The organism is Pseudomonas sp. Irchel s3h14 (assembly GCF_900187425.1).
GTDB lineage: Bacteria > Pseudomonadota > Gammaproteobacteria > Pseudomonadales > Pseudomonadaceae > Aquipseudomonas.
This window is the reverse complement of the sequence record NZ_FYDJ01000005.1, coordinates 56,402-169,504: the sequence shown is the minus strand read 5'-3', so window position 1 is coordinate 169,504 and position 113,103 is coordinate 56,402. Positions and strand designations below refer to the sequence as shown.

Here is a 113,103-nt window from a genome sequence, read left to right as displayed (position 1 = left end):
CCTGGACGCCGGCGACCTCGATACCGATGGCAAGGGCAAAAAAGGCGGCAAGGGTGGTGGTCGCGGAGGCGGCGGAGGCGTCGGCTCCGTGGTCAAAGGCACGGCAGTGGTCGCGGTGGTGGATGCGGGGTTTAAGGCCTACGACACCTACCAGAACGCCGAGACGCGGGACGAGAAAGCCGAAGGCTATGGCGGGGCGGCGGGTGGTTTGGCTGGAGCGTTATCCGGGGCTGCGGCTGGGGCCGCTCTCGGCACGATGCTTTTGCCGGTCATTGGCACCGCTATTGGCGGGCTGGTTGGCGGTGTTCTCGGCAACATGGGCGGCGACGCCTTGGGCGGTTACCTCGGCAAGTCGATGTTCGGCACGGACGAAGCGCTGAAGAGCATGCCGGCGGCCGGGCCGCTGATGATGGCCAATGCCGGCAAGAACGTGCCGCCGGTGATGGGCGACATCGCCAAATCGTTCGACACGGCGCCGAAAGCGTTTGAGCCGCCACCGGCGCCGCCGGTGTCGTATGACCCGCGCGACCTCGACTCCAAAGACGCCATGTTGCTGCCGCACTTTGCCAACAAGGTGCGCTTTCCGGGTTCGGAGCTGCGTCGGCCCAAGGTCATTCGCTCCGGGCTGGAAGCCCCGGCGCCGCAACCGGGTGACGCCGCCCGGGCCATGATGTTGCCCCCGGCCAGTGCGGACGCGGGCCTGCCGGCGGGGCCGTTGGCGATGGCGGCGAAGCCGGTACCGACCACCATCGAATCGAAAGTGGACATTCAGGCGCCGTTTTCGCTGGTGGTGAACGGCGACGTGAAGGATGGCAATCAGCTTTTTGCGCAGATCAAGCCGCAGCTCGATCAGTACTATCGCGACATGGCCAAGCAGGTGGGCAGTAGCAAGCTGTACGACGAACCGCATGTTTAATCAGGAGGGCATATGTCTGATCAGGAAAAGACAGCATTGCAGCAGTTACAGTCGGGCTTGAATTACCTGGCCACGGCCGGGGAAACCGGCCGGCGTAGCCTGGACGGCATGCTGGGGCCGGTGAATGGCGCGATCGGCGAAATCACCGGGGCGGCGTCCGAGCTGGAGGATTTGCCCTTTGTCGGGCCGGCGGTCGGGGCCAAGCTTCAGCGCGTGATGCGTGGGGTGCAGGCGGCCCAGGCCAAGGTCGGGCAGGTGGTGGCCACCTACAACAAGGCCGCGCGGGCGGTGTCGCAAATTGACGAGCGCGTGGAGATGCTGAAGGCGCAGGCGGCCCGGGCGGCGTCGGCCATCAGCAAGATCGCCGGCAAGGTCAGTCCGGCGTTGACCACGGTGTTGCCGTCGTGGGCATTTGTCACCGATGGCACGCCAGCGCCGGAGGCGGTGAAGCCGTTCCCGCACCTGTTGATCCTTCAGCCGCTCGATCCCAAGGCGCAGCCGTATTACTTCAACCTCGACACGGCGGCCTTTGACTCGTTGCGCCGCTCGACCGAATTCCGCTGGGCCTCGCAGGAGCGTTTGTCGCGCCGGCCGGCGCAGCAGGGCGTCGGCATGGGCGACGAGAAAATCACCCTCAAGGGCCAGATTTTCCCGGGCTTCAAGGGCGGGCTGAAGCAGCTCGACACGTTGCGCTCGATCGGCGCCCGGCTTCAGCCGCTGACGCTGACCACGGGCTATGGCGACGTGCTGGGCACCTGGTGCCTGAAGAGCGTCGACGAAGATCAAAGCGCGCTGATGCAAGGCGGGATTCCGCGTAAACAAGAGTTCACCCTGGAGTTCGGACGCTATGGCGACGACATGCAGAACGTCTGACGGGGATCTGTTGGACACCCTTTGCCACAACTACTACGGCCATCTGAGCGGCAGTGTCGAGGCGGTGCTTGATGCCAATCAGGGGCTGGCCGAGGAGGAGCAGCCGTTTCGCACCGGCTTGATCATCGTCCTGCCGGATCTGCCGAGCCCGGTCACCGAGGCCGTCACGCTCTGGGACTGACCCTGTCCGGAGTCGCCGCCGGCGCTCGATGGCGTTACGCGTAACGCCCCTTCCCTAAACCCGCCTGGTGCGGGTTCTCTTTTGGATATCCCCATGACCCCCATGTTTCGCGTCGTCGCCGATGGTGTCGACATCACCGGCCTGATCAATGATCGGCTGATCCAGCTCAGCACCACCGACAAACCCGGGATGGATTCCGACGAGTTCGAGTTACGCATTGACGACCGTGACGGGCTGGTGACGCTGCCCCGGCGCGGTGCTGGGATCGAGATCTACATGGGCTATGTCGAGACGGGGCTGGCCCGTTTGGGTCGCTACGTGGTCGACGAGATCACGGTATTGGGACCGCCGGATACGCTGGTGATCAAGGGCAAGGCCAGCGATATGCGCGGCAGTGGCAAGACCATTCGCAGCGGGAGCTGGGAGGACGTGCCACTGTCGAAAATCGTGGGCGATATCGCCGCGCGTAACGGCTGGGAGCCGAGTTGTCCGGTGGCCACCAAGGTCCCGCGGGCGGACCAGCTCAGCGAATCCGACTTTAATTTCATCACGCGCCTGGCTAAGCAGTACGACTGCACGGCCAAGGTCGCCGATGGCAAATTGTTGGTGATGCCGCGCCAGGGCGGACAGAGCGCGAGCGGCAAGGCGTTCGGCGCGATCACCCTCACGCGCAGCGACGTCAGCCGCTGGCAGTTCCGCCTGGGCGATCGCAATACGCACGGCAAGGTGGCCACCAAGCACCAAGACAAGAAGGGCGGCAAGCTCGCGGTGGTGTCCCTGGACAATGAGGACGCGCCGGCCGGCCTGCCCTCGGTGCATACCGATCGGCACATTCACCCAAACAAGACCGCCGCCGAGTCGGCGGCCAAGGCGCGCTTGGCCGCGTTCAACCGCTCCGGCGCGGGGGTGCGCTTCGAAATGACCGGTCGCACCGACCTGTTTGCCGAGCGGCCGATCAATGCTCAGGGCTTCAAGGTCGGGCTCGATGGCGAGTATCTGGCGGATTCGGTGGAGCAGACTTACACCCCGGCCGGCTGGTCGACCACGGTCGAATGCAACGGCGGCAACAAGGGCAAAGCCAACGCCAAAGGCAAGAAAAAGAAGGAGGTGAAGCCGGTCAAGGTCGTCAGTCTCGCCTAACGCTATCGCATCCCCATTAACCCGCTGCGAGCGGTTTTTTTATACCAGGAGTTTGTATGTCCATCACGGAACAGCAATTGCTACGAATCCTCCCGAACGCCCGCCGCCAAGCGGGCGTTTTTGTATCCGCCCTGAACACGGCCATGGCGCATCGGCAGATCAACACACCGACGCGGCAGGCTGCGTTCCTGGCCCAAGTCGGGCACGAGTCTGGCCAGCTGCAGTACGTCCGCGAGCTGGGCGGCAATCAGTACCTGAGCAAATACGACACCGGCAACCTGGCCGCGAAACTGGGCAACACCCCAGAGGCGGATGGAGATGGCCAGCGCTATCGCGGGCGCGGTCTGATCCAGGTGACCGGCCATAGCAACTACCTGCGCTGCAGCCTGGCGCTGTTCGGCGACGAGCGCTTGCTGCGCACCCCTGAGCTGCTCGAGCAGCCGCAATGGGCGGCCGAGTCGGCGGCGTGGTTCTGGTGGGTGCGAGAGCTGAATGCCCTGGCGGATCGGGACGAGTTCGAGGCGATCACCCGCAAGATCAACGGTGGACTCAACGGCCTGCAAGATCGGCTGCAGCTGTGGAAACGGGCGAGGGCAGTGCTATGTGTGTCGTCGACCTGATCCCCGCGCCGTACCGTCTGTTAGCCGTTGGCGTGCTGCTGACCACATTGGTCGGCGGATCTGCCGCGTCGGTCTGGAAGGTGCAGGGCTGGCGCTACGGCAGTCGCCTCAGCGAGCAGGCCCGGCTCCACACCGAAACCCTCAACCAACTGACCCAGGTCTCGGCCGCGCAACAGCGTGCCGAACAGGACAAACGCCTCGCGCTCGAGCAGCGCTTGGCAACCAGCGAACAAACCTATTATCGAGTCCTGAGCGATGTTCAACGTGATCAAGGTCGCCTGCGCGACCGCCTTACTACTGCTGATCTGCGCCTGTCAGTCCTACTCGACGCCACCACCAGCGCCGGTAACGGATCGATGCCAACCACCGCCACCACCGGCAGCGTGGTTTATGGCCCCACAAGAGCCGAACTTGACCCGGCGCATGCTCAACGAATTATCGGCGTCACCGACGACGGCGACCGAGGGCTGATTGCCCTCGCTGCGTGTCAGAAATATATAAAAGTACTGATGGCTAAATAAAAAGTCAGTAGGTTTTAGGATCGTATTGCTACTTAGAATTTAGATGTCAAGCTAAGAGTTGTGGTTGAAGGGTTGTGTAAGTAAGCGTAACTTGGATTTGTCTCATACGTTAAATGGGCATGGAGGTTTCTATTAAAGTGTAATTGCTGTCTATAGTTTCAGATTTTTTCCTTTCGATTTTTGTAGTGTTTCAGTCGTGTGCTAAGCTTGATGTGAGATTTGATTCTAGGTGAATGGCCATGGCTGATAGTACATTAACCACATTTGCAAGTGTGGCAGGGGTCGCGGGCATTGGGCTGGGAATAGTCTTGACGATATTCAAACAAGCAATTCAAGGTTCAGTTTTAAAGCAATTGCCGGAGGAAAAGGCTTACCAACTGTTGCGATTGGTAATAGTGTTGACTTTTTTGACTGGAATGTTCGGCATGGTTGCATGGCTTATAAATGCAAATATGGGCAAAGAACCAAAAAACAAAGAAAGCAGTTCGCTCTCAATAGTCGAGCATGATAGAGCTGTAAACTTGGCCAATAAAGGTTGTTTTTTCTATACTCTTAATAGCACTGATCATGCTTATATAGATAGCAGTGTGGAGCTGGCTCAGCAGTCATACATATCTAGACTCCGTTCCTCTGGGAAAGGATTTAAATTTCTATTTTATGGTGAGCCGGATGCTCTGCTTAGAGGGGGGGATGTTGTTACAAGGCAATTTGGTACAGTCTTTAAGCTGGCTCAAGCACTAGATATTCCTGATAATGGGCCTATAGACGAGTCGGAGTTTGTTTCTATGAATGGGTGGGTAGGGGGTTACAGATGCAAAGTAAGGGTTGTTAGCACGGATTATAAGGAGGAGTGAATTTTTTCAACTCGCATTTTGCCTTTTGTTTGGCTCAACTGGAGGACTTGCTTCCGAGATTTTAGAATATCGCTGATATATTTTTCCGTAACTTTGTATTTTTAGTTGAAAATAAAAAAAGAGCTGCTGAGTTGAATGGTCCAACATTCAACTCAGCAGCCTTCCTCGCAGAACGTCCCTGCAAGACCAGCCAAGGCTCTTACACCGTGCACAAAGCGCGGCGAGCCTGGAGCCTGTTTATCCATACAGTAAAGGTCTTGCTCGCAATGTCTACACCCATCATCCCTTGGATGGACAGCAAACGCCGCCTGGCCGACCGCCTTATCCCGCTTTTCCTATCACACGAATGCTTCCTCGAAGTCTTTGCCGGCGGTGCCGCGCTCTACTTCATGAAGCCTCGGCAGCACCGGTCGAAGTCCTCAACGACATCAACGGCGACCTGGTGACGCTGTACCGCGTCGTACAGAACCGCCTCGAAGAGTTCGTGTGCCAATTCAGATAGGAGCTGAGCTCTCGCCAGGTATTCGAGTGGTAGAAAATGACCCGCCCCGAAACCCTCACCGACATACAGCGCGCCGCCCTACTTTGCTACCTGCAGCACCATGCTTTCGCCGGCAAGATTACCGGGCAGACTTTCGTACCGCCACCACTGGCCCGGCGATCAACCTGCTGCGGATCGAGAAAAACCTCTCGGCCGTTTGGCAGCGCCTGCACGGTATCTATGTCGAAAACCTCCCCTGGCTTGGATGCGCGGAACGCTACGACCGTGCCCATACCTTCCACTACATGGACCCGCCTTATTGGCAGACCGCCGGCTATGGGGTGGATTTTCCGTTTGAGAATTACGAGCGGATGGCTGACTTCATGCGTCGCTGCAGGGGCAAGGTGATGGTCAGCATCAACGATCATCCGGACATCCGGCGTGTTTTCGAAGCCTTCCATTTTGAGAGGGTGAATATTCGGTATTGCAATACCAATCAGCGGCAAGGGAAGGCTGACTTGAGTGGAGAGTTCATTATTCTGAATTGGACGCCGAGTAGTTTTGGGGGGGTGTTTATTCTAGCGGTATAAGTTGTCGCTGTCGTTTTGAAGATTGTTCATGGTGGATGTGGTGCGTACTAATTATTGAGGGAATAAATTTAGTATCCAATTAAAACTGTAAGGAATGTGCTTGCGACATTGATTCGGTTTTTGGTGACTTGGTTTTTATTTCATGGTAATCTCGCGAGAGAAATCTATGTTTTGAGGTGTGCTTTGATTAGGATTAACAAACTCGAGTTCTTTAATTCTCCCAAGAGGAATTATAGGCTCGTACTTGACTTGAGTGAAGATAAGCAGTTTTATATATTGACTGGTTATAATGGTGCCGGAAAAAGTAGGATTATAAAGATAATTCACGAGGCGTTTGCGATTACTCGAGGGGGTAAGTTTTCCTCTAGTATTTCGCGCTGGGCTTTTCAGGCTTCCTTGTCTGATGAGGTTAAAATTAGAGCGTTAAAGTGGGAGATGGGAAGCGCTTCAAAAAAAGATGTGAATGATCTGATGCAGCGTTTCTTTGAGTCCGAGTTAGAGTTGGAGGAGGTTTTTGCGGAGGCAGAGAAGTTAGGCTCTTCATCAGCTAAAACTAGATTTTCTGGAGACTCTAATAAAGACGTTGAGGATTTTTTCTGTGGCAGTGGGGCCACGCTTCCCGATCTTCTTGCCAAAGAGATTAGTCCCGAGGATTATTCTAAAAAAATTAATCTTGTGTCTTATATAGATGAAACGCTTTTTTTTAGTTTTCCACGGAAAGTTGTAGATTCGGTTTTTGCTGGTCAGGGTGATGCTTCTAGTTTAGATAAGACTTTGTGGGCCTTAATTCATGCTTATGTTTCGAAAGTAGCAGGCGCTGATGAGATAAAAAAGCTGATTTCGGATCTCGTGGATGTACAGCAAGCAAAGAATAAGAAAGGTCTAACCGAGAAGGAGGTCAGCGTAATACTCGATTCGGCAATATCTGAACTGAAAGGTAATGCGAAATTTGATGATAACGTGGTTTTTCATGAGTTGAATGAATTTTATGGAAAGACAAAGCGGAAATTAGTATGGGTCAATGAAGCTATTCATATGGATGTTCCCGATGAAGGGATTATTCATTGGACCGAATTTTCCAAGGGTGAGAAGACCCTTCTTGCTCTAATGTTGACAGTCTATCTCTACAAGGATACGGCATTCTTCATGTTCGATGAGCCGGATTTGTCTTTGCATGTAGAGTGGCAGCGGATGCTCTTGCCTGCGTTTCAGCGGTTAGCGCCAAATTCTCAATTCATTATCGGAACGCATTCCCCTTTCTTGGTTATGAATACTTCATCGGAAGAAATTGTAAACTTGGCAAAAAAGTATAAGGAAGTGGGGGTATGAATGAAGATCAAGATATTTCTTTTGGTGTAAGTGGGGATGTTGGTGATAGCCTACGGTTTTTTAATATTGATGGTTCTGATGCGCTCCCAGTTGATGTGTGGGTGGAGGCCTTAGATGATAAGCGTTTTTGGCTTGACTATTTTAAATCTAACGACAGGTATAAATTTTACGTGCGGGGGCCTGATGAGGCTGTAGCTCCTGATGGTAAGGTGGCAAACGGCTGTGACAGGTTGTTCTCCTTGGAAAGGCAAAGCGTTTTGACGCTCGGAGTTGGTTGCATCTTTTGTATTGATAGCGATGACTCATATCTCAAAAGTTTTGTGCCTGGTTACGTTTCCCAAAAGCTTCCACGGGATCATGTATTCGTCACAAATATTTATGCCTTGGATAATGCTTTTGTATACTCAGAATATGTTGATCATGCATTCGGTTTGCTAGTATGTAAAGGTGGACATGAGCTAAAAGTTTTGCCGTCTAAATTCATTGCCAGTGTTTCTAGCTCTATATGGTCTGCCTTTGTCGGTATTTATTATTTGGAAGTGATTGGGCGGGATAAGGAGTTTTCTTTGTCTAAGCGACTTATCAATAATGCGCTGGATAAGCTAGGCAAAGTCATCATCTCCGAATTTGATCAGTGTGAAGTGTATAATAATTACTTGGCTGAAGTGGCTGATATTGAATCTGCGGTGCGTTCGGCGCTATTGACGGTCGGGCAAGAGGGTTACGACCTTTTTTGCAGTGAGTTAGAAACTGCTGGAGTGAGTGCTGATAATGTTTATTTGTTTTTGAGGGGGCATAATTTATTTGATGTAGTGGCTTCCGTATATGAAGTTGTAAGTCAGGAGTTTAAATGCATCGAAATCGAACGTGTCAAAACAGTGCACGCAAATAGCGCATCTGTAGTTGCGGGTATTGAAAAAAATTGGCAGGCAGTCTCAAGTTTTCTGAAAGCGAGATTCTCATTGGTGGGTGCCGACATACCATTTCTAAAGTGTACTTTGGAAAGAATTTCGGCGGATTACTCTTTGTAATTTACAAATGTATTTCCGTTTTGGGTTCCATTCTTAGACAGAGGCCATTTTATGGTGTGGAGAATGATCTTGCAGGCCTCGTTCAACGATTGATTGCGTCGCGTGCAGAATGCTTGGGCTATCTCTTGTAGGGGGGGCAAGGCTATCGACTAGATGCCGATTAAATGGATAGTGCTGCGGCTATGACGCCGTCGTCAACGGTCCTTTTGATACCGATACTTGTTTATCCAGTTATTTTTTGCCCCATGGCACGCTTGTGCAGAAAGATTCGAGTGGAATGGCAAAAATTTACTTGATATGGTTTCTAATTGCGTTTCAGAACGGTTTTTATTGGCAGGTTATATTTAGCAAGGCTGCGCCAAAATGAAGATGAAATAAGGGATAGGGTCCATTTACCCTATTCTAGGCGTCTGCTGATGGCTCAGAGTGTGTAAAAACGCTAGATCCCGTTTCGATCTTCAAGGCTGAACGGCTGTCCGGCTTTACATTTTTTCTCCAGTCTCCTCCGGCCATGCTTAACTCTTATGGCAGCAGTCTACGCACGAACAAGGAAAACTCGTGTGACCAGGAGGTTAAAATGCGCCTTGCTATATTGTTACTCTCCGTCCTATTCGGCTCATCAGCGATTGCAGTTCCCGAAATTCCCGACCCCTCTCTTAATGACATCGCCATGGTCAAACCCGACCCATTCTATGGGGCTGTCATCATATACAATCCCAGCATTTGCCAGCAGATTGGGCCAGCGTGTGGTTTTTTCAGAGCTCATGAAATTGGTCATGTTTTTTCAGGTCACCATCTCTTGCCCCCCTACGCCTACAACTCTCAAGTCGAATTCCAGGCAGATTGTTGGGCCGCGTCGAACGGCATTCCGTATGAGATTTTTGCGGCATACCAACTTTTCTTGAGCGGTGGTAGTAGCGCCAACTGGAATATTTATGGGAATCCGCAGCAAAGGGCTGCGCGACTGAAATATTGCGCTCAGATGGCTGGGCGGTGGATCGGACCACCCTAGCCGAGTTGGTTAGTTTTGCAGCGCCTGTTGACAACAGAATCGGCCTACGCAGTCCATCGGGACCATCTACATTGACCATAATTAGGGTTCCCGGTTGCCACCGGAAACCCCCAATTCGCATGTAGATAGCTCTTAGGGGAAATTTAGAGCAGATGGAGGGCCGCCATAGGCCGCTGTGCGCCACAGGTGGAGATCTAAAGCGCCGATTTTATGGGCTGGAGCGGTCCTCAGGGACGCGCGAAGGAGTTTGAACCCCTGTCTATATCTGTACTCCCGGTTTGTCGGCGAACTGGGTGAGGGCTGGACAGTTCTAATTTCTTAGCTGTTAGAGGGTAGGGTATCCAAATCGAGGCTCTTCGGTGACACTCTGACGAGTGTTTGGTTACCGTCAGCCAGTTAATCTAATAGGAGTAATCCCTTGAGTACGGACGCCACGATTCCAGCCGAGCGAAAATCGATACAGTTGCGCATCAAAGAGCTTCAGTTTGATTCTGGCACATGGCCTTGCCCTCAAGATTTGCTGGGCCGGCATGCCGAGATAGAAAATCTATCGCCGGTTCTCCTCAGCGCGCAGTCCCCCCTAGTTTTTGCCGTAGACGCCCCATGGGGTGGAGGAAAAACTACCTTTTTTCGTCTGTGGCAGCATTATCTGACCAACCAAAGCAAAGTCAGCCTGTACCTTAATGCTTGGGAGAGCGATTTTGCTGAAGATCCACTACTTCCGATGCTCTCAATGTTGGACCGTTGGCTCGGTAATCAGAGCAATAAACCTGGGGTTAGGGCCGCGTGGGAGAAAGCAAAGACTTACGCGCCAGGCATTTTAAAATCCACAGCAGTTGCTGCTGCCAAGGCAGCAACTTTTGGGGCTTTGGATCTCGATAAAGAATACGAAAAGCTTGCGTCGGAATTGACTGGTGGAGCGGTTGGTAGTTTGGTTGACAGTTTCAACGTAAAGCAGAAGTCCCTAGAACGGTTTAAAGTTCAGTTAGGCAAAGCACTTGATGCGCTGCCAGAAGGGCAAGAAAACTTGATACTTTTTGTTGATGAGCTGGATCGATGCAAGCCCACCTATGCAATTGAGGTCTTAGAGCGCATCAAACATTTGTTCGATATAGACCGTTTGGTTTTTGTTCTCGCTATCAATCGTGATCAGCTCAGCAAAAGTTTGCAAGGTGTCTACGGTTCGTCGTTCGACGGGCTGCATTATTTAAGGAGATTTATCGATCTGGATTATCAACTTCAGTTGGTGAATATAAACGCGTATGTAAGTGTTCGTATCAAGCAGCCAGATATACTTGAGTATTTCAAGTTGCGAAAGTCGGGGCGAGATGACTATGAATATGGTTCAGAGGTTTTAGGCTTTTTAGCTGGTCGATTTAAGTATACTCCGCGAGATATTGATCAGCTCGTTGTGCGGTTAAGTCTAGTGCTTCGTAGTATTCCAAAAGATCATTTTCTGGATATGCCTCTATTAATTCCCCTAATGGTGTTGCGACAGGAAAAATCGGATCTTTATCGCCGCTATACTAAAAATGCTTCATGTGCCAATGAAGTGGCGGAATTTCTATTGAGTGGTTCCATTGGTGATGTTGTTTTTGACCATGCAATGGCTGTAGTCGTAGGTTATCTTATAGCTGCTGGCCGCGATCCATTTGAGCAGATATCAATAGAGTACCTGATCACTCCTTGGAGAGAGTGGCATGGACGAATGATGGAAAATGATCCACAAGCTGGATCAGTAAAAACTGTTATAGAAATCGCGTCAGATCCCGTCGATTTTCGACGTCGTAGGGAAATGCAGAAGCTTGCTTTCGAACGTATCGAGCTGGTGAATAAAATCGACGTTTCTTGAGCATCGTTTCGAAGAGAGCTAAATCTTTCCAGTGTCCCATAACTGGATTAAGCGTCCGATCCTGGCAAGGGGAACGCACTGGTTCCCCAAATTTACGTACCTTTGGTAGCAATTGTTGGGATGGGGCAAAAATGGGGCAATCCGTGCGCCAAACGATGCCATTCAATGCTAATCATGCATTTATGCATGCGCTCGAAATACAAGGTGAGCCACGTAAACACACGGGGGGGGCTCAGCGTCCGAAATACTCCAGCACAATTGGCGTGTTACGTATCGATCTCTTCGAGCTTGAAGTATCGAGTGCCAGCTTTGAGGGCGGTAAAAGTCGTGCACTCAGAATAGGGTTGGGTGTAGCTGGTGCTGGGTCCTTGGATGTTGAACACAACATGATTTTGGGTCGGCCCCCGGCCTCGCTCTAAAATTAGACCGCTCAAGGCCTCTCGGCTTTCTCCGTTTTTCTCGGCAATAGAAACGATTAGCTCCCTTAAGGTTTCGGGGGCATCGTCGACCACCTCTTTCGTGATCGCTATCGATTTATGGCGGCCAAATCCGCCGCCCTGAGCGGAACCTAAGCGATGAAGAACGACGTGCGCGATGGTCACAATTTCCATGTCTAGCTTCCTGATGGCATGAGGCTACGACTATATCTGATCGGGGCAAGATATCCAGTTGGGGCGGCGAGCGATTCCAGCGTAATTGGCGTGCACACGGATGATGAATCAAAACCAACTGGCTTGATCAGTTATTAGCAGGGATTGCGTGGCCCGGTGCGGGGATGGTTCGGAAAGGCTGTGCATCTTAAAGATGCTGGTGTCTGTTTCTATCTGTTCTGAACCTTAGAGAATCAGAAACAGACACCTTAACAGACACCTACTTGACGCGGAGTAGGCTGGAGGCCTTGAAAACAGTGGAGCGGGTGAAGGGAATCGAACCCTCGTTATCAGCTTGGGAAGTTAATAACGAGAGGGTTTATGGGTGAAGGAATACTGAATCGAAACTATACGCTAACTGTTAGATTTTTCATGCAGGCCATTTAAGGCCTGTATGGATTTGCCTAACTTATTATTGGAGGGTGGTTCGAGGGCTATCTGTAACTTGCGGAAGATCGAGTAAATTTAAGTCGTTCCAATCCACTTGTGGTTAAGAACAGCTCAAGGTCATATTTTTCTATAGCACATTTAGGTCCAAGAATTAGATCGGTAATGATGTTTTGAGAAATCAAATCGGATAAATCATATTCAAAATAGGAAATAAGCTTTTCATTAGACGCTCGGTGACATAGCTCAGAGATAGCGGTAGTTGTAGTTTTGTTGGTTGCCGTGTTCCCCCAAATTTGGGGTGTGTGAATGATTCGCCATTCGCACTCTTCTTTGAATGCTTGGTTTTTAAATATGGTGGATAAACCACTAAGTTTATAGGCTGCTTCAATTACTATGCCGCCTGATTCCTCGATTTCCTTTCCCTTCATAGAGTCAAGGGTCGATCTGATAATTTGGTCTATTGCGCCATCCTGCACATCGTTATCATATAGTACTTGCATAGTGGTGATGCTGTTGTTTAAAGCAGCTGAGAGATGAGGGAACGCTCCCGTGACCGGTAACAGTTCACTATTTAACCCGATTGCCACGCCGGATCCGTCTTTCGCATAGGCTCTCCATTGACTTAACAAGTCGCCGTCACTGGAAAGAGAGCAAGTAAATGGAACTAATTTCTGGAGATTGGCCTGGTCCCATATAAATTGTATGTGCTCACGGTCGTACTCGTTCACCAGCTTGTTGAGTGTTGATTGGATTTTGTGATAAGCCCAGTGGACTTCTTGATAATCATTAAGGTTGTGAGGGCCGGAAAGCCATAATTTTTTGTGTTTGATAATATTAAAAAAACCGTTAACGTCGGTGTAGTGATAAAGCGTCGTCATATGTGGGCCTGCCATTTTTTAGTTTTAAAATTATTTTGTACTTGATTCGGTATTATTTATCATTTTTAACAAATTGCCCGTGCTGCGCAATAGTATTAATGACAAATGCCTTTATTCCTCCCGCACAAAAAAAAGGAAGAATTAATCGATGGTGCGTGAACGGGTTGCCCGGACGTAACCTTGGCCGCATCGTCTACATTCTGCCAGCACCTTACTAGCCCTATCAAAACTCCGCTGAAGTCTACTTGTCGTCCGCTTTTGGCTGTGAAATCAATCCGGTGTCATCAGCACAGCGAGCGTTAGCTTGATGAATTCTTCATTGCGGTCGATAGCCGCCAAGGCGCCGCGAACATTATCAGCAACCTCAACCGCGTCACGCTGCTCAATCCAGTTTGAAAGCTCCAAAATTGCGGCTTCCAGGGCGAGCTGGTTTTCATTGATTTTGTACAGCAGGGAAGGGAGCAGGTCTGAGTTCGGCATCGCGATTCCTCCGTGAAAAGCAAAGCGTAGCAGCTTAATAATTTCATGGGGCGGGTGGATTGATGGAGGTTGAGGCCAACCCACAACGCCATTTGACAGTAGCGACAGTGTCGGGATTGGAGCCGAAAATGATTGCTTAAAATTTGCTACAGGGGGTTAGAGATGAGCCAGAATTTAATGATGGGTAAATATTGCTGGTACGAAATTGGTACAGGGGGCTGGAGGCTGGCTTGAAGGCCATTATTTGGAAGGGCTGAATGATTAATAGGTCCAATCCATCATCGGGGCGACGGAGAAGCGGCGGGAGAGCGGGGCGGGTGTGGCGGTGATTGGGGGCATTGGCGGTTCTGAGATGGGTGGGGCTGGGAGGAGGGGAGTTTATCAGGATTGGGGTTGTGGGGTTTAGGCGGGCTTTTCTGCGATTGTTCAGTACATCTGAGCAACGGCATGAGAGGAAATCGACTGGATCGCTACGAGTAAATAAGTCTGCCCCCATTTTTCCCCGCCATTTTTCCGAAAAGTATCAAGTCCAGACCATTGCGTTATAGGGCTGTTCACATTGGTTATATCGGCGCTACAACATTCGGCTACCGTCATCATTAATACCGTGTGTTGAAGCTATGTTTGCCTCTGCAGTGATACACCCACAGTCCCCAAACACGAGGAAACCATGATGCGCTCCCACAAAGCTGTCGCTGTTTCGTTGGCCTTGCTTAGCGCAGCCTTCCTGGCATCTGCCGCCCAGGCCGAGGGAGCGGGTTTGATTACCGCCACCCCATCCGAACTCAAGTGGACAGCTGCGCCGTCGGTGGGGCCCGGCGCGATGATTGCAGTGATTGAAGGTGACCTGAAAGCCGCCGAGCCCTTCACCCTGCGCTTGAAGCTGCCGGCAAATACGAAAATCGGCGTGCATACCCATCCCGTGACCGAGCGCGTAACCGTTATCTCGGGCACCTTCTACTTCGCCACCGGAGACAAATTCGATTCGGCACGGGCCAAAGCCTATCACCCGGGGGACACCCTGATCATTCCCGTCGGCATGTCGATGTACGGCGCCAGTCGAGAACAGGAAACTGTGCTCCAACTCCACGGCACGGGGCCTTGGGGGATCACCTACCTCAACCCGGCGGACGACCCTAGGAACAGCAAGATGTAGCGAGCGACAACCATGTGGAACGACTCAATAGCAGAAAAGGGGACTGATTTATTTTTCCGAGTTTGCTTGGCTGCGGCGAGGAGCAATAAGCCGGCCAATCACCAGTTTTTTCTGCGCAGTTCAAGGGTCGTCCAAATCAGGGGAGTCGAGCTTTCCAACAATCCAGGGTCCTACGATATCGCTACGCATCGTCCGAAGGAACGAACCCCATTCCTTGCGATTGTGAGCATCCGGCCCCGTAACCGCGAGCAACAGGTATTCATCTCTGAAGTCGTCGTAGGCATAGATGAGCCAGAAGTCATTGTCAGGATCATCGACCAGTGCGGTTCGATAATACTGACGACTGATTTTTGCCCAGCGGTTCTGTGTCTCTTCTGTACTTGCGAGATGAATATGATGCATGTCGCTCAGGTCGAGCTTCTCGTCTCTACCGAAAATGGCAGGCAGATCGCCGAACAATTTATAGTTGTAGAACTGTGCGGCAATTGTTTTCCAGTGTTTTACTTTTTGAAAGACTGCAGCAATTTTGACTGCCGGCATCCAGGCCTACTTTGTAATAGGAAGCTTGCCAGTGATCACAAACGTATCGAACACTTTTTGCCCATCACGCGCTGCTTCCCGAACATCCAGAAACGTCAGTTCTTTATGGATAACCTTTCTGCGTGGCTTATCGGTTTTTTTAGTGGTGGCCATCGGAGCCTCCGAAGGATGTGTATTCATACTGACCAGCTTATGTGATTGATGGTATCCGGGCAAACCGCAAAAGGCGGTACGCGGAGCTTCTTTTTGCTGCCAGCTTCCATGAGACCGAAGGGGCGGCCGAGGAGGGCGCCCCTTTGTGACATCAGGACGGTTCAGCATCCATACGTCTGGCAATGACATCCAGCACATCGCAGCCATCGCGCAAGGGTATGCAGCAAAGCATTGCGAAGTCGCTGAGGATCACCGAGTCCGTGGTGATGTCGCCGCGCATCGCGAGGTTTTCCAGGATCTGTGTTACCGCCCCAATTCGGTAGCGTGCGGTGCTAAGCAGTGAATGCAGCGGTTGGGTGGTGTTTACATACAGCGAGGGAAGGTCGTCGGCGTTGCTGGTTAAAGCCATATATTCTTTCATGAGTGGTTACCAATTGTAGGTGGAAGACCTACCACTCAATTGTCGCCAAACAAAAGGGTGGTAGCTGTACGCGGGTTGGCGAACCGGACAATGGTAAAACCGGCAGACCCGAAGGTCTCCCACGCACAGCCACCAAAAAACAGATAGCCAAGTGCGTTCAGAAACCCTCCGAGAAGAGCTCGGAGGTTTCTTTAACCGTTGTCATCGAGTCGCCAAACCCGATACGTCATTTGGACGCGGATCGGACTATAGGCCTCGTGACAAAGGCACGGCAATGCGCAAGTGTACGGACAATTCCCAGAGTCGTGTAGGACGTTGCTCTTTTGACAGTTTGTCTGGAGAACGCCCTTTTTTTGCCTCAAGCAATCAGTACCTGAACCAACGCTGTCGCCCAGCAAAGTTTCATAATTCCTGGCGAGCTTGCGGCATAGGATGACTCCCTAAGGTCACCGCGCTTCCAACCCACAGGGACTGAAAAATGATCTCGAACCTCTTCAAAGTCGCTCTGATCGCCGGCGCATTGCTATTGAGCGCCTGTTCGGGTGCAAGCACCCATAGCGAATATTCGGAAGCCACCCTGCCGTCTGCCGGTTTTGGTCCGGGGCCTACCAACAACGCCAATAAGATGAATTTCCATGGCAGTGCGCTCGGCAACAGCTTCGGCGAGTACAGTTCGGGGTTGTTGCACGATGATTAACGGCGGAAGTGTTTCCGCCGTTTTGCGTTTTGCCTGATGTGCCGTGTGTTTTGGCGAAGAGGCGACTGCTGCGCAGTCGGACGCAGGCTTCGCCAGCTGCTACATGGATTGCGTAGGTGGCGGTTATTTGGGCTCGGGTGTCGCTATCCATTGGCCCAGAACTTTTTGGTAGTTGCCTGTGACTTTGGCCAGGTGCAGCCACTGATCGACGTACAACTTCCAAGTCATGTCATCACGCGGTAGCAAGTAAGCCTTCTCGCCGTACTGCATGAATTGCTTCGGGTTCACCGCGCACAGACCAGGTTTGAGTTTCTGCTGATAGAGCGCTTCCGAGGCGTCAGTAATCATCACGTCAGCCTTCTTGTCCAGCAGCTCCTGGAAGATGGTCACGTTGTCATGAAGGCGCAATTGCGCCTTGGGTAGAAAGGCGTGAACAAAGGCTTCGTTGGTGCCGCCGGCCGGTTCGACCAAGCGAACCGAAGGTTGGTTGATTTGCTCGACGGTCTGGTACAGCGCCTGATCTTCGCAGCGCACCAGCGGGATTTTGCCGTCGACGTCCAGCGTGGTGCTGAAGAAGGCCTTTTTCTGGCGTTCCAGCGTGACCGAGATGCCGCCGACGCCGATGTCGCATTTGCCTGCGAGCATATCGGGCATCAGGGTTTTCCAGGTGGTCTGCACCCACTCGACCTTGACGCCCAGGCTGTCGGCCAGCGAGCGGGCCATGGCGATGTCGATGCCCGAGTATTCGCCGTCCTCGGCTTTGACGGTATAGGGTTTGTAGTCGCCTGTTGTGCACACGCGCAGTTGGCCCTGTTGGATGACGCTGTCCAAGTGCGATTGCTCGGCTTGAGCAGTAAACGATAGTGCGAGCAGGCCACCGAGCATCATTGTGCTTTTTAGGTTGTTCATTGTTATCCGGCTTCCATGATGGAGTGGGGGCTGAGAGTACTTACTTTCTGCTGCCCCGCTCAACATTGGCGTGGATGTTGTAGAACTTGATTTGCTGCAGCCTGACCATTACTCGCGAGAACTATTGTCCCGCCATCTCCATTTCCGGACTCAACGTCCCCAACCAGGCCACCAGCCCCACAATCAACACCGCCGCCGCCAATTCAACCACCACGCTGCGCCGCAACGTAATTGCCGCCACCCGATACAGACCCTCACGCAACGACCGCTCCAAAAACGGCCCCAGGTGAAACCGGTTCAACGCGGCGAGCACCAGCATCCCGGCAAACAGCGCGATTTTGATGGACAGCAATATCCCGTAGGTACTGAGCAATACATCGTCGAGCGTCGGGCCGACGATGAACAGGTAATTCACGACGCCCGTGACCGTGATGACGGCCACGATCACCGCACCCACCCATTCAAATCGGCTGACTGCCCGAGCCAGCAATCTGATGCGTTCCTCGGTTTGCAGATCGTTGATCTTTGCCATCAAGGCAAGTGCGACCAGCGCACCGAACCAGGCCCCCGAAGCCAGTAGATGCAAGATGTCAGTGATGAAATGCCAATAACGACGGCTGCCTTCATCCATCGCCCCGTGACCGCTCCAGGCCAGGCTGGCCAGGGCGATAGCGCCGGCAAAAGAGGCGATCAGCAGGCTGAATCCGGGCGCACGGTGATTGAGCATCACCGCCAGACTGGCGATAACCAGCGCGATGATGCGCACGACCCAGGCCAACCCGACATCCGTCTCCAACACCATCATCTCGATATGCGGACGCAGCTCGGCAAAGTCCGTTTCACCGCTCATGGCGCTCGCCATCATCACCATGCTGGCGACAGAAAGCAGCACGCCCAGCAACGCAGCCCCCGTCAACATCGACCGAAGCGGCAGCGCCACCCCTGACACCCGCTCCTGTTCTTTCAGGCTGTACAGCCCAAACAGCGCCAGCCCAAACAGCAGCATCAAATCCACATACAACCCAAAGCGCAGTGCAATGCTGAGCGAGTCGTTCATCAATCACTTCACTTTGAACGTAACGTTGCCGGTGATCGGGTGGGTGTCCGAAGACACGGCGCGCCATTCGACTTTGTAGGTGCCGGCAGGCAGTGGCGAAAGCGGTGTGATGACCATGGTCTTCGGATCGCTACCACCAGAGACTTTGGCTTTCATGGGCATGGGGGAGTGCGCCATGCCGGGCATTTCCGTCATGACCAATTTTGCGCCGGAGAACTGGGTCATGAGGTTTTCGGAAAAGTGCAGTTCGATTTTGCCGGGTGTCGCGCCATCCGCACCTTCCGCCGGGGTGGAGGAGAGCAGTTTCGGGTGCGCTTGAGCGAGCGCGCTCATGAGCAGCCCAATGACAACAGCGGTAGTTTTAATCATGCGCATGCAAGGCCTCTTACCGCTTTAAGCGGTTGTTTTTTTGGTTGTTGAGTTAATGCGTTTAGAACCACAGGCGAACACCGAGGACCAAGCGTGCTTCGCTGCGATCCTCACCTTCATCGTTGGCGTAGTCGGCGGTTTTGCCATACGTGCGGTTCCAGGTCACGCCGATGTAAGGCGCGATTTCCCGGCGGATTTCATAGCGCAGTCGCAGGCCGGCTTCGGTGTTGGATAACCCTGAACCGATACCCCGTTGCGGGTCGTTTTTGCCGTAGAAGTTGAGTTCGGCGGTCGGTTGCAGGATCAGCCGGTTGGTCAGCAGGATGTCGTAGTCGCCTTCCAGTCGCGCGGCGGTTTGGCCGCCTTCGCCGATGAAGGCGGTGGCTTCGGTTTCGAAGTTGTACAGCGCCATCCCTTGCACGCCAAACGCGGCCCAGGTTTGCGGGTCGCCAGGTTTGAAATCCTGGCGAACGCCGGTCACCACGTCCCACCACGGGGAGATCGCGTGGCCCCACAGGGCCTGGATTTCGGCGTCTTCGGTTTTGCCGTTGGTGCGTTCGCCTTCGGAGCGCAGCCACAGGCGATCGATGTCGCCGCCGATCCAGCCGGAGAGATCCCAGGCCAGGGTGCTGCCGTCGTCAGCGTCCTGCCATTCGAGTTTATCGGCGAGGAAGTAATGGTTGAGCGCGGTGTCATGCACGCCGTGGCCGGTTGGGCTGGCGTACACGGCGGCGCGGTCGGCATCGGTCAGCGCCGGGATCGGCGTGCGACTTTCGGTCGGCGCGGCGGGCTGCATCTGGCCGTCGTCCATGCTTTGCATTTGGCTATGGTCCATGCCCTGCATCTGGCTGTGATCCATGTTCTGCATGTCGTCGGTGGCGGCCATCGCCGAAGAGAGCGTCAGGCTCGCGGTCACGAGTGCCAATGAGATTGGAGTGAGTCTGGTCATCGGTAGGCGCCTCATTCTTCCACGCGAACTTCACGGAACATGCCCATTTCCATGTGGTACAGGAGATGGCAGTGATAGGCCCAACGGCCGAGCGCATCGGCGGTCACCCGATAGCTGCGCCGGGAGCCGGGTGGCATGTCGATGGTGTGTTTGCGCACCATGAACTCGCCGTTTTCGTCTTCGAGGTCGCTCCACATGCCATGCAGGTGAATGGGGTGGGTCATCATCGTGTCGTTAACCAGCACCACCCGAACCCGCTCGCCATATTTGAGGCGCACGGGTTCGGCATCGGAGAACTTCACACCGTTGAACGACCAGGCGAATTTCTCCATGTGGCCGGTGAGGTGCAGCTCAATGGTACGGCTCGGCTCGCGGCCGTCCGGGTCTTCGAAGGTGCTGCGCAGGTCGGAATAGGTCAGGACGCGGCGGCCGTTGTTGCGCAGGCCGAGGCCGGGATCGTCGAGTTTGGGGGCGGTGGTCATGGCTTGCATGTCCACCAGCGGGTTGTTGTTTTCCGTCGCAGGGTGGGACTGCATGCCGGGCATGGCCATGGCGCTGTGATCCATGCCCGCCATGCTGCCGTGATCCATCCCGCCCATGCCCATGTCATCCATGGTCACCAGCGGTCGAGGGTCCAGCGGCGGTACCGGCGCGGATAAACCAGCCTTCGCCGCAAGTGTGCCGCGTGCAAAGCCAGTCCGATCCATCGACTGGGCGAACAAGGTGTAAGCCACTTCGGTCGGCTCGACAATCACGTCGAAGGTCTCCGCCACCGCAATGCGAAACTCATCGACGCTCACCGGTTTGACGTGCAGCCCATCCGCAGCAACCACCGTCATTTTCAGCCCGGGAATGCGCACGTCGAAGTACGTCATGGCGGAGCCATTGATGAAGCGCAGGCGCAACTTCTCGCCCGGTCGGAACACGCCCGTCCAGTTCGAGTTCGGCGCCTGGCCGTTCATCAAGTAGGTGTAAGTTGCGCCGCTGACGTCGGCCAGGTCGGTGGGGTTCATCTTCATTTCGGCCCACATCTTTCGATCGGCGACCGTGGAACCCCAACCTTTCTCGCTGACGTCGTGGATGAAATCACCCACGGTGGGCTTGTTGTAGTTGTAGTAGTCGGACTGTTTTTTCAGCGTCTTCATCAGGTCGACGGCGTCTTCGTCGGTCCAGTCGGTCAGCATCACTACATAGTCGCGGTCGTACTGGAAAGGCTCCGGCTCCTTCGCATCGATCACCAACGGCCCGTAAACGCCGGACTGTTCCTGTAAGCCTGAATGGCTGTGGTACCAGTACGTGCCGTTCTGTCGAACCTTGAATTGATAGACGTACATCCCACCCGGCTCGATGCCGTGAAAGCTCAGCCCCGGCACGCCGTCCATGTTGGCCGGCAGCAAGATGCCGTGCCAGTGAATGGAGGTGTCGGCGTTGAGTTTGTTCTTCACCCGCAGCGTCACCGTGTCGCCTTCGCGCCAGCGCAGCAGGGGGCCGGGAATGCCGCCGTTGATGGTCATCGCGGTGCGCGGGTTGCCGGTGATGTTGACCGGGGTTTCGCCGATGAACAGATCGAAATCGGTGCCCGCCAGCACCTGAGGTTCGCCGGGGCTGGTGACCGCCCAGACAGGCGTGCGCCATAACCCGAGGCCGCCGAGGAGCCCGCCCGCGGCCAGCCCCTTCACGAAGGTGCGTCTTGATGTGTTGGAATGCATGCCGTGTTCCCGGTCCGTCAGCGTGGAGAGAGCTTGACGACGAGGCTAACGGGCGATGCCTTTCAGCAGGCTGAGGCGGGGATTACAGTTTTGTCAGGTTCATGCCGTATTTATTGGCGTGTTTCGGGCGTTGACGCTGCGGCTACAGTGCCGCCACCGCAATTGATATACGAAGACGATTTCAGCCAACGCTGATCCGGGTAGTAAGAAAACAACAACTGCCCACCTTTCATCGAATCAATCAACTTGTGCGCAATCGCCGGCCGCACAGCAGGACACCCCAGGCTTCTACCAATCCGGCCATTCGCTCGGGCAAGAACAGGGCTGACATAGGGTGCCCCGTGAATAACGATCGCCCGCTCAAATGCGTTGTCGTTGAAGCCTGGCTCCAGACCTTCCATGCGCAAGGAATAACCGTTCTGGCCGACATAGCTCGACTGGGTGCGGTACAAACCGAGGCTGGTGGCAAAGCTTTCATTCTGGTTGGAGAACTTGACCGCCATGTTCTCGCCGCTGTTGCGACCGTGGGCGACCAGTTCGTGGAACAGTAATTTACGTTTCTTCAGATCGAACACCCACAACCGTTGTTCGGTCGATGGCAGTGAGTAGTCGATGACAGCAAGTCTTTGGACAGGTGCTTTACCTTGGGCCAAGCTGCATTGGGTAGCGCGTACGGCCAGCCCGATGACTTTGGCGTTGGCGCCTGGTGCTGCTTTGATCAGCGCGGCTGCAAGCGAATCGGCGTAGGCTGCCGGTACCGAAACTGACGTCAGCAGCAGGGCCGTGAATAGAAAACCAAAGCGGTCTAGCGCCATATGTAAGTCTCACATTAATGTTTCGAGTCTAGCAGTGTGCAGGATGCTAGCCGTTGAATACGGGGCGATTAAGGATTATCCATGGGGCAGTTAACAAGGTTATTCGTCATAAGCCGCATCTTTTTTATGGGCTTTCTGATCAGCGGCGCAGCGATTGCAGAAACTTCGCCGATTGAGGCGGTATCTGCCGTCATCAGCAGAACTGGCGCGGCACCTGACGATTACGTCGCTCAAACGATTCAGGCGGCACTTGAGCCATTGAGTTCATCGTTTCCCCCCTTGCTCACTTCTCGTGGTCATCAACGGGTGGATCCGAGTCGCGTGGTCATGGATTTTTACATGCATCGGAGTTATCGCTCGGCCTGGGCGAACGACAGCGATGTCATTCAGTTATTGAAAAGCTTGAGCGACACCCGGGCCGACGGGCTGGACCCTGCGGACTTTCATATTGATGAGTTGGCGAACGCCAGAGCGTCGATGCAGGCAGCAGAGCCGACGGTGGCGCAACGTGCGGCATTCGATATCGCGGCGACCCGGACCTTTATCACGGCGCTGCTGCAATTGCGGCGCGGCAAGGTTGACCCTTCGCGTCTGGACATCCATTGGAATTTCGACCCTGTCGGCGCCGATCCTCGTGGAGACATGCATAACTTGTTCGCCGCGCTCGAAGCTCATGACGTGGCGCGCGCTTTCGCCGAAGCGCCACCACAAGAGGCGGTTTACCGCAGTCTGCGCGTGGGCCTGGCGCAACTGCGCAAGATTCGGGACGCGGGCGGCTGGCCGAAGATTGCCGAAGGCCAATCGCTCAAGCCAGGCATGGATGACGCCGCGGTCGCGCAGTTGCGAGCACGCTTGGTGGTGGGTGGTTATCTGGCCCCATCAAAGAAGCAACGCACTGATTACGACGACAGCGTCACCGCAGCGGTGAAAAAGTATCAGACCGAGCAATACCTGGGGGCGGATGGCGTGGCGGGGGCCGCGACACTGGCTGCGTTGAATGTGCCCGTAGAGGCGCGGATAGACCAGGTTCGGGTGAACATGGAGCGAGCGCGTTGGTTGCTGTACAAACTTCAGGGCACTTTTGTCATCGTTGATATTGCGGGTTACAAGGTAGCGCTTTATCGCGACGGTAAGGCGATATGGCGTTCCCGGGTTCAGGTCGGTAAGCCGTTCCGCAGTACGCCGGTGTTTCAATCCGAGATTACTTACGTGACGTTCAACCCCACCTGGACCGTGCCACCGACGATCCTCGTCAAAGACATGCTGCCCAAGATTCAACGAGATCCAGGCTACCTTGCCGCCAACCGTATAAGAGCCCTTGATCGAGAGGGGAATGTGCTCGATCCGTCGACCGTCGACTGGGATAACGCGCGCGGTATCACCCTGCGACAGGATGCCGGGCCGGATAATTCGCTGGGGCAGGTGGTCATTCGGTTTCCCAATGAGTATTCGATTTACCTCCACGACACGCCGCATCGCGAGTTGTTTGCGCAATCGCGCCGGGCCACCAGTTCAGGCTGCATACGGGTGGAGAACCCGCTGCAGTTAGTAGAGCTGCTGTTCAATGACCCGGTTCGCTGGAACAGCGCCGGGATACAGGCTCAACTGGCGAACGGCAAGACCGAAAACATCAGGCTTCCAGTCAAGGTGCCGGTGCTGTTGGCTTACTGGACGGTGGACCTGAGTAACGATGGTCGAGTGATGTTTAAACCCGATGTCTACGGGTACGATTCCGCGGTACTACGGGGGTTGAATCTGCCTTCGGAACTGCCCGTTCTGGATGTGCGACGAGCAGGAACTTCCGCTGTGGCGACGGGGCAAAACCGGTAATGGCCGTGAAGGAAGCGGGACTTGCGGGTCATTGATGCACCTACGATGCAAGCGCTCTGCGTCAACCTTTGCGCTCCGTCGCAGATTCCGGGGGTGCTGAAGCCAGGTTGTTGGTTCGCCCGTTGAAAACTATCACGATGCAAAATTGCCACCGCTCAATGCCAAGGAATAGGAAATTGATGATGGATGTTGCGCAAAAAAACTCGTCACTCATCACAGGTATGCTTCATGCGCATGACTTCGATGAGTGCCGCAACACTCAAAAAGGAGCTGTGTTTATCATTGCCTCGGGGGCGTCCGCTAAAGATTTTCCGCTGGAAAAGTATGCCGACATTCCGTTCATCACGATGAACGGCGCCATCTCTATGTTCACCGGGTCGGGTATCAAGCCGTTCTTTTATGCCTGTACGGATCAAGGTTTTTCCCGACAGCAGCCCGAACTGTTTTCACAGGCCATGCGTATTAGTCAGCGGGTTGCACTGTGGCAAGAGCACATCTGGCATACGACGGTAGCGCCTGAGGGAGAGCTGTATTTACTCGGCCGAGCACCCAAGCTCTCCTGGACGGACCTGATTTTCAGGGCTGATAAAGAACTCGTCAGAAGTCGCAAACTCGGAAATGGCCGCAATAGAACCCTCGGATTCAGCAAGAACCTTAAACGCGGTTTTTTTGATGCCCGCACCGTGGCTTATCTGGCTTTGCAAATTGCGTATCACGTGGGGTTTACCAAGGTGTTTTTGGTAGGTGTCGACTTTAATCAGTCTGTAAGCCGTTTTTACGAAGAGGCCGACACGTTAGCCTCGCCATGCCTGCTCGATCAGCATTTTTATACGAGAATCCTGCCGTCGTTCGAGATCTTGTCGAAGTACGTCGTGAGTGAAGATTTTCAGGTCTACAACCTGTACAGTTCCTCAAGGATTCCGGGTGAGCTCATTCCCCGAGTGACATTGGATGAGATCGACAAGATGATCTAAAGGTTGTTCGAGCTTTATTGAGATGGGCGCCCTTGGGGCGCCCATTTTTTTGGTGATTATGTCTGGCCCAGTCCCTCGCGCAAAAACTCCACCAACGCCCGTTGCAACCCGGTCAGCGCGCCCTCGCGGCTGATCAATGCCAACTCCGTCGGTGGCAATTCGGGCAGGTCGGTGCACACGCTGTGCTCAGGCAATACCGCCGAAGCGGGCAGCACCGACACGCCCAGACCTGAAGCCACCGCCGCCTGAATGCCCGTCAGGCTATGACTGCCAAACGCAACCCGCCAGGGCCGCTGAGCCACATCCAGCAGGCGGATGGCCCGTTGACGGTAAATGCAACCCTGCGGGAACAGCGCCAATGGCAATACCCCGTTGGCTGAATCCACGCCTGCACCTTACATCGCTCGTTTCGCCAGTTAAGCACGCAGGGTTTGCACCTCGCCCTGGAGGAGTTGGGGCTGGCGAGCGCGCCCGAAGACAGTCAGCGGCTGGCCGGGGCGATCCCGCGGATGCCGCCGTTCCCCGAAGTGGTCGACACGCTCGCGCGGCTCAAGGCGATGGGGTTCAAGCTGTGCATCGTGTCCAACACCGATGACGACATCATTGCCGGGAACGTCGCGCAACTCGGTGGGCATATCGACCGGGTCATCACCGCGCAGCAGGCCGGTGCTTATAAGCCGAATCCGCGGTTGTTTGACTACGCTCATGAACAGCTCGGCGTCAGTCGTGATCAGGTGGTGCACATCTGCGCCAGCCCGATGCTGGACCATACCGCCGCCCGCGACATGCATTTTCGCTGCGTCTGGATTGACCGCGGTACGGGTCGGCAGTTGCTGCCGGACTATCAACCCGATGCGATATTAAGCACGCTGGATCAGGTCGTGCCCTTGTTCACATCCCTTGGCTGGTGAAACACGGAGTCGTCATGGCACACACCCTTGCTGGCAGTTCCCGTCCCTCGCGTTACGCCGATCTGAATCTCGATTCGCAGGCTGCCATCACCGCTCGCACGGAATTGGCGGCGTGCTTTCAATTGGCGGCGCTGCACGGTTTGGAGGAGGGCATCTGCAACCACTTTTCCGCCATGGTGCCGGACCGGGATGATCTGTTTTTCGTGAACCCCTACGGCTACGCGTTCGAAGAAGTCACCGCTGACAACCTGCTGGTCTGCGACTTTCACGGCAATGTCGTGGTGGGCGAAGGGCTGCCGGAAGCGACCGCGTTCTATATCCACGCGCGGCTGCACAAACAGCTACCGAGGGTGAAAGTGGCGTTTCACACCCATATGCCTCATGCCACGGCGTTGTGCCTGTTGCAAGGTCCGCCGCTGTTGTGGCTGGGGCAAACGGCGTTGAAATTCTACGGCCGTACGGCGGTGGACGAGGACTACAACGGTCTGGCGCTCGACGAGTCCGAAGGCGACCGGATTGCCAGCGTCATGGGCGATGCCGACATCCTTTTTTTGAAGAACCACGGGGTGATCGTCGCCGGGCCCAGCATCGCCGAAGCCTGGGACGATCTGTATTACCTGGAACGTGCCGCCCAGGTGCAGTTGATGGCGATGGCGACCCAACGCGAACTCAAGCCGGTGCCCCATGAGATTGCCCAGCGGGCCTATGAGCAAATGCGCCGGGGAGATGCAGAAAGTGCTCGGGCGCATTTGCACAGCGCTATGCGGCGACTAGCCAAAGGACATTTGCCCCATACCCCCCCGTAGACTAAGCTCACAAAAAATAAGGGTTTCGGGGTGTTACCCATGCCTTACCCTTACAGGACGAGCTTTTGCCTATCCCTCTTCACGATCCGCACAACGCCACCGGCGTCACGTTGAAACGGTTACCTCTGCGCAAAGCAGCGGTGCTGTTTATCGCGGTCGTGTGCCTGAGCTTGTGCGGTTTGCTTTACCTGCAACTGGAGCAGTCGCGCCGGCATGACCTGGCGTTAGCGCAAGTGGCGTCATCAAACCTGACGCGGGCCATGGCGCAGCAGGCCGAAGACACCTTCATGCAAGCCGATCTGGTGCTGACCAGTCTGGCCGACTGGATTCAGGCTGACGGTTTCGGCGCGCCTCAAAAGGCACGCTTGCAGAAAACGTTCGCCCGGCGGGTGCAGGCGCTGAATCAATTGCACGGGATATTTCTGTTCGACCAAAAGGGGCAGTGGGTCGTTACCTCTTTCGAAAATCTGCCACGCGGCCCGGGTGTGTCGGATCGCGAGTACTTCAAGTTCCACCAGCAGAACGTCTCGTCCCTGGCGCACATCGGGCCAGCGATTCGCAGTCGGGAAAATGGCGAGTGGATCATCCCGATATCCAAACGGGTGAACGACAAGAACGGCAATTTCCAGGGCGTCTTGTTGGCCGGCATCAAGATGGCGTACTTCGATCAGTTCTTCAAAAGCTTCAGCATTGATGACAACGGTTCGATGTTTTTGGGGTTGACCGACGGAACGCTGCTGGCGCGTCGGCCGTTTGTGGAGTCGTTGATTGGCACATCACTGGCCAAGAGCGAGATCTTCGAGAAATTGCTGCCCAACGCGCCCTCCGGCAACGCGATGTTCCGCTCGCTGGTCGATGGTGTTGTGCGGTTGCATGGCTACCGTCAGCTCGACTCTTATCCGTTGGTCGTGTCTGCCGCCTCGTCCAGGGATTCGATTCTCAAGGATTGGAACGACACGGCGTTTCGCTCCACGATCATCGTTGCCTTGGTGGTGCTGGGCGTGGGGCTGTTCGGCAGGATGTTCCTTTATCAGGTGCGTGTCGGCGAACAGGTCGAGGCGGATTTGCGCAGGGCAAAGGAAGCGCTGAAGCTGATCGCGACCCACGACAGCCTGACCGGCCTGGGCAATCGCCGGCTGTTCGAGGGGGCGCTGGACATCGAGTTCAGCCGAGGCGCGCGGCAGTCGAGTTCGCTGAGCCTGATCATGCTCGATATCGATTACTTCAAGCGCTACAACGACGCTTACGGCCACGTGGCGGGGGACCATTGCCTGGCTGAAGTGGCGCGGGCGGTGAAGGGGTGCTGCCATCGAAAAGCTGACTTGGCTGTGCGCTACGGCGGTGAGGAGTTTGCGGTATTGCTGCCCGACACCGACATTCGCGGCGCGATGGTGATTGCCGAACAGATCCGGCGCAGCGTCATGGACAAGAACATCATCCACAGCGGTTCACCCTCGGGCTTCGTGACGGTCAGTCTGGGTTGTTATTCGTTTGTGCCGACGGGGCGGGACAGCATGGAAGTGTTCATCGAACGTGCGGACGCGGCGCTGTATCAAGCCAAGCATTCGGGGCGAAACCGCTCGGCGGTGCTGTCGATGGAGGGCGGTGTCGAGGCACTGATGCGTTCGGATCGTTGAGGTGTCTCGAGAGGGTGTTTCACCCGCGCAACACCCCGGCCAGCCGGCTGTCTGCCTGTCAGATCCCCTTCAATTGATCGTCTAGAGTTGCGGTAACGCTGCCGATCCCGGCAGGTCCCCCCACCGCACGGATGATCGTCAAAATGTTGATTACTCAAGCATTGGCAGCCGTTGCTCTAACCGTTGCAGCCTGCGCCATCTTTCCGCTCGCGAGCCACGCTCAATCGAAAGTCACAGCCGAAGAAGCACACGCCATCGGCGTGGATGCCTACCTTTATTTTTACCCGCTGTTGACCATGGACATCACCCGCAAGCAATTCACCAATATCGAACCGGGCAAGGAATTCGGTAAAGGTCCGATGAATATGTTTATCAGCGTGCCGCAGTATCCACCTGCAAATTTCAAAGGGGTGGTGCGCTCGAACTTCGACACCTTGTATTCCATTGCCTGGCTGGATTTGACCCAAGAACCGCTGGTGATCGCAGCGCCCGATACGGCCGGGCGTTTTTACTTGTTGCCGATGCTCGACATGTGGACCGATGTGTTCGCCTCACCGGGCTGGCGCACCACGGGCACCCAAGCGGGGCAGTTTCTGGTGACGCCGCCGGGCTGGACCGGGACAGTGCCTGCCGGATTGAACCATCTGCCGGCACCTACGCCCTTTGTCTGGGTCATTGGCCGCACCAAGACCGACGGCGCTGCGGACTACGCGGCCGTGCACAAAATTCAGGCTGGCTACACCGTGACACCGCTGTCCCGACTGGGTAAAAGTCCCGAGCCAGCCAGCGTGAAAATTGACCCTGCCGTGGACATGAAGACCCCGCCAAAGATCCAGGTCGACTCAATGTCGGCGGCCGACTACTTCGCCTACGCCGCCGAATTGCTCAAAGTGCACCCTGCGCACATCACCGATCAACCGATCCTGGCGCAGATGAAGCGTATCGGTATCGAACCCGGAAAATCGTTCGACATGGATGCGCTGGATCCTGAAATCAAAGCAGCACTTCAGACCGTGCCCAAGGACGCGCAGGCGCTGATGACGTGGAAGGTTCCAACCCTCGCCCGCGTGGTCAACGGCTGGTCGATGAACACCGACACCATGGGCGTCTACGGCAACTACTACCTCAAGCGCGCGATCGTTGCGCAGATGGGGCTCGGCGCCAACTTGCCCGAGGATGCGATTTATCCACTGAACATCGGCGATGTCGAAGGCAAGCCGCTTGATGGAACGAACAAGTACGTGCTGCATTTCGACAAGGGTGAAATGCCGCCGGTAAACGCTTTCTGGTCGATCACCTTGTACGACCCTGAAGGATTCCAGGTCGGCAATGCGCTCAACCGGTTTGCGTTCAGTAGCTGGATGCCGTTCAAGACGAACGCCGACGGTTCGCTGGACATCTACTTCCAGCACGAAAACCCCGGCAAGGACCTTGAAGCCAATTGGCTGCCGGCGCCGAAGGGCGGGTTCAACCTGACCATGCGTTTGTATGGGCCCAAGCCCGAGGTTTTGAACGGCAAGTGGAGCCCGCCGCCGGTCAAGCCAGCCTAATCCCGCGTTTCAGGCCAAAAAGCAGCCGACGATCATCGGCTGCTTTTACGCGTCCAGCTGCCCGTCCCGCCACCGGCACCGCCCGTTCCACCGCCCGCCGCGCCCGTGCCACCCCCCGCGCCAGAGCCGCTGTTCCCGGCATTGCCACCATTTCCGCCACCCGACGAGCCGGATCCGCTATTGCCGCCGTTAGCGTTATGGTCGCTCGAGGGTTGGCCAGGGTTATTGTTGGGCGCCATGGTCGAGCCGCCGGTTGATCCTGACTTGATTCCGGTCGCATCAGCGCCATCGCCTGGGGCTGCAAAAGTGCCGACGGACATGGCGGACAGCACTCCCGCCAGTAACAGCGAGGTCATTTTGATGATCATCATGGTGCGTATCCAAAGATGAGTCGTTACCTGATGTTGGTGTGAAGGACAGGGCACTTGCGTCCGTCCGGTATGATCAGTTCGTGGCGCACGATGCCTTCCTGCTGCGCGCCGAGCCTGAGGATCGCGTTACGTGACTTCTGGTTGTTTTCGTCGGTGGTGAATTGCACATGGAAAAGCAGGCGTTGCTGCCGTTGCTGAAGGCATCGTATGACGAGTTTCCAGTGTAGGGGCGTGCCTTTAGTCGCCTGTCTCGCTCGTAGAGGCAACTGCCGGGACGCACTCCCGGTCACAACTGGATATCGACCCTGCGTTGCGAGCGTTGGCCCATGAAGAACCTGAAAATCGCGACATTCAACGTCAACGGCATGCGCGCCCGGCTGCCGAACTTGCTGGCCTGGCTTGAGCGAGAGCAGCCAGACATCGCCTGTTTGCAAGAGCTCAAGTCAGTCGACAGTGCATTCCCCGCCGCCGAGCTTGAGGCCGCTGGCTACGGCGCGATCTGGCAAGGTCAGTCTTCGTGGAACGGCGTGGCGATTCTGGCTCGGGATGCTCAGCCGCTGGAAAGTCGTCGAGGCCTGCCGGGTGATGACAGCGACACCCATAGCCGGTATCTGGAGGCCGCCGTGCACGGGATTCTGGTGGGCTGCCTGTACCTGCCCAACGGCAACCCGCAGCCGGGGCCGAAGTTCGATTACAAGCTGGCGTGGTTTGAACGGCTGATCCATTACGCGCAGACGCTTCAGGCCAGTGAGCATCCCGTGGTCCTGGCCGGTGACTACAACGTGGTGCCCACTGACCTGGACATCTACAACCCGCGATCCTGGCTGAAAGACGCGTTGCTGCAACCTGAAAGCCGCGAGTGTTATCAGCGCCTGCTGGCCCAGGGCTGGACCGATTCCTTGCGCCATCTGTATCCGGAGGATCGGCTCTATACCTTCTGGGATTATTTTCGCCAGCACTGGCAAAAGAACTCAGGGCTGCGCATCGATCATCTGTTGCTTAACCCGGCGCTGAGTCCTTATCTGCAGGAGGCCGGAGTCGATGCCTGGGTTCGCAACGAGCCCCACGCGAGTGATCATGCGCCGACGTGGATTCGATTGAGTTCGCGCAAGTTGCGTTGATATTGGCGTGTGCGGCGATTGGTTAAATCAATTGTCAGTCGAACCGCTTTTTCCCTTATACATGGCGCCCATCGGCGGAGAAATCCGGCGCCCTGCATAAGGACCGAGCAATGAGCGAGCCACAGCTGACGAATATTGCGTTGTACTTGCAGCGCCTGGGCTTCGGTGCGCCTCCGGCGCCGACCCTGGAAACCTTGCGCCAACTTCAACTGCGCCACACCGGCGCCTTCGCGTTCGAAAACCTCACCACGTTGTCGGGTCAGCCGGTGCTCATCGACCTGCCGTCCATCGAGCAAAAGGTTCTGCACGACGGTCGCGGCGGTTACTGCTACGAACTCAACAACCTGTTCCTGGCCTTGCTCCAGGAGCTGGGCTTCGACGCTCGCGGTATCTCCGGCCGAGTGGTCATGGGCCAGCCCGAAGGCGCATGGACCGCCCGTACACACCGCTTGAGCCTGGTGACCCTGGACGGCGTGCGTTACATCACCGACGTCGGCTTCGGCGGCATGGTGCCCACCGCACCGCTGATGCTCGATACCCCGGCTGAACAGTTCACACCTCACGAACCCTATCGCATCGAGCCGCACGAGGATGGCTACACCCTGCGCGCCAACGTCGCCGGCGAATGGCGGGCGATGTACATTTTCGATTTGCAGCGCCAGGAAGACATCGATTACGCCGTCGGCAACTGGTACGTCTCGACCCATCCCGAATCGTCGTTTGCCAGGCAGCTGATGGTGGCGCGCACCGGCGAAGGGTGGCGCCGCACGCTGAACAACGGCAGTTTTGCGATTCATCGGATCGGCAGTGAGACTGAACGGCGGCAAGTGACGGATGTGGATGAATTGCTGGGTTTGTTGCGCAGCGAATTCGACATTCGGGTGCCGCGGGAGGCGGCATTGCGCCGGGTTATTGAAGGGCTGATTCAACAGCCCTGAGCCTCACAGCTGCAGTCCCTCCTGCACCACCGACAGCAGATTGTCTTCGGTCATGGCGATTGCATCCGGTTGTTGCCCGGATTGATCGATCGCCTGCAGCCACCACTGCGTCTCGCCGTGTTCGCTCACGGTTCGCAGCATCGAGAGTGTTTTCCCTTGGGTGCGGATCTCGACACGCCCGGCACCGTCCTCAGTGAAACGAGCGACGGGGTCGAAGGTGATGCTGTGGTGGTTGCCTTCAATCAGTAACTGGTCGATGGCGTAGTCATAGGTCGCCCCGTCGGGATGACGCTCGAAGACGTGCGTCGGCACTCGCCGAATGTTCAGCCCGGCTTCGCTGAGCGGCGCCAGCCAGGTTTCGATGAGGTGGTACAGCTCGTAAACCTGTGCAGGCCAGCTGTCTATTTGGTGATCTACACGAAGTGTCTCGTCGGCGCTGGACTGCTGGGTTTGCTTCAGTTTCGCGGCGAGTTGGTCAGCCTTGCTCATGTCGATGTCCTATCGTGGTCTCGGTGAAAGCGTACCTCTATCAAGGTAGTGCACGTCTTGCCTTGCGTCATGTTGCCGGGAGGTTTTGGCTTCATATCAGGGAAGGTGCGGCGCAAGTCTCAGGTGTGGAATGGCCATGTGTCCATAATCTGACTGATTAGTTGTATACAACTCTATAGACATTTGTCCTGAGTATTGAATACAGTGTGCGCACAACAAAAACCAGGGAACCCCCCAAACCATGAAAACGCCCCATGTTTCACACCAACGGCCTGAGGATGAAAATCTCGGGGTCGGCGCGAATATGGCTTACGGCCTGCAACACGTTCTGACCATGTACGGCGGCATCGTTGCGGTGCCTTTGATCATCGGCCAGGCGGCCGGGCTCTCGCCAGCGGACATCGGTTTGTTGATTGCTGCTTCATTGTTTGCAGGGGGGCTGGCGACATTGCTGCAAACCCTGGGCTTACCGTTTTTCGGTTGCCAATTGCCGCTGGTACAGGGCGTATCGTTCTCTGGTGTCGCGACGATGGTGGCGATTGTCAGCAGCGGCGGGGAGGGCGGGTTTCAATCGATTCTCGGGGCGGTGATTGCCGCGTCGTTGATCGGCCTGCTGATCACGCCGGTGTTCTCGCGAATCACCAGGTTTTTCCCGCCGCTGGTCACGGGCATTGTGATCACCACCATCGGCCTGACGCTGATGCCAGTGGCTGCGCGCTGGGCCATGGGTGGCAACAGCCATGCCCCGGACTTCGGCAGCATGGCGAACATCGGTCTGGCGGCGGTCACGCTGGTGCTGGTTCTGCTGTTGAGCAAGATCGGCAGCGCGACCATCTCTCGTTTGTCGATCCTGTTGGCGATGGTTATCGGCACGGTGATCGCGGTGTTCCTTGGCATGGCGGACTTCTCGTCCGTCACTCAAGGCCCAATGTTCGGCTTCCCGACGCCGTTCCACTTTGGCATGCCGACCTTCCACTTCGCCGCGATCCTGTCGATGTGCATCGTGGTCATGGTGACCCTGGTGGAAACCTCGGCTGACATCCTCGCCGTCGGTGAAATCATCGGCACCAAGGTCGACTCCAAACGCCTGGGCAACGGCCTGCGCGCCGACATGCTGTCGAGCATGATCGCGCCGATCTTCGGTTCCTTTACCCAAAGCGCGTTCGCCCAGAACGTCGGGCTGGTAGCGGTGACCGGGATCAAGAGCCGTTTCGTGGTGGCTACCGGCGGTTTGTTTCTGGTGATCCTCGGGTTGCTGCCGTTTATGGGTCGCGTTATCGCCGCAGTACCGACTTCTGTCCTCGGCGGCGCCGGTATCGTGCTGTTCGGCACCGTGGCGGCCAGCGGTATTCGTACGCTGTCCAAGGTCGACTACCGCAACAACGTCAACCTGATCATCGTCGCCACCTCCATCGGCTTCGGCATGATCCCCATCGCTGCGCCGAGCTTCTACGACCACTTCCCAAGCTGGTTCGCCACGATCTTCCACTCGGGCATCAGTTCGTCGGCGATCATGGCCATCGTGCTGAACCTGACCTTCAACCACCTCACTGCCGGTAACTCCGATCAGCAGTCGGTGTTCGCGGCCGGTACTGAACGCGTCCTGCGTTATCAGGATCTGGCAGCGTTGCGCGAAGGGGATTATTTCAGCGAAGGCAAACTGCGTGACTGCGACGGGAATGAGATTCCGGTGGTGGAGGTGGCTCATGCCTCAGACGAGCACCACCCCATCCATGCGAAAAGCAGTGAGCATGTCTGACTGCACTCAAGGTTGGATCGAGAGGCAGGTTGACACTCGCTCCAGTCATGATTGAAAGTCGGACTCGAGGTCTGCAATTGCGCATCCTTGGGCTTGGCCTCCAGTATTGGCCCCCCATCTTGTTGGCAGCAGAGAAGCTGGCTCCCTCTGAAGTAGTGACGACTGGCATGCCGGTCGGATTCTGAACCCAAGGTCATTCGTGGTCTGGAGCTAAAGAATCGCTGCGACTACTCCTCGAAATATTCAGAAGGCGTCCTTTGGGACGCCTTTTTTATTGCCTGGAATCTGGTTTGACAATGGTGCCGACCAAGGTGCCTTCAGCACGTCTCTTGGGATACCAGGTCACGACGTAGTAACCGAAACCACGACGCTCGTTCCTCGGCTCGAGAATGAGTGAGCCAGTGGGGTTTTTGAGTACGGCGACTCTGTGGTCTCCTCGCATTTCCTTGAATTCGCAGTAGATGGGGGCTCCAGGTACGACCATTTTGGCTATGTGAGTCGCGACATCGTCGATGGTGTGGCAACCATACTTTCCCAAGTCAACTTTGTGGGCTTCCCAAACATGCCGGACGCCGAACCCTTTGTTGATTCCTTTGTGTATCCCGACCCTCAGGAAAATCTCACCTCCCTGAGTCGTTTCGCTGCCAACCACCGCCCAATGCTTTGAACGTGGCCACTGCAGCGCGAGCCGATTCAGTTTGTGCCTGGGCTCTGCCATCAGATGCCGCTAAAAGGTGTTCATCGGCATCCAGTACTTCGATCAGGCTGACCACGCCTTTTTCATAGGCGACAAACGACGTCGCTCGGGCTTTCGCATACGCCGACTCGCCTTGGGCGAGTTGTGTCGATTGTTGCTCGCGGTTGATCAGCGCCGAAAAAGCGCTTTCAACATCTTCGCAGGCCCGCAGAACAGACTGGCGGTAAGCGGCTAAGGCTTCGGCTTCTTGGCCCTTCGCCAAATCAATTTGAGCGTTGATGCGGCCAAAATCGAACAGCCGCCAGCGTAATCCCAGTGCCGCCGAAGCCTGACTGGCGCCGTTGCTGAACAGGTTTGCGCTGGATACCGATGTAGCACTGCCGAGCAGCGCAGCCACAGACAGTTTGGGGTAGTACTCGGACATGGCTTCGCCGATGCGCGCGCTGGATGCCGCAAGACGGCGCTCCGCGACGATCAAGTCTGGACGCCGACGCAGCAGGTCGGCTGGAGCGCCCATGTCCGAGAGGCCTGGCACCTCAGGGATGGGCGCCAGCTTAGTCAGCTGCGCGCTATAAGTGCCCGGTGCCTTGCCCAGCATGACATCCAGCGCGTTCATTGCCGCGTCAAGGCCAGCTTGTAGTACCGGCACGGTGGCCTGCGCTTGATTCAGTGCGCCTTGGGTCTGGTTCAGCTGCAGTTCAGCTGCCAGGCCTTTTGCGTAGAGATGTTCGATGGTGGTGAGCAGTTGTTGTCGTGTGTCTACTTGATGCCGGGCAATTTCCAGGCGTGCTTGAAGGCCACGGATGCTGATGTAAAGATCGGCAGTCTGCGCGACCACTGCCAGGCGTGTGGCAATCGCTCCGGCTTGCGAGGCCTGATAATCGGCGAAGGCGGCTTCTTTACCTCGGCGCAGCCCGCCAAACACATCCAGCTCCCAACTGGCATTCAAATTCGCCTCATAGGCACTGCCGTAGCGATTATAGGAAGGGTCTGAATTCAGCACTTGGCCCAACGGAGTCTCCAATGACTGTCGGGCTCGGGCCGCTTGACCGTTGACGGTGGCCGACGGCAGGAGGGCTGCGTTAGCGGCCCCCAAACCGGCGCGAGCCTGATCGATCCTTGCGCTTGCCTGGGCTAAATCGAGGTTCTGTTCAAGTGCTCGATTTATCAGCTGACTGAGTATCGGGTCATTAAATGCGTTCCACCAAGCGGCGAGATCGGCATTTGCGGCGGCCACTTGTCGTGCCTTGGACGTTTGCGCCGAGAAATGCTCGGGCAATTCCACACTGGGTTTTGAGTAGTCGGGGCCCACTGCGCAACCTGCAACCAGACCCAAACACAGTAAGACGGCGAAACGAGGAGGAGGGTGCATGCGGTACCTGCGAAGGGTCGGTTCGTGACGATATTACAATTTGGTCACAAGTTGTCAACCACCTTTGGGATGAGTAAGCTGCTCGCATGAATCAGCCATCAGTTTCTTCGCCCAGCGCCCGTGGCCCAGCCGATCACGACATCCGAGACCAGATTGTCGCGGCGGCCAACGAGCATTTCAGTCAGTACGGTTACGGCAAGACAACGGTTTCTGACCTAGCCAAGGCCATCGGTTTTTCCAAGGCTTACATCTACAAGTTCTTTGAATCCAAGCAGGCGATTGGTAACGCTATCTGTACCAATTGCCTGACGGAAATCGTTGCAGCTGTGGAGCAGGCCATCAATGCAGACGGCATCTCGCAGACTGAGCGTTTTCGGCGATTGGTCAAAACCTTAATCGCTACAGGTGTGAGCCTGTTCTTTAACGACCGTAAACTCTACGACATCGCAGCGTTCTCCGCGTCGGAGCGATGGCCGAGCTCACAAGTCTATGACGCTCAGATCAAGAGCTTCGTGTTGCAAATCGTGCGTGAGGGGCGAGAGCTCGGCGAGTTTGAACGCAAGACACCGCTGGACGAGACGGTAGAGGCGATTCATCTCGCTCTGCGGCCCTTCATCAATCCTCTGCTATTGCAGTACAACCTCGATTTTGTTGAAGAAGCCCCTTCTCTCATCTCCAATCTTGTTCTGCGCAGCCTGATGCCTTAAACGTCTGCTGACGGATGCGCTGCGCATCCGTACCAGCGTGTGCGCCTGAAAAAACTGGATATCAAGCCTCTTTGCTTTGCCCTGATCAAGTGGGCGATGTTCATTCGCCTCGGTAGTGACTATTGACAGAAATGGTCACTTGGATAAGCATGGTGCATCCGCTACCGAGAGGTCTTTATGATCCAGCGCCATCGCATGTCACTCATTTTCATTGTTTTGTTGCCATTTGCCTTGGCGGCCTGCAACGAGGCCACGCCTGCCGATCCTCGCCTTCAAGTGCCCTTGGTGCGCATCGGCGTGGTTCAACCCTCCGCGCCTGCGGCACGGGTATTCACTGGTATCGTCGCGGCTCGAGTTCAGAGCGATCTCGGTTTTCGGGTGCCAGGGAAAGTCTTGGAGCGCTTGGTGGACTCTGGGCAGAGTGTCAAACGTGGGCAGCCACTCATGCGCATCGATGCCAACGACCTGACGCTGACCGCGAGGGCGCAGCAGGAAGCGGTGCTGGCTGCCATGGCCCGAGCCCGGCAGGCCTCCGATGATGAGCTTCGCTACCGTGATCTGGTGTCCGTCGGAGCGGTATCTGCTTCAGCTTACGCAGGGTTCAAAGCAGCTGCCGACTCGGCGAAAGCTCAGTTAAACGCTGCCCAGGCCCAGGCTGATGTGGCGAAAAACGCGACCGGTTATTCGACGTTGCTGGCGGATGCTGACGGGGTGGTAGTGGATACCTTGGCGGAGCCGGGGCAGGTGGTTGGCGCAGGTCAGGTGGTGGTGCGTGTTGCCCACTCAGGGCAGCGCGAGGCGGTGATCCAGTTGCCCGAGACGTTACGTCCTGCGTTGGGCTCGGCGGCGACGGTTGAGCTATACGGCCAGCACCAGACTGCAGGTAAAGCGCGTTTACGCCAGTTGTCCGACTCTGCCGACCGACAGACCCGAACGTTTGAAGCGCGTTATGTGCTGGAGGGGGCGCTCTCCAACGCCACCCTGGGTTCGACGATCTCAGTGGTTATCGCTGACACGGATGTTGCTGATGCCAAGGAATTACAGGTGCCCATGGGGGCCCTCTACGACGCGGGTAGAGGCCCGGGTGTCTGGGTGGTGGGCGGGGAACCTGAGCAGGTGGCGTGGCGCCCGGTCAAGGTTCGCAGCCTGAATAACGAGGCCAGCGTGCGCGTGACGGGTGATCTCCAAGTGGGTGATCGTGTCGTCGCATTGGGTGCGCACTTATTGAATGAGGGAGAGAAGGTCAGGACTGAACTTGCCGATGCCACGCAAAAAACGGTGGTTGAGGTGAGTCGATGAGCGGCTTCAATCTTTCGGCGCTGGCCGTGCGCGAGCGCTCAATCACCCTGTTTTTGATCCTGCTGATTTCTGTGGGTGGGTTGTACGCCTTCTTCAAACTGGGGCGTGCGGAAGACCCCGCTTTCACCATTAAACAAATGACGGTGGTATCTGCCTGGCCAGGGGCGACGGCCCAGGAGATGCAAGACCAGGTGGTAGAAAAGCTGGAAAAACGCATGCAGGAACTGCGTTGGTACGATCGGACCGAGACCTTTACCCGGCCCGGCTTGGCATTCACCACGGTTTATCTGCTCGATAGCACGCCACCCTCAGCCGTCCAGGAGGAGTTTTACCAGGCGCGCAAGAAAATCCTGGATGAGCAGAAGGGGTTGCCGTCTGGGGTGATCGGCCCGATGGTCAATGATGAGTATTCCGATGTCACCTTCGCGCTCTATGCGCTCAAGGCCAAGGGCGAGCCCCAACGTCTGTTGGTGCGCGAAGCCGAGAGCTTGCGCCAGCGTCTGCTGCATGTGGCGGGTGTGAAGAAGGTCAACATCATCGGTGAACAGGCCGAGCGCATTTTTGTCGAGCTGTCCTACGAGCGTTTGGCGACACTGGGCATTTCCGCACGAGACATCTTCAGTGCGTTGAACACGCAGAACATGATAACGCCGGCCGGCTCAGTTGAAGCGAAGGGCCCGCAGGTTTTCATCCGCCTGGATGGCGCGTTTGATGACCTGCAGAAGATTCGTAATACCCCACTGACGGTGCAGGGCAGAACCCTCAAGTTGTCCGATGTGGCTGAGGTCAAGCGCGGTTATGAGGACCCCGCGACATTCTTGGTGCGCAACAACGGCGAGCCCGCATTGTTGCTCGGCGTGGTCATGCGCGATGGCTGGAACGGTCTGGACCTGGGGAAGTCGCTGGAGGCTGAGGCGACAGCGATCAACGAGCAGATGCCTTTGGGCATGAGCCTGACCAAGGTCACGGATCAGGCGGTGAATATTGACGCATCCGTCAATGAGTTCATGGTGAAGTTTTTTGCTGCCTTGGGCGTGGTGCTGCTGGTGTGTTTTCTCAGCATGGGCTGGCGTGTTGGCGTTGTGGTTGCCGCGGCGGTGCCGCTGACCCTGGCGGCCGTGTTCATTGTCATGGCGGCCACGGGCAAAGACTTCGATCGAATTACCCTGGGCTCGTTGATTCTGGCGCTGGGGCTGCTGGTGGACGATGCAATCATTGCCATTGAAATGATGGTGGTGAAGATGGAGGAGGGCTACGACCGAATCAAGGCCTCCGCCTATGCCTGGAGCCACACGGCCGCGCCGATGTTGTCGGGGACGTTGGTGACGGCGATCGGCTTTATGCCCAACGGTTTTGCCAAGTCGACCGCTGGTGAGTACACCGCGAACATGTTCTGGATCGTTGGCATTGCGCTGATCACTTCCTGGGTGGTGGCCGTGGTGTTTACACCTTACCTGGGCGTCAAACTGCTGCCGCAGATCAAGGTGCCTGAAGGCGGGCATACGGCGATTTACGGTACGCCGAACTACCAGCGTTTCAGGCGCCTGCTGGGCAGTGTGATCCGCCGTAAAGGCCTGGTGGCGACATCCGTCGTGGGCTTGTTCGTTGTTGCGATTCTGGGCATGGGCGTGGTCAACAAGCAGTTCTTCCCAACGTCCGACCGTCCTGAGGTGCTGGTTGAGGTGCAGATGCCTTACGGCACCTCTATCGAACAGACTGATGTGGCGGCGGCCAAGGTCGAGGCGTGGTTGGCTCAGCAGCCGGAGGCCAAGATCGTCACCGCTTACATTGGCCAGGGCGCACCGCGCTTCTACTTGGCGATGGCCCCTGAACTGCCCGATCCATCCTTCGCAAAAATCGTCGTCCTGACCGCGAATCAGCAAGAGCGTGAGGCGCTCAAGCTCCGCCTCAGACAAGCCGCGGCCGATGGCTTGGCGCCTGAAGCTCGGATGCGGGTGACGCAGTTGGTATTTGGTCCTTATTCACCGTATCCGGTGGCCTTCCGGGTGATGGGCGCCGACCCCGCGGTGTTACGAGATATCGCCGCGCAGGTGCGTGAGGTCATGACCGCCAGCCCCATGATGAGGACCGTCAACACCGACTTGGGCGAGCGCGCGCTGGCACTTCATCTCACGCTGGATCAGGATCGCCTGCAGGCATTCGGCTTGACCTCGACCGATGTCGCGCAACAGCTGCAATTCCTGCTTACGGGGGTGCCTGTCACCGAGGTGCGTGAGGACATTCGCTCGGTTCAGGTGGTGGCTCGCTCAGCGGGCGAAACGCGTCTGGATCCGTCGAAAATTGCCGCCTTCACGCTGACCGGCGCCCAAGGCCAGCGCGTTTCGCTGTCCCAGGTAGGGGCGGTGGATGTGCGCATGGAAGAGCCCATCCTGCGACGTCGTGATCGTACGCCGACAATAACCGTGCGCGGTGACGTGGCTGAAGGTCTTCAGCCACCCGATGTCTCCAACGCCTTGATAGCGCAGTTGCAGCCCATCATCGAAAAACTGCCGGCGGGCTACCGCATTGAGTTTGCCGGCGCGATCGAGGAGTCGGGTAAAGCAAACAAGGCATTGCTACCGTTGTTCCCGATCATGATTGCGCTGATGTTGCTGACCATCATCATTCAGGTGCGCTCGATGTCGGCAATGATGATGGTGTTCGCCACCGCGCCTTTGGGCCTGATTGGTGTGGTGCCAATTCTGCTGCTGTTTCAGCAGCCGTTCGGGATCAACGCCTTGGTGGGATTGATTGCCTTGTCAGGGATTCTGATGCGTAACACGCTGATCCTCATTGGCCAGATTCACTCCAATAAGCAAGCCGGCCTGTCGCCTTACAACGCCGTGGTCGAAGCCACTGTGCAGCGCGCGAGGCCCGTGATTCTCACGGCGTTGGCGGCGATGCTGGCGTTCATTCCGCTGACCCATTCGGTGTTCTGGGGAACGCTGGCCTACACCCTGATTGGAGGTACGTTTGCCGGCACCGTGCTGACCCTGGTGTTCCTGCCAGCGATGTACGCCCTCTGGTTCAAGATCAAGCCTGAGCTCGCGCATGAGCTTGCAGCGAACACTCATGTTGCTTGATACCTGCGTGCCTGGATCGTCTCAAAAAGAAAAGTCGATATGAGCTCGTTGGCCCGGATTACGCAGCAGTTTGATCCCGCTGCGCCCTTCGAGGCTCCGGCCAACTGGCTCCAGGGAAGAATGGTGTTTGGCGGGCTATCTGCCGCGCGTCGTTGAACCCTGGCCCACCGGAATCCGACGGAGGGCCAAAACGAAAAAAACCCGCCAGAAGGCGGGTTTTCGGTGGTTTCAGAGATTTTAGAAGCTTTCTCTGGAACCTTGTCTGGCTCCACGACCTGGACTCGAACCAGGGACCCAGTGATTAACAGTCACTTGCTCTACCAACTGAGCTATCGCGGAATGACGTGTATGTTACTGATTCAAAAAGAGAAGTCAAGCACCTGTTAACAACTTGGCGGGTTCGTGAGGACGGACGGTGGTTTATCGACCGTGGGCGGTTACCAGAATCGCCTCAGAGGTCTACCATGGCCGCCCGGAAGTGGTTACACGCGCTGCCGGCCATTCGCCGAAAAGGTACGCGCCATGAATCACCCAACCAGCACACCTCGCCACAACGGGGTGTTCGCATGAGCATCGCTCAGATCAGCCTGCCCAAAGGCGTAGGCCCTCACGCCGAAAAACTGTTCGACGCAATCACTCAGGCCAGCACCGCTGATGAATTGAACCGTGCCGGTGGCAAGGCGGAAGGTTTTGTATTGGGCCTGGAAAGCACCAAGGCCATCAAAAGCCAGGTCGCCGAATCGCTCTACGTCGCCTATGACGACGCAGCCAGCCAGCGCGCAACCGAACTGGCCTAACCGCCGAAGGTGACGGTGGCGAGCATCAGTTTGGCGTACAGCATCGTTGCGGCCAACTGCACCAGCCACAAGGCCAGGCCGCCGAGAAACACGCCGGCAGCGACTTGCATCACCAGGTTGTTACTGCGTTTGGCCGGGGTGCGAGGCACGAAGTGGTCCAGCTCATCGCGGTCGGCGCGTAGGTCATCGTTTTTCATTTGAATTCTCGTCAGAAATCTTGGATGTACACAAAAACCTGTGGGAGCGGGCTTGCTCGCGAAAGCGGTGGGTCAGCTTGCATCAGCATCGAATGTACTGCCGTCTTCGCGAGCAAGCCCGCTCCCACATTTTTGATATGTGTGCAGTCTAGAGGGCTTGGTTGGCGCGTTGAGAATTATCTGGGGCAAATAAAAAACGGGAAGCCAACTGGCGTCCCGTTTTTTTACCGCTCGACGACTCAGATCACCGCAACGATGGCCTTGGTCACAACATCGATGTTGCTCTGGTTCAAAGCGGCCACGCAGATGCGGCCGGTGTCCAGGGCGTAGATACCGAACTCGCTGCGCAGGCGGGTCACTTGCTCAACCGTCAGGCCGGAGTAGGAGAACATGCCACGCTGACGACCGACGAAGCTGAAGTCGCGCTGCGGGGCGTTTTTCGCCAGCAGGTCGACCATCTGAATGCGCATGCCGCGAATCCGCAGACGCATTTCAGCCAGTTCTTCTTCCCACTGAGCGCGCAGTTCCGGGCTGTTCAGTACAGCGGCGACGATGCTTGCGCCGTGGGTCGGCGGGTTGGAGTAGTTGGTGCGGATCACGCGTTTGACTTGCGACAGCACGCGCGCGCTTTCTTCTTTCGATTCGCTGACGATCGACAGGGCGCCCACGCGCTCGCCATACAACGAGAAGGATTTGGAGAACGAGCTGGAGACGAAGAAGGTCAGGCCCGACTCAGCGAACAGACGTACAGCCGCGGCGTCTTCGTCGATGCCATCGCCAAAGCCCTGGTAGGCCATGTCGAGGAACGGTACGTGACCTTTGGCTTTAACCACGTCCAGGACGTTGTTCCAGTCCGCCGGGCTCAGGTCCACGCCGGTCGGGTTGTGGCAGCAAGCGTGCAGGACAACGATGGAGCCGGACGGCAGGGCGTTCAAGTCTTCCAGCAAGCCAACACGGTTCACGTCGTGGGTCGCGGCGTCGTAGTAGCGATAGTTCTGCACCGGGAAACCGGCTGTTTCGAACAGAGCGCGGTGGTTTTCCCAGCTCGGGTCGCTGATCGCCACGACAGCGTTCGGCAGCAATTGCTTGAGGAAGTCGGCACCGATTTTCAGCGCGCCAGTACCGCCAACGGCCTGGGTGGTGATGACGCGGCCAGCGGCGATCAGTGGCGAGTCATTGCCAAACAGCAATTTCTGCACAGCCTGGTCGTAGGCGGCGATGCCGTCGATTGGCAAGTAGCCACGGGAAGCGTGTTGAGCGACGCGAATCGTCTCGGCTTCGACAACGGCGCGCAGGAGTGGAATTCGCCCCTCCTCGTTGCAGTAAACACCGACCCCCAGGTTGACCTTGTTGGTACGGGTGTCGGCGTTGAATGCTTCGTTGAGGCCCAGGATTGGATCGCGTGGTGCCATTTCGACAGCGGAGAACAGGCTCATTTTGCGGCGGCTCTGAATGGAAAGTGGAGGGACGTGTCGCGCTCCAGCCGAATGCACTAGAGCGGTGCACAAACGGGGAGCTAGTATAGAGGCCATCTGCGATTGATGGCGACAGACGATTCGGCTTTTACGGTAAGTTTTTCCGATTATTTCTCGACCGTTAGTCGATTGGCATCGTCAAAGGTTTTACCCGATGTAGGACGTTTGCCTTGAAAGCGCGGGCAATCGGCTCCACATTGAGCACAATCCAGTTTTTTCCTCGGGCGACATCGGTCGTTTGCGGTCTTTCCCGTTGCTGCCCGGTTCGCCCGGACAGGCGCGAACCCAGAGGTTTTTCATGTCTGAATTCCAGCTAGTCACCCGCTTCGAGCCCGCCGGCGATCAGCCGGAAGCCATCCGCCTGATGGTCGAGGGCATCGAAGCCGGGCTGGCGCACCAGACGTTGCTCGGTGTGACCGGCTCGGGCAAGACCTTCAGCATCGCCAATGTGATCGCCCAGGTTCAGCGTCCGACCCTGGTGCTGGCGCCGAACAAGACCCTGGCCGCGCAGTTGTACGGTGAGTTCAAGGCGTTCTTCCCGAACAACGCCGTTGAATACTTCGTTTCGTACTACGACTACTACCAGCCCGAAGCCTACGTGCCGTCATCGGATACGTTCATCGAGAAAGATGCCTCGATCAACGATCACATCGAGCAGATGCGATTGTCTGCGACCAAGGCGCTGCTGGAACGCAAAGACGCGATCATCGTCACCACGGTGTCGTGCATCTACGGTCTGGGCAGCCCGGAAACCTATTTGAAGATGGTTCTGCACGTTGATCGCGGCGACAAGCTCGATCAGCGTGCGTTGCTGCGTCGCTTGGCAGACCTGCAATACACCCGCAACGACATGGAATTCGCCCGTGCGACCTTCCGGGTCCGTGGTGATGTAATCGATATCCACCCGGCGGAATCCGATTTCGAAGCGATCCGCATCGAGCTGTTCGATGACGAAGTGGAGAGCCTGTCCGCTTTCGATCCGCTGACCGGCGAAGTAATCCGCAAGCTTCCGCGGTTCACGTTCTATCCGAAAAGCCACTACGTGACCCCGCGAGAAACCCTGCTGGGTGCCGTCGAAGGGATCAAAGTCGAGTTGCAGGAACGCCTGGACTACCTGCGCACCAACAATAAACTCGTTGAGGCCCAGCGCCTGGAGCAGCGCACCCGTTTCGATCTGGAGATGATCCTCGAACTGGGTTATTGCAACGGCATCGAAAACTACTCGCGCTACCTGTCGGGCCGTGAATCCGGCCAGGCGCCGCCAACTTTGTTTGACTACCTGCCGGCCGACGCCTTGCTGGTGATCGACGAATCCCACGTCAGCGTGCCGCAGGTCGGCGCCATGTATAAGGGCGACCGTTCGCGTAAAGAGACGCTGGTGGAATACGGTTTCCGTCTGCCGTCCGCGTTGGATAACCGACCGATGCGCTTCGACGAGTTCGAAAACATCAGCCCGCAGACGATTTTCGTCTCGGCCACACCGGGCAATTACGAGGCAGAACACGCCGGTCGCGTGGTCGAGCAACTGGTCCGTCCAACAGGCCTTGTAGACCCGCAAATCGAAATCCGTCCGGCGTTGACCCAGGTCGACGATTTGCTTTCGGAGATCGGCAAGCGCGTGGCGCTGGAGGAGCGGGTGTTGGTCACCACGCTAACCAAGCGCATGTCTGAAGACTTGACCGATTACCTGGCCGACCACGGCGTGCGGGTACGTTATCTGCACTCGGACATCGACACGGTGGAGCGGGTCGAGATCATCCGCGATCTGCGTCTGGGCACTTTCGATGTGCTGGTGGGGATCAACCTGCTGCGTGAAGGCTTGGACATGCCGGAAGTCTCGCTGGTGGCGATCCTCGATGCAGACAAGGAAGGTTTCCTGCGTTCCGAACGCTCGCTGATCCAGACCATCGGCCGGGCGGCGCGAAATCTCAATGGTCGGGCGATTCTCTACGCGGATCGCATCACCGGTTCCATGGAGCGGGCGATCGGCGAAACCGAGCGTCGTCGCGACAAACAAATTGCCTTCAACCTGGCCAATGGCATCACGCCCAAAGGTGTGTTCAAGGACGTTGCCGACATCATGGAAGGCGCCACCGTGCCGGGTTCGCGCAGCAAGAAGCGCAAAGGCATGGCCAAGGCCGCCGAGGAAAACGCCAAGTACGAAGCGGAATTGCGCTCGCCGGGCGAGATCGCCAAGCGTATCAAGGCGCTGGAAGAGAAAATGTACCAACTCGCCCGCGACCTGGAGTTCGAAGCAGCGGCGCAGATGCGCGACGAGATTGGAAAGTTGCGTGAGCGGTTGATCACTGTCTGAGATTTGCAGCGACAGTAAGGGCCTCTTCGCGAGCAAGCCCGCTCCCACATTAGATCGAGGTGTCCGGGCGGACGCGTTCAAATGTGGGAGCGGGCTTGCTCGCGAAGGCGTCCGAATGAGCACTGCAATGTTCAACTAGTGTGCTTCGCCAGCCTTCAATCCCGCAGGCAACGCCTTGGTCAGCAACACCGCAATCATGCTGATCCCCAGCGCAATCCCGACAAAGTGAAACGCATCGTTGTAAGCCATGATCGACGCCTGCTGATGCGCAATTTCACTGAGCTTGCCCAACGCTGCCGTCTCACTGCCAAACCGATCCGTCAGCGACGCCATGCGCTCGGCCACCTGCGGGTTGGTCGGCACAATCGCTTCACGCAAATAATCAAAGTAAGTCTTGGTTCGCGCATCCAGCAACGTGGCGAGGAGGGCGATGCCGATCGCGCCGCCGAGGTTACGCAGGATGTTGAACAGGCTCGATGCCGACCCCGCATCCTGCGGCAGGATGTACGCCGTGGCGATCAGCGAGATGGTCACCATGATCAGCGGCTGGCCCAGCGCGCGGATGATCTGGATCTGATTGAACTGCGGCCCGGCGAAGTCCGGGTTCAACACCCCCGATGAAAAACTCGCCAATCCAAACAGCCCGAAACCCAGCGTGCACAGCCATTTCGGCGAGACGTATTTCATCAGCTTCGGCACCAGCGGAATCAGAAACAGCTGCGGCACACCCATCCACATGATCACTTCGCCGATCTGCAAGGCGTTGTAGTTCTGGACCTGCGCCAGGTACAGCGGCAACAGGTAGATCGAGCCATACAGTCCGACACCCATCCCGACACTGGAAATACTCGATAAACCAAAGTTGCGATTGCGCAGGATGCCGAGGTTGATCAGCGGATTGGGTTTGGACGTCTGCACGATCACAAAGGTGATCAGGCTGACCAGCGCAATGCTGCCCAGGCTCACGATCAGGCTCGATTCCAGCCAGTCCTTGCGATGGCCTTCCTCCAAAAACACCTGCAAACAACCGAGGCCGACGCCCAGCGTGAGAATGCCCAGGTAGTCGGTGCTTTTCAGCAGTTCCCAATGAGCTTCTTTCTTCTCCAGGCCGTACATCAGGCCGGCGATCATGATCAGGCCCGGCGGAATGTTGATGTAGAAGATGTATTCCCAGCCCCAGTTCTCGGTCAGCCAGCCACCTAGGGTCGGGCCGATGGACGGCGCGAATGTTGCGGTCATGGCGAACATCGCCATGCCTTTGGCGCGGTGATGTTCGGGAAGTTTGATCAGGGTGAGGGTGAACGCCAGCGGGATCAGCGCGCCGCCGGTGAAGCCCTGCAAGGCACGGAAGACGATCATGCTTTCCAGGCTCCAGGCCATGGAGCAGAGCAGGGAAGCGGCGAGAAACCCGAGGGATACCCACACCGCCAGTCGTCGCGCCGAGAGTAACTGCACCAGCCACGCCGTCAGCGGAATCATGATGATTTCCGCCACCAGGTACGAGGTGGAAATCCACGAGCCTTCTTCCAGGGTGGCCGACAGCGCGCCTTGAATATCCTTGAGCGACGAGTTGGTGATCTGGATGTCGAGCACCGCCATGAAGGCGCCAAGCATCACGCTCATGACCGCGATCCAGTCCCGCCGGGTCGGCTCGCCGACCGGGCGGATCAGTTGATCACCGGTCATCGTCAGGGGCGTCTTTAATGTTCACTTTGGCGGTGACCGACATGCCCGGACGAATCTTGCCTTGCAGCGGATTGTCCGCGGCGAAGGTCAGTTTTACCGGAATCCGTTGTACGACTTTGGTGAAGTTGCCGGTGGCATTGTCCGGCGGCAACAGGCTGAACTGCGCGCCCGAAGCGGCAAACAGGCTGTCGACTCGCGCATCGATTGGCATGTCGCTGTAGGCGTCAAAGATCAGTTCGGCTTTTTGGCCGGGCTGCATGTGGCCAATCTGGGTTTCCTTGAAGTTGGCCTGAATCCAGATGTCCTGATCCGGAACGATCGACATCAGATAAGCACCTGCCTGCACATATTGTCCTTCGCGGGCAGCGCGCTGGCCGATCAGGCCGCTGATGGGCGCGTGGATTTCGCTGCGGGTCAGGTTCAGTTCGGCCTGGGCCAGATCGGTTTTGGCGTTGGCGATCATGGCGTCGAGGCGTTTGATCTCGGCGCTCAGTGAGTTGATTTGTTGGCGCTGACTTTGGGCGTCCGCCTGGGCCTTGGTCACTTGCGAGCGGGCGATATGGTTGTCGGCGGAGAGGGTAGTCACCCGTTCTTCCGAGACATAGCCGGGTTTGCGCAGAGTCTGCGCACGAGACAAGTCGATCTGCGAACGACCGAGACTCGCCTGGCTGGACGCGACTTGAGCCTCGCTGGCGGCGATCAGGCTGGCTTGCTGAGTCAGTTTGCTTCGGGCTTGCAGGCGTTCGGCTTCACGGGTGGCGAGGGTAGCGTTGGCGCGGTCGACGGCGAGGTGGAAGTCGTCGCCTTCGAGCTTGATCAGCAGCTGGCCTTTCTCGACGTGCTGGTTGTCCTGCACCAGCACTTGATCGATGCGCGCGCCCAGTTGACTCGACACACGGGTGATCTCGCCCTGGACGTAAGCGTTGTCGGTGCTTTCATAGAATCGCCCCTTGAAGAACCACTGGGCGAAAAAGCCCCCGGCAATCAGCAGGACGAGCAGCAGGAAAATAAACAGGCGACGCTTGAGTTGGGCAGGCATGGGGCAGACTGTAGTCGAGAAATTGTAAGGAAAGTTATCAGTGGTCAAATCTGGCATACAGCGAATGATGGGTAAATGCCATCGGCTGATAATCGGCCATTCACCAAGTCTAGAGCCCGTTGTAGACGCAACCTTGGCTTAAATGCCCTGCTCACTGGAGCCGGGCGGGCAACGCCTGTTACCATTCGCCCTTTGTTTTATCTTCATTTCGAGACTTGCCATGACCACCGTCCGCACTCGCATCGCGCCATCGCCTACCGGGGACCCCCACGTAGGTACCGCTTACATCGCTTTGTTCAACTACTGCTTTGCCAAGCAGCACGGCGGTGAGTTCATCCTGCGGATCGAAGACACCGACCAATTGCGTTCGACCCGCGAGTCCGAACAACAGATTTTCGACGCCCTGCGCTGGTTGGGTATCGACTGGAGCGAAGGCCCGGACGTTGGCGGCCCGCACGGTCCTTACCGTCAGAGCGAGCGTGGCGACATCTATCAGAAGTACTGCCAGCAATTGGTTGAAATGGGTCATGCTTTCCCGTGCTTCTGCACCGCTGAAGAGCTGGACCAGATGCGCGCCGAGCAAATGGCTCGCGGCGAAACTCCGCGTTACGACGGCCGTGCGCTGTTGCTTTCGAAGGAAGAAGTCGCGGCCCGTCTGGCTGCTGGCGAGCCGCACGTGATCCGCATGAAAGTGCCGAGCGAAGGCGTTTGCGTCGTTCCAGACATGCTGCGTGGCGACGTCGAGATCCCGTGGGATCGCATGGACATGCAAGTGCTGATGAAGACCGACGGCCTGCCGACGTACTTCCTGGCCAACGTCGTCGATGACCACCTGATGGGCATCACCCACGTTCTGCGCGGCGAAGAGTGGCTGCCATCGGCGCCAAAACTGATTCTGCTGTACGAATACTTCGGCTGGGAGCAACCAGAGCTGTGCTACATGCCGCTGCTGCGTAACCCGGACAAGAGCAAGCTGTCCAAACGCAAGAACCCGACTTCGGTGACGTTCTACGAGCGCATGGGCTTCATGCCGGAAGCGATGCTCAACTACCTCGGTCGCATGGGCTGGTCGATGCCGGACGAGCGCGAGAAGTTCTCGCTGCAGGAAATGGTCGATAACTTCGACCTGAGCCGCGTCTCCCTCGGCGGGCCGATTTTTGATGTCGAGAAGCTGTCGTGGCTCAACGGCCAATGGCTGCGTGACCTGCCGGTGGAAGAGTTCGCTTCGCGCCTGCAAACATGGGCGTTGAACCCGGAATACATGATGAAGATCGCGCCGCACGTGCAGGGTCGGGTTGAAACCTTCAGCCAGGTTGCACCGCTGGCCGGTTTCTTCTTCGCCGGTGGCGTGAACCCGGACGCCAAGCTGTTTGAATCCAAGAAGCTGTCGGGCGATCAGGTGCGTCAGTTGATGCAGTTGATTTTGTGGAAGCTGGAAAGCCTGCGTCAGTGGGAGAAAGACAGCATCACCGCAACGATTCAAGCGGTGGTCGAATCCCTGGAACTGAAGCTGCGTGATGCCATGCCGCTGATGTTTGCCGCGATCACTGGCCAGGCCAGTTCGGTGTCGGTGCTCGATGCGATGGAAATCCTTGGCCCGGACCTGACCCGTTTCCGTCTGCGCCAGGCGATCGACCTGCTGGGCGGCGTGTCGAAGAAGGAAAACAAGGAGTGGGAAAAACTCTTGGGCAATATCGCCTGATCCACTCCGTTCCCGTGTAGCAGCTGCCGAAGGCTGCGTTGGGCTGCGCAGCGGCCCTTTGTGGCCGCTACACATTCTGTCTGAAAGGGCAGGGTGGCCGAATCGCGAGTGCTGCGCACTCGAACGCAGCCTGCGGCAGCTGCTACAGGGACGGATATGGCCTCGGATTTACGGGGTTCGGCGGTAAGTGATTGTTATGTCGGCAAAAAACTTTGAAATATTTTAAAAATAAGTTTGACAGCCTTCCGATGCGCCATTAAGATTCGCCCCGTCCTCAGCGATGAGGGGCTATAGCTCAGCTGGGAGAGCGCTTGCATGGCATGCAAGAGGTCGACGGTTCGATCCCGTCTAGCTCCACCAATTTACACTTCAAGGTCTGGCCACACCGGCCTTGAAGCGATCAACACTCAGCGTTGATCTGTTGTATAGAAGGGTTTGCGTCCCCTTCGTCTAGTGGCCTAGGACACCGCCCTTTCACGGCGGTAACAGGGGTTCGAGTCCCCTAGGGGACGCCAGTTTTACAGAAGCGATGTTGCAAGATGTCGCTCCGCCGCGAGGCGAAAAATCCGGGGCTTTAGCTCAGCTGGGAGAGCGCCTGCATGGCATGCAGGAGGTCAGCGGTTCGATCCCGCTAAGCTCCACCAATTTTACAGTTCAAGGTCTGGCCACACCGGCCTTGAATCGATCAGCTCTCAGCACTGATCAGTTGTATAGAAGGTTTTGCGTCCCCTTCGTCTAGTGGCCTAGGACACCGCCCTTTCACGGCGGTAACAGGGGTTCGAGTCCCCTAGGGGACGCCACGATTACCCGCTCTGCGGGATTTTATAAGGGTCATTCAATTATTGAATGGCCCTTTTGTTTGTCTGGCGTTTGGCCAAATCCCCTAATTCTTTCAAACTGTTCTTCAGACCAGCGGTCACATCCACGACTTGCGTAAAATTATTATGAGAATAATATTCTAGTCGTAATATTCGGAGGCAACGATGAACGATAAAAAAGCTCAAACCCGCGAACGCATCCTCAAGGCTGCCAGCGCAGCGCTGATTCAGCGCGGCCCGGCCGAACCGAGCGTGGGCGAAGTGATGGGCGCGGCCGGCCTGACCGTCGGCGGCTTCTATGCGCACTTCGAAAGCAAGGACGCGATGATGCTGGAAGCGTTCAAGCAACTGCTCGGTCATCGCCGTGGCTTGATCGCCGACATGGACGCCGAATTGACCGGCGAAGAACGTCGCGCGTTGGTTGCTGCGTTTTATCTGTCACGCAAACACCGTGATTCCTCTGAGTCAGCCTGCCCGATTCCGGCTTCTGTCGGTGAGCTTGGGCGCCTGCCGGACGCGTTTCGCGTGGCGTTGAATGAGCATGTGGAAATGATGGTCGCGCAGTTGGCGGCCAGCCCGGAAGACACCGATAAAGCCTTGGCCGACATGGCCTTGATGGTCGGTGGTTTGGCTTTGGCTCGCGCGTTGGGGCCAGGAGAATTGTCCGATCGATTGCTGCGCGCCGCCAAGTCTGCGGTGCTGTGACCTAAAAGCATTAGCCTGAGGAGTGAGAGCGATGAGCACGTTGAAGTGGGTTCGTAGCGTTAATGGCACCTTGGGCTGGTTCGCACCGAAACTGGTCGCGAGCAAAATGCGACTGGCATTCATGACGCCGCGGGAACTGCCGCCGCGTGATTGGGAATTGCCGCTGCTGGCGAAGTCCGAGCGAATCACCCTGCGCTTCGGCCTCTCGGCGCTGCGTTGGGGGCAAGGTCCCGCGGTGTTGTTGATGCACGGTTGGGAAGGCCGGCCGACGCAGTTTGCCAGCCTCATCACTGCGTTGGTCGATGCCGGTTACACCGTGGTTGCGCTGGACGGCCCGGCTCACGGTCGTTCGCCGGGCAACGAAGCGAACGTCGTGCTGTTTGCCCGAGCCATGCTTGAAGCCGCTGCCGAGTTGCCGCCGCTGCAGGCGGTCATCGGCCACTCCATGGGCGGCGCCAGTGCCATGCTCGCCGTTCAGTTGGGCTTGCGTACCGAAACCCTGGTCACTATCGCTGCCCCTGCACGGATTCTCGGTGTGTTGCGCGGTTTCGCACGCTATGTGCGGCTGCCACCGAAAGCCCGCTCGGCGTTCATTCGTCAGGTCGAAAGAGACGTCGGCATGCGCGCTGCGGCGCTGGATGTTGCGCACTATCAGCTCGACATGCCCGGCCTGATCGTTCACGCCGAAGATGACTGCTACGTTCCGGTCAAGGAATCGCAGCTGATCAACGAGGCCTGGTTCGACAGCCGTCTGTTGCGCCTGGAAGCGGGTGGTCATCAACGGGTGCTGGCTGACCCTCGGGTGATCGAAGGCGTCCTCTCGTTGCTCGCCGGTCGCAGTCTGCAATCGCGCCAATCGGCCTGAGCATCCGTTACACTGCCCCGGTGAAAATTTTCTGACCGGGAGTGGGGCATGGGCTGGGATCGGGCAACGCCATTTATCATTGATCTGGAAGTCGGCGCAGAGGACATCGATGGGCTGGGTCACGCGAACAACGCGGTGTACGTGACCTGGCTCGAGCGCTGCGCCTGGCGCCACTCCCAGCGCCTTGGCCTGGATCTGGTCGAATATCGTCGACTGGATCGGGCGATGGCGGTGGTGCGGCACGAGATCGATTACCTGGCGGCCGCCTATGAAGGCGATGAGTTGCAATTGGCGACCTGGATCGTCGATTGGGACCAGCGTCTGAAAATGACCCGACACTTCCAGTTGAAGCGCCCGAGCGACAACACCACGTTGCTGCGAGCCCAAACCACCTTCGTCTGCATCGAACTGTCGACCGGCAAGCCCAAGCGCATGCCCGCCGAGTTCATTGAAGGCTACGGCCCGGCGTTGCAGATGTTGGATACAACCAATATCTAAATGTGGGAGCGGGCTTGCTCGCGAAAGCGGTATGTCAGCCACATCAATGTTGGATGTGCCGCCGCCTTCGCGAGCAAGCCCGCTCCCACAGGGGAATCTGCGATGTTCTGCAGATTTTCCGCGCAATCCAGTAAACTGCCGCACGTTTTTCGTTGAGTGTGTTTTTCATGCAAATTGCTTTGGCGCCCATGGAGGGGTTGGTCGACAACATCCTGCGGGACGTGCTGACCCGTGTGGGCGGTATCGATTGGTGCGTGACCGAGTTCATTCGGATCAACGATCAACTGCTTACGCCTGCCTATTACCACAAGTTCGGCCCGGAGCTGTTGACCGGCGCCCGCACCGCATCCGGCGTGCCGCTGCGGGTACAGCTGCTCGGTTCCGATCCGGTATGCCTGGCGGAAAACGCCGCGTTGGCCTGCGAACTGGGTTCCGAGGTCATCGACCTGAATTTCGGCTGCCCGGCCAAGACCGTGAACAAGTCCCGTGGCGGTGCGGTGCTGCTCAAAGAGCCTGAACTGCTGAACCAGATCGTCGAACATGTCCGTCGTGCCGTTCCGGCGCACATTCCAGTGACTGCCAAGATGCGCCTCGGTTTTGACAGCCCGGACGGTGCGCTGGTGTGTGCCACGGCCCTGGCCGAAGGTGGCGCGGCGCACATCGTGGTTCATGCGCGGACCAAAACTGACGGCTACAAGCCGCCAGCCCATTGGGAATGGATCCCCCGGGTGCAGGATGTGGTCAAGGTTCCAGTGTTCGCCAATGGCGACATCTGGAGCGTCGAAGACTGGCGTCGTTGCCGCGAAATCAGCGGCGTCGAGGACATCATGCTCGGTCGCGGCCTGGTGTCGCGCCCGGACCTGGCACGCCAAATCGCAATGGCGCGGGCCGGTGAGGACGTCGTTGAGATGACCTGGGCCGAGCTGTTGCCGCTGATTCAGGACTTCTGGCTGCAAGCCAAGGCGCAGATGACGGCACGCCAATCGCCGGGCCGCTTGAAGCAGTGGCTGGCAATGCTGACCCGCAATTATCCCGAAGCAGTCGAGCTGTTCACCGTGTTGCGTCGTGAGACCGAACTGGATCAGGTCTCGCGTTTACTGGGTCTTCAGGTGTCCGAAGCAGCCTGAAAAAATCGGTAAATAATCTTCAAGGCCTCCGGCCTGAGCAACGGTTTGTTGAGCATCGACCTGTTGCGGGTGATTCCGGAAGGGGCGAAAGCCAAACGCATCCCGATCAACGGGACGCAAAAGCCAGCGCTGCAGCACTAAGGCAGAGCAATGAAAAGGGCGCCACTGGCGCCCTTTTTTGTGTCCGTGTCATCTCGAACTTAACGCACGTTCCGTAGCAGCTGCCGAGCAGCGCGAGGCTGCGTCCGGCTGCGAAGCAGTCGTAAAACCTGCAAGCGAGTTTTAACTGAAACACCGCGTCGTCTGAATCCACGACTGCTTCGCAGCCGGACGCAGCCTCGCGCTGCTCGGCAGCTGCTACAAGAGTTTCATGCGCTTCGGCGTTATTTGAGGAGCTTTTGGAAGTCCTCCACCGGCAGCGGCGGGCTGTGCAAATACCCCTGATAAAAATGGCAGCCCAGTCCCTGCAAGAATTCCAGCTGCTCCGGCGTCTCTACCCCTTCGGCAATCACTTTCAATTCCAGGCTGCGGGCCATGGCAACGATGGCGCGGATGATCTCGGCGTCGTTGGGGTCGGTGGTGGCGTCGCGGATAAACGATTGGTCGATTTTCAGGGTGTCGACCGGCAGGCGCTTGAGGTAGGTCAGCGAGGAATAACCGGTGCCGAAGTCGTCCATGGCAAAACTCACGCCGAGTTTTTTCAGGCTACGCATTTTGTTGATGGTGTCTTCCAGGTTCTGGATCACGATGCCTTCGGTGATTTCCAGTTTCAGCAGCGAGCAGGGCAGACCGTAGCTGGCGAGGCTGTGTTCGATGCGTTCGACAAAGTCATTCTGACGAAATTGCCGCGGGCTGATGTTGACGCACAGACTGAAGTCCAGCGGATCGACCAGGCCCTTGGCGATCAGTTGTTTGAAGGCGGCGCAAGCTTCATCGATGATCCATGTGCCGACTTCCAGAATCAGGCCGCTGTCCTCCAGTACCTTGATGAACTCGGTGGGCGATTGCGCGCCGAGGTCCGGATGGTTCCAGCGCACCAGCGCCTCGGCGCCGACGATGCGGTCGTTCCGGGCGTCCACCTGAGGCTGGTAGTGCACGCGGAACTCACCCCGGGAAAGGGCCAGGCGCAGGTCGGTTTCCATGCGCAAGCGTTCGCTCGCCGCCTTCTGCATGGTGTTGTGGTACATCTGCGCGGTGTTGCGGCCCGAATCCTTGGCCCGGTAGAGGGCGATGTCGGCGCGTTTGAGCAGGTCGGTCGGGGTCGAGCCGTGATCGGGAATCAGCGCGATACCGATGCTCGGGGTTACTTGCAGACGTTGTCCGTCGAGGAACATCGGCTCCGACAGCAGTTCACGCAAGGTGTCCGCCAGTTGCAGGACTTGCTCGCTGACGTCGTTGCGCGAGCCTTCGAGCCCGCTGAGCAGCACCACGAATTCGTCACCGCCCAAACGCGCGACAGTGTCTTCCATGCGCACGCTGGCTTCGAGGCGCGCAGTGATGATTTTCAGCACGGTATCGCCCACCGGATGACCGAGCGAATCATTGATGTGCTTGAAGTGATCAAGGTCGAGAAACATCAGGGCGCCACGCAGGTTGTGGCGCTTGAGCAGGGCAATCTGCTGACTCAGGCGATCCATCAGCAGGGCGCGGTTGGGCAGGTTGGTCAGCGGGTCGTGGTAGGCCAGGTGACGGATCTGCGCTTCGGCGTTTTTCAGCAGGCTGACGTCCCGCGCGGTCAGCAGCAGGCAGGCGGTTTCGTTGAGGGTGATCGGTTCTATCGAGACTTCGACGGTCAGCAACTCGCCGCGTTTATTGCGTCCGAGCATTTCCTGATGAAGTACCCGGCCCTTGATCTGGAGTTCGGCTAGCAGTGCCGAACGTTGTTTTTCCTCGGCCCAGATGCCGACCTGATACACCGTGCGACCGACCACTTCATCGGCGCGGTAGCCGGTCAGGCGGCAGAAGCCATCGTTAACCTCCAGATAACGCCCGGTGTCGCGCTCGGTGATGGTGATGGCGTCGGGGCTGGAGTGGAAGGCCTTGGCGAACTTCTCTTCGCTGGCCTTGAGCGCGGCTTCCGAGCGTTGCTGCTGAGTGATATCGCGCAGGGTAGTGACGATGCACGGCTGGTCGCCGACGCTGATCTGGCGGCTGGAAATCACGCAGGTCAGGGCTTGCCCGTCTTTGTGCTGAACGAGGATCGCCACGTTGTTCAGACCCTGTTCGCGGATGACCTGCTCGATGCGTCGCAGGCTTTGCGCCGAGGCGTCCCAGAGACCGATTTCGTCGGCGCCGCGGCCAATCACATCGGCGGCGCTCCAGCCGAAGGTCTGGGTGAAGCTGGAGTTGATCTCAATGAATTGGCCGGTGTCCTGACGGGTCACGCAAATTGGGTCCGGGCTGACCTGGAACAGGGTGGCGAACTTCTCTTCGGACGCTACCAGCAGCTGCTCACGCTCCACCTGATCGGTAATGTCGAGCAGGGTACCGGCCATGCGCAGCGGGACACCGTTTTCATCGCGATAGAGTCGGGCGCGGCTTTCCAGGTAGCGTGAGCTACCGTCCGGCATTTGCACGCGGTAGGTCAGTTGATAATTGCCGGCAGGACCTTCTCGCAGGCTGCGATAGGCGTCGCGCATGGTATCGCGCTCTTCGCCAGGCACGCCTTCAAAAAAATCGTCGAAGGATTCATGGAAAGGTATGGGGTCCAGTCCGTGCAACTGGGCGGCGCGTGCCGAGCCGTACAGCATGCCACTGGGAATGTGCCAGTCCCAGGTGCCGAGTTGCGCTGAGTCCAGTGCCAGGTCGAGGCGCTCCTGGCTATCTTTCAGGGCATGTTCGGCGGCTTTGCGTTCGGTGGTGTCAAGGAATGTACTCAGCAGATACGGCTGGCCCTCGAGCTCGACCTTTTGCGCGCTGAGGATGCCGTCGTGGATCTGGCCGTTGCTGGCACGAAATTGCACCTCCATGTTGATCAGTTCGCCCTTGGCTTTGGTGGCTTTGACGAGTTGCGCCCGTTGCTCCGGATACACCCAGAGGCCCAGTTCCAGGGTGGTGCGACCGATAGCGTTCTGTACTGGCCAGCCAAACAGGCTTTCGAAATACTGGTTGGCTTCGCTGATCAGGCCGTCTTCCTGGCGAGTCAGCAGCACCATGTTCGGACACAGGTGGAACAGCGTGGCGAAGCGTTTTTCCGAGCTGCTCAACGCCTGTTCGCGCTGGCGCTGGTGGGTGATTTCACGGATGACGCCAATCATGCGTGGCCGGCCGTGTTTGTCCGGCAGCAGGCTGCCGTTGATCTCCAGCCAGTGCAGGCTGCCGTCGGGCCAGCGGATTCGGTGATGCATCGCCTGTTCCAGCGGGGCGCCGGCGATCACTGCGTCGAAGGCGCGAATGGTTTTCGCCCGATCCTCTGGCGGCAGCAAGTCGAGGTATTCCAGATCCGCCGGCAGCGGTTGCCGGGGATCGAAGCCGAACAGCGCCTGGGTACCCCGTGACCAGCTGATCTGCCCACGTTCGATGTCCCAGTACCAGGCGCCCAAACGTGCACCGTTGAGGGCGGCCAGCAATTGTGGGGCGCTTTCCCAGCTCTGCTCGGACCGTTTTGGGTCCAGCGCCTGTATACGCGGCATCGGCGGAATACGGTCAACAGATTTCGGCATTGGCAAGCCTTGGCTGAGTGGGGTGTCAGGTTCAGTGACTCGAGCTCTATAGACGTAGCACAGCTTAGCCGAGAGTCCCTGGCAGATCGATTTGTGCATCCAGTAAAGCCATGAAGGCCCGTGCCGCATTCGACAGCGTCCGCTCTGTGTGCAGGATATAGCCTAGCTGGCGAGTGAGTTGTATGCCTGGTAAAGGTATTCGCGCAACCTGATCATCAAGCATGGTGCGCGGCAACACGCTCCAGGCCAGGCCGATCGAGACCATCATCTTGATGGTTTCCAGATAATTCGTGCTCATGGCGATGTTTGGCGTCAGGCCTTGAGCTTCGAACAGGCGCCGGACGATGTGGTGAGTAAAGGTGTTGCCGCCGGGGAATACCGCCGGGTGCAGGGCAATGTCCGCCAGGCTGACCGGGCCGTGGCTGATCAGCGAGTGCTCCGGGGCGACCACGAAGTCCAGCGGGTCGTCCCACACCGGCGTGGCCTTGACCAGTGCGTGGGGCTCCGGCGCCAGGGTGATGACCGCCAGTTCAGCGCGGCCATGGAGGATTTCTTCGTAGGCCACTTCCGAATCAAGGAACTGAATATCCAGCGCCACTTGCGGGTAACGTCGGGTGAACTCCCTTAATAAGGGGGGTAAGCGGTGCAGGCCGATGTGGTGACTGGTGGCCAGGGTCAGGCGACCCGTCACTTCACCGGTCAGGTTCGTCAGGGCGCGGCGAGTGTCATCCAGCACATTCAGAATCTGATAGGCCCGCGGCAGCAAGGCGCGTCCGGCCTCGGTCAGGCTGACTTCACGGCCCAGGCGATCGAACAGGCGCACCTTCAATTGCTGCTCCAGCCCGGCAATGCGCTTGCTGATGGCCGGTTGCGTCAGGTGCAGTCGTTCGCCAGCGCCGGAGAAGCTCCCAGTCTCGGCAATCGCGATAAAAGCATTGAGGTTGGCGAGGTCCATTGCAGTATTCCAGTTGGTTATCCAAAGCATGAAAAATATGAATTTGAGTTATTTAATGTAACCCCCTAGGATCGACCTCACAAGCCAAGGGGTTATTGAGTTTTTCAAAATCCACGGCATAGAAACACGCTGATGAGGACCGTCTGATGGCCGGCAAAACGCTTTACGACAAGCTTTGGGATTCCCATGAAGTGAAACGGCGCGACGATGGGTCGTCGCTGATCTATATCGACCGCCACATCATCCATGAAGTGACTTCGCCCCAAGCTTTCGAAGGCCTGCGACTGGCCGGGCGCAAGCCTTGGCGCGTCGACTCGATCATCGCCACCCCGGACCACAACGTACCGACCACTCCTGATCGCAAGGGCGGCATCGAAGCGATTACCGATCAGGTCTCGCGTCTGCAGGTTCAGACCCTCGATGACTACTGCGACGAATATGGCATCACCGAATTCAAAATGAATGACGTGCGTCAGGGCATCGTTCACGTGATCGGTCCGGAGCAGGGTGCCACCTTGCCGGGCATGACCGTGGTCTGCGGCGACTCGCACACCTCGACTCACGGCGCGTTTGGCGCATTGGCCCACGGCATCGGGACTTCCGAGGTCGAGCATGTGTTCGCCACGCAGTGCCTGGTCGCCAAGAAAATGAAAAACATGCTGGTGTCGGTCGAGGGCAAATTGCCGTTCGGCGTGACCGCCAAGGACATCGTGCTCGCCGTCATCGGCAAGATCGGCACCGCCGGCGGTAACGGCCACGCCATCGAGTTCGCCGGCAGTGCCATTCGCGATTTGTCCGTCGAAGGCCGCATGACCATCTGCAACATGTCCATTGAAGCCGGCGCTCGTGTTGGCCTGGTGGCTGCCGACGAAAAAACCGTGGCTTACGTCAAGGGCCGTCCATTTGCCCCGAAAGGCGCGGAATGGGACATGGCGGTCGAAGCCTGGAAAGACCTGGTGTCCGACGCCGATGCGGTGTTCGACACCGTGGTCGAGCTCGACGCTACTCAGATCAAACCTCAAGTCAGCTGGGGCACTTCGCCCGAGATGGTCCTGGCGGTTGATCAGAACGTGCCGGACCCGGCGAAGGAAATGGACCTGGTCAAACGCGGTTCCATCGAACGCGCCTTGAAATACATGGGTTTGAGCGCCAATCAGGCGATCACCGACATTCAACTGGACCGCGTATTCATTGGTTCCTGCACCAACTCGCGGATCGAAGACTTGCGCGCTGCGGCGGTGATCGCCAAGGGCCGTAAAGTCGCTTCGACCATCAAGCAAGCCATAGTGGTGCCGGGCTCGGGCCTGGTGAAGGCGCAAGCCGAGGCCGAAGGCCTGGACAAAATTTTCCTCGAAGCCGGTTTCGAGTGGCGTGAACCGGGTTGCTCGATGTGCCTGGCGATGAACCCGGACCGTTTGGAGTCGGGCGAGCATTGCGCCTCGACCTCCAACCGCAACTTCGAAGGGCGTCAGGGCGCCGGTGGCCGTACGCACCTGGTCAGCCCGGCCATGGCCGCGGCGGCTGCCGTCCACGGTCGTTTCATCGACGTTCGCGAACTGATCTGAGGAACCGCACATGAGAGCTTTTACCCAACACACCGGTTTGGTCGCGCCATTGGACCGTGCCAACGTCGACACCGACCAGATCATTCCGAAGCAGTTCTTGAAGTCGATCAAGCGCACCGGTTTTGGTCCGAACCTGTTCGACGAATGGCGTTACCTGGACGTGGGCTATGCCTACCAGGACAACTCCAAGCGTCCGCTGAACAAGGATTTCGTGCTCAACGCCGAGCGTTATCAAGGCGCCAGCGTGCTGCTGGCCCGCGAGAACTTCGGTTGCGGCTCCAGCCGTGAACACGCGCCATGGGCGCTGGAAGAGTACGGTTTTCGCAGCATCATCGCGCCGAGCTACGCCGACATCTTCTACAACAACAGCTTCAAGAACGGCTTGCTGCCGATCATCTTGAGCGACGCTGAGGTTGATGAGTTGTTCCTGCAGGTTGAAGCCAATCCGGGTTACGAGTTGACGGTTGATCTGCAAGCCCAGACCGTGACCCGACCTGACGGCAAGGTCTACAGCTTTGAACTTGACGAGTTCCGCAAGCATTGCCTGGTCAACGGCTTGGACGACATCGGCCTGACCTTGCAGGACCACGAAGCGATTGCGGCGTTTGAAGCCAAACACCGTGTGAGCCAGCCTTGGTTGTTCCGCGACGTTTGATTGATCCGAGATTGTTGTAGGCAGTTGCGGCCCCATCGTCGGAACGCCGCCCGGAGCAAGCTCGGCTCCCACAGGTTATGTGAGCGCCACAGATCCCGTGTAGGAGCCGAGCTTGCTCGCGATGGCGGCACCCCAGACAACAAAAATATCAGGACATTACGATGACTAGCACCGCCCACAGCCAAGTTGTACAAAAGCAATTCGGTGAGCAAGCCTCGGCCTATCTGAGCAGCGCCGTACACGCTCAAGGCACCGAATTTGCGCTGCTACAGGCTGAACTGGCAGGGCAGGGCGATGCTCGAGTGCTGGATCTGGGCTGCGGCGCCGGTCACGTGAGTTTTCACGTGGCCTCGCTGGTGAAAGAAGTGGTGGCCTACGACCTGTCGCAGCAGATGCTCGACGTGGTGGCCGGTGCCGCCGTCGATCGCGGTCTGACCAACGTGTCTACCGTGCTGGGCGCCGCCGAGCGTCTGCCATTCGCCGATGGCGAATTCGATTTCGTCTTCAGCCGTTATTCGGCGCACCATTGGAGCGATCTTGGCCTGGCCCTGCGAGAGGTTCGCCGGGTGCTGAAGCCGGGCGGCGTGGCAGCGTTCATCGACGTGTTGTCACCGGGCAGTCCGTTGTTCGACACTTACCTGCAAAGCGTCGAAGTGCTGCGCGACACCAGCCATGTGCGCGATTATTCCGCCGGCGAGTGGTTGCGTCAGGTCAGCGAAGCGGGGTTGCATACCCGTAGCACCACCCGTCAACGGCTGCGACTGGAGTACACCTCCTGGGTCGAGCGCATGCGCACACCAGAGGTGATGCGCGCGGCAATCCTCGAGTTGCAGCAATCGATGGGTAATGAAGTACGCGAATATTTTGAGATTGAGGCCGATGGTTCGTTCAGTACCGATGTGCTGGTGCTGATGGCTGAACGATAAGCGCTGAGCGATAGAATTTTTCCCGGCTAACCCGTGACCCACGGGCGCACCGACTGATGACATGAGGAAAGCATGAGCAAGCAGATTCTGATTCTCCCAGGCGACGGTATTGGCCCGGAAATCATGGCCGAAGCGGTCAAGGTGCTGGAACTGGCCAACGCCAAGTACAGCCTGGGCTTCGAGCTGAGCCATGACGTGATCGGTGGCGCTGCCATCGACAAACACGGCGTGCCGCTGGCTGACGAAACCCTGGACCGTGCACGCGCGGCCGACGCTGTACTGCTCGGCGCCGTGGGCGGCCCGAAATGGGACACCATCGAGCGTGATATCCGCCCTGAGCGCGGCCTGCTGAAGATTCGTGCGCAACTGGGCCTGTTCGGCAACCTGCGTCCAGCGATCCTGTACCCGCAACTGGCCGAGGCTTCGAGCCTGAAGCCTGAAATCGTTTCTGGCCTGGATATCCTGATCGTCCGTGAACTGACCGGCGGTATCTACTTCGGCGCACCACGCGGTACCCGCACCCTGGAAAACGGCGAGCGTCAGGCTTACGACACGCTGCCGTACAGCGAAAGCGAAATCCGCCGTATCGCCCGCGTCGGTTTCGACATGGCCATGGTGCGCGGCAAGAAGCTGTGCTCGGTGGACAAGGCCAACGTATTGGCCTCCAGTCAACTGTGGCGTGAAATCGTCGAACAAGTGGCCAAGGATTACCCTGAAGTCGAACTGAGCCACATGTACGTCGACAACGCCGCCATGCAGCTGGTGCGTGCACCGAAGCAATTCGACGTGATCGTCACTGACAACCTGTTTGGCGACATTCTTTCCGACCAAGCGTCGATGCTCACCGGGTCCATCGGCATGCTGCCGTCGGCGTCGTTGGATACCAACAACAAAGGCATGTACGAGCCGTGCCACGGTTCGGCGCCGGACATCGCTGGCAAGGGCATTGCCAACCCGTTGGCGACCATTTTGTCGGTGTCGATGATGCTGCGTTACAGCTTCAATCTGCAGGATGCGGCCGATGCGATCGAGAAGGCCGTCAGTCTGGTATTGGACCAAGGCCTGCGCACTGGCGACATCTGGTCGGCCGGTTGCACTAAAGTCGGTACGCAGGAAATGGGCGACGCAGTAGTCGCCGCGCTGCGGAATCTGTAATCTCTCGGGCCCGCTGCAACTTTCACTCTTGAAAGCAGCGGCCCACTTTTTAAAGAAGGTGTAGTTGCGATGAAACGTGTAGGTCTGATCGGTTGGCGCGGTATGGTCGGTTCCGTGCTCATGCAGCGGATGCTGGAAGAGCAGGATTTCGATCTTATTGAGCCGGTGTTTTTCACCACTTCCAATGTCGGTGGCCAAGGCCCGTCCGTGGGCAAGGACATTGCTCCGCTCAAGGACGCTTACAGCATTGATGAGCTGAAAACCCTCGACGTGATTCTGACCTGCCAGGGTGGCGACTACACCAGCGAAGTTTTCCCGAAACTGCGCGAAGCCGGCTGGCAGGGTTACTGGATCGACGCCGCTTCCAGCCTGCGCATGCAGGATGACGCGGTGATCGTTCTGGACCCGGTGAACCGCAAGGTCATCGACCAGCAGCTCGACGCGGGCACCAAGAACTACATCGGCGGCAACTGCACCGTCAGCCTGATGCTGATGGGCCTGGGCGGTCTGTTCGAAGCCGGTCTGGTCGAGTGGATGAGCGCCATGACTTATCAGGCGGCCTCCGGTGCCGGCGCGCAGAACATGCGCGAACTGATCAAGCAAATGGGCGCGACCCACGCCGCTGTCGCTGATCAACTGGCCGACCCGGCCAGCGCGATCCTCGACATCGACCGCCGTGTGGCCGAAGCCATGCGCAGCGACGCGTACCCGACCGAAAACTTTGGCGTACCGCTGGCCGGCAGCCTGATCCCGTGGATCGACAAGGAACTGCCGAACGGTCAGAGCCGTGAAGAGTGGAAAGCCCAGGCCGAGACCAACAAGATCCTCGGTCGCTTCAAGAGCCCGATCCCGGTCGATGGCATCTGCGTGCGCATCGGCGCCATGCGCTGCCACAGCCAGGCGCTGACCATCAAATTGAACAAAGACGTGCCGATCGCCGACATCGAAGGGCTGATCAGCCAGCACAACCCTTGGGTCAAACTGGTGCCGAACAGCCGCGAAGCCAGCATTCAGGAACTGAGCCCGACGAAAGTCACCGGCACCCTGAACGTACCGGTTGGCCGTCTGCGCAAGCTGAACATGGGCACGCAGTACGTCGGCGCGTTCACCGTCGGCGACCAACTGCTGTGGGGCGCGGCTGAACCGCTGCGTCGCATGCTGCGGATCCTGCTTGAGCGTTGATCGATTGAAGTAATAAAAGAACCCGTGCCTTGAAAGAGGTGCGGGTTTTTTTTGCCTACCGATCGTTCCCACGCTCTGCGTGGGAATGCATCCCGTGACGCTCCGCGTCACTGCCTCAACGGCGGACGCAGAGCGTCCATGGCGGCATTCCCACGCAGAGCGTGGGAACGATCAGTGTCGTGACGAATTGCCTAGGCATCTCTCGACCGGTAAAGTGCCGCTCCCCCCGTTTCGCCAGAGGTAGAACCATGAGCCAGTCCTTTGATATCGCCGTGATCGGCGCCACCGGTACTGTCGGCGAAACGCTCGTGCAGATTCTCGAAGAGCGCGACTTCCCTGTCGGCAATCTGCACCTGCTCGCCAGCAGTGAATCGGCCGGGCATTCGGTGCCGTTTCGCGGCAAGAACGTGCGGGTGCGGGAGGTCGATGAGTTCGACTTCAGTAAAGTCCAGCTGGTGTTCTTCGCTGCCGGCCCGGCGGTAACCCTGAGTTTCGCGTCGCGTGCCACGGCCGCCGGTTGCTCGCTCATCGACCTGTCCGGCGCGTTGCCGGCTGATCAGGCGCCCCAAGTCGTGCCTGAAGCCAATGCGCAGGTGCTGGCCAGCTTGAAAAAGCCGTTCCAGGTCAGCAGTCCAAGCCCTTCGGCCACCACACTGGCGGTAGTGCTCGCGCCGTTGCTCGGTTTGCTCGACCTGCAACGCATCAATTTGACCGCCAGCCTGGCCGTGTCTGCCCAGGGTCGCGAAGCTGTCACCGAGCTGGCACGGCAAACGGCCGAGCTGCTCAACGTGCGTCCGCTGGAGCCGACCTTCTTCGATCGGCAGATGGCCTTCAACCTGCTGGCGCAAGTGGGCAAGCCTGATGATCAGGGTCACACGCTGCTGGAAAAACGCCTGGTACGCGAGCTGCGTCAGGTTATGGCGCTGCCTTTATTAAAGATTTCCGTCACTTGCATTCAAGCCCCGGTGTTTTTTGGCGATAGCTTTAACGTGACCTTGCAGTCATCGAGCGACATCGACCTGGTAAAAGTCAACGCCGCCCTGGAAGACGCGCCCGGTATAGAGCTGGTGGAAGCCGGCGATTACCCGACACCGGTAGGCGATGCAGTAGGGCAGGACGTGGTCTACGTTGGTCGGGTTCGCAGCGGGATCGACGACCTGTCGGAACTTAATTTGTGGCTGACGTCAGATAACGTACGCAAAGGCGCAGCGCTCAATGCTGTGCAGGTGGCTGAATTGTTGATAAAAGACCTGCTGTAAAAGATACTTGGCAACAATTTGTCGAATGAATCCAGCCGGGCGCTATGCTTGGCCGGACCGCTGAAGGCGGGCTCCCTCCGGGGCTTTGCGTGGCATGAATGAAATGATCGCGCGCGACGACTCTTCGCCGCCGCGCGCAATGCCTTACGGCAGCGACTATCAACACCTTCTCGCTGGCCGAGGAATGTTCAAACAAAGGATGAGGCTATGGTTCAAGTTCGCAAACTGGTGTTAGCAATAGCGGCCGCCTCGGCGCTGTCCTCCGGTATGGCGCATGCCCTCGGGCTCGGGGAATTGACCCTGAAGTCGACGCTGAACCAGCCCCTGGTGGCAGAAATCGAGTTGCTCGACGTCAAGGATCTCACCGCTGCCGAAGTGGTGCCGAGCCTGGCTTCGCCCGAAGATTTCGCCAAGGCCGGTGTCGACCGCCAGGCGTTTCTCAATGACCTGGCCTTTACCCCGGTGCTCAACGCCAGCGGTAAAAGCATCCTGCGTGTGACATCCAGCAAACCCCTCTCCGAACCGATGGTGAAATTCCTGGTTCAGGTGATGTGGCCCAACGGTCGCCTGTTGCGCGATTACAGCGTGCTGCTCGATCCGTCCAAATTCTCGCCGCAAACCGCTGATGCGGCTGCGCAGCCTGCACCGACGCAAACCATCACCGCACCGGTGACCGGTGGCACCAAACCAACCCAATACACCACTGCGCCGCGCGATACCCTGTGGGAAATCGCTGCGAAGACGCGCACTGGCGGCTCGGTCCAGCAAACCATGCTGGCCATCCAGGCGTTGAATCCGGATGCCTTTATCGACGGCAACATCAACCGGTTGAAAGCCGGTCAGGTGCTGCGTCTGCCGGATCAGGCACAGAGCACCAGCCTGCCGCAACCGAAAGCCATTGCTGAAGTCTCCGCGCAGAACACCGCGTGGCGTCAGGGGCGTCGTTACGTGGCGAAGCCTGGGACCGGACAGCAGCAGCTCGATGCCACCAAACGCGCTCGCGGCGAAGGCCCTTCGTCGCAAACGGCGACAGACAAGCTGAGCCTGGTCTCTGCCGAGTCCGGCAAGGCCGGTGGCAAAGGCGCCGCGGGTGATGCCAAGAATTTGAGCAACAAGCTGGCCGTGACCCAGGAAAGCCTCGACACGACCCGTCGTGACAATGCCGAACTGAAAAGTCGCATGACCGATCTGCAAAGTCAGCTGGACAAGCTGCAACGCCTGATCGAGCTGAAGAACAATCAACTGGCCAAGTTGCAGGCTGAAGGCGCGGCGGGTGCGCCGGCACCAGGTGCGACCGCTCCGGCAATGTCAGCTGAACTAGCGGCCAATCCTGCGGCAACAGCGCCTGCGGACGCGGCTCCGACTGCACCTGAGGCTGCTGCGCCTGAGGCCACTCCGGCTCCGGCCGAGAAGCCAGTCGAGCCAGCGCCGGCAGCGTCCGACGATCAGCAATTCAAAGAACTGCTGACCAATCCGTGGCTACTGGGTCTGGCAGGTGGCGGTGCCGTGGTGGCGCTGTTCCTGCTGCTGTTGCTGGCGCGTCGCCGCAAAGCCCAGCAAGAAGCCGAGAAGCATTTGCGCATGGCCCGTGACTTGGCCGAGGAGCAGGCGTTCTCCGCTGAACTCGACCTGCCAAAAGGCATCTTCGAAGACCTGGACGTGGCGCCGCCGAGCGTGAAGCTCGCTACCGCGCCAACCCCAACCCCAACACCACCGCCTGCACCAGCCCCAGCCCCGGTTATTGCTCCGGTTGTGGTAACGCCGCCGATCGCTGCGCCATTGGTTTCGCCTGCTGGCGAGCGGGATGGCGACGTACTGAACAAGGCACAGTCGCACATCGCTGCCGGTCGTCTGAATCAGGCGGCTGCCTTGCTGGAAGACGGGATCAAGCAAGAGCCGCAACGCAGTGACCTGCGCCTCAAGCTGATGGAAGTTTACGGTCAGCAAGGCGACCGTGATGCATTCGTTGCCCAGGAACGCCAATTGGTGGCCAACGGTGACAACTTTGCTCAGGTCGAAAAACTCAAGAGCCGCTTCCCGGCCATGGCCATTGCGGCAGCCGGTGGTATCGCAGCCGCTGCGATCGCTGCCGAACTGGACGCGCAATACGTCAAGGATTTGCTGCTGGACGAGCCTGAAGCGCCGGCACCGGCAGTGCCCGATGACTTCGAAAGTGCCTTCGATTTGAGCCTGGATGATCTGGAATCTGCCACTCCGGCGGTAGTTGAGCCAGAACCAGAACCAGAATCCGATGACCTCGACAGTGCCTTCGATTTGAGCCTGGATGATCTGGAAGCTGCCTCTCCGGCGGTGGTTGCACCAGAACCAGAGGCAGAGTCCGATGACCTCGACAGTGCCTTCGATTTGAGTCTGGATGATCTGGAAACTGCCTCTCCGGCGGTGGTTGCACCAGAACCAGAACCAGAACCAGAACCAGAAGCAGAGCCAGTGTCTGCGGCTGAGCTGGACGAGTTCCCGCTGGACGACGACCTGAGCTTCGAGTCGGTGTTGCAGCAGCAGACCGACATCAAGGAAAACCTCGATGATCTGTCGGCCTTCGACCTGGATATGGATCTCGGTGGGGGTGCCTCGCCGGCGACCCTGGCCGAAGACGACTTCCTGTTGAGCCTGGATGACGGCGTCAAGGACCTGGATTTACCTGCCGCTGAAGCGCCGGCTGTTCCCGAAGTTGCGCTGGACGATCTGGAGCTGCCAGCCGATTTCGACCTGTCGCTGGCTGACGAAATGGACGCGCCAGACGCGCCGGACGCGTTTGCAGCCGAACTGGAAGACGTCAACGCGGAGCTGGATCGTCTGTCCCAGAGTCTTGGCGAGCCGAGCTTCACGGCGGAAGACGCCATGGCATCCGCAGCTGACGAGCCGGAATTCGATTTCCTTTCCGGCACTGACGAAGTCGCGACCAAACTCGATCTGGCCCAGGCCTACATCGACATGGGTGACGCCGACGGCGCCCGGGACATCCTCAATGAGGTGGTGACCGAGGGTGATGCAGGTCAGAAGAGCGAAGCCAAGGAAATGCTTTCGCGTCTGGCTTGATTTATCGGTAAGGCGTAAACAAAACGGCAGCCCATTGAGGCTGCCGTTTTTGTTTTCGCCGACGACAGATCGTTCCCACGCTCCTGCGTGGGAATGCATCCCGTGACGCTCTGCGTCACATTCAGAAGAGGAACGCAGAGCGTCCCTGGCGGCATTCCCACGCAGAGCGTGGGAACGATCAACCGCTGTTGCACTGGCATCCCCGTCCGGCGGCCTTATAATGCCCGCCTTTGCGTACATCAGCAGGCTGTCACTCCTTGGCAAATATAGATAATCCGGCCGCCGAAATGGTGGCCGACGGCTTTTTCCGGATCGCGTTGGGCGTTGAATACAAAGGCTCGCGCTATCGCGGCTGGCAGCGCCAGGCCTCTGGCGTGCTCACGGTGCAGGAAACCCTCGAAAAGGCTTTGTCCAAAGTCGCCGACTCACCGGTGTCGCTGCTCTGCGCCGGGCGTACGGATGCCGGTGTGCACGCGTGCGGTCAGGTGGTGCATTTCGATACTCAGGTCGAGCGTTCGATGAAAGCCTGGGTCATGGGCGCCAATATCAATTTGCCTCACGACGTCAGTGTCAGCTGGGCCAAGGTCATGCCGGCGCATTTTCATGCTCGGTTCAAGGCGATTGCCCGGCGCTATCGCTACGTGATCTACAACGATCAGATCCGCCCGGCGCACCTGAACGAAGAAATCACCTGGAACCACCGTCCGCTGGACGTCGAGCGCATGGCCGAGGCGGCGCAGTACCTGGTCGGCACTCACGATTTCAGCGCTTTCCGTGCTGGTCAGTGTCAGGCCAAGTCGCCGATCAAGGAGCTGCATCACCTGCGCGTCACGCGCCACGGCAAGATGATCGTGCTGGACATCCGCGCCAGCGCCTTCCTGCACCACATGGTGCGCAACATTGCTGGCGTGCTGATGACCATCGGTGCCGGCGAGCGCCCGGTGGAGTGGATGAAAGAAGTGCTGGAGAGCCGCATTCGCCGGTCCGGCGGGGTGACGGCGCATCCGTATGGCCTGTACCTGGTGCAGGTCGAGTACCGCGACGAGTTCGAATTGCCCGAGCGTTACATCGGGCCGCACTTCCTGACCGGCTTCTCGGAACTTGACGGCTGACGCCCTCGAACGCTTTTGTTACCATCCGGGACTTTCTCGGATTTACCTTGGGGTTCTATCGACATGTCGGCCGTTCGCAGCAAGATTTGTGGGATTACCCGCATAGAAGATGCGTTGGCAGCGGTCGAGGCCGGGGCTGATGCGATCGGATTTGTGTTCTACGCCAAAAGCCCTCGGGCCGTGACGTTTCAGCAGGCGCGCTCGATCATCAAGGCGTTGCCGCCGTTCGTGACCACCGTAGGGTTGTTCGTCAACGCCAGCCGCTGCGAGTTGGGGGAAATTCTCGACGCCGTGCCGCTGGACCTGTTGCAGTTCCATGGCGACGAAACCGCGGCCGACTGCGAAGAGTGGAATCGTCCGTACATCAAGGCGTTGCGGGTCAAGGCCGGTGACGATATCGCGGCTGCGTGCGATGCGTTTCCAAGTGCCAGCGGTATCCTGCTCGACGCCTACGTTGAAGGCGTACCCGGCGGAACCGGTGAAGCGTTTGACTGGTCTCTGATACCGCAAGGCTTGAGCAAACCGATCATCCTGGCGGGTGGCTTGACGCCGGACAACGTCGCCGAGGCGATTGCAAGGGTTCGGCCTTACGCGGTGGACGTCAGCGGTGGGGTAGAGGCGAGCAAGGGCATCAAGGATCACGCAAAGATTCAGGCATTCATTAAAGCAGTACGCGGTAGCGCGTAGCTGATGTGACGGCTGGCACACTGCCGCCGTCCCAAAATGCACTGCGCTGCACAAAGCAGGTACGGCTGAGGATTGATGGGTTGTACGCAGGTCACGCTTCACTGACCCGGCCATTCATCGATCATCGCCACACACATGAATTTAGCTCAAGGGCATACGCGGGGCTGCGAACCAGAGCGTTCGGGCCGCCGGTACTGGAGAAAGAAAGCATGAGCAACTGGTTAGTAGACAAACTGATCCCTTCGATCATGCGTTCCGAGGTCAAGAAGAGCTCGGTGCCTGAAGGTCTGTGGCACAAATGCCCGTCTTGCGAGGCTGTGCTGTATCGTCCGGAGCTGGAAAAGACCCTGGACGTTTGCCCCAAGTGCAACCACCACATGCGTATCGGCGCACGCGCCCGTATCGACATCTTCCTCGACGCTGAAGGCCGTGCCGAACTGGGCGCGGACCTGGAGCCGGTTGACCGTCTGAAGTTCCGCGACGGCAAGAAGTACAAGGATCGCCTGACCGCTGCGCAGAAGCAGACCGGCGAAAAAGACGCACTGATTTCCATGAGCGGTTCCCTGCTGGGCATGCCGGTAGTGGTTTCGGCCTTCGAATTCTCCTTCATGGGTGGTTCGATGGGCGCCATCGTTGGTGAGCGTTTTGTTCGCGCAGCCAACTACGCGCTGGAAAACAAATGCCCGATGATCTGCTTCGCCGCTTCCGGCGGTGCGCGGATGCAGGAAGCCCTGATCTCCCTGATGCAAATGGCCAAGACCTCTGCGGTGCTGGCGCGTCTGCGTGAAGAAGGTATTCCGTTCATCTCCGTGCTGACCGACCCGGTCTACGGTGGTGTTTCCGCCAGTCTGGCGATGCTTGGCGACGTGATTGTCGGTGAGCCGAAAGCCCTGATCGGCTTCGCTGGTCCGCGCGTCATTGAACAAACCGTGCGTGAAAAACTGCCGGAAGGCTTCCAGCGCAGCGAATTTCTGCTGGAACACGGTGCGATCGACATGATCATTCACCGTCAGGAACTGCGTCCGCGTCTGGGCAATCTGCTGGCACAAATGATGGGCCTGCCGACGCCGAAATTCGTCGCCGCGCCAATCGAGCCAATCGTTGTTCCACCGGTACCCGCCAACATATGATCGAACGTACCCTTGGCGAGTGGCTCGCCTACCTTGAGCAGTTGCACCCTTCGGCCATCGACATGGGGCTGGAGCGCTCGCAACAGGTAGCGTCCCGCATGGGACTGGGCAAACCGGCGCCTCGGGTGATCACGGTCACCGGCACCAACGGCAAAGGTTCTACCTGTGCATTCGTGGCTTCATTGCTGCGGGCGCAGGGCCTGAGCGTCGGTGTCTACAATTCTCCGCACCTGCTGCGTTACAACGAGCGGGTGCAGGTCAATGGCGTCGAAGCCACTGACGCCGAGCTGTGCGAAGCCTTTGCAGCGGTCGAGGCAGGCCGTGGCGATACTTCCCTGACGTACTTCGAAATGGGTACCCTCGCGGCGTTCTGGCTGTTTCAACACGCCAGCCTGGATGCGGTGGTGCTGGAAGTCGGGCTGGGCGGGCGTCTGGACACGGTCAACGTGGTCGATGCCGATATGGCACTGGTCACCAGTATCGGCGTCGATCACGCGGATTATCTGGGTGATACCCGTGAATCCGTAGCGTTTGAAAAGGCCGGCATCTTCCGTCAGGGCGCGCCTGCGCTGTGTGGTGACCTGAATCCTCCACAACCTCTGCTGGATAAAGCGCGCGAGCTTAATTGCCCGTTTTTCCTGCGTGGGCGCGATTTTGACCTCGGTATCACCGATCACAACTGGCAATGGCGCGGTCTTGACGCTCAAGGGCGTGTGGTCGAGCTGCACGATTTGCCGTTGCTTGATCTGCCGATGGAAAACGCCGCGCTGGCGTTGCAGGCTTACCTGTTGCTCGGGTTGCCTTGGGTGGATGCACAAATTATTGCTGCGCTGAAAGCCACTCGGGTGGTCGGTCGCCTCGATCGCCGTCAGTTTGACTGGCAGGGCAAGCGCCTGAACCTGTTGCTGGATGTGGGTCATAACCCCCATGCGGCAGAGTATCTGGCTCGCCGTCTGGCCAGCCGTCCACCGGCCGGCAAGCGTCTGGCGGTGTTCGGACTGTTGGCGGACAAGGATCTGGACGGTGTTGTCGGTGAATTGAATGCTAGTGTCCAGCAATGGGCTGTCGCGCCGCTGGATTCACCGCGAGCGCGCCCGGTTGCCGATTTGCACGCAGCATTGCAGAACCTTGGCGCCTCGGTAACATCCTATGACAGCGTGGCCGCCGCCCTGGATGGGCAGTGCGCGCTGGCGACGAACGACGACGAGATTCTGTTGTTCGGATCATTTTATTGTGTCGCCGAGGCCCTCGAATGGCTGGCCCGGCGCTCCACGGAGGAAGCGGCAAATGGCATTGCTGGATAAGGCATACAAACAGCGCATGGTTGGCGCCCTGGTTCTGGTGGCGCTGGCGGTGATTTTCCTGCCGATGCTGTTTTCCCGTCAGGATGAACAGCGTCAAGTGACGGTTGAAGCCCCGGCTGCGCCGCAAGCGCCTGCGGTGCCGCAAGTTCAGGTTGAATCGGTGGCAGTACCTGAGCCGCAAGCGCTGCCTCAGGAGCCCGTGCCGAGTGATGATGAAATCGCTCAGCAAGAGGCACCGTCGACAGCGATTGCCCCAAGTGTCCCGGTGGCGCCTGCGCCTGCCGCCAAACCGGTCGCTCCGGCTCCTGTTCCGGTCGTCAAGCCTGCGACAGCACCTAGCCAGCCCATCTCGGCTGCACCGGGCAAGCCGGACACGACTCAAAGCCGCGTCGATGCCAATGGCCTGTCGGTCAGTTGGTCGGTGCAACTGGCCAGCCTGTCGAGCCGTGCAAGTGCAGAAAGCTTGCAGAAATCCCTGCGCAGCCAAGGCTACAACGCCTACATTCGTACTGCCGATGGCAAGAATCGGGTGTTTGTCGGACCGCTGATCGAGCGGGCAGAAGCCGATCGTCTGCGTGACTTGTTGAGTCGCCAGCAGAACCTCAAGGGTTTTGTGGTGCGTTTCCAGCCTGAGCGTGGCTAACGAATCGTCAATCTGCTCTATGTAGCAGCTGCCGAGCCCGCGAGGCTGCGTCCGGCTGCGAAGCAGCCGTAAACCCTGTTTGCACGGTGTGCCGGATAGACCGAATTGCCTGATTTTGCGGCTGCTGCGCAGCCGGACGCAGGCTTCGCCAGCTGCTACAGGGGCGAGTGCAGTTTCGATAAGGGCTAAAACTATCGCTCCGATTTGAAATGCGCTGACAATCGCAGCTTACCGATAGCCATGCGCTCTGCTAAAATGCGCCGCCTTATCCGTCTGTAGGCTGCACTGTGCCATTTACCTGGGTTGATTGGGCGATCGTTGCAATCGTCGCCATCTCCGCATTGATCAGTCTGAGCCGCGGCTTCGTCAAAGAAGCACTGTCGCTGGTGACCTGGATCATCGCAGGAGTCGTCGCCTGGATGTTCGGTGGTTCATTGTCCGAGTACCTCGCCGGATACATCCAAACGCCGTCGGCCCGTGTGATCACGGGCTGTGCCATCATGTTTGTCGCCACGTTAATCGTAGGCGCAATGATCAATTATCTTATCGGCGAATTGGTTCGCGTCACCGGGCTGTCCGGGACCGATCGATTCCTCGGCATGGCCTTCGGCGCCGCGCGTGGCGTGTTGCTGGTGGTCGTGGCGGTCGGGCTGTTGAGCCTGGGGCCGGTACAGCAGGACGGGTGGTGGAAAGAATCACAGCTCGTGCCAAAATTTCTATTGGTCGCAGACTGGTCCAAAAACCTGATTCTTGGGTGGAGCAGTCAGTGGCTTGCCAGCGGTATCAGCGTACCCGCTGAGATACCGTTCAAGGAGCACCTCTTGCCGATGGCCAAAACGCCTCAGTGAGTTGTGTTCAGTTCAGATCCATTAAGTAGGGGTTGCGTCGCATGTGTGGCATCGTCGGTATCGTCGGTAAGTCGAACGTCAATCAGGCGCTGTATGACGCGCTAACCGTCCTCCAGCACCGCGGCCAGGACGCTGCCGGTATCGTGACCAGCCATGATGGCCGGTTATTCCTGCGCAAGGACAATGGCCTGGTACGTGACGTGTTTCATCAACGTCACATGCAGCGCCTGGTCGGTCATATGGGTATTGGCCATGTGCGTTACCCGACCGCGGGCAGTTCGACTTCGGCCGAAGCCCAACCGTTTTACGTCAACTCGCCTTACGGCATCACCCTGGCGCACAACGGTAACCTGACCAACGTTGAACAGCTGGCCAAGGAGATTTACGAATCTGACCTGCGCCACGTCAACACCAACTCCGATTCGGAAGTGCTGCTCAACGTGTTCGCTCACGAACTGGCCCAGCGCGGCAAGTTGCAGCCAACTGAAGAAGACGTGTTTGCGGCCGTTACTGACGTGCACAACCGTTGCGTCGGTGGTTACGCGGTCGTGGCGATGGTGACCGGTTACGGCATCGTCGGTTTCCGCGACCCGCACGGCATCCGCCCGATTGTCTTCGGTCAGCGTCACACCGACGAAGGCGTCGAGTACATGATCGCCTCCGAAAGCGTTTCCCTGGACGTGCTCGGTTTCACCCTGATTCGCGATCTGGCGCCGGGCGAAGCGGTCTACATCACTGAAGACGGCAAGCTGCACACCCGTCAGTGCGCGACCAACCCGTCCCTGACCCCGTGCATCTTCGAACACGTCTATCTGGCGCGCCCGGACTCGATCATCGACGGCGTGTCGGTCTATAAGGCACGTCTGCGCATGGGCGAGAAACTCGCCGAGAAGATTCTGCGCGAGCGTCCGGATCACGACATCGACGTGGTCATCCCGATTCCGGACACCAGCCGCACCGCGGCCCTGGAGCTGGCGAACCACTTGGGCGTCAAGTTCCGCGAAGGTTTCGTGAAGAACCGCTACATCGGCCGGACCTTCATCATGCCGGGCCAGGCTGCACGGAAAAAATCCGTACGCCAGAAGCTCAACGCCATCGAGCTGGAATTCCGCGGCAAAAACGTGATGCTGGTGGACGACTCCATCGTTCGCGGCACCACCTGCAAGCAGATCATCCAGATGGCCCGCGAAGCCGGCGCCAAAAACGTCTACTTCTGCTCCGCGGCACCCGCCGTTCGCTACCCGAACGTCTACGGCATCGACATGCCGAGCGCTCACGAGTTGATCGCGCACAATCGTTCGACCCAGGACGTGGCGGATCTGATCGGCGCTGACTGGTTAATCTATCAGGACTTGCCTGACTTGATCGAAGCGGTCGGTGGCGGCAAGATCAAGATCGAGAAGTTCGATTGCGCGGTGTTCGACGGCCAGTACGTCACCGGCGACGTCGACGAGGCTTACCTGAACAAGATCGAGCAGGCACGTAACGATGCCTCCAAGGTCAAGACGCAGGCAGTCAGTGCGATCATTGATCTGTATAACAACTGAGTAAACGAACGGCCTGTAGGAGCGAGGCTTGCCCGCGAAGCTTTTGGCGTTCCCAAAGGCCCCTTCGCGGGCAAGCCATGCTCCTACAGGCCGGTTTTGTATCCATTACCGAGTAGGGCAAGGAGTGACAGCATGAGTCAGGATTGGGATGCCGGTCGGCTGGACAGCGACCTCGAAGGCGTAGCGTTCGACACCCTGGCCGTACGCGCCGGTCAGCACCGCACGCCGGAAGGCGAACACGGTGATCCGATGTTCTTCACTTCCAGCTACGTATTCCGTACCGCTGCCGATGCGGCGGCACGCTTTGCCGGTGAAGTGCCGGGCAACGTTTACTCGCGCTACACCAACCCGACTGTGCGCGCATTCGAAGAGCGCATTGCCGCGCTGGAAAGCGCCGAGCAAGCCGTGGCCACGGCGACCGGCATGGCCGCGATCATGGCGGTGGTGATGAGTCTGTGCAGTGCCGGCGATCACGTACTGGTGTCGCGCAGTGTGTTCGGTTCGACCATCAGCCTGTTCGAGAAGTACTTCAAGCGCTTTGGTATTGAAGTGGATTACGTGCCTCTGGCGGACTTGTCCGGCTGGGATGCGGCAATCAAGGCCAATACCAAACTGCTCTTCGTCGAATCGCCATCCAACCCGCTGGCTGAGCTGGTGGACATCGCCGAGCTGTCGAAAATCGCTCATGCCAAAGGCGCGATGCTGGTGGTCGACAACTGCTTCTGCACCCCAGCGTTGCAGCAGCCGCTGAAGATGGGCGCGGACATCGTCGTGCACTCGGCGACCAAGTTCATCGACGGCCAGGGCCGTTGCATGGGCGGTGTTGTGGCCGGTCGCAGCGAACAGATGAAAGAAGTCGTCGGTTTCCTGCGAACTGCCGGGCCGACCCTGAGCCCGTTCAATGCCTGGATCTTCCTCAAGGGCCTGGAAACGCTGAGCCTGCGCATGAAGGCGCACTGCGCCAATGCCCAGCAACTGGCCGAATGGCTGGAGCAGCAGGAAGGCATCGAGAAAGTCCATTACGCCGGTCTCAAAAGCCATCCGCAGCACGAGTTGGCCCTGCGTCAGCAGAAAGGCTTTGGTGCGGTCGTGAGTTTCGAGGTCAAGGGCGGCAAAGAGGGCGCCTGGCGCTTTATCGATGCGACCCGGCTGATTTCCATCACCGCCAACCTCGGTGACAGCAAAACCACCATTACGCACCCAAGCACCACTTCTCACGGCCGTTTGGCGCCGCAAGAGCGTGAAGCAGCGGGCATTCGTGACAGCCTGATCCGCATCGCGGTCGGTCTGGAAGACGTGGCAGACCTGCAAGCCGATCTGGCGCGCGGGTTGGCTGCCTTGTGATCGAGTTGTCCACGCCAAGCACTGGCACCAATGGCCGGGTTGCACTGGTCACGGGTGCTGCGCGGGGCATTGGTCTGGGGATCTCGGCCTGGCTGATCAGCGAAGGCTGGCAGGTGGTGCTGACTGATCTTGATCGAGTACGCGGTTCGAAAGTGGCAAAGGTGCTCGGTGACAACGCCTGGTTCATCGCCATGGACGTCTCGAACGAAGGCCAGGTGGCGTTGGGCGTCGCCGAGGTGCTGGGACAGTTCGGGCGTCTGGATGCGCTGGTGTGCAACGCGGCGATTGCCGATCCGCACAACATCACCCTTGAAAGTCTTGATCTGGCGTACTGGAATCGGGTGCTGGCAGTGAATCTCAGTGGGCCGATGCTGTTGGCCAAGCACTGTGCGCCGTACCTGCGCGCTCACAGCGGCGCAATCGTCAACCTGGCCTCGACCCGCGCCGGGCAGTCGGAGCCCGACACCGAGGCTTATGCGGCGAGCAAGGGCGGCCTGTTGGCCCTGACTCATGCCTTGGCCATCAGCCTCGGGCCGGAAATCCGCGTCAATGCGGTCAGCCCCGGCTGGATCGATGCGCGGGATCCCTCCGCACGTCGTGCCGAACCGCTGACCGATGCCGATCATGCCCAGCATCCGGCGGGCAGGGTAGGGACGGTCGAGGACGTGGCGGCGATGGTCGCCTGGCTGTTGTCGAAGAACGCCGGTTTTGTCACGGGCCAGGAGTTCGTGGTCGATGGCGGCATGACCAAGAAGATGATTTACAGCGAGTAATTCGAGCAGGAGCCGCGACAGCGGCGGCTTGAGGTTGCAGGCGGCCGTGGGCAGCGCTGCGGGAAATGACATGATTTTGTCTTTTTCAGAAAAACTTCAAGCGGGGTATTGACTTAGCTTCGGTACCTGCGTAAATTTCGCGGCCTCGGAGATGCAAACGGGTGATTAGCTCAGCTGGGAGAGCGTCTGCCTTACAAGCAGAATGTCGGCGGTTCGATCCCGTCATCACCCACCACTTCCGAGAGTCTTGCGAAAGCAAGATGGAAGCTTTTAAAAGCCTCCACCGACGCGCAGCGGTAGTTCAGTCGGTTAGAATACCGGCCTGTCACGCCGGGGGTCGCGGGTTCGAGTCCCGTCCGCTGCGCCATATTTTCCGAGTCAGGTTTATTCTGGTTCGAGATTGAAAGCCTCGAAGCTTTCAGTCAGACGAGTTACTTGGACGCAAGTCCAAAGCGATACGCAGCGGTAGTTCAGTCGGTTAGAATACCGGCCTGTCACGCCGGGGGTCGCGGGTTCGAGTCCCGTCCGCTGCGCCATATCTGCCTCAAGGCCCACTGAACGCCTTGGAGCTACGAAGAAAGCTGCTGGTAAAGCCAGTGTCCACTTCGAGTCGATAGCAAAGACCCTGGTCGAAAGACCGGGGTTTTTTGTGCCTGCGATTTGGCTTTTCTCTCCTACTCCCCGCAACCATGGGTATTCGCATCTGCTAGCCAAATGCGGCCGTGTGTCGAATTGTTACTCCTCTCGACGATTTCCCTCAATAACGCTCAGCCCTGATCAACCGGTGGCTGCGTGGCAGAAACACCTGTCTTTCATTCGCGTATTCAAATTTTTCCTGGGGGCGAAACGCATTAAGCGCTTGGTTTGAAGTATCAACACTAATTAGAATGAGTCGCATTTAAAATATTTCTTCGCGCAGGGTTCCTTTAGATGAGTGATGCAGCGATGCCGGCGGCGCAAACCTTCCACGACCTGTACCGCGACCATCGTGGCTGGCTCGAAAGCTGGTTGAGGCGACGCATGAGCAATGGCCATGATGCGGCGGACTTGAGCCAGGATACGTTCGTGCGTTTACTCGCCAGCTCCCAGCACATCGCTGACCTGCAAGAACCCCGCGCCTATCTGGCGACAGTCGGCAAGCGGCTGCTGACCAACTTCTATAAGCGCCGCAGCCTGGAGCAGGCCTACCTCAGTGCGCTGGCGCTGCTGCCTGAGGACTGTGTGCCGTCGCCCGAGCAACGTTGGTTGCTGCTGGAAACCCTGCAAGCCCTGGACGAATTGCTCGATGGATTGCCGACCGCAGTGCGACGGGCGTTTCTCTGGAGCCAGTTGGAGGGTTTGGGTTATCACGAGATTGCTGAACGCCTGCAAGTCTCGGAGCGCACGATCAAGCGCTACATGGCGCAAGCCTATGAGCATTGCCTGCTGGTGGAACTGTGATCGGTTCGGCCCCTTCGGCAGAAGCCCGGCAAGTCGTGCGGGCTGCCGCTCAATGGCTGGCACTCATGGAATCAGGCGCCGCCAATGAGCGCGATCATGCCAATCTGCAGCACTGGCGCGACAGCCATCCCAGTCACGAACAGGCCTGGCAGAAAGCCCAACTCTTGCGCCAACGCTTTGCCGACCTGCCGTCGGCACTGGCCATGGCCAGCCTGGATCGGCCGCAGACGAGTCGGCGTACGGTACTCAAGCGCGCCGTGGGGGCGGTGGCACTGGTTCCAACTGCCTGGCTGATCAGCCGGCAGCTACCTCTGGACGTCTGGCGCGCTGACCTGAGAACCGCGACCGGGGAGGGCAAAAAAGTCCAGTTGGCCGATGGCAGCTCGCTGCAATTGAATACCGCAAGTGCCGTCGATATCGACCTGAAGAATCGCCGGCTGACACTCGTGGAAGGCGAAATAGCGCTGAATGTGCCCGGGACTTCGCCGCTGACGATCCAGACGCACTTCGGGCAAGTGGTCGTCAGTCAGAGCGAAGTGTGCGTTCGCCAGGGGCAGACGGGTTGCAAGGTGTCAGTGCTTAAAGGCGCGGTGCAGTTGCAGCCTTTGCGCGGGCTGGTCTTTTCATTGCGCGCAGGCCAGCAAGTCAGCCTTCAGGCGATGGGGGCCGGACGCGTCGAACCTTTCGATGTGCTTGCCCCAGGCTGGCGCGACGGCGTGTTGATGGCACAGAACCAGCCCCTGGGCGATTTTCTGCGCGAACTCAGCACCTATCGTCCGGGATTGTTGCGCTGGGAACCGGAACTCGAATCACTGCGCGTCACGGGCAGTTTCCGTCTGGAAGACACCGATCGCATCCTGACGTTGCTGGCGGCCAGCTTGCCGCTGGAGGTGCATAGGCGAACCCGTTACTGGGTTACGTTGCTGCCGCGCAAAAATAGTGTTTGAGGTGTGTCCCCTTTTTTCGCGTCGCTTGTCATTCAAGGCAAGTGAAACGAAATCAGAGAGATTCTCAATGCCCGTAGTGATGCCCTGCAGTACGCGTCTGGGTTCTTCCAGGCTGCGCCCGTTGTTGCACTTGAGTCTGATGTTGAGTCTGAGTGCCTGTCCGTTGTTCATCACTGCTGGTTGGGCCGAAGACGCGCCTCGACGAAGTTACCAGGTGCCGGCAGGAAGCCTCAGCGCAGCGCTGACCCGTTTTGCCGGGCTGGCCGGGGTCAACCTGTCAGTGGACCCGGCACTGGTGGGCAGTCGCACCAGCCCTGGACTTTCCGGCGAATACGCGGTCGAGGAGGGCTTTGCCCGACTGTTGCAGGGTTCCGGTCTGCAACTGCAGCCGGTGGGCGAAGAGGCGTACATCCTGACGCCGGCGCCAGAAGGCAGCAGCCTGCAACTGGGCGCCACCTCGATTGTCGGTGCCACTGACTCGGAGCACGGTGATCCGTATGTCGGCGGCCAGGTCGCGCGTCGCGGGTCGCAAGGCTTGCTGGGCTCGAAAGACTTTATGGAAACGCCATTCAGCATGACCACCTACACCAGTGAGGTGGTCAAAAACCAGCAGGCGCGTACCTTGGGCGACCTGATCGCCAACGATCCTTCGGTTCGCGCCACCAACCCGGCGGGTGGGCGCTATGAGCAGTTCACCATTCGAGGGTTGAGCCTGTTCAACAGTGATGTTTCCTACAACGGCCTCTACGGCGTCCTGCCGACCTATACGATTGACATGGAGATGGCCGACCGCGTCGACGTCCTCAAAGGCCCGAGCCAGCTCATCAACGGCATCTCGCCGCGGGGCAGCGTGGGTGGCGGGATCAACGTGGTACCCAAACGCGCGACCGACAAGCCCATCACTTCATTCACCGGCAGTTACGCTTCCGACAGCCAGGTCGGCGGTGCCGTGGATGTCGGCCGGCGCTTTGGTGAAGACAACAAGTTCGGTCTTCGTTTCAACGGCGTGAAGCAGTCCGGCGACACCGAATGGGATCACCAGAATGTCGACCGCGAAATGGCCGTGCTGGGCCTGGATTTCCGTGGTGAACGCCTGCGACTCTCGACGGACATCGGGCGCACCGAACGTGATACCGACGCACCGCAGGAGCGCGTACAGGTTGGCCCTAACGCTCAGGTTCCGCATGCCAGCGATGTGCGCCGCAACTATGCGCAGCCCTGGAGCAAGGCGAGTACCAACGACACGTTCGGCACGGTGAACGCTGAATACGATGTCAACGATTCCGTCATGTTGTACGGCGGCGTGGGCGCGCGCAAAAGTAACCATGACTTCCTCCGTCATGCCGTTTCGGTCATCAACAACGCTGGCAATTTCAGCGTTCAACCGCGTGACTTCACCCGTGATGAAAATGTCCGGACGGCCACAGCGGGAGTGCGCAACTGGTTCCATACCGGCCCGGTAAGCCATGAAGTCAACCTGGCTGCCAGCTATTACTACATGGACTTTGAAAACGGCGGCGCCCGGTATGCCGCGGCCAACAGCAACATTTATAACCCCGTTGTAACACCAACGCCGGTCAGGCCCACGCGACAGGATTCGGAGGTCTATACCGAAAACCGTTCCACCGGTGTGGCGTTGTCCGACACCCTGGGTTTCTTCGATGACCGGCTGCTGCTGACCCTCGGCGCCCGCTGGCAGCGCGTGAAGGTTGACGACTGGACCGATAACGTCAGAGGCGACACCGCCTACGACGAGGAAAAGGTCTCGCCGTCAGGCGGCATCCTGTTCAAGGCCACCGATAAGCTGTCGCTGTATGCCAACTACATGGAAGGCCTGAGCCAGGGCAAGATCGCACCGTCGACTTCGGTGAACGAGGACGAGATCTTCCCGCCGTTCATCAGTCGTCAGGCCGAGGTCGGTGCCAAGTATGACGCCGGTGCGTTCGCCGTCACCGCCGCCGTGTTCCGGATCAAGCAGCCGGCTTACGAGACCAATGCCACGACGCGCGTCTTCGGCCCGAACGGCAAGCGTGAGAACACGGGTGTGGAACTGAGTGTGTTCGGTGAACCGCTCGATGGTTTCCGCCTGCTCGGCGGTGTCATGTACATCGACAGCGAGCTGACCAAAACCACCAATGGCACCTTCGACGGCAACCGGGCACCGGCCACGCCGAAATACAACGTCAATCTGGGCGCCGAGTGGGACGTGCCGACTGTACAGGGCCTGACCCTGACCAGCCGCGGCATTTACTCCAGCTCGCAGTACCTGGACCAGTCCAACAACAAGGAAATCGACTCCTGGGAGCGTTTCGACGTGGGCGCACGCTACGCGTTCAAGGTCGACGAAACGAACGTCACTGTGCGTGCCAATGTCGAGAACGTTGCGGACAAGCGCTACTGGAGTTCGGCCGGGGCCTCGGATGACAGCGAGCCTGGCTTGACGCTGTCGACCCCACGCACTTACCTCCTATCGGCGACCGTCGACTTCTGATTCACCCGTGTCATGCGCCCACAATCAGTGAAAGTGCTGACCTCCTGAGTTGAAATGAAAAGGGGCAACTGTGCAGTTGCCCCTTTTTTGCATCTGGTCGGTCAGAAGCCGAATTTGTCTCGCAGTCCGTAATACCAGGCGCCCAACGCAGCGAACGGCGTACGCAGCAGTTGTCCGCCGGGGAACGGGTAGTGGGGCAGGTCGGCAAACGCGTCGAAACGCTCGGCCTGGCCACGCAACGCTTCGGCCAGCACCTTGCCCGCCAGGTGCGTATACGTCACGCCATGGCCGCTGCAGCCCTGGGAATAGTAGATGTTGTCGCCCAGGCGTCCGACCTGAGGAAGACGCGACAAGGTCAGCAGGAAATTGCCGGTCCAGGCGTAATCAATCTTCACGTCCTTGAGCTGCGGGAAGGCCTTGAGCATCTTCGGCCGAATTATCGCCTCGATGTTCGCCGGATCCCGCGCGCCATACACCACGCCACCGCCGAAAACCAGGCGCTTGTCGCCGGTCAAACGGTAGTAGTCGAGCAGGTAGTTGCAGTCCTCGACGCAGTAATCCTGCGGCAACAGGTTCTTGGCCAATGCGTCGCCCAAGGGTTCAGTGGTGATCACCTGAGTCCCGCAGGGCATCGATTTGGCGGCCAGTTCCGGCACCAGATTACCGAGATACGCGTTGCCCGCAACGATGATGAACTTGGCCCTGACTTTGCCCTGAGGCGTATGCACCACCGGATTCGCGCCGCGCTCGATGCGCACCGCCGGCGATTGCTCATAAATAGTGCCGCCCAGCGACTCGACAGCTGCCGCTTCGCCCAACACCAGGTTCAGCGGATGAATGTGCCCGCCGCTCATGTCGAGCATGCCGCCGATGTACTGATCGCACGCGACCACTTCACGGATGCGACGCTGATCCATCAGTTCAAGCTGCGTGTGACCGAAACGTTCCCACAGACGCTTCTGGGATTCCAGATGGCCCATCTGCTTGGCGGTAATGGCGGCGAATACGCCACCGTCCTTCAAGTCGCACTGGATATTATATTTGGCAACCCGCTCACGAATGATCCGGCCACCTTCGAACGCCATTTGCCCCAACAACTGAGCCTGCTTGGGACCGACACTGCGCTCGATCACATCGATGTCGCGGCTATAACTGTTAACGATCTGGCCACCGTTACGCCCCGACGCACCAAAACCTACTTTCGCCGCTTCAAGCACCGTGACCCGGAAACCGTTTTCCAGCAGAAACAGGGCAGAGGACAGACCGGTGTAACCGGCACCGATCACACAGACATCAGTCTCTACGTCATCCTGCAAGGCCGGGCGCGGCGGAACCGCATTGGCCGATGCTGCGTAATAGGATTCCGGGTAGGGAGTGTTCGCCATCCTGCAGCCTCTGTTTAATATATTTTACGAGTGCATCGATCCTACCCGAGTTAAAAATCGACCGCCAGCCACCGCAAAATCTTCTTTGCAGCCGCAAAATTAAATATTTTGCATATTCATAGGGTTAGCTCGAAAAAAGGTGTTGACACCCCTTCGGAATTCCGTAGAATGCCGCCTCACAGCAGGCACGTAGCTCAGTTGGTTAGAGCACCACCTTGACATGGTGGGGGTCGTTGGTTCGAGTCCAATCGCGCCTACCAAACAAAATCCGCTCTGCTGGGCGGTGTGAAAAGGGTCAACCCACGGGTTGGCCCTTTTTTTCGTCTTGGATTTCACGCAGAACGTTCACAAAATATCGGGTTCGTTCACACTGGGCAATGTGAGCGCAGATGTTGAAGGTTGATACAACTGTTTACGGCGTTGATCAGCATCCAGATGAGTGCCCGTGCTGCCATCATGCGATAACGCCGGGTTTTATAGCGTCAATATTTTCTGTTGAAACCAGAGTCATTGACGCAGCCTGCAGATGCCCTAGGCGCAAGTGCTCACGGATGTTCATTGCTATATTTGAAAGGGCACTGATGCAGGGGGGAGCTATTCAGATCGGTTTTATTTGCGTTCGACATTCCCTTCTAGTCCGGTAGCACCTTCCATCCCGGATGAAGTCGCGAAGATATCTCCCCAGTTTGTACAGATATTCACGCAAGCGAGCAAAGCAGAGGCTTTCGGTCTGGGAGAAGTCGCAGGTGTTGGATATCGAAAGGCGCTTGAGTACCTTGTCAAAGATTATTGCGTCACTAAATCCCCAGACAAAGAAGATGACGTCAAGAAAAGACCGCTGGGGCAGGTTGTCGATGTGTATGTTGATAACGAGAATATCAAGCAGCGTGCAAAGCGAGCCGTTTGGCTCGGGAATGACGAGACGCATTACGTCAGGACGTGGATTGATAAAGACATCAAAGACCTCAAGCTTCTGATTAAGCTAACTGTCGGCTGGATTGAGCACGCCATCATCACTGAGTTGCTGATTGCAGATATGCAGAAGCAATGATCGGTATGAATGTGTGGACAAAAGCGGTTGCACTACTGGCTTTGGCAGTGACAACAAATGCATGGGCGGCGGAAGACTTCCGTTGCAGGATTGAAAGCACCGTCGCCGCTAAAGAAAAGCCGATAAACCGAATTTTCATCGGCAAGCAGTTCACCGTAGAAAGGCGGACTGGATTGATGGCAGGCGCCCTGAAGAACTCTTACGTCACCGATCCGCAAGTCATTGACTATGGATCGACTGAGAATAGCTACAAGGCCGTAGCGACCATGCGGAAGGATCAGGGGGCGGGGGTCGGCTCAAGCATTTATGCACTAACAATCAACGAGTACGACGAGAGCGACAGAAAGCCTTTCATCTTCCTGCAAAACGACGAGGCGTTTCTCGGTTGGTGTGAGCATTTCTGATTTGAGGTGGATCGCAATCCGTGCCGATCCTTTCTGGCTCGCTGTGGGTTACTGATGATTTTGACGGAGCTTCTCTATAGCAGTGGTGACAGCGTTTGCGTTCATATCCAGCCGTTCCAATGCGGTGACAATATTCTCGTGCGTATCCTCGGAGCCGCGTGCTTCGATCCACAAAGCGACTTCCTCAAGTCCGGCGGCAATAGCGTGTTGGTTGAAGATTGAACACGAGCGGCTGAAGTGGATGATGAGTGACATGTACAGCCGGGAGCGGGAACAAGGATCGACCCAGTTGGGGTACGCCTATGGGGACTACACGCCGAAGGACAAGACCTAGCTCCAGGTCAACGGTGTGACCAGATGGCAGCCAATCATTGCACCCGGTAACATGCCCGACTCACTCAGAAGGAATTCAGCATGAAGGCATGGATGGTGGTGGCACTGATTGGGGCGATGACAACTAGTGGTGTGACTCCGCTAGCACTAGCCGCACCACAACCAGGTACAGGGCATGAGCTATACCAAAACTGCAAAGAATCGATTAAGGCCAGTGGTCGGAACACAATCCCATCGGGCATCGACATGCTGAGTGTGGGACTTTGCTTAGGACTAATCGAAGGAGTGAAGAAAACAATCGCAATTCTGCAAACAGGAATGTCTGCTCGTGACACTCAAGTGTGCTGGCCTGAAAGCGGCCTGACCAATGGGCAAGGAGCGCTGATCGCCATCAACTATCTAGACAGGAACCCTGCGCGGTTGAATGAGGATCAAACCACCGTGGTGATATTGGCATTCAAAGACGCCTTTCCCTGCAAGGGATAACCAAGACTGTTTTCCACAGAACCCATGGCCCGCCGCGAAACGGGGTGCAACTCTTGAAGCGATCCAGATTCAGGCTGGAAAAATAAGCTGAGTGAAGTGCCTGCCCAGATGCTCGACGATTTTCAGTGCGTGGTCGTAGCTGCCTTTTCCCTTGAGCATCGTTTCGCAGTACGTCATGCCCAACGTAAAAACGGTGTGATGCTTGCGATCTATTGTCACGGCTTCTATCTGGTTTGCCCATGACTCTGCTTCGACCTTGGTGCTGAAGGTTTTCGACTGGGGAGATTTACCTTTTACCCGTACCTGAGCGTTCCAGTTACCGGACGGAAGTGAGCGAATGTTGGCCATTGTTGACGCCTCATGATGTGAATGGGCGTTCTGTGAAAACCAAGAGCAGCAGGGCTTGCAGCATGCTCAAGCAGACATTGACATGATGGGGGCCGTTGGTTCGAGTCCAATCGCGCCTACCAAACAAAATCCGCTCTGCTGGGCGGTCTAGAAGGGCTCACCGAAAGGTGAGCCCTTTTTTGTTGCCTGGTGTTTGGGCAAACGTTTGGAGTTTTTGGGCAAACGACCACCGCCGCGGCATCTATGGATGGAAATATCGGAAAAAGGCGCAGTCAGCGCGCAGGGCATAGCTTCGACTCCATTCGAGGGAGTGGGGAGCTTTGCAGCTGGAATGGCTGACAACAAAAAGCCCGCGCATGGCGGGCTCTCTGTATGGGGTCAAATCCTTTTGTCTGCTCAATCTGCGCTGCGTTCTGTGAGTGTTTCGTGAAAAGCATGTCGATGGAACGAAAAAACCCGGCACTTGGCCGGGCTCTCTGTAGATGGGGCCAAATCCTTTTGGCTGGCTGCATTGTGCAGGGTGGTTGTGACGAAGGCGTGACAGGGCAGATACGAAAAGCCCGACTCTGGGCCGAACTCGATGATGGATGCCTATATTGATACCGCCAAGGCATTACGCCTAACAAGCAGTTGGATCTTCATAGGCTTCGCACCACGCAGTCTTCATTAGCGGCTTGCACTCCGCGTCAAACTTCCCCCTCCGCTTGGCAGTGCTAGCTGGGGTCATCGGCCCTGGCATCTCCTCGCCTATGTCCACCATTTTTTGCGCTACGGTGTTCTGGACTTCGCTGTATCTGACCAGTGAATCATTGAGCTGCCGCACGGTCCTATCGCTGACCTTTGCATTCAGGACGTTCAAATGAAGCGTGCAGTAATAATGTTCATGGCCATTTCAGGCTCTCTCCTGCTGGGAGGCTGCGGGCCTCACTGGGACGACGGAGAAAGGTACGGTCGAGATCGTGATCGAGGTCATGATTACCGTCGTGGATACGACCGAGGTTATGACGATGATCGAGAGTATGACCGCCGATATGATCGTCGCGACAATGATCAGGGGTATGAACGCAATCACGGTCGTGATCGTGATCGTGACGATAGAGACGACTGAGTGCGCTGGCCATCGGCTAGCGAGAAACGGCGGTGACAGGCTCTCCTCGGGTCGGTCAATGATCACCCGGTTTGCCGATTAGCTTCAGCGGCACGGGAGCCAGTGATTCAGGCGTAAGATAGCGGTGCTACCTCATCAAAAGGAGCCGCATATGATCGCCGACCAAATGAACAAGCAGGTATCTGAGGACAGAACTGTTTGGGATCAATACTTCTGTGCTGCGTTGATTGCGGAAAGCAATCTGACGGCACCGGTTGTCGGAGGGGCTACTCATGAAGACAGGCAGAACCTGTTGATTGAAAGGGCCAAAGCTCTCGCCGACAAGATGATGGAAAACAGAAAATAACCAGAGCCCAGCCATCGCGCTGGGCTCTTCACATCTGGATCTCTGCATTGATGCCGCGCTACTGAATCAGGCAATCAAGTCTACTTTGCCGCTGGCGAGGCGATAGACGCCTCCCACTATCTTCAACGTGCCCTTGCTGAGCGCATCTGTCAGCAGTGGTGAGGCATTTTTAAGGCGGTTAACCGAGTCTTTGACATTCTGCGCTGTAGCGTTGTCGATAAGGCTTCCGGGTTGATTGAGCACTTTCTCGATGGAAGGTTTAAGTGCGTCAGTCAATTTCGGGATGTGACCAGGGAAAACAGTGTGGTCTTTTACTGCCTTTATACCTGCACTGATGGCGCCGCAGCTCTCATGCCCCAGTACGAGGATCAGTGGTGCGCCGAGCACCGCGACAGCGTATTCAAGGCTTGCCAAACCCTCATCGGTAACGAAATTGCCCGCGACGCGTATGGCGAAAAGATCGCCTCGTGCAGTGTCAAAAGCATACTCGGGGGCGATACGGGAGTCAGAGCAACCGAGTACCGACACGAACGGGTTCTGGCCTGAGACCAGGGCTTCCCGCTCGGACTTGAAGTCATGTGTCTTGGAGTTGCCGGAAACATACCGTTCATTTCCCTCCATAAGCCTTTGAAGTGCCATGTCAGGACTGATGGAGTTTTGTGGTTTTGGCGGAGCAGCGGTTTTCTCGGCAGCCTGAGCGGATGTGTCGGGCAGTGCACCGGCAAGTAGCAGAGCGCCTGCTCCTAGTCCGGCAAACTGAAGAAATCTACGGCGACCACTCGCGTTTTGAACAGGGTTTGAATCACATGATTTACACATGATCTTGTGTACTCAGGTCGGTTGATGGGAATGACTTGCTGTTGGGGCAAGTGCTTCCAGGGACCTTCGGCACTTGTGGTTGGAGTCTAGACGGGATGTAACATTATGTTGCTCGGGGCTTGCTGCCAAGCAAGGTAGGGGGAATGGGTTTGGTCGCCTTTAACACCGAGTACCTCAAATACCTTCCAGCGTTTTCAAAAACTCCCGGATGTGTCCGGCCGCCTCTTCAGGCGCAACCTGAAGCAGGCAGTGCGGTGCTTCGATTTCCTGCGAACAATTCACCTGTTCCATCCATTCCAGGAAGCAGGACCAGTGTGGGAGTTGATCGATTCATGTCTTCCGTCCTTGGTGAGCGGCCATTCTGCCGTCGATACCGCCCCGAAAGCCCGGCGCCAATTTCATCATCGACCCAGCGGTGGATGACGAAACGTTGCTCGTCATTGCCTGCGAATCGTTGGCGTCGGCCAGCGTTATGGCCTGTGATATCGCCGGCCTAATGGAAGGCCCGCAGCGCAAGACGGCACTGTAACGAGGGGATTGCCCCCTCGTTACAAATGTTGCATGAAGAGCACGAATCACTACTGGCGTGGTTCATCTCAACAACGTCGGACCTGCGTGGTAGGTCCAACCAACTAAAACCAATCTTACTTGGCGTTCAACTTCTTCAGTTCTTCATAAGTCGCCGACTGTACAAACCAGAAGCCGGAGATAATGCACCACGTCAGGGTGCCGGTAATGAAAACGCCTGCCCCGGACCAGAAGCCCTGAACGAAGATCATGACCACTGCGGCGATCCAGATAACGGCCAGTGCGACGTACAGAACTATGTTGTTTACACCAATTACGAACTCTTTCACGTCTATTCCCTTTTGAATGTTTATCCTCTGGCTCCTTACGCAAGGGCCAGTGGGCGGCATGATAGGGAGATAGCTGGCTGTTCGCCAGTCATGTCACGGCCTGCAGGCAGATTTGCAGATTTTGGACTACTACTGACAAGCCCATTTCCTTATCCCTCTCAGGAGCATCCCTATGCTGTTTCACTGGTTTCTTGCGGCGATCCACCTCTTGGCTGTTGCTTTGGGCCTCTGGGCGGTGCTCACCCGAGGGACGGCGTTAAGCCGCCTGGCCGTCGGTACGGCGCAGGTTCGCAGCGTGCTGGTTGCCGATAACGTATGGGGCATCTGTGCGGGAGTTTTGCTGATCACAGGTTTGATGCGGGCCTTCGGTGGGTACGAAAAAGGCACCGACTATTACCTTCATCAGCCGTTGTTCCATCTGAAGATGACGCTGTTCGTGATCATTCTGCTGCTTGAAGTGACACCCATGATCACCTTGATCAAGTGGCGGATCGCCTTGGGCAGGGGCGCTTCGATTGACCAGGGCCGAGCCAGGCTGTTTGCACGCATCAGCCATATCGAAGCGCTGTTGTTGATGTTGATGGTGATTGCGGCCACCGGCATGGCACGCGGTGTGACCTTCGGCTAATAATGGCGTGATTCGTCGGGGTTAAAGCGAATAATCTGACAGCCACGGCGTGGCCGAAGCCGGTAGCATCGGCTTCACGTAATGGGGGAGGAGGCGAGAGCTCAGCAAAATGCCGAGCATGAATCTTTAGCCAGCCATTGCGCTGTAACGAACGGGCTGGCTACTGACTGCAACAGGATTCAGGGAGTCTGCGGTTTGTCTGGAGCGGTGAGGCCAGCCTGAATGCGTTGATAGATTTCTTCGCGATGAACCGCAACGTCTTTCGGGGCATTGATGCCAATTCTGACTTGCTGGCCGCTAACGCCCAGAATGGTGATCGTAATGTCATCACCAATATTTATGCTTTCACCGACTTTGCGGGTGAGTATCAGCATGGTCTTCTCCTTGATTGCTTTGTAGGGCACCTGATTCGGACAGTGCAGAGGTCGGTGGTATGTATAGATTAGTGCGAAGTCTCACGGTTTGGGTGCCTCTTTCTGACGCGCAGATGCTGCATTAATTCCCAAGGCGTAACTATACAGAGGCCGCAACCATCATTCTCGTTGTTTTGAGCCCATTTTGCGGCACTCGGGAAGTATTCATGGATGCTAAAATCGCCGCTTTAAGCATTCTGAGGGAAGCGTTGTGCGCAAAATGGTCTTGGTAATTGCGGTATTGGCGCTGGCGGGATGCGGTGAGGGCAAGAGTGTTGAGGCGCAAAAGCCGCAATCGGCAGCTGCGGCTGCACCTTCGGTGGTATCCGCGCCACAATGGGATCTCGAAGTTCGAGGCGAAACACCTCAGGCGGTCAGCGATTTGAGCGGCTGGCTGATTGAGCACAGTTTCGTTTCCAATATCGTCAAGGAAAATGGCAAGACCCGGATTCTGCTCGGGCCATTCAGTTCGAAAGCCGAGGCCGAGGCCAAACAGACAGAAGTGCGCGCGGCGCTCACCCGGGCGAAGAAACAGAACATCGAATTGCTGGTTGTGGACCATCCCGTGACCCGATAACAGTCTTTTCCAGGGGGATTTCGACGGAACGCCTTAAAGGGGATCCACATTGACTCGTTTCTAGACGTAGTCACTGTTGATTCCCAGTAGGAGTTCCGCCCCATGGCCTCCGCCACCCCTTACAAAATATTCGACGCAGTCCTGCGGCGCAAAAAGGCGCTGAGTCCTCATTTGATGCGCGTCACTCTGGCCGGTCCGATGGTTACCGAAATGGCGACCTGGGCACCGGACCAGCGCGTGAAGCTGTTCTTTCCGGCTGTGGACGGTTCGTCTGCCAGGCTCTCTCATGGCGATGGCTGGTACGCACGTTACCGCTCTATGCCGGTTGCCCAGCGCCCGGCGATGCGCACTTACACCATCCGGCATTTGCGTGCTGACCAGGGCGAAGTGGACATCGACTTCGTGTTACACGGCGAAACCGGCCCCGCATCCCGTTGGGCAATTCATGCAGCGGCGGGTGAGCCGATCCAGATCGTCGCACCTGATCGCCAGTTTTCGGCGCAAGACGCGGGCGGTTTCGAATGGAAGCCGCCTCAACAGCTCAAGCATCTGTTACTGGTCGCCGATGCCACGGCCTTGCCCGCGGCGCTCGGCATTCTGGATGAGCTGGCAGCGCTTGCCGTGCCACCGAAAACCCAGGCGTTTTTTGAAGTAGACAGCCTGGGCGATGCGTTGCCGGTTCCTGACTGGCCCGGGCTTTTGGTGGAGTGGCTGATTCGAGATCACGCCGCCGCGACTGGCGCGGGTTCGCTGATGGTCGACGCAGTCTGTCGGGCCACTCTGCCGTCATTTGCTAAAGCATTCGAAGCGGTGGAACTGGCGGAAGTCGATGTCGACGAAGACATGCTCTGGGAAACGTCCGACTCTGCCCGTGATGGCTTCTACGGCTGGATCGCCGGGGAGACGGTTGCAGTGATGAGTCTGCGCAAATACTTGATCAAGGAATGCGGCATTGCCAAGGAGTCACTCAACCTGATGGGCTATTGGCGCTACAACAAAGTGGACGGTTAGAAACGAACAAAGGCCTCGGGTGTTAAACCCGAGGCCTTTGTGTTTTCAGCGAGCGCTTAGCCGCAGGTTTTCATGTCGACCGGGCCGACAAACTCGTTGCCGCGGCCCATGACGCACGCCACGCTTTGGTTGCGCTGGCGTTCCCAGGCCTCTACCGGATAGGTTTTGTTCCAGGCTTCGTAGAGCTGTCGATCCTGTTTCGACAGGCGCAGACCGTACTGCTTGCTCATGTAGAAATACGTTCGGGCGATCATGCCGCGTATGGACGGGCGGGGCATGACCTTCTTCGCCTTGAAATCGACCTGGGTCAGGCACGAGCCATATTGGCCCGACTGCACCGGCAACCAGCCGAAACTGAAGTTGCTGCGATCGCCATTCACTTCGCCAATGCTCGGCACCAGGTTGTGCAGGTCGGCTTCGGCCTTCTGGTAGGCCGGATCGTAACGCGTGCAGTTCTTGCGCCCACCTTCTTGCCAGCACTGACGCTGATGGCCGATCTGCCAGGCCGGAACAATGTGCTCCCACTCGATGCGGGAAGCGCGCTTGGCGTTTTTGCGCGGCACATAACCGCAGGCTGCGAGGTTGACCTTGTTGCCGGTGTATTTGCACCCGCAATAGAACTCTGTGGATTGCGGTGCATAGAGCTTCCAGGCAACTTTCTTGGCTTCGTTGAAGGTGCGTGGGGCGCCAGCCTGGACGCCGAGGGTGATGAACAAAAACAGCAAAGCAAACCAGCGGACACTCATTGACTCAATCTTCCTTCGGTACAACCCAAAAAATCTGCACGCCGCCATCGTCGCGATAGGCGAGGGTGACGTTGTCGTTCTCGTCGATTTCTTCGAGTAATTGTTCCCACTCATCCACGGGTTCGTCCGGTAGACGGAAGATCAAGGCTGCTTTGGCTTTTTGGGCGGTGGGGGAGTTGATGATTTTTTGAACGCGCATACCCATGCGTTCATAGGAGTCAGGAGAGGCAGAGGTGGTGGCCACGGAATTATCCTTATTAAGCTGTACGTGCATACAGTATTTAACTGTAAGCAATTTCGCAACTGCTTAAAATTCAAGAAAATCCTCTGACAGCAATTTTTTCCGTTTGGTGTAGGACGAAGGGAAATTTTTTATCGAAATATCGGAAGGGGGTGTGAGCCACTCGCCTGGGTTGGCGAGTGGTGAAAGCAGTGCCCGACCGGAACCGGTCGGGCGAGGGCGAATCAGTATTCCCAGAACATCCGTTGCAGCTCTTTGCTGTCGTTGGTCTTGGTCAGTGCGACCATGGCCAGGATGCGGGCTTTTTGTGGGTTCAGGTCATTCGCCACAACCCAGTCGTACTTGTCGTCTGGCTGTTCGGCGTTACGCAGTACGAAACCGCCGGCGTTGACATGGGACGAGCGAATGATTTGCACGCCGTCCTTGCGCAGGGCTTGCAGCGATGGGACTACACGGGACGAGACTGAGCCATTGCCGGTACCGGCGTGAATGATGGCTTTGGCGCCAGACTCAGCCAACGCTTTGTAGGCGGTATCGCTGACGTTGCCGTAGGAATAGGCGATTTCGACGTCAGGCAGGCTCTTGATGGTTTTGATGTCGAATTCCGAGCCCATGGTGTGACGCTTGGCCGGCAGACGGAACCAGTAGGATTTGCCCTCGACCACCATGCCCAGTGGGCCCCAGGCACTTTTGAACGCCTCGGTCTTGATGTTGATCATTTTGCTGACGTCGCGACCCGACTGGATTTCATCGTTCATGGTCACCAGTACGCCTTTGCCGCGTGCCTCTTTGCTGCTGGCCACGGCCACTGCGTTGTACAGGTTCAGCATGCCATCGGCCGACATGGCGGTGCCTGGGCGCATGGAGCCGACAACGATGATTGGCTTGTCGGTTTTTTCCACCAGGTTCAGGAAGTAGGCAGTTTCTTCCAGGGTGTCGGTGCCGTGGGTGATGACGATGCCGTCGACGTCTTTGCTGTCGGCCAGTTCAGCCACGCGACGACCCAGTTGCAGCAGGTTGTCGTTGGTGATGCTTTCGGACGCGATCTGCATGACCTGTTCGCCACGAACGTTAGCCAGCTGGCTGAGTTCCGGAACCCCGGCGATCAATTGTTCGATGCCGACTTTTGCCGCTTGATAGGTAGCGCTGTTAGCAGCGCTGGCGCCCGCGCCGGCAATGGTGCCGCCGGTGGCCAGGATCACCACGTTTGCCAGTTTCTGTTGGGTTTCGACTTCTTTTGCCTGAAGGGCAGTAGGCAGGAGCAGCAAGAGGGCCAAAGCGCCCGGAACGAAGGTCTTGAAAGCAGATGTCATTATTTTTCTCTCTAGTAGTGAGACGGTGCTGATGCAGGTTCATCTAGATGCGCCCCAGGCGGATCTGAACGCTTGGGGTGAATGAGATGAGCAGGATCTGTACCAGTCGTACTTTGAATGAGAAAAACTTTTAACTTGATGATTTATATCAGTATTTATTTGAATGGTCAGAATGGTTACACAGTCTGTTGTCCGGGTTTCCGAACGCGTTGAGCGTTTGTGTTCGGCTCTCCGAAAAGTACTACGACCTCTGTAGAACAAATCGCCTTGCGAGATTGCGAATCAGTGCTAAAGAAACCCGCGCTTCGGTCGATGTCCCTTTAAAGGATCTTTCTACTCAGGAGTTCACATGTCGTTATCCATTGGCATCCCAAACGCCGCAGGCGTCACCATTGGTGGTAAGTCCGCCGCTACGATCCAAGCGTTGAACGACGCCACCGCAGAGGCTGCCGATAAGACCCTGGGCACGAAAGAAGGCGACGGCAACCAAGTCAAGACTGGCCCTTTGGGATTGGATAAAAGCGCGGGCGCGCAGACCGAAACCCCAGACGAGAGCAACCAGAGTGTGGCGGTAAAAGTCCTGCTCAAACGCATGCAAGAGCTACAACAGCAACTGCGCGAGCAACAGCAACAATTGGCCGCAGCTCAGGCGGCGTCTTATCCGACACCGGAAGCCAAGGCCACGGTGGTCATGGCAATTCAAGGGCAGATTGCCGACACCAATGGTGCGTTGCTGGAAGTGTCCGCGGCCCTGGTCAAGGAACTGGCCAAGGGTTCCAGCACCGGAACGGTGGTCAACACCACGGCATGACGTGAATGCCCGGCTTTTGCCAGCCAGTTCAAATAAATGGTCGTTTCTGCTCGTTGACAAATGTCGGCAGGGTTCGCATAGTTCGGTCTCCGCAAACGTTTGCGCGGTGCTCCCGGTGGTTTCCATCAGCGAGTGCAATGAAGCCTACGCCAGCGCAAGCGTTGCTCACAATAATCATAAGATCGGAGTGAACCCATGAAGCTGCCATTCGCTGGACGTCTTCTCGCTGTCGCTATGCTGGCTGCCGCATCCGTCGCGTTACCCGTCTCTTCGGCCTTCGCCGAGACTGAAAAACCCAAAGTCGCGCTGGTCATGAAATCCCTGGCCAATGAATTCTTCCTGACCATGGAAGACGGCGCCAAGGCCTATCAGAAAGATCACTCCGGCGATTTCGAGCTGATCTCCAACGGCATCAAAGACGAAACCGACACGGCTGGCCAGACACGCATCGTCGAGCAAATGATTCTGGCCAAGGTCAATGCGCTGGTCATCGCGCCGGCTGACTCCAAGGCCATGGTTCCTGTGATCAAGAAAGCCATCGATGCCGGTATCACCGTGATCAACATCGACAACCAGCTGGACCCGGCTGTGGTCAAAAGCAAAAACATCACCGTACCGTTCGTAGGCCCGGATAACCGCAAAGGTGCGCGTCTGGTGGGCGAGTACCTGGCCAAGCAACTGAAGGCCGGAGACGAAGTCGGCATCATCGAAGGCGTTTCAACCACCACCAACGCACAGCAAAGAACCGCAGGCTTCAAGGATGCAATGGAAGCGGCGCAGATCAAGGTCGTCTCTTTGCAGTCCGGTGACTGGGAAATCGACAAAGGCAACAAGGTTGCTGCCTCGATCCTCAGCGAATACCCGCAAGTCAAAGCCCTGCTGGCCGGCAACGACAGCATGGCCGTCGGCGCAGTATCCGCCGTGCGTGCAGCGGGCAAGGCCGGCAAGGTGCAAGTGGTCGGTTACGACAACATCAACGCCATCAAGCCAATGCTCAAGGATGGTCGCGTTCTGGCCACCGCTGACCAGTTTGCAGCCAGGCAAGCCGTGTTTGGCATCGAGACTGCGCTGAAGATCATCAAGGGTGAGAAAGTCGACAGCGGCACCAATGGCGTGATCGAAACTCCGGTAGAGCTGGTCACCAAGTAGTCCTTCTGTCGACACAATGGTGCTCGCCCGTCCGGGCGAGCGCATGGAGAGTTTTTATGTCAGTTTCCGCCCCGAACGCTGTCCTCTCGGTCAGCGGTATCGGTAAGACCTACGTCCAACCGGTCCTGACCGGCATCGACCTGACGCTGATGCGCGGTGAAGTGCTGGCGCTGACTGGCGAAAACGGCGCGGGAAAAAGCACGCTGTCGAAGATTATCGGCGGGCTGGTCACACCGACCACCGGCCACATGCAATTCCAGGGGCAGGATTATCGCCCCGCAAGCCGCACCCAGGCCGAAGACCTCGGCATCCGCATGGTGATGCAAGAGCTCAATCTGTTGCCGACCCTGTCGGTGGCGGAAAACCTGTTTCTCGACAACCTGCCCAGCAAGGGCGGCTGGATCAGTCGCAGGCAATTGCGCAAGGCAGCGATCGAAGCCATGGCCCAGGTCGGCCTCGACGCGATTGACCCGGACACGCTGGTGGGCGAATTGGGCATCGGTCACCAGCAAATGGTGGAGATCGCCCGCAACCTGATCGGCGATTGCCACGTGCTGATCCTCGACGAACCGACCGCAATGTTGACGAACCGTGAAGTCGAGATGCTGTTCGAGCAGATCACTCGTCTGCAAGCTCGCGGCGTGTCGATCATCTATATCTCGCACCGTCTCGAAGAACTGGCGCGGGTCGCCCAGCGTATTGCGGTACTGCGCGATGGCAACCTGGTTTGCGTCGAGCCGATGGCCAATTACAACAGCGAGCAATTGGTGACGCTGATGGTCGGTCGTGAACTCGGCGAACACATCGACATGGGCCCGCGCAAGATCGGCGCTCCAGCCTTGACGGTCAAAGGGCTGACCCGTTCCGACAAGGTTCGCGACGTGTCCTTCGAGGTGCGTGCCGGCGAGATCTACGGAATTTCCGGCTTGATCGGGGCAGGGCGCACCGAGTTGCTGCGCTTGATCTTCGGTGCTGATACAGCGGACAGCGGCACGGTTGCACTCGGTTCGCCAGCACAGGTTGTCAGTATCCGGTCACCGGCTGACGCGGTCGGTCATGGCATCGCCCTGATCACCGAAGACCGCAAAGGCGAAGGCCTGCTGCTGACCCAATCGATCAGCGCGAATATTGCCTTGGGCAATATGCCGGTGATTTCCAGCGGTGGCTTCGTCAACAATGGTGACGAGATGGCGCTGGCCCAGCGTCAGATCGACGCCATGCGCATCCGCAGCTCCAGCCCGACGCAACTTGTGTCGGAACTGTCCGGTGGTAACCAGCAGAAAGTTGTGATCGGCCGGTGGCTTGAGCGTGATTGCTCGGTGATGCTGTTTGACGAGCCAACGCGTGGCATCGACGTCGGCGCCAAGTTTGACATCTATGCCTTGCTCGGTGAGCTGACCCGTCAAGGTAAAGCGCTCGTGGTGGTGTCCAGCGACCTGCGTGAACTGATGTTGATCTGCGACCGCATCGGCGTGCTCTCGGCGGGACGTCTGATCGACACCTTTGAACGTGACAGCTGGACCCAGGATGATTTGCTTGCCGCCGCGTTCGCCGGCTACCAAAAACGTGATGCGTTGCTCAATGAAGCAGCGCCTAGGGATCTCGCATGAATACTGCAGTGACTGCCGGCAAACGTAGTGGCAACTTCTACGGCCTCGGTACCTATCTGGGGCTGGCCGGTGCCTTGCTGGCAATGGTCGCGCTGTTCTCGGTTCTGAGCAGCCATTTCCTGTCCTATGACACCTTCAGCACCCTGGCCAACCAGATTCCGGACTTGATGGTGCTGGCGGTCGGCATGACGTTCGTGTTGATCATCGGCGGCATCGACCTGTCAGTGGGCTCGGTGCTCGCGCTCGCGGCGTCAACGGTTAGCGTGGCCATTCTCGGTTGGGGCTGGAGCGTGTTGCCTGCGGCGCTGCTCGGAATGGCGGCGGCAGCACTGGCCGGGACCATCACCGGTTCGATTACTGTGGCATGGCGGATTCCGTCGTTCATCGTGTCCCTCGGCGTGCTGGAAATGGCCCGCGGCGTGGCGTATCAGATGACCGGATCGCGCACGGCCTACATCGGTGATGCCTTCGCTTGGTTGTCCAACCCGATCGCCTTCGGCATCTCGCCATCGTTCATCATTGCCTTACTGATTATCTTCATTGCCCAGGCCGTGCTGACGCGTACCGTGTTCGGTCGTTACCTGATCGGCATCGGCACCAACGAAGAGGCGGTGCGTCTGGCAGGGATCAATCCAAAGCCCTACAAGATTCTGGTATTCAGTCTGATGGGGCTGTTGGCCGGTATCGCAGCGTTGTTTCAGATTTCTCGCCTGGAAGCGGCGGATCCGAATGCCGGCTCCGGGCTGGAGCTGCAAGTGATCGCCGCGGTCGTGATCGGCGGCACCAGCCTGATGGGCGGTCGCGGTTCGGTCATCAGTACGTTCTTCGGAGTTCTGATCATTTCCGTATTGGCGGCCGGTCTCGCGCAGATCGGCGCGACTGAACCCACCAAACGCATCATCACCGGCGCAGTGATCGTGGTGGCGGTGGTGCTTGATACTTATCGCAGTCAGCGCGCAAGCCGGCGGACCTGAGTCATGGCAACAATCAAGGATGTGGCAGCGCTCGCGGGAATTTCCTACACCACGGTTTCCCACGTCGTGAACAAGACCCGGCCGGTGAGCGAAGAGGTGCGGGTCAAGGTTGAGGCGGCGATCAAAACCCTCGACTACGTGCCCAGTGCCGTGGCCCGGTCCCTCAAGGCCAAAACCACGGCGACCATCGGTCTGCTGGTGCCCAACAGCCTCAACCCGTACTTCGCCGAACTGGCGCGCGGCATCGAGGATTACTGCGAGCGTAATGGCTACTGCGTGATTCTCTGTAACTCCGATGACAACCCGGACAAGCAGCGCAGTTACCTGCGCGTGCTGCTGGAAAAGCGCATCGACGGGCTGATCGTCGCTTCGGCTGGTGGTGATGCGGGGCTGGCAGAAGGCTTGGCAGGCGTGCGTACGCCGATGGTGATCGTCGACCGTGGACTGGAAGGTGTGAATGCCGACCTGGTGCGAATCGATCACGAATACGGCGCTTATCTGGCGACCCGCCACCTTCTGGAATTGGGGCACCGGGACATCGCCACCATTGGCGGCCCGGCGAGTACCAGCGTGGCGCAGATGCGTCTGGCCGGTTATTGCCGAGCCCTGAAAGAGGCGGGTGTCGAAGTATCCAGTGAGCGCATGCTGGAAAGCGACTTCACCAGCACCGGCGGTTACAACGCCGCCGCGATACTGCTGGAAAAGAACCCGCCGAGCGCGATCTTCGCCGGTAACGACATGATTGGCATCGGTGTGCTGCGAGCGGCGGCCGAGCGCAATATTCGTGTGCCGACGGAGCTGTCGGTGATCGGCTTCGACGATATTCAGATGAGCCGCTATGTGTACCCGGCGCTGACCACCGTGGGGCAATCGATCCTGCAACTCGGCGAGATGGCGGCCGAAGTGCTTTTAAGAAGAATCGCCACACCGGATATGGCCACCGATCAACGGATCGTGACGCCCAGTATTGTCTTGCGGGAGTCGACTGCGCCGCTGGCCGGCGTGTTCGCCCAGTTCCGTTGAAATCAAAAGCACCGCCGAAACAGAATTGATGAGTAGTGACGTATGCCAGCAAAAGTAGTGGTTATAGGCAGCCTGAACATGGACCTGGTCACCCGGGCGCCACGGCTGCCCCGTGGCGGTGAAACGCTGATCGGCGAGTCGTTTGCCACGGTTTCCGGTGGCAAGGGCGCGAATCAGGCGGTCGCTGCGGCGAGGCTGGGGGCGCAGGTTTCGATGGTCGGTTGCGTGGGCAGCGATGCCTACGGCGAAGAGTTGCGCGGGGCGCTGTTGGCCGAGCAGATCGATTGCCAGGCAGTCAGTACCGTCGACGATTCCAGCGGCGTTGCGTTGATCGTGGTCGATGACAACAGCCAGAACGCAATCGTGATCGTTGCCGGTGCCAATGGTGCGCTGACGCCAGCGGTGATTGATCGTTTCGACGCAGTCTTGCGGGCGGCGGACGTGATCATCTGTCAGCTGGAAGTTCCGGATGCCACTGTCGGTCATGCGCTCAAGCGCGGCCGTGAGTTGGGTAAGACCGTGATTCTCAATCCGGCGCCGGCCAGCCGCCCACTGCCGGCGGACTGGTACGCGTCTATCGATTACCTGATACCCAACGAAAGCGAGGCCTCGGCGCTGAGTGGTTTGCCAGTGGATTCTCTGGCATCTGCCGAAACCGCTGCATCCCGGTTGATCTCCTTGGGCGCCGGCAAAGTCATCATCACCCTCGGTGCTCAAGGTTCGCTGTTCGCGAACGGCAAAAGCTTCGAGCATTTCCCTGCGACGAAGGTGAAGGCTGTCGATACCACGGCGGCTGGCGACACCTTCGTCGGTGGTTTCGCCGCCGCGCTGGCGGCCGGCAAAAACGAAGCCGACGCGATCCGTTTCGGCCAGGTCGCTGCGGCGCTGTCGGTGACCCGCGCTGGCGCGCAACCCTCGATCCCCACCTTGTCCGACGTACAGGCCTTTAAAGCACCATGAAAAAGACACCTTTGCTCAACGTCGCGCTGTCGCGGCTGATCGCATCCCTGGGCCATGGCGACAGGGTGGTGATCGGCGACGCAGGTCTGCCGGTGCCACCAGGCGTTGAACTGATCGACCTGGCCCTGACCCACGGTATCCCGGATTTCGTCAGCACGTTGAAGGTCGTGCTCAGCGAAATGCAGGTCGAGAGCCATGTATTGGCCCAGGAGATCCTGGACAAAAAGCCTTCGGCGTTGGCGACGCTCGATGAGCTGAATGCCGAAGGAGCGCTGGGTCGGCGTGAGCTGCTCAGTCATGACCAATTCAAAGTCCTCAGCCGACAGGCACGGGCGATTGTTCGTACAGGCGAATGTCAGCCGTACTGCAACATCGTGCTGGTGGCGGGGGTTACGTTCTAACTCGCTGTTGTCTTTCTGCTGTCCCACGCACAAGGAGTGCGCTATGCACCGCTATGCTCAGAAACTGCACCACCTGCTCCGGAGTCTGCTGCTTTTGTCCTTGATTACCGCAACAAGCGCCCAGGCGGCGGAAAAGATCGACTTGATCATCGACACCGATCCGGGTGCCGACGACGTGGTTGCCTTGCTGTTTGCCCTGGCATCGCCGCAAGAGCTGAACATTCGTGCGCTGACCACCGTCGCCGGCAATGTGCGTCTGGACAAGACTTCGCGTAATGCGCGGCTGGCCCGCGAGTGGGCAGGGCGCGAGGAGGTGCCGGTCTACGCGGGCGCTCCGAAGCCGCTGATGCGCACGCCGATCTATGCCGAGAACATCCATGGCAAGGAAGGCCTGTCAGGTGTCACTGTACATGAGCCGAAGAAAGGCCTGGCCCAGGGCAATGCGGTCAATTACCTGATCGATACGTTGAAAGCCGCCAAGCCCCATAGCATTACCATCGCCATGCTCGGTCCACAGACCAACCTGGCCCTGGCGCTGATCCAGGAACCTGAGATCGTTCAGGGCATCAAGGAGGTGGTGATCATGGGCGGGGCGCACTTCAACGGTGGCAACATTACCCCGGTGGCGGAGTTCAACCTGTTCGCCGACCCGCAGGCTGCAGAAGTGGTATTGAAAAGTGGGGTGAAGCTGACCTACCTGCCGCTGGACGTGACCCACAAGATCCTCACCAGTGAAGCGCGTCTGAAGCAGATCGCTGCGATCAACAACAATGCCAGCAAGCTGGTGGGCGATATTCTTAATGAATACGTCAAAGGCGACATGGAGCACTACGGTATTCCGGGTGGCCCGGTGCATGACGCGACGGTCATCGCCTACCTGCTCAAGCCTGAGTTGTTCACCGGTCGTTCAGTCAACGTAGTCGTTGATAGCCGCGAAGGTCCGACGTTCGGCCAAACCATCGTCGACTGGTATGACGGCCTGAAAGCGCCGAAGAACGCTTTCTGGGTAGAAAGCGGTGACGCCCAGGGCTTCTTTGATCTGCTGACCGAGCGTCTGGCTCGTCTGAAGTAAGCCATAGACCCGCAGGTGCCAGCCTGCGGGTGTTACTTTCAGTCGCTATCTATCAGGCCAATATAGTCGGTAGGGTACTTCTCGAATATCTGTGCGATGAATATCTGGGCGGCTTGCGTCCCCAGTTCCTTGACCAATAGATCGATACCAATGATTGCCAACTCTTCCGGGCTGCCCGGGCTGTAAGAGCTGTGGCCTTGTGGCCACTTGGCTTTGATGTCGGCGTCGATACTTACGGTGGTCATGATGGCGCTCGTGAAGTCGGGAAAGTCTGAGTGTCGAGTTAACCATTTTGCGCGGGTTTTGGCACTCCGACTTAGGCATGAGGAGAGGGCTATGCGACACTTGGTCTTTGACGAATTTTCAAGGACTGTGCTGTGCAGATCGATTTGAACACTCCTGACGGCTTGACCCTTGAGGCGGTGCGTCAGTTGCTGGCCTCTGCCAGCGACGATGAGCACACTCAATTGCGAGTCACCAAGGGCGGCATCGCCTACATTTCGTCAGGCGTTGTGGGTGGCACTGATATCAGCGGGCTGTTGTTTCGTCTGGAGACGTGGGCCAAGGGTTCCGGTTATGTCGGATTGGTCGCGGCCAGTGACGAGGTCTGGGTCATGCAGATTTTCAATGCGCTGAAAGAGAACTGGCCGAATCCGCCGTTCGACTACATTGACGTCTATTGAACGCTATTCATATTCAGTCACGATTGAGTGGTAAACGGCAGGGCGATGCTCAGGCACACTCGCCGCGTGTCCGAATAGAGGGCAAGGTGCCTAGCGCTCCCTGTGAAACCAAACGCCAGATTGGCGGTCGCACGATCTCAGCTTAACTATTGAAAAAAGGAGGCTTCATGCCTTGGAAGCTCGCGTCATTGGGTACTTTGTTGGCCGTTGCCATGCTGGCCGGTTGCAGCACTACCTCCACCGAGTCGACAACAGATCCTGTCACGACGACTGACACGGGTCACAGCCGTTGTGAGGCAAAGGCTGCCGAATTCACCATTGGCAAAAAGGCTTCACCTGAACTGCTGGAGCAGGCGCGTACTCGCGCAGGCGCGCAGAATGCACGGTTCCTCTTGCCCACCGACATGGTGACCCTGGAGTACCGCTCCGATCGCCTGAACCTGAATACCGATGCCAATCGGGTCGTCACCCGCGTCAACTGCGGCTGATCGCTTCAGGCTTTTGTTTCGCCCATAAAAAACCCCGTCACGTGGACGGGGTTTTTTTAGTGCGGCTGAAAATTACTCAGCGCGGACTTGTGCAGCTTGCATACCCTTTTGGCCTTTCTCAGCCACGAAGGAAACGGTCTGGCCTTCTTTCAGGCTTTTGAAACCGTCGCTTTCGATAGCTTTGAAGTGTACGAACAGGTCGTCACCGCCACCTTGAGGAGTGATGAAGCCGAAGCCTTTTTCATCGTTGAACCATTTAACGGTGCCGGTTTGGCGATTAGACATGGTGTATCTCCAAGAAACATATATTTTCAGTAGTGCTGTGCTGCTCAGGCCAACTGGGCACACCGGGGTATCATAGTCGAAATGTTCGCTTTGGGAGCCCCCCGGACGTGTTGTTTGCCCTGCAGTCGCGTTCTGTTTGCTGCTTTGTTTGGCTGCAAGCCCCGTTTTAAAAGGCTTTCAGCCAAAAGTAAAGACAATAAAAAAACCTGTAAAACCTGAATAAATTGTACGAAAAGGCGGTTTTCAGAGGCTTTTAACTGTCGTTGCAGGCGCAAAAAGCGCTATGTCAGGCTTATTTTTTGGCCTTGTTATCGGCTTTGCACGCGCTAATTTGCGTCAGTGCTTTTTGTTTCAGGGCATCACTGGCGGTGTTGTCCATCAGGGACTGGATGTCTTTTGCAGGGTACGATTTGATGGCATCGGCGCCGCAAGCGCAGTGAGCCTTTGCTGCTGCAGCACCGATCTGCGGAGTGGCCGCTTCTGTGCACTGAGCCATGTATTTCTCGCGTTCGCCCTTCGGCCAATCGGCATGGGCGGCCAGTGGCAGCAGCAAAACGATGGGGGCGATGACTGCGAATAAACGTTTCAGATGCATGCTGGGATGCTCCTTGTGGGTCAATGTCTTGTTATCTGAGGGGTAAAGCAGGGTTCTAGTTCAGCACTCTGGCATAAAATTGCCCGATTTGCCCCAAGACAAAGCCTCGGTGCATCGACGACCGTTCATCTGTGCTAGCATGCCTGGCTCGGGCGTTTGCAGGCTCCGGATCCTTCAGTCCCGGTGGCGGCAAATGTGCGAATAACCCTGATTTGAATCCCAGTCACTCTGATTCGGTTTTCCGGTTGGCCGCAAGGCTCCTGCCGCTGTAAGGCAGGCGTTCGTCATTGAATGGCCTGGATCGGATCTTGTACTGGCTCATCCCAACCCACGTGACCTTTGGTAGGGGTCACCACTAGGAGAGGAGGCGCCATGCCAACTATTACTCTTCCCGACGGCAGTCAACGTTCATTCGATCACCCGGTATCCGTAGCCGAGGTCGCCGCATCCATTGGTGCAGGTCTGGCCAAAGCCACCGTGGCCGGTAAGGTCGATGGCAAGCTGGTCGACGCCAGCGACATCATCAGCAGCGACGCTACGCTGCAAATCATTACGCCAAAGGATGAAGAGGGGCTGGAGATCATTCGCCACTCTTGCGCCCACCTGGTTGGCCATGCGGTCAAGCAGCTGTACCCGACGGCCAAGATGGTCATCGGTCCGGTCATCGACGAAGGCTTCTATTACGACATCGCCTTCGAACGTCCTTTCACTCCGGACGACCTGGCCGCCATCGAACAGCGCATGCAGCAGCTGATCGAAAAAGATTACGACGTAATCAAGAAAGTCACTCCGCGCGCCGAAGTGATCGAAGTGTTCAAGGCCCGCGGCGAAGACTACAAGCTGCGTCTGGTCGAAGACATGCCGAACGAACAGGCCATGGGCCTGTACTATCACGAAGAATACGTCGACATGTGCCGCGGTCCGCACGTGCCGAACACGCGCTTCCTGAAATCCTTCAAGCTGACCAAGTTGTCCGGCGCCTACTGGCGTGGCGATGCCAAGAACGAGCAATTGCAGCGCGTTTACGGCACCGCATGGGCAGATAAGAAGCAGCTGGCAGCTTACATCCAGCGCATCGAAGAAGCTGAGAAGCGCGATCACCGCAAGATCGGCAAGCGTCTGGGCCTGTTCCACACCCAGGAAGAGTCGCCAGGCATGGTGTTCTGGCACCCGAACGGCTGGACTCTGTACCAGGTGCTCGAGCAATACATGCGCAAGGTTCAGCGCGACAACGGTTACCTGGAGATCAAAACTCCGCAGGTCGTTGACCGCAGCCTGTGGGAGAAGTCCGGGCACTGGGCCAACTACGCCGACAACATGTTCACCACGCAGTCGGAAAACCGCGACTACGCCATCAAGCCGATGAACTGCCCTTGCCACGTGCAAGTGTTCAATCAGGGTCTGAAAAGCTACCGCGAGTTGCCGATGCGTCTGGCCGAATTCGGTGCTTGTCACCGTAACGAGCCATCGGGTGCGTTGCACGGCATCATGCGTGTGCGTGCGTTCACTCAGGACGACGCCCACATCTTCTGTACTGAAGAGCAGATGCAGGCCGAATCCGCTGCGTTCATCAAGCTGACCATGGACGTTTATGCCGACTTCGGCTTCAAAGACGTTGAGATGAAGCTGTCCACTCGTCCGGAAAAACGCGTCGGTTCCGACGAGCTGTGGGATCGCGCCGAAGCGGCCCTGGCTGCAGCCCTTGATAGTGCTGGCCTGCCGTACGATCTGCAGCCGGGCGAGGGTGCATTCTATGGTCCGAAGATCGAGTTCTCGCTGAAAGATTGCCTTGGCCGCGTCTGGCAGTGTGGTACCCTTCAGCTCGATTTTAACCTGCCTGTCCGTCTGGGAGCCGAATACGTCTCTGAAGACAACAGTCGCAAGCACCCGGTGATGTTGCACCGGGCGATCCTTGGCTCCTTCGAACGTTTCGTCGGAATCCTGATCGAGCACTACGAGGGTGCATTCCCCGCGTGGCTGGCTCCGACCCAGGCAGTGATCATGAATATCACTGATAAACAGGCTGATTTCGCCGCCGAGGTTGAAAAAACTCTCAACGAAAGCGGATTTCGTGCCAAGTCTGACTTGAGAAATGAAAAGATCGGCTTTAAAATCCGCGAGCATACTTTGCTCAAGGTTCCTTATCTCTTGGTTATCGGAGATCGGGAAGTCGAGATGCAGACTGTCGCTGTGCGTACTCGTGAAGGTGCTGACCTGGGCTCGATGCCCGTCGCCCAGTTCGCCGAGTTCCTCGCTCAAGCGGTTTCCCGGCGTGGTCGCCCAGATTCGGAGTAATTACTATTAAGCGTGAAATGAGACAAGATAAACGAGCTGCACCGAAGGCCCCGATCAACGAGAATATCTCGGCACGCGAGGTTCGGTTAATTGGGGCTGAAGGTGAACAGCTTGGGATTGTGTCAATTGAAGACGCGCTTCTTAAGGCTGAAGAGGCCAAACTGGATCTGGTGGAAATTTCCGCCGATGCAGTACCCCCTGTTTGCAAACTGATGGACTACGGCAAATCGATCTTCGAAAAGAAGAAGCAGATTGCTGCGGCCAAGAAAAACCAGAAGCAGATTCAGGTTAAAGAAATCAAGTTTCGTCCAGGGACGGAGGAAGGGGATTACCAGGTAAAACTGCGCAACCTGGTACGTTTCCTGAGTGATGGGGACAGGGCCAAGGTATCCTTGCGATTCCGCGGCCGTGAGATGGCCCACCAGGAGCTGGGGATGGAACTCCTCAAGCGAGTTGAAGGTGACTTGCTCGAGTACGGTTCGGTCGAACAGCATCCTAAGATGGAAGGACGCCAACTGATCATGGTCATCGCCCCGAAAAAGAAGAAGTAATCAATAGGGCACGGCAGGCCTTCTGATTATGTTTATCAACTGAATGCGGAGTATCCGAACATGCCAAAAATGAAAACTAAAAGTGGTGCTGCTAAGCGGTTTCTGAAAACTGCTAACGGTATCAAGCACAAGCACGCTTTCAAGAGCCACATCCTGACTAAAATGTCGACCAAGCGTAAGCGTCAACTGCGCGGTAGCAGCTTGCTGGCACCGTGTGACGTGGCAAAAGTCGAGCGCATGCTGCGCCTTCGTTAATTTAGTCAAGAATAGAGGAAGTAACTCATGGCTCGTGTAAAGCGTGGCGTCATTGCCCGTAAACGTCACAAAAAAATTCTGAAACTTGCTAAAGGCTACTACGGCGCTCGCTCGCGCGTATTCCGTGTTGCCAAGCAAGCGGTAATCAAGGCAGGCCAATACGCCTACCGTGACCGTCGTCAGAAAAAACGTCAGTTCCGCGCTCTGTGGATCGCTCGTATCAACGCTGGTGCACGTATCAACGGTCTGTCCTACAGCCGTTTCATCGCCGGCCTGAAAAAAGCGTCCATCGAGATCGACCGTAAGGTTCTGGCTGATCTGGCAGTGAACGAAAAAGCGGCGTTTGCTGCGATTGTCGAGAAAGCTAAAGCCACCTTGGCTTAAGTACCCCCGACAGTCACCCGGCCTCACATCTGTGGGGCCAGGTGTTAAACGTCATAAATAGGGGAAGAGCCTTCAAGCTCTTCCCCTATTTTGTATCTGGAGTCTGTACATGGAAAACCTGGATGCGCTCGTCTCTCAAGCTCTAGAGGCTGTGCAAAGCGCTGAAGATATCAATGCCCTGGAGCAAATCCGGGTTCACTACCTTGGCAAAAAGGGTGAATTGACTCAGGTGATGAAGACCCTGGGAAATTTGCCGGCAGAAGAGCGTCCGCAAGTCGGCGCCCTGATCAACGTTGCCAAGGAGCGTGTCACAGAGGTTCTCAATGCGCGCAAGGCACTGTTTGAAGAGGCCGACCTGGCCGCCAAACTGTCCGCCGAGTCCATTGACGTGACCCTGCCTGGCCGTGGCCAGACCTCGGGAGGTCTGCATCCGGTCACTCGCACTCTGGAACGTATCGAGCAGTTCTTCACTCACATCGGCTACGGCATCGCCGAAGGCCCTGAGGTCGAAGACGACTACCACAACTTCGAAGCGCTCAACATCCCAGGCCATCACCCGGCCCGGTCGATGCATGACACCTTCTATTTCAATGCCAACATGTTGCTGCGCACCCATACCTCGCCGGTACAGGTCCGCACCATGGAATCGAAACAACCGCCGATCCGCATCGTCTGCCCAGGCCGTGTGTACCGTAGCGACTCCGATATCACTCACTCGCCGATGTTCCACCAGGTCGAAGGCCTGCTGGTCGACCGCGATATCAACTTCGCCGACCTGAAAGGGACCATCGAAGAGTTCCTGCGCGTGTTCTTCGAAAAAGAACTGGCCGTGCGTTTCCGCCCTTCGTATTTCCCGTTCACCGAGCCATCCGCTGAAGTCGACATGGAATGCGTGATGTGCAGCGGTAAAGGTTGCCGTGTCTGCAAGCAGACTGGCTGGCTGGAAGTCATGGGCTGCGGCATGGTTCACCCGAACGTGTTGCGTATGTCCGGGATCGACCCGGAAGAGTTCTCGGGCTTTGCCTTCGGCATGGGTGTTGAGCGTCTGGCCATGCTGCGTTACGGCGTGAATGACTTGCGTCTGTTCTTCGACAACGACTTGCGGTTCCTCGCGCAATTTCGCTAGTCGTAACGAATTCTTAGGAGAGCAGGATGAAATTCAGTGAACAATGGCTGCGTGGCTGGGTAAGCCCGCAGGTAAGTCGTGACGAGCTGGTTGCTCGTCTGTCGATGGCCGGTCTTGAGGTCGATAGCGTTACGCTGGCCGCCGGCGAATTCACCGGTGTGGTGGTGGGCGAAGTGCTAAGCACCGAGCAACATCCAGACGCCGACAAGCTGCGCGTTTGCCAGGTCAGCAATGGCTCGGAGACCTTCCAGGTCGTTTGCGGTGCGCCAAACGTGCGCCCGGGCCTGAAGATCCCGTTCGCCATGATCGGTGCCGAACTGCCGGGCGACTTCAAGATCAAGAAAGCCAAGCTGCGTGGCGTTGAGTCCAACGGCATGCTGTGCTCGCAAGCCGAGCTGCAAGTCGGCGAAGGCGACGATGGCCTGATGGAATTGCCGGCCGATGCGCCGGTCGGTCAGGACATTCGTGAGTACCTGAGCCTGGACGACGCCAGCATCGAGGTCGACCTGACCCCTAACCGCGGCGACTGTCTGTCCCTGGCCGGTCTGGCCCGTGAAGTCGGCGCGTTGTACGCTGCTGAAGTCACCCGTCCGGTGGTTGCTGTCGTGCCAGCCGTGCACGACGAAGTGCGTTCGATCGAAGTGCTGGCGCCAGCCGCTTGCCCGCGTTACCTGGGTCGTGTGATCCGTAACGTCGACCTGTCCAAGCCAACGCCGCTGTGGATGGTCGAGCGCCTGCGTCGTGGTGACGTGCGCAGCATCGACGCTGCCGTCGACATCACCAACTACGTGATGCTGGAACTGGGTCAACCGCTGCATGCATTTGATCTCGCCGAAATCAATGGCGGCATCCGCGTGCGCATGGCTGAAGAAGGCGAGAAGCTGGTACTGCTCGACGGTCAGGAAGTCAGCCTGCGTAGCGATACGCTGGTGATTGCCGACCACACCCGCGCCCTGGCCATTGCCGGCGTCATGGGTGGCGAGCACAGTGGCGTCAACACCTCGACCACTCGCGATGTCTTCCTCGAAAGCGCTTTTTTCGATCAAATTGCTGTCGCTGGCAAGGCCCGTTCCTATGGCCTGCACACCGACGCCTCGCACCGCTACGAGCGTGGCGTGGACTGGCAGTTGGCTCGTGAAGCGATGGAACGCGCCACCGGCCTGTTGCTGGAAATCACCGGCGGCGAAGCTGGTCCGATCATCGAAACCGTCAGCGAGCAGCACCTGCCGTCGATTGCGCCAGTTACTCTGCGTGCGCAACGCATCACTCAGATGCTGGGTATGGAAATGGATTCGGCCGAAGTCGAGCGACTGCTCAGCGGCCTGGGTCTGAAGATTTCTGCCGATGGGGCAGGGCAGTGGCGCGTTGAAGTGCCAAGCCATCGCTTCGACATCAGCCTGGAAGTCGATCTGATCGAAGAACTGGCTCGTCTGTATGGTTACAACCGTCTGCCGGTTCGCTACCCGCAAGCTCGTCTGGCGCCGCAGGCCAAGGCTGAGGCGCGGAGCGATCTGCCTGAGCTGCGCCGTCTGCTGGTAGCCCGTGGCTATCAGGAAGCGATCACCTACAGCTTCATCGATCCGAAACAGTTTGAGCTGTTTAATCCAGGTGTCGAACCGCTGTTGTTGGCCAACCCGATTTCGAACGACATGGCCGCCATGCGCTCGTCCTTGTGGCCGGGTCTGGTGAAGGCGCTCCAGCACAACCTGAACCGTCAGCAAGATCGCGTTCGTTTGTTCGAAAGCGGCCTGCGTTTCGTCGGTCAACTGGAAGGCCTGAAGCAAGAGCCGATGCTGGCGGGTGTTGTTTGCGGTAGCCGTCTGCCGGAAGGCTGGGCACAAGGTCGCGATGTGGTGGACTTCTTCGACGTCAAAGCCGACGTGGAAGCGGTGCTGGGCTTCGCCGGTGCACTGGATTCATTCTCTTTCGTACCGGGCAAACACCCTGCGTTGCACCCGGGTCAAACCGCGCGCATCGAACGTGAAGGTCGCTTGGTCGGTTTCGTCGGTGCTATCCACCCTGAATTGTCGAAAACTCTCGGTCTCGACCGTCCGGTCTTCGTATTCGAGCTGGTTTTGGCCGAAGTAGCGTTGGGCAAAATGCCTAAATTCCAGGAGTTATCGCGCTTTCCTGAAGTGCGTCGTGATCTGGCACTCATTGCGGCCACGGACGTTGCGGCCAGTGCCGTACTGGACGTAATCCGTGAAAATGCAGGCGAATGGCTGACAGACCTAAGGCTATTTGACGTGTATCAGGGTAAAGGCATTGATCCTGATAGAAAAAGCCTTGCAGTCGGCTTGACCTGGCAGCATCCATCGCGCACTCTTAATGACGATGAGGTGAATACCACGAC

106 protein-coding genes, 9 tRNA genes and 7 pseudogenes (2 of these 122 only partly in view) are annotated in these 113,103 nt (G+C 57.6%); 86 read left to right on the top strand and 36 right to left on the bottom strand.

The window, feature by feature from the left end; all coding sequences use genetic code 11:
• From CKW16_RS12295 to CKW16_RS12240, 12 genes and pseudogenes are all read left to right on the top strand, one after another.
• Positions 1–916 carry the end of a phage tail tape measure protein gene (locus CKW16_RS12295; RefSeq protein WP_095128642.1) on the top strand. The gene continues 1,667 nt to the left of window position 1, outside the view, so only the last 916 of its 2,583 coding nucleotides appear in the window; the start codon falls outside the window, past its left edge; its stop codon occupies positions 914–916.
• Between the two features lie 12 nt (positions 917–928).
• Positions 929–1,789, top strand: coding sequence for a phage tail protein (locus tag CKW16_RS12290; protein WP_095128641.1), 861 nt, complete (start codon positions 929–931; stop codon positions 1,787–1,789).
• Positions 1,764–1,970, top strand: a complete 207-nt coding sequence (locus CKW16_RS12285; RefSeq protein WP_046047780.1) for a tail protein X — start codon at positions 1,764–1,766, stop codon at positions 1,968–1,970. The genes CKW16_RS12290 and CKW16_RS12285 overlap by 26 nt, the downstream gene beginning before the upstream one ends.
• A 93-nt stretch (positions 1,971–2,063) precedes the next feature.
• The gene (locus CKW16_RS12280; RefSeq protein WP_095128640.1) at positions 2,064–3,110 is read left to right on the top strand and encodes a phage late control D family protein; all 1,047 of its coding nucleotides are present in this window, start codon (positions 2,064–2,066) and stop codon (positions 3,108–3,110) included.
• A 56-nt stretch (positions 3,111–3,166) separates the two neighbouring features.
• Positions 3,167–3,730: a glycoside hydrolase family 19 protein gene (locus CKW16_RS12275; protein WP_095128639.1), complete on the top strand. Its 564-nt coding sequence runs from the start codon at positions 3,167–3,169 to the stop codon at positions 3,728–3,730.
• Positions 3,712–4,251, top strand: coding sequence for a lysis system i-spanin subunit Rz (locus CKW16_RS12270; protein ID WP_095128638.1), 540 nt, complete (start codon positions 3,712–3,714; stop codon positions 4,249–4,251). Before CKW16_RS12275 ends, CKW16_RS12270 begins: the two co-directional genes overlap by 19 nt.
• A 239-nt stretch (positions 4,252–4,490) precedes the next feature.
• A complete protein-coding gene (locus CKW16_RS12265; protein ID WP_141232731.1) occupies positions 4,491–5,105 on the top strand; it encodes a hypothetical protein in 615 nt (204 codons plus the stop codon).
• A 266-nt stretch (positions 5,106–5,371) separates the two neighbouring features.
• Positions 5,372–6,176, top strand: a pseudogene (locus CKW16_RS12260) (DNA adenine methylase).
• 96 nt (positions 6,177–6,272) lie between these two features.
• Positions 6,273–7,505, top strand: a complete 1,233-nt coding sequence (locus CKW16_RS12255) for an AAA family ATPase (protein WP_371918020.1) — start codon at positions 6,273–6,275, stop codon at positions 7,503–7,505.
• Positions 7,502–8,536 carry a DUF4435 domain-containing protein gene (locus CKW16_RS12250; protein ID WP_095128635.1) on the top strand — a complete coding sequence of 345 codons (1,035 nt, stop codon included), beginning with the start codon at positions 7,502–7,504 and terminating at the stop codon, positions 8,534–8,536. Before CKW16_RS12255 ends, CKW16_RS12250 begins: the two co-directional genes overlap by 4 nt.
• Positions 8,537–9,113: 577 nt before the next feature.
• Positions 9,114–9,548: an ImmA/IrrE family metallo-endopeptidase gene (locus CKW16_RS12245; RefSeq protein WP_095128634.1), complete on the top strand. Its 435-nt coding sequence runs from the start codon at positions 9,114–9,116 to the stop codon at positions 9,546–9,548.
• A 418-nt stretch (positions 9,549–9,966) separates the two neighbouring features.
• Positions 9,967–11,400: a P-loop NTPase fold protein gene (locus CKW16_RS12240; protein ID WP_095128633.1), complete on the top strand. Its 1,434-nt coding sequence runs from the start codon at positions 9,967–9,969 to the stop codon at positions 11,398–11,400.
• Between the two features lie 266 nt (positions 11,401–11,666).
• Here the strand turns inward: CKW16_RS12240 and CKW16_RS12235 are convergent, their stop codons facing one another.
• The 3 genes from CKW16_RS12235 to CKW16_RS12225 form a co-directional block, all read right to left on the bottom strand.
• Positions 11,667–12,011 (bottom strand): hypothetical protein, encoded by a 345-nt coding sequence (locus CKW16_RS12235; RefSeq protein WP_095128632.1) that lies wholly within the window; start codon positions 12,009–12,011, stop codon positions 11,667–11,669.
• A gap of 473 nt (positions 12,012–12,484) precedes the next feature.
• Positions 12,485–13,318: a DUF2971 domain-containing protein gene (locus CKW16_RS12230; protein ID WP_176471544.1), complete on the bottom strand. Its 834-nt coding sequence runs from the start codon at positions 13,316–13,318 to the stop codon at positions 12,485–12,487.
• Positions 13,319–13,588: 270 nt separating this feature from the next.
• Entirely contained in the window at positions 13,589–13,798 is a 210-nt protein-coding gene (locus tag CKW16_RS12225) for a hypothetical protein (protein ID WP_095128630.1), read from the bottom strand.
• Between the two features lie 673 nt (positions 13,799–14,471).
• Between CKW16_RS12225 and CKW16_RS12220 the strand changes: the two genes are divergently transcribed.
• Positions 14,472–14,954: a cupin domain-containing protein gene (locus CKW16_RS12220; protein ID WP_095128828.1), complete on the top strand. Its 483-nt coding sequence runs from the start codon at positions 14,472–14,474 to the stop codon at positions 14,952–14,954.
• Between the two features lie 120 nt (positions 14,955–15,074).
• Here CKW16_RS12220 and CKW16_RS12215 read toward each other — a convergent pair whose 3' ends face one another.
• From CKW16_RS12215 to CKW16_RS12210, 3 genes are all read right to left on the bottom strand, one after another.
• Complete coding sequence (locus tag CKW16_RS12215) at positions 15,075–15,494, bottom strand: type II toxin-antitoxin system YafO family toxin (RefSeq protein WP_095128629.1); 420 nt, start codon at positions 15,492–15,494, stop codon at positions 15,075–15,077.
• A gap of 6 nt (positions 15,495–15,500) precedes the next feature.
• The gene (locus CKW16_RS32300; RefSeq protein ID WP_176471543.1) at positions 15,501–15,647 is read right to left on the bottom strand and encodes a hypothetical protein; all 147 of its coding nucleotides are present in this window, start codon (positions 15,645–15,647) and stop codon (positions 15,501–15,503) included.
• A 151-nt stretch (positions 15,648–15,798) separates the two neighbouring features.
• Positions 15,799–16,068 carry a hypothetical protein gene (locus CKW16_RS12210; protein ID WP_046047769.1) on the bottom strand — a complete coding sequence of 90 codons (270 nt, stop codon included), beginning with the start codon at positions 16,066–16,068 and terminating at the stop codon, positions 15,799–15,801.
• A gap of 478 nt (positions 16,069–16,546) precedes the next feature.
• On the opposite strand from CKW16_RS12210, the gene CKW16_RS12205 reads away from it, so the two are divergent.
• The gene (locus CKW16_RS12205) at positions 16,547–16,765 is read left to right on the top strand and encodes a hypothetical protein (protein WP_095128628.1); all 219 of its coding nucleotides are present in this window, start codon (positions 16,547–16,549) and stop codon (positions 16,763–16,765) included.
• 123 nt (positions 16,766–16,888) lie between these two features.
• On the opposite strand, the gene CKW16_RS12200 is transcribed toward CKW16_RS12205, so the two are convergent.
• The 6 genes from CKW16_RS12200 to CKW16_RS12175 all read right to left on the bottom strand — a co-directional run bounded on the left by CKW16_RS12200 (position 16,889) and on the right by CKW16_RS12175 (position 22,573).
• Entirely contained in the window at positions 16,889–17,674 is a 786-nt protein-coding gene (locus tag CKW16_RS12200) for a transporter substrate-binding domain-containing protein (RefSeq protein WP_095128627.1), read from the bottom strand.
• Positions 17,675–17,795: 121 nt separating this feature from the next.
• Positions 17,796–18,731 (bottom strand): copper homeostasis membrane protein CopD, encoded by a 936-nt coding sequence (gene copD / locus CKW16_RS12195; protein WP_095128626.1) that lies wholly within the window; start codon positions 18,729–18,731, stop codon positions 17,796–17,798.
• A 3-nt stretch (positions 18,732–18,734) separates the two neighbouring features.
• Entirely contained in the window at positions 18,735–19,106 is a 372-nt protein-coding gene (gene copC / locus CKW16_RS12190) for a copper homeostasis periplasmic binding protein CopC (RefSeq protein ID WP_095128625.1), read from the bottom strand.
• A gap of 55 nt (positions 19,107–19,161) precedes the next feature.
• Positions 19,162–20,049, bottom strand: a complete 888-nt coding sequence (locus CKW16_RS12185) for a copper resistance protein B (RefSeq protein WP_095128624.1) — start codon at positions 20,047–20,049, stop codon at positions 19,162–19,164.
• 11 nt (positions 20,050–20,060) lie between these two features.
• Positions 20,061–21,758, bottom strand: coding sequence for a copper resistance system multicopper oxidase (locus CKW16_RS12180; protein WP_095128623.1), 1,698 nt, complete (start codon positions 21,756–21,758; stop codon positions 20,061–20,063).
• Between the two features lie 110 nt (positions 21,759–21,868).
• On the bottom strand, positions 21,869–22,573 hold the full coding sequence (locus tag CKW16_RS12175; RefSeq protein ID WP_095128622.1) for a murein L,D-transpeptidase catalytic domain family protein: 705 nt from the start codon (positions 22,571–22,573) through the stop codon (positions 21,869–21,871).
• An 81-nt stretch (positions 22,574–22,654) separates the two neighbouring features.
• Here CKW16_RS12175 and CKW16_RS12170 point away from each other — a divergent pair, with 81 nt between their 5' ends.
• Both CKW16_RS12170 and CKW16_RS12165 read left to right on the top strand, forming a co-directional pair.
• On the top strand, positions 22,655–24,403 hold the full coding sequence (locus tag CKW16_RS12170; RefSeq protein WP_095128621.1) for a murein L,D-transpeptidase: 1,749 nt from the start codon (positions 22,655–22,657) through the stop codon (positions 24,401–24,403).
• A 182-nt stretch (positions 24,404–24,585) separates the two neighbouring features.
• Positions 24,586–25,377 (top strand): lipopolysaccharide biosynthesis protein, encoded by a 792-nt coding sequence (locus CKW16_RS12165; RefSeq protein ID WP_095128827.1) that lies wholly within the window; start codon positions 24,586–24,588, stop codon positions 25,375–25,377.
• Between the two features lie 56 nt (positions 25,378–25,433).
• On the opposite strand, the pseudogene CKW16_RS12160 reads toward CKW16_RS12165, so the two are convergent.
• Positions 25,434–25,772 (bottom strand): annotated as a pseudogene (locus CKW16_RS12160) (LysR substrate-binding domain-containing protein); the annotation flags it as partial.
• 3 nt (positions 25,773–25,775) lie between these two features.
• Between CKW16_RS12160 and CKW16_RS12155 the strand changes: the two are divergent.
• The 4 genes and pseudogenes from CKW16_RS12155 to CKW16_RS12140 all read left to right on the top strand — a co-directional run.
• Positions 25,776–26,288, top strand: a pseudogene (locus CKW16_RS12155) (HAD-IA family hydrolase); the annotation flags it as partial.
• A 14-nt stretch (positions 26,289–26,302) separates the two neighbouring features.
• A complete protein-coding gene (locus CKW16_RS12150) occupies positions 26,303–27,094 on the top strand; it encodes an aldolase (protein ID WP_095128620.1) in 792 nt (263 codons plus the stop codon).
• A 65-nt stretch (positions 27,095–27,159) separates the two neighbouring features.
• Positions 27,160–28,731 (top strand): GGDEF domain-containing protein, encoded by a 1,572-nt coding sequence (locus tag CKW16_RS12145; protein ID WP_095128619.1) that lies wholly within the window; start codon positions 27,160–27,162, stop codon positions 28,729–28,731.
• Positions 28,732–28,874: 143 nt separating this feature from the next.
• Positions 28,875–30,281 (top strand): DUF1254 domain-containing protein, encoded by a 1,407-nt coding sequence (locus tag CKW16_RS12140; protein ID WP_095128618.1) that lies wholly within the window; start codon positions 28,875–28,877, stop codon positions 30,279–30,281.
• 32 nt (positions 30,282–30,313) lie between these two features.
• On the opposite strand, the gene CKW16_RS12135 is transcribed toward CKW16_RS12140, so the two are convergent.
• Positions 30,314–30,652 (bottom strand): hypothetical protein, encoded by a 339-nt coding sequence (locus CKW16_RS12135; protein ID WP_095128617.1) that lies wholly within the window; start codon positions 30,650–30,652, stop codon positions 30,314–30,316.
• 53 nt (positions 30,653–30,705) lie between these two features.
• Positions 30,706–30,819, bottom strand: a pseudogene (locus CKW16_RS32565) (GNAT family N-acetyltransferase); the annotation flags it as partial.
• Between the two features lie 159 nt (positions 30,820–30,978).
• On the opposite strand from CKW16_RS32565, the gene CKW16_RS12125 reads away from it, so the two are divergent.
• Together CKW16_RS12125 and CKW16_RS12120 are read left to right on the top strand one after the other, a co-directional pair.
• Positions 30,979–31,773 (top strand): exodeoxyribonuclease III, encoded by a 795-nt coding sequence (locus tag CKW16_RS12125; RefSeq protein WP_095128615.1) that lies wholly within the window; start codon positions 30,979–30,981, stop codon positions 31,771–31,773.
• Positions 31,774–31,883: 110 nt separating this feature from the next.
• Positions 31,884–32,711 carry an arylamine N-acetyltransferase gene (locus CKW16_RS12120; protein ID WP_095128614.1) on the top strand — a complete coding sequence of 276 codons (828 nt, stop codon included), beginning with the start codon at positions 31,884–31,886 and terminating at the stop codon, positions 32,709–32,711.
• 3 nt (positions 32,712–32,714) lie between these two features.
• Here the strand turns inward: CKW16_RS12120 and CKW16_RS12115 are convergent, their stop codons facing one another.
• Positions 32,715–33,200, bottom strand: a complete 486-nt coding sequence (locus CKW16_RS12115) for a hypothetical protein (RefSeq protein ID WP_095128613.1) — start codon at positions 33,198–33,200, stop codon at positions 32,715–32,717.
• Positions 33,201–33,441: 241 nt separating this feature from the next.
• Between CKW16_RS12115 and CKW16_RS12110 the strand changes: the two genes are divergently transcribed.
• A complete protein-coding gene (locus CKW16_RS12110) occupies positions 33,442–34,959 on the top strand; it encodes a nucleobase:cation symporter-2 family protein (protein ID WP_095128612.1) in 1,518 nt (505 codons plus the stop codon).
• Positions 34,960–35,579: 620 nt separating this feature from the next.
• Here the strand turns inward: CKW16_RS12110 and CKW16_RS12100 are convergent.
• Positions 35,580–37,028 (bottom strand): efflux transporter outer membrane subunit, encoded by a 1,449-nt coding sequence (locus CKW16_RS12100; protein ID WP_095128610.1) that lies wholly within the window; start codon positions 37,026–37,028, stop codon positions 35,580–35,582.
• Between the two features lie 86 nt (positions 37,029–37,114).
• On the opposite strand from CKW16_RS12100, the gene CKW16_RS12095 reads away from it, so the two are divergent.
• The 3 genes from CKW16_RS12095 (at position 37,115) to CKW16_RS12085 (ending at position 42,117) form a co-directional block, all read left to right on the top strand.
• Positions 37,115–37,735, top strand: coding sequence for a TetR/AcrR family transcriptional regulator (locus CKW16_RS12095; RefSeq protein WP_038982986.1), 621 nt, complete (start codon positions 37,115–37,117; stop codon positions 37,733–37,735).
• A 177-nt stretch (positions 37,736–37,912) separates the two neighbouring features.
• Positions 37,913–39,034 carry an efflux RND transporter periplasmic adaptor subunit gene (locus CKW16_RS12090; protein WP_095128609.1) on the top strand — a complete coding sequence of 374 codons (1,122 nt, stop codon included), beginning with the start codon at positions 37,913–37,915 and terminating at the stop codon, positions 39,032–39,034.
• Positions 39,031–42,117 (top strand): efflux RND transporter permease subunit, encoded by a 3,087-nt coding sequence (locus CKW16_RS12085; protein WP_095128608.1) that lies wholly within the window; start codon positions 39,031–39,033, stop codon positions 42,115–42,117. The genes CKW16_RS12090 and CKW16_RS12085 overlap by 4 nt, the downstream gene beginning before the upstream one ends.
• A 263-nt stretch (positions 42,118–42,380) precedes the next feature.
• Here the strand turns inward: CKW16_RS12085 and CKW16_RS12080 are convergent.
• Positions 42,381–42,456: transfer RNA gene (locus tag CKW16_RS12080), tRNA-Asn, on the bottom strand.
• 227 nt (positions 42,457–42,683) lie between these two features.
• Between CKW16_RS12080 and CKW16_RS12075 the strand changes: the two genes are divergently transcribed.
• Positions 42,684–42,914, top strand: coding sequence for a hypothetical protein (locus tag CKW16_RS12075; protein WP_008007186.1), 231 nt, complete (start codon positions 42,684–42,686; stop codon positions 42,912–42,914).
• Here the strand turns inward: CKW16_RS12075 and CKW16_RS12070 are convergent.
• Both CKW16_RS12070 and CKW16_RS12065 read right to left on the bottom strand, forming a co-directional pair.
• Complete coding sequence (locus CKW16_RS12070; protein ID WP_095128607.1) at positions 42,911–43,111, bottom strand: hypothetical protein; 201 nt, start codon at positions 43,109–43,111, stop codon at positions 42,911–42,913. The two genes, CKW16_RS12075 and CKW16_RS12070, sit on opposite strands and share 4 nt — an antisense overlap.
• A 239-nt stretch (positions 43,112–43,350) precedes the next feature.
• On the bottom strand, positions 43,351–44,547 hold the full coding sequence (locus CKW16_RS12065) for an amino acid aminotransferase (protein ID WP_095128606.1): 1,197 nt from the start codon (positions 44,545–44,547) through the stop codon (positions 43,351–43,353).
• Between the two features lie 337 nt (positions 44,548–44,884).
• Between CKW16_RS12065 and uvrB the strand changes: the two genes are divergently transcribed.
• Positions 44,885–46,900 carry an excinuclease ABC subunit UvrB gene (gene uvrB, locus CKW16_RS12060; protein ID WP_095128605.1) on the top strand — a complete coding sequence of 672 codons (2,016 nt, stop codon included), beginning with the start codon at positions 44,885–44,887 and terminating at the stop codon, positions 46,898–46,900.
• 135 nt (positions 46,901–47,035) lie between these two features.
• Here the strand turns inward: uvrB and CKW16_RS12055 are convergent, their stop codons facing one another.
• Both CKW16_RS12055 and CKW16_RS12050 read right to left on the bottom strand, forming a co-directional pair.
• A complete protein-coding gene (locus tag CKW16_RS12055; protein ID WP_095128604.1) occupies positions 47,036–48,586 on the bottom strand; it encodes an MDR family MFS transporter in 1,551 nt (516 codons plus the stop codon).
• The gene (locus CKW16_RS12050; protein ID WP_095128603.1) at positions 48,576–49,625 is read right to left on the bottom strand and encodes an HlyD family secretion protein; all 1,050 of its coding nucleotides are present in this window, start codon (positions 49,623–49,625) and stop codon (positions 48,576–48,578) included. The genes CKW16_RS12055 and CKW16_RS12050 overlap by 11 nt, the downstream gene beginning before the upstream one ends.
• A 220-nt stretch (positions 49,626–49,845) precedes the next feature.
• Here CKW16_RS12050 and gltX point away from each other — a divergent pair, with 220 nt between their 5' ends.
• From gltX to CKW16_RS12000, 10 genes and pseudogenes are all read left to right on the top strand, one after another.
• A complete protein-coding gene (gltX, locus tag CKW16_RS12045) occupies positions 49,846–51,327 on the top strand; it encodes a glutamate--tRNA ligase (RefSeq protein WP_095128602.1) in 1,482 nt (493 codons plus the stop codon).
• 284 nt (positions 51,328–51,611) lie between these two features.
• Positions 51,612–51,687: transfer RNA gene (locus CKW16_RS12040), tRNA-Ala, on the top strand.
• Between the two features lie 79 nt (positions 51,688–51,766).
• Positions 51,767–51,842 (top strand) — tRNA-Glu (locus CKW16_RS12035).
• Between the two features lie 53 nt (positions 51,843–51,895).
• Positions 51,896–51,971, top strand: a tRNA-Ala gene (locus tag CKW16_RS12030).
• An 80-nt stretch (positions 51,972–52,051) separates the two neighbouring features.
• Positions 52,052–52,127, top strand: a tRNA-Glu gene (locus tag CKW16_RS12025).
• 183 nt (positions 52,128–52,310) lie between these two features.
• Positions 52,311–52,850, top strand: coding sequence for a TetR/AcrR family transcriptional regulator (locus tag CKW16_RS12020; protein WP_008028313.1), 540 nt, complete (start codon positions 52,311–52,313; stop codon positions 52,848–52,850).
• Between the two features lie 31 nt (positions 52,851–52,881).
• Positions 52,882–53,715 carry an alpha/beta fold hydrolase gene (locus CKW16_RS12015; protein WP_095128601.1) on the top strand — a complete coding sequence of 278 codons (834 nt, stop codon included), beginning with the start codon at positions 52,882–52,884 and terminating at the stop codon, positions 53,713–53,715.
• A gap of 48 nt (positions 53,716–53,763) precedes the next feature.
• Entirely contained in the window at positions 53,764–54,213 is a 450-nt protein-coding gene (locus tag CKW16_RS12010; RefSeq protein ID WP_095128600.1) for a thioesterase family protein, read from the top strand.
• A gap of 167 nt (positions 54,214–54,380) precedes the next feature.
• The gene (locus tag CKW16_RS12005) at positions 54,381–55,340 is read left to right on the top strand and encodes a tRNA-dihydrouridine synthase (RefSeq protein WP_095128599.1); all 960 of its coding nucleotides are present in this window, start codon (positions 54,381–54,383) and stop codon (positions 55,338–55,340) included.
• 12 nt (positions 55,341–55,352) lie between these two features.
• A pseudogene (locus CKW16_RS12000) lies at positions 55,353–55,481 on the top strand (heat-shock protein); the annotation flags it as partial.
• Positions 55,482–55,723: 242 nt separating this feature from the next.
• Here CKW16_RS12000 and CKW16_RS11995 read toward each other — a convergent pair.
• Positions 55,724–59,002 (bottom strand): EAL domain-containing protein, encoded by a 3,279-nt coding sequence (locus tag CKW16_RS11995; protein ID WP_095128598.1) that lies wholly within the window; start codon positions 59,000–59,002, stop codon positions 55,724–55,726.
• Positions 59,003–59,066: 64 nt separating this feature from the next.
• Positions 59,067–59,957, bottom strand: coding sequence for a LysR family transcriptional regulator (locus CKW16_RS11990; RefSeq protein ID WP_008151271.1), 891 nt, complete (start codon positions 59,955–59,957; stop codon positions 59,067–59,069).
• 146 nt (positions 59,958–60,103) lie between these two features.
• Here CKW16_RS11990 and leuC point away from each other — a divergent pair, with 146 nt between their 5' ends.
• The 22 genes from leuC to CKW16_RS11880 all read left to right on the top strand — a co-directional run bounded on the left by leuC (position 60,104) and on the right by CKW16_RS11880 (position 84,022).
• A complete protein-coding gene (leuC, locus tag CKW16_RS11985; protein WP_008151269.1) occupies positions 60,104–61,522 on the top strand; it encodes a 3-isopropylmalate dehydratase large subunit in 1,419 nt (472 codons plus the stop codon).
• 10 nt (positions 61,523–61,532) lie between these two features.
• Positions 61,533–62,177: a 3-isopropylmalate dehydratase small subunit gene (leuD, locus tag CKW16_RS11980; protein WP_095128597.1), complete on the top strand. Its 645-nt coding sequence runs from the start codon at positions 61,533–61,535 to the stop codon at positions 62,175–62,177.
• Positions 62,178–62,338: 161 nt separating this feature from the next.
• Positions 62,339–63,103 carry a class I SAM-dependent methyltransferase gene (locus CKW16_RS11975; RefSeq protein ID WP_095128596.1) on the top strand — a complete coding sequence of 255 codons (765 nt, stop codon included), beginning with the start codon at positions 62,339–62,341 and terminating at the stop codon, positions 63,101–63,103.
• A gap of 72 nt (positions 63,104–63,175) precedes the next feature.
• Positions 63,176–64,258: a 3-isopropylmalate dehydrogenase gene (gene leuB, locus CKW16_RS11970; RefSeq protein ID WP_095128595.1), complete on the top strand. Its 1,083-nt coding sequence runs from the start codon at positions 63,176–63,178 to the stop codon at positions 64,256–64,258.
• A 69-nt stretch (positions 64,259–64,327) separates the two neighbouring features.
• Positions 64,328–65,440: an aspartate-semialdehyde dehydrogenase gene (gene asd / locus CKW16_RS11965; RefSeq protein ID WP_033061853.1), complete on the top strand. Its 1,113-nt coding sequence runs from the start codon at positions 64,328–64,330 to the stop codon at positions 65,438–65,440.
• A 248-nt stretch (positions 65,441–65,688) separates the two neighbouring features.
• Positions 65,689–66,699 carry an aspartate-semialdehyde dehydrogenase gene (locus CKW16_RS11960; protein WP_095128594.1) on the top strand — a complete coding sequence of 337 codons (1,011 nt, stop codon included), beginning with the start codon at positions 65,689–65,691 and terminating at the stop codon, positions 66,697–66,699.
• A gap of 207 nt (positions 66,700–66,906) precedes the next feature.
• A complete protein-coding gene (locus CKW16_RS11955) occupies positions 66,907–69,756 on the top strand; it encodes a FimV/HubP family polar landmark protein (protein ID WP_095128593.1) in 2,850 nt (949 codons plus the stop codon).
• A 287-nt stretch (positions 69,757–70,043) separates the two neighbouring features.
• Positions 70,044–70,868, top strand: coding sequence for a tRNA pseudouridine(38-40) synthase TruA (gene truA, locus CKW16_RS11950; RefSeq protein ID WP_046047735.1), 825 nt, complete (start codon positions 70,044–70,046; stop codon positions 70,866–70,868).
• 63 nt (positions 70,869–70,931) lie between these two features.
• Positions 70,932–71,555 (top strand): phosphoribosylanthranilate isomerase, encoded by a 624-nt coding sequence (locus tag CKW16_RS11945; protein ID WP_095128591.1) that lies wholly within the window; start codon positions 70,932–70,934, stop codon positions 71,553–71,555.
• A gap of 209 nt (positions 71,556–71,764) precedes the next feature.
• Positions 71,765–72,685 (top strand): acetyl-CoA carboxylase, carboxyltransferase subunit beta, encoded by a 921-nt coding sequence (accD, locus tag CKW16_RS11940; protein WP_095128590.1) that lies wholly within the window; start codon positions 71,765–71,767, stop codon positions 72,683–72,685.
• Complete coding sequence (gene folC, locus CKW16_RS11935) at positions 72,682–73,989, top strand: bifunctional tetrahydrofolate synthase/dihydrofolate synthase (RefSeq protein ID WP_095128589.1); 1,308 nt, start codon at positions 72,682–72,684, stop codon at positions 73,987–73,989. The genes accD and folC overlap by 4 nt, the downstream gene beginning before the upstream one ends.
• Complete coding sequence (locus CKW16_RS11930; protein WP_095128588.1) at positions 73,973–74,632, top strand: SPOR domain-containing protein; 660 nt, start codon at positions 73,973–73,975, stop codon at positions 74,630–74,632. Before folC ends, CKW16_RS11930 begins: the two co-directional genes overlap by 17 nt.
• 287 nt (positions 74,633–74,919) lie before the next feature.
• Entirely contained in the window at positions 74,920–75,480 is a 561-nt protein-coding gene (locus tag CKW16_RS11925; protein WP_008145596.1) for a CvpA family protein, read from the top strand.
• A gap of 41 nt (positions 75,481–75,521) precedes the next feature.
• Positions 75,522–77,027 carry an amidophosphoribosyltransferase gene (purF, locus tag CKW16_RS11920; RefSeq protein ID WP_007905939.1) on the top strand — a complete coding sequence of 502 codons (1,506 nt, stop codon included), beginning with the start codon at positions 75,522–75,524 and terminating at the stop codon, positions 77,025–77,027.
• 132 nt (positions 77,028–77,159) lie between these two features.
• The gene (locus CKW16_RS11915; RefSeq protein ID WP_046047729.1) at positions 77,160–78,371 is read left to right on the top strand and encodes an O-succinylhomoserine sulfhydrylase; all 1,212 of its coding nucleotides are present in this window, start codon (positions 77,160–77,162) and stop codon (positions 78,369–78,371) included.
• The gene (locus CKW16_RS11910) at positions 78,368–79,144 is read left to right on the top strand and encodes an SDR family oxidoreductase (RefSeq protein ID WP_095128587.1); all 777 of its coding nucleotides are present in this window, start codon (positions 78,368–78,370) and stop codon (positions 79,142–79,144) included. The genes CKW16_RS11915 and CKW16_RS11910 overlap by 4 nt, the downstream gene beginning before the upstream one ends.
• Positions 79,145–79,303: 159 nt before the next feature.
• Positions 79,304–79,379: transfer RNA gene (locus tag CKW16_RS11905), tRNA-Val, on the top strand.
• 55 nt (positions 79,380–79,434) lie between these two features.
• Positions 79,435–79,511: transfer RNA gene (locus tag CKW16_RS11900), tRNA-Asp, on the top strand.
• A gap of 92 nt (positions 79,512–79,603) precedes the next feature.
• Positions 79,604–79,680 (top strand) — tRNA-Asp (locus CKW16_RS11895).
• Between the two features lie 394 nt (positions 79,681–80,074).
• Positions 80,075–80,584 (top strand): sigma-70 family RNA polymerase sigma factor, encoded by a 510-nt coding sequence (locus tag CKW16_RS11890; protein ID WP_008145604.1) that lies wholly within the window; start codon positions 80,075–80,077, stop codon positions 80,582–80,584.
• Entirely contained in the window at positions 80,581–81,531 is a 951-nt protein-coding gene (locus CKW16_RS11885; RefSeq protein WP_095128586.1) for a FecR domain-containing protein, read from the top strand. Before CKW16_RS11890 ends, CKW16_RS11885 begins: the two co-directional genes overlap by 4 nt.
• 67 nt (positions 81,532–81,598) lie before the next feature.
• Positions 81,599–84,022 (top strand): TonB-dependent receptor, encoded by a 2,424-nt coding sequence (locus CKW16_RS11880; protein ID WP_095128585.1) that lies wholly within the window; start codon positions 81,599–81,601, stop codon positions 84,020–84,022.
• 101 nt (positions 84,023–84,123) lie between these two features.
• On the opposite strand, the gene CKW16_RS11875 is transcribed toward CKW16_RS11880, so the two are convergent.
• Entirely contained in the window at positions 84,124–85,407 is a 1,284-nt protein-coding gene (locus tag CKW16_RS11875; protein WP_095128584.1) for an FAD-binding oxidoreductase, read from the bottom strand.
• A gap of 183 nt (positions 85,408–85,590) precedes the next feature.
• Between CKW16_RS11875 and CKW16_RS11870 the strand changes: the two genes are divergently transcribed.
• From CKW16_RS11870 to CKW16_RS11860, 3 genes are all read left to right on the top strand, one after another.
• Positions 85,591–85,667: transfer RNA gene (locus tag CKW16_RS11870), tRNA-Val, on the top strand.
• A 353-nt stretch (positions 85,668–86,020) separates the two neighbouring features.
• Positions 86,021–86,458 carry a DUF4145 domain-containing protein gene (locus tag CKW16_RS11865; RefSeq protein ID WP_095128583.1) on the top strand — a complete coding sequence of 146 codons (438 nt, stop codon included), beginning with the start codon at positions 86,021–86,023 and terminating at the stop codon, positions 86,456–86,458.
• The gene (locus CKW16_RS11860) at positions 86,455–86,862 is read left to right on the top strand and encodes a hypothetical protein (protein WP_218244067.1); all 408 of its coding nucleotides are present in this window, start codon (positions 86,455–86,457) and stop codon (positions 86,860–86,862) included. The genes CKW16_RS11865 and CKW16_RS11860 overlap by 4 nt, the downstream gene beginning before the upstream one ends.
• Before the next feature lie 48 nt (positions 86,863–86,910).
• Here CKW16_RS11860 and CKW16_RS11855 read toward each other — a convergent pair whose 3' ends face one another.
• On the bottom strand, positions 86,911–87,117 hold the full coding sequence (locus CKW16_RS11855) for a hypothetical protein (protein WP_095128582.1): 207 nt from the start codon (positions 87,115–87,117) through the stop codon (positions 86,911–86,913).
• 159 nt (positions 87,118–87,276) lie between these two features.
• On the opposite strand from CKW16_RS11855, the gene CKW16_RS11850 reads away from it, so the two are divergent.
• The gene (locus CKW16_RS11850; protein WP_095128581.1) at positions 87,277–87,681 is read left to right on the top strand and encodes a Rap1a/Tai family immunity protein; all 405 of its coding nucleotides are present in this window, start codon (positions 87,277–87,279) and stop codon (positions 87,679–87,681) included.
• A gap of 81 nt (positions 87,682–87,762) precedes the next feature.
• Here CKW16_RS11850 and CKW16_RS11845 read toward each other — a convergent pair.
• A pseudogene (locus CKW16_RS11845) lies at positions 87,763–88,029 on the bottom strand (site-specific integrase); the annotation flags it as partial.
• An 859-nt stretch (positions 88,030–88,888) separates the two neighbouring features.
• Here CKW16_RS11845 and CKW16_RS32560 point away from each other — a divergent pair.
• On the top strand, positions 88,889–89,137 hold the full coding sequence (locus CKW16_RS32560; protein WP_095128578.1) for a hypothetical protein: 249 nt from the start codon (positions 88,889–88,891) through the stop codon (positions 89,135–89,137).
• Positions 89,138–89,288: 151 nt separating this feature from the next.
• Entirely contained in the window at positions 89,289–89,483 is a 195-nt protein-coding gene (locus tag CKW16_RS11830; protein ID WP_095128577.1) for a hypothetical protein, read from the top strand.
• 66 nt (positions 89,484–89,549) lie between these two features.
• On the opposite strand, the gene CKW16_RS11825 is transcribed toward CKW16_RS11830, so the two are convergent.
• On the bottom strand, positions 89,550–90,302 hold the full coding sequence (locus CKW16_RS11825) for a carbonic anhydrase (protein WP_095128576.1): 753 nt from the start codon (positions 90,300–90,302) through the stop codon (positions 89,550–89,552).
• Between the two features lie 358 nt (positions 90,303–90,660).
• On the opposite strand from CKW16_RS11825, the pseudogene CKW16_RS32835 reads away from it, so the two are divergent.
• Positions 90,661–90,828, top strand: a pseudogene (locus tag CKW16_RS32835) (DUF6124 family protein); the annotation flags it as partial.
• 118 nt (positions 90,829–90,946) lie between these two features.
• On the opposite strand, the gene CKW16_RS11820 reads toward CKW16_RS32835, so the two are convergent.
• Positions 90,947–91,159, bottom strand: a complete 213-nt coding sequence (locus tag CKW16_RS11820; RefSeq protein ID WP_033053577.1) for a hypothetical protein — start codon at positions 91,157–91,159, stop codon at positions 90,947–90,949.
• A 172-nt stretch (positions 91,160–91,331) separates the two neighbouring features.
• Here CKW16_RS11820 and CKW16_RS11815 point away from each other — a divergent pair, with 172 nt between their 5' ends.
• Positions 91,332–91,787 (top strand): DUF2214 family protein, encoded by a 456-nt coding sequence (locus CKW16_RS11815; protein WP_095128575.1) that lies wholly within the window; start codon positions 91,332–91,334, stop codon positions 91,785–91,787.
• A 179-nt stretch (positions 91,788–91,966) separates the two neighbouring features.
• Here the strand turns inward: CKW16_RS11815 and csrA are convergent, their stop codons facing one another.
• Positions 91,967–92,161 carry a carbon storage regulator CsrA gene (gene csrA / locus CKW16_RS11810; protein WP_007938114.1) on the bottom strand — a complete coding sequence of 65 codons (195 nt, stop codon included), beginning with the start codon at positions 92,159–92,161 and terminating at the stop codon, positions 91,967–91,969.
• Between the two features lie 250 nt (positions 92,162–92,411).
• On the opposite strand from csrA, the gene CKW16_RS11805 reads away from it, so the two are divergent.
• Together CKW16_RS11805 and CKW16_RS11800 are read left to right on the top strand one after the other, a co-directional pair.
• Complete coding sequence (locus CKW16_RS11805) at positions 92,412–92,777, top strand: SPOR domain-containing protein (RefSeq protein ID WP_046047716.1); 366 nt, start codon at positions 92,412–92,414, stop codon at positions 92,775–92,777.
• A 102-nt stretch (positions 92,778–92,879) separates the two neighbouring features.
• The gene (locus CKW16_RS11800; RefSeq protein WP_095128574.1) at positions 92,880–93,788 is read left to right on the top strand and encodes a siderophore-interacting protein; all 909 of its coding nucleotides are present in this window, start codon (positions 92,880–92,882) and stop codon (positions 93,786–93,788) included.
• 56 nt (positions 93,789–93,844) lie between these two features.
• On the opposite strand, the gene CKW16_RS11795 is transcribed toward CKW16_RS11800, so the two are convergent.
• The 3 genes from CKW16_RS11795 to CKW16_RS11785 all read right to left on the bottom strand — a co-directional run bounded on the left by CKW16_RS11795 (position 93,845) and on the right by CKW16_RS11785 (position 96,088).
• Complete coding sequence (locus CKW16_RS11795) at positions 93,845–94,534, bottom strand: endonuclease (RefSeq protein WP_095128573.1); 690 nt, start codon at positions 94,532–94,534, stop codon at positions 93,845–93,847.
• Between the two features lie 4 nt (positions 94,535–94,538).
• On the bottom strand, positions 94,539–94,808 hold the full coding sequence (locus CKW16_RS11790) for a DUF1654 domain-containing protein (RefSeq protein ID WP_176471541.1): 270 nt from the start codon (positions 94,806–94,808) through the stop codon (positions 94,539–94,541).
• Positions 94,809–94,999: 191 nt separating this feature from the next.
• Positions 95,000–96,088, bottom strand: a complete 1,089-nt coding sequence (locus tag CKW16_RS11785; protein ID WP_095128571.1) for an asparaginase — start codon at positions 96,086–96,088, stop codon at positions 95,000–95,002.
• A 349-nt stretch (positions 96,089–96,437) separates the two neighbouring features.
• Here CKW16_RS11785 and CKW16_RS11780 point away from each other — a divergent pair, with 349 nt between their 5' ends.
• The 8 genes from CKW16_RS11780 (at position 96,438) to CKW16_RS11745 (ending at position 104,088) form a co-directional block, all read left to right on the top strand.
• Entirely contained in the window at positions 96,438–96,899 is a 462-nt protein-coding gene (locus CKW16_RS11780; RefSeq protein WP_095128570.1) for a hypothetical protein, read from the top strand.
• A gap of 195 nt (positions 96,900–97,094) precedes the next feature.
• On the top strand, positions 97,095–98,048 hold the full coding sequence (locus CKW16_RS11775) for a sugar ABC transporter substrate-binding protein (protein ID WP_046047711.1): 954 nt from the start codon (positions 97,095–97,097) through the stop codon (positions 98,046–98,048).
• A 56-nt stretch (positions 98,049–98,104) separates the two neighbouring features.
• Complete coding sequence (locus tag CKW16_RS11770) at positions 98,105–99,658, top strand: sugar ABC transporter ATP-binding protein (RefSeq protein WP_095128569.1); 1,554 nt, start codon at positions 98,105–98,107, stop codon at positions 99,656–99,658.
• On the top strand, positions 99,655–100,632 hold the full coding sequence (locus CKW16_RS11765; protein WP_008145645.1) for an ABC transporter permease: 978 nt from the start codon (positions 99,655–99,657) through the stop codon (positions 100,630–100,632). The genes CKW16_RS11770 and CKW16_RS11765 overlap by 4 nt, the downstream gene beginning before the upstream one ends.
• Positions 100,633–100,635: 3 nt before the next feature.
• Entirely contained in the window at positions 100,636–101,655 is a 1,020-nt protein-coding gene (locus CKW16_RS11760) for a LacI family DNA-binding transcriptional regulator (RefSeq protein WP_095128568.1), read from the top strand.
• 42 nt (positions 101,656–101,697) lie between these two features.
• Entirely contained in the window at positions 101,698–102,615 is a 918-nt protein-coding gene (gene rbsK, locus CKW16_RS11755; RefSeq protein ID WP_095128567.1) for a ribokinase, read from the top strand.
• Positions 102,612–103,016, top strand: a complete 405-nt coding sequence (rbsD, locus tag CKW16_RS11750) for a D-ribose pyranase (protein ID WP_095128566.1) — start codon at positions 102,612–102,614, stop codon at positions 103,014–103,016. The genes rbsK and rbsD overlap by 4 nt, the downstream gene beginning before the upstream one ends.
• Before the next feature lie 43 nt (positions 103,017–103,059).
• A complete protein-coding gene (locus CKW16_RS11745) occupies positions 103,060–104,088 on the top strand; it encodes a nucleoside hydrolase (RefSeq protein ID WP_095128565.1) in 1,029 nt (342 codons plus the stop codon).
• Between the two features lie 38 nt (positions 104,089–104,126).
• Here the strand turns inward: CKW16_RS11745 and CKW16_RS11740 are convergent, their stop codons facing one another.
• On the bottom strand, positions 104,127–104,333 hold the full coding sequence (locus CKW16_RS11740) for a hypothetical protein (RefSeq protein WP_095128564.1): 207 nt from the start codon (positions 104,331–104,333) through the stop codon (positions 104,127–104,129).
• A gap of 132 nt (positions 104,334–104,465) precedes the next feature.
• Between CKW16_RS11740 and CKW16_RS11735 the strand changes: the two genes are divergently transcribed.
• Together CKW16_RS11735 and CKW16_RS11730 are read left to right on the top strand one after the other, a co-directional pair.
• Positions 104,466–104,771, top strand: coding sequence for a hypothetical protein (locus CKW16_RS11735; protein ID WP_008145652.1), 306 nt, complete (start codon positions 104,466–104,468; stop codon positions 104,769–104,771).
• Positions 104,772–104,938: 167 nt separating this feature from the next.
• Positions 104,939–105,259 carry an I78 family peptidase inhibitor gene (locus CKW16_RS11730; RefSeq protein ID WP_033061805.1) on the top strand — a complete coding sequence of 107 codons (321 nt, stop codon included), beginning with the start codon at positions 104,939–104,941 and terminating at the stop codon, positions 105,257–105,259.
• 72 nt (positions 105,260–105,331) lie between these two features.
• On the opposite strand, the gene CKW16_RS11725 is transcribed toward CKW16_RS11730, so the two are convergent.
• Both CKW16_RS11725 and CKW16_RS11720 read right to left on the bottom strand, forming a co-directional pair.
• Positions 105,332–105,544: a cold-shock protein gene (locus CKW16_RS11725; RefSeq protein ID WP_007905882.1), complete on the bottom strand. Its 213-nt coding sequence runs from the start codon at positions 105,542–105,544 to the stop codon at positions 105,332–105,334.
• A 292-nt stretch (positions 105,545–105,836) separates the two neighbouring features.
• On the bottom strand, positions 105,837–106,139 hold the full coding sequence (locus CKW16_RS11720; RefSeq protein ID WP_095128563.1) for a hypothetical protein: 303 nt from the start codon (positions 106,137–106,139) through the stop codon (positions 105,837–105,839).
• Between the two features lie 372 nt (positions 106,140–106,511).
• Here CKW16_RS11720 and thrS point away from each other — a divergent pair, with 372 nt between their 5' ends.
• The 6 genes from thrS to pheT form a co-directional block, all read left to right on the top strand.
• Positions 106,512–108,434, top strand: a complete 1,923-nt coding sequence (gene thrS, locus CKW16_RS11715; protein WP_095128562.1) for a threonine--tRNA ligase — start codon at positions 106,512–106,514, stop codon at positions 108,432–108,434.
• Positions 108,434–108,985: a translation initiation factor IF-3 gene (gene infC / locus CKW16_RS11710; protein ID WP_169857083.1), complete on the top strand. Its 552-nt coding sequence runs from the start codon at positions 108,434–108,436 to the stop codon at positions 108,983–108,985. The genes thrS and infC overlap by 1 nt, the downstream gene beginning before the upstream one ends.
• Before the next feature lie 60 nt (positions 108,986–109,045).
• Entirely contained in the window at positions 109,046–109,240 is a 195-nt protein-coding gene (gene rpmI / locus CKW16_RS11705; protein WP_008145659.1) for a 50S ribosomal protein L35, read from the top strand.
• Positions 109,241–109,267: 27 nt separating this feature from the next.
• Positions 109,268–109,624: a 50S ribosomal protein L20 gene (rplT, locus tag CKW16_RS11700; RefSeq protein WP_007905879.1), complete on the top strand. Its 357-nt coding sequence runs from the start codon at positions 109,268–109,270 to the stop codon at positions 109,622–109,624.
• Positions 109,625–109,733: 109 nt separating this feature from the next.
• Positions 109,734–110,750 carry a phenylalanine--tRNA ligase subunit alpha gene (pheS, locus tag CKW16_RS11695; RefSeq protein ID WP_007905876.1) on the top strand — a complete coding sequence of 339 codons (1,017 nt, stop codon included), beginning with the start codon at positions 109,734–109,736 and terminating at the stop codon, positions 110,748–110,750.
• A gap of 26 nt (positions 110,751–110,776) precedes the next feature.
• Positions 110,777–113,103: the 5' portion of a phenylalanine--tRNA ligase subunit beta gene (gene pheT / locus CKW16_RS11690; RefSeq protein ID WP_095128561.1), read on the top strand. 55 nt of this gene lie beyond the right edge of the window; 2,327 of the gene's 2,382 nt are visible here — the first part of the coding sequence; it begins with the start codon at positions 110,777–110,779; its stop codon lies off the right edge, out of view.

Coding starts and splice junctions, on each gene's coding strand:
- CKW16_RS12290 (WP_095128641.1), top strand. CDS start 929: ATGTCTGATCAGGAAAAGACAGCATTGCAGCAGTTACAGTCGGGCTTG.
- CKW16_RS12285 (WP_046047780.1), top strand. CDS start 1,764: ATGGCGACGACATGCAGAACGTCTGACGGGGATCTGTTGGACACCCTT.
- CKW16_RS12280 (WP_095128640.1), top strand. CDS start 2,064: ATGACCCCCATGTTTCGCGTCGTCGCCGATGGTGTCGACATCACCGGC.
- CKW16_RS12275 (WP_095128639.1), top strand. CDS start 3,167: ATGTCCATCACGGAACAGCAATTGCTACGAATCCTCCCGAACGCCCGC.
- CKW16_RS12270 (WP_095128638.1), top strand. CDS start 3,712: ATGTGTGTCGTCGACCTGATCCCCGCGCCGTACCGTCTGTTAGCCGTT.
- CKW16_RS12265 (WP_141232731.1), top strand. CDS start 4,491: ATGGCTGATAGTACATTAACCACATTTGCAAGTGTGGCAGGGGTCGCG.
- CKW16_RS12250 (WP_095128635.1), top strand. CDS start 7,502: ATGAATGAAGATCAAGATATTTCTTTTGGTGTAAGTGGGGATGTTGGT.
- CKW16_RS12245 (WP_095128634.1), top strand. CDS start 9,114: ATGCGCCTTGCTATATTGTTACTCTCCGTCCTATTCGGCTCATCAGCG.
- CKW16_RS12235 (WP_095128632.1), bottom strand. CDS start 12,011: ATGGAAATTGTGACCATCGCGCACGTCGTTCTTCATCGCTTAGGTTCC.
- CKW16_RS12230 (WP_176471544.1), bottom strand. CDS start 13,318: ATGACGACGCTTTATCACTACACCGACGTTAACGGTTTTTTTAATATT.
- CKW16_RS12225 (WP_095128630.1), bottom strand. CDS start 13,798: ATGCCGAACTCAGACCTGCTCCCTTCCCTGCTGTACAAAATCAATGAA.
- CKW16_RS12220 (WP_095128828.1), top strand. CDS start 14,472: ATGCGCTCCCACAAAGCTGTCGCTGTTTCGTTGGCCTTGCTTAGCGCA.
- CKW16_RS12215 (WP_095128629.1), bottom strand. CDS start 15,494: ATGCCGGCAGTCAAAATTGCTGCAGTCTTTCAAAAAGTAAAACACTGG.
- CKW16_RS32300 (WP_176471543.1), bottom strand. CDS start 15,647: ATGGCCACCACTAAAAAAACCGATAAGCCACGCAGAAAGGTTATCCAT.
- CKW16_RS12210 (WP_046047769.1), bottom strand. CDS start 16,068: ATGAAAGAATATATGGCTTTAACCAGCAACGCCGACGACCTTCCCTCG.
- CKW16_RS12205 (WP_095128628.1), top strand. CDS start 16,547: ATGATCTCGAACCTCTTCAAAGTCGCTCTGATCGCCGGCGCATTGCTA.
- CKW16_RS12200 (WP_095128627.1), bottom strand. CDS start 17,674: ATGAACAACCTAAAAAGCACAATGATGCTCGGTGGCCTGCTCGCACTA.
- copD (WP_095128626.1), bottom strand. CDS start 18,731: ATGAACGACTCGCTCAGCATTGCACTGCGCTTTGGGTTGTATGTGGAT.
- copC (WP_095128625.1), bottom strand. CDS start 19,106: ATGCGCATGATTAAAACTACCGCTGTTGTCATTGGGCTGCTCATGAGC.
- CKW16_RS12185 (WP_095128624.1), bottom strand. CDS start 20,049: ATGACCAGACTCACTCCAATCTCATTGGCACTCGTGACCGCGAGCCTG.
- CKW16_RS12180 (WP_095128623.1), bottom strand. CDS start 21,758: ATGCATTCCAACACATCAAGACGCACCTTCGTGAAGGGGCTGGCCGCG.
- CKW16_RS12175 (WP_095128622.1), bottom strand. CDS start 22,573: ATGGCGCTAGACCGCTTTGGTTTTCTATTCACGGCCCTGCTGCTGACG.
- CKW16_RS12170 (WP_095128621.1), top strand. CDS start 22,655: ATGGGGCAGTTAACAAGGTTATTCGTCATAAGCCGCATCTTTTTTATG.
- CKW16_RS12165 (WP_095128827.1), top strand. CDS start 24,586: ATGGATGTTGCGCAAAAAAACTCGTCACTCATCACAGGTATGCTTCAT.
- CKW16_RS12150 (WP_095128620.1), top strand. CDS start 26,303: ATGGCACACACCCTTGCTGGCAGTTCCCGTCCCTCGCGTTACGCCGAT.
- CKW16_RS12140 (WP_095128618.1), top strand. CDS start 28,875: ATGTTGATTACTCAAGCATTGGCAGCCGTTGCTCTAACCGTTGCAGCC.
- CKW16_RS12135 (WP_095128617.1), bottom strand. CDS start 30,652: ATGATGATCATCAAAATGACCTCGCTGTTACTGGCGGGAGTGCTGTCC.
- CKW16_RS12125 (WP_095128615.1), top strand. CDS start 30,979: ATGAAGAACCTGAAAATCGCGACATTCAACGTCAACGGCATGCGCGCC.
- CKW16_RS12120 (WP_095128614.1), top strand. CDS start 31,884: ATGAGCGAGCCACAGCTGACGAATATTGCGTTGTACTTGCAGCGCCTG.
- CKW16_RS12115 (WP_095128613.1), bottom strand. CDS start 33,200: ATGAGCAAGGCTGACCAACTCGCCGCGAAACTGAAGCAAACCCAGCAG.
- CKW16_RS12110 (WP_095128612.1), top strand. CDS start 33,442: ATGAAAACGCCCCATGTTTCACACCAACGGCCTGAGGATGAAAATCTC.
- CKW16_RS12100 (WP_095128610.1), bottom strand. CDS start 37,028: ATGCACCCTCCTCCTCGTTTCGCCGTCTTACTGTGTTTGGGTCTGGTT.
- CKW16_RS12095 (WP_038982986.1), top strand. CDS start 37,115: ATGAATCAGCCATCAGTTTCTTCGCCCAGCGCCCGTGGCCCAGCCGAT.
- CKW16_RS12090 (WP_095128609.1), top strand. CDS start 37,913: ATGATCCAGCGCCATCGCATGTCACTCATTTTCATTGTTTTGTTGCCA.
- CKW16_RS12085 (WP_095128608.1), top strand. CDS start 39,031: ATGAGCGGCTTCAATCTTTCGGCGCTGGCCGTGCGCGAGCGCTCAATC.
- CKW16_RS12075 (WP_008007186.1), top strand. CDS start 42,684: ATGAGCATCGCTCAGATCAGCCTGCCCAAAGGCGTAGGCCCTCACGCC.
- CKW16_RS12070 (WP_095128607.1), bottom strand. CDS start 43,111: ATGAAAAACGATGACCTACGCGCCGACCGCGATGAGCTGGACCACTTC.
- CKW16_RS12065 (WP_095128606.1), bottom strand. CDS start 44,547: ATGAGCCTGTTCTCCGCTGTCGAAATGGCACCACGCGATCCAATCCTG.
- uvrB (WP_095128605.1), top strand. CDS start 44,885: ATGTCTGAATTCCAGCTAGTCACCCGCTTCGAGCCCGCCGGCGATCAG.
- CKW16_RS12055 (WP_095128604.1), bottom strand. CDS start 48,586: ATGACCGGTGATCAACTGATCCGCCCGGTCGGCGAGCCGACCCGGCGG.
- CKW16_RS12050 (WP_095128603.1), bottom strand. CDS start 49,625: ATGCCTGCCCAACTCAAGCGTCGCCTGTTTATTTTCCTGCTGCTCGTC.
- gltX (WP_095128602.1), top strand. CDS start 49,846: ATGACCACCGTCCGCACTCGCATCGCGCCATCGCCTACCGGGGACCCC.
- CKW16_RS12020 (WP_008028313.1), top strand. CDS start 52,311: ATGAACGATAAAAAAGCTCAAACCCGCGAACGCATCCTCAAGGCTGCC.
- CKW16_RS12015 (WP_095128601.1), top strand. CDS start 52,882: ATGAGCACGTTGAAGTGGGTTCGTAGCGTTAATGGCACCTTGGGCTGG.
- CKW16_RS12010 (WP_095128600.1), top strand. CDS start 53,764: ATGGGCTGGGATCGGGCAACGCCATTTATCATTGATCTGGAAGTCGGC.
- CKW16_RS12005 (WP_095128599.1), top strand. CDS start 54,381: ATGCAAATTGCTTTGGCGCCCATGGAGGGGTTGGTCGACAACATCCTG.
- CKW16_RS11995 (WP_095128598.1), bottom strand. CDS start 59,002: ATGCCGAAATCTGTTGACCGTATTCCGCCGATGCCGCGTATACAGGCG.
- CKW16_RS11990 (WP_008151271.1), bottom strand. CDS start 59,957: ATGGACCTCGCCAACCTCAATGCTTTTATCGCGATTGCCGAGACTGGG.
- leuC (WP_008151269.1), top strand. CDS start 60,104: ATGGCCGGCAAAACGCTTTACGACAAGCTTTGGGATTCCCATGAAGTG.
- leuD (WP_095128597.1), top strand. CDS start 61,533: ATGAGAGCTTTTACCCAACACACCGGTTTGGTCGCGCCATTGGACCGT.
- CKW16_RS11975 (WP_095128596.1), top strand. CDS start 62,339: ATGACTAGCACCGCCCACAGCCAAGTTGTACAAAAGCAATTCGGTGAG.
- leuB (WP_095128595.1), top strand. CDS start 63,176: ATGAGCAAGCAGATTCTGATTCTCCCAGGCGACGGTATTGGCCCGGAA.
- asd (WP_033061853.1), top strand. CDS start 64,328: ATGAAACGTGTAGGTCTGATCGGTTGGCGCGGTATGGTCGGTTCCGTG.
- CKW16_RS11960 (WP_095128594.1), top strand. CDS start 65,689: ATGAGCCAGTCCTTTGATATCGCCGTGATCGGCGCCACCGGTACTGTC.
- CKW16_RS11955 (WP_095128593.1), top strand. CDS start 66,907: ATGGTTCAAGTTCGCAAACTGGTGTTAGCAATAGCGGCCGCCTCGGCG.
- truA (WP_046047735.1), top strand. CDS start 70,044: ATGGTGGCCGACGGCTTTTTCCGGATCGCGTTGGGCGTTGAATACAAA.
- CKW16_RS11945 (WP_095128591.1), top strand. CDS start 70,932: ATGTCGGCCGTTCGCAGCAAGATTTGTGGGATTACCCGCATAGAAGAT.
- accD (WP_095128590.1), top strand. CDS start 71,765: ATGAGCAACTGGTTAGTAGACAAACTGATCCCTTCGATCATGCGTTCC.
- folC (WP_095128589.1), top strand. CDS start 72,682: ATGATCGAACGTACCCTTGGCGAGTGGCTCGCCTACCTTGAGCAGTTG.
- CKW16_RS11930 (WP_095128588.1), top strand. CDS start 73,973: ATGGCATTGCTGGATAAGGCATACAAACAGCGCATGGTTGGCGCCCTG.
- purF (WP_007905939.1), top strand. CDS start 75,522: ATGTGTGGCATCGTCGGTATCGTCGGTAAGTCGAACGTCAATCAGGCG.
- CKW16_RS11915 (WP_046047729.1), top strand. CDS start 77,160: ATGAGTCAGGATTGGGATGCCGGTCGGCTGGACAGCGACCTCGAAGGC.
- CKW16_RS11890 (WP_008145604.1), top strand. CDS start 80,075: ATGAGTGATGCAGCGATGCCGGCGGCGCAAACCTTCCACGACCTGTAC.
- CKW16_RS11880 (WP_095128585.1), top strand. CDS start 81,599: ATGCCCGTAGTGATGCCCTGCAGTACGCGTCTGGGTTCTTCCAGGCTG.
- CKW16_RS11875 (WP_095128584.1), bottom strand. CDS start 85,407: ATGGCGAACACTCCCTACCCGGAATCCTATTACGCAGCATCGGCCAAT.
- CKW16_RS11860 (WP_218244067.1), top strand. CDS start 86,455: ATGATCGGTATGAATGTGTGGACAAAAGCGGTTGCACTACTGGCTTTG.
- CKW16_RS11855 (WP_095128582.1), bottom strand. CDS start 87,117: ATGTCACTCATCATCCACTTCAGCCGCTCGTGTTCAATCTTCAACCAA.
- CKW16_RS11850 (WP_095128581.1), top strand. CDS start 87,277: ATGAAGGCATGGATGGTGGTGGCACTGATTGGGGCGATGACAACTAGT.
- CKW16_RS32560 (WP_095128578.1), top strand. CDS start 88,889: ATGAAGCGTGCAGTAATAATGTTCATGGCCATTTCAGGCTCTCTCCTG.
- CKW16_RS11830 (WP_095128577.1), top strand. CDS start 89,289: ATGATCGCCGACCAAATGAACAAGCAGGTATCTGAGGACAGAACTGTT.
- CKW16_RS11825 (WP_095128576.1), bottom strand. CDS start 90,302: ATGTGTAAATCATGTGATTCAAACCCTGTTCAAAACGCGAGTGGTCGC.
- CKW16_RS11815 (WP_095128575.1), top strand. CDS start 91,332: ATGCTGTTTCACTGGTTTCTTGCGGCGATCCACCTCTTGGCTGTTGCT.
- csrA (WP_007938114.1), bottom strand. CDS start 92,161: ATGCTGATACTCACCCGCAAAGTCGGTGAAAGCATAAATATTGGTGAT.
- CKW16_RS11800 (WP_095128574.1), top strand. CDS start 92,880: ATGGCCTCCGCCACCCCTTACAAAATATTCGACGCAGTCCTGCGGCGC.
- CKW16_RS11795 (WP_095128573.1), bottom strand. CDS start 94,534: ATGAGTGTCCGCTGGTTTGCTTTGCTGTTTTTGTTCATCACCCTCGGC.
- CKW16_RS11790 (WP_176471541.1), bottom strand. CDS start 94,808: ATGCACGTACAGCTTAATAAGGATAATTCCGTGGCCACCACCTCTGCC.
- CKW16_RS11785 (WP_095128571.1), bottom strand. CDS start 96,088: ATGACATCTGCTTTCAAGACCTTCGTTCCGGGCGCTTTGGCCCTCTTG.
- CKW16_RS11780 (WP_095128570.1), top strand. CDS start 96,438: ATGTCGTTATCCATTGGCATCCCAAACGCCGCAGGCGTCACCATTGGT.
- CKW16_RS11775 (WP_046047711.1), top strand. CDS start 97,095: ATGAAGCTGCCATTCGCTGGACGTCTTCTCGCTGTCGCTATGCTGGCT.
- CKW16_RS11770 (WP_095128569.1), top strand. CDS start 98,105: ATGTCAGTTTCCGCCCCGAACGCTGTCCTCTCGGTCAGCGGTATCGGT.
- CKW16_RS11765 (WP_008145645.1), top strand. CDS start 99,655: ATGAATACTGCAGTGACTGCCGGCAAACGTAGTGGCAACTTCTACGGC.
- CKW16_RS11760 (WP_095128568.1), top strand. CDS start 100,636: ATGGCAACAATCAAGGATGTGGCAGCGCTCGCGGGAATTTCCTACACC.
- rbsK (WP_095128567.1), top strand. CDS start 101,698: ATGCCAGCAAAAGTAGTGGTTATAGGCAGCCTGAACATGGACCTGGTC.
- rbsD (WP_095128566.1), top strand. CDS start 102,612: ATGAAAAAGACACCTTTGCTCAACGTCGCGCTGTCGCGGCTGATCGCA.
- CKW16_RS11745 (WP_095128565.1), top strand. CDS start 103,060: ATGCACCGCTATGCTCAGAAACTGCACCACCTGCTCCGGAGTCTGCTG.
- CKW16_RS11740 (WP_095128564.1), bottom strand. CDS start 104,333: ATGACCACCGTAAGTATCGACGCCGACATCAAAGCCAAGTGGCCACAA.
- CKW16_RS11730 (WP_033061805.1), top strand. CDS start 104,939: ATGCCTTGGAAGCTCGCGTCATTGGGTACTTTGTTGGCCGTTGCCATG.
- CKW16_RS11725 (WP_007905882.1), bottom strand. CDS start 105,544: ATGTCTAATCGCCAAACCGGCACCGTTAAATGGTTCAACGATGAAAAA.
- CKW16_RS11720 (WP_095128563.1), bottom strand. CDS start 106,139: ATGCATCTGAAACGTTTATTCGCAGTCATCGCCCCCATCGTTTTGCTG.
- thrS (WP_095128562.1), top strand. CDS start 106,512: ATGCCAACTATTACTCTTCCCGACGGCAGTCAACGTTCATTCGATCAC.
- rpmI (WP_008145659.1), top strand. CDS start 109,046: ATGCCAAAAATGAAAACTAAAAGTGGTGCTGCTAAGCGGTTTCTGAAA.
- rplT (WP_007905879.1), top strand. CDS start 109,268: ATGGCTCGTGTAAAGCGTGGCGTCATTGCCCGTAAACGTCACAAAAAA.
- pheS (WP_007905876.1), top strand. CDS start 109,734: ATGGAAAACCTGGATGCGCTCGTCTCTCAAGCTCTAGAGGCTGTGCAA.